Origin of the sequence: Thermogemmatispora carboxidivorans (assembly GCF_000702505.1) — a bacterium.
In the GTDB taxonomy this organism is placed as follows: domain Bacteria; phylum Chloroflexota; class Ktedonobacteria; order Ktedonobacterales; family Ktedonobacteraceae; genus Thermogemmatispora; species Thermogemmatispora carboxidivorans.
Window position 1 is genome coordinate 3,225,657 of sequence record NZ_JNIM01000001.1, and the last position, 115,343, is coordinate 3,340,999.

Annotated in this window: 90 protein-coding genes and 1 pseudogene (1 of these 91 only partly in view); 29 read left to right on the forward strand and 62 right to left on the reverse strand. The window is 62.2% G+C overall.

The window, feature by feature from the left end; translation table 11 throughout:
* Window positions 1-300 precede the first annotated feature (300 nt).
* The 3 genes from N688_RS12625 to N688_RS12635 all read right to left on the reverse strand — a co-directional run bounded on the left by N688_RS12625 (window position 301) and on the right by N688_RS12635 (window position 7,321).
* Window positions 301-1,707: an ABC transporter substrate-binding protein gene (locus N688_RS12625; protein ID WP_052889610.1), complete on the reverse strand. Its 1,407-nt coding sequence runs from the start codon at window positions 1,705-1,707 to the stop codon at window positions 301-303.
* A 690-nt stretch (window positions 1,708-2,397) separates the two neighbouring features.
* Window positions 2,398-3,744 carry an ROK family transcriptional regulator gene (locus N688_RS12630; RefSeq protein ID WP_156025406.1) on the reverse strand — a complete coding sequence of 449 codons (1,347 nt, stop codon included), beginning with the start codon at window positions 3,742-3,744 and terminating at the stop codon, window positions 2,398-2,400.
* A gap of 241 nt (window positions 3,745-3,985) precedes the next feature.
* Complete coding sequence (locus N688_RS12635) at window positions 3,986-7,321, reverse strand: GH92 family glycosyl hydrolase (RefSeq protein ID WP_081838803.1); 3,336 nt, start codon at window positions 7,319-7,321, stop codon at window positions 3,986-3,988.
* Between the two features lie 747 nt (window positions 7,322-8,068).
* On the opposite strand from N688_RS12635, the gene iolB reads away from it, so the two are divergent.
* Window positions 8,069-8,938: a 5-deoxy-glucuronate isomerase gene (gene iolB / locus N688_RS12640; RefSeq protein WP_081838804.1), complete on the forward strand. Its 870-nt coding sequence runs from the start codon at window positions 8,069-8,071 to the stop codon at window positions 8,936-8,938.
* Between the two features lie 189 nt (window positions 8,939-9,127).
* On the opposite strand, the gene N688_RS12645 is transcribed toward iolB, so the two are convergent.
* The 11 genes from N688_RS12645 to N688_RS12695 all read right to left on the reverse strand — a co-directional run bounded on the left by N688_RS12645 (window position 9,128) and on the right by N688_RS12695 (window position 21,773).
* Complete coding sequence (locus N688_RS12645; RefSeq protein ID WP_052889612.1) at window positions 9,128-10,012, reverse strand: class I SAM-dependent methyltransferase; 885 nt, start codon at window positions 10,010-10,012, stop codon at window positions 9,128-9,130.
* A gap of 241 nt (window positions 10,013-10,253) precedes the next feature.
* Window positions 10,254-11,267, reverse strand: a complete 1,014-nt coding sequence (locus N688_RS12650) for a branched-chain amino acid ABC transporter permease (protein ID WP_052889613.1) — start codon at window positions 11,265-11,267, stop codon at window positions 10,254-10,256.
* Window positions 11,268-11,362: 95 nt separating this feature from the next.
* Window positions 11,363-12,253 carry a branched-chain amino acid ABC transporter permease gene (locus N688_RS12655; RefSeq protein ID WP_052889614.1) on the reverse strand — a complete coding sequence of 297 codons (891 nt, stop codon included), beginning with the start codon at window positions 12,251-12,253 and terminating at the stop codon, window positions 11,363-11,365.
* Window positions 12,254-12,283: 30 nt separating this feature from the next.
* Window positions 12,284-13,075, reverse strand: a complete 792-nt coding sequence (locus tag N688_RS12660) for an ABC transporter ATP-binding protein (RefSeq protein WP_052889615.1) — start codon at window positions 13,073-13,075, stop codon at window positions 12,284-12,286.
* Window positions 13,072-13,875 (reverse strand): ABC transporter ATP-binding protein, encoded by an 804-nt coding sequence (locus N688_RS12665; protein WP_052889616.1) that lies wholly within the window; start codon window positions 13,873-13,875, stop codon window positions 13,072-13,074. The genes N688_RS12660 and N688_RS12665 overlap by 4 nt, the downstream gene beginning before the upstream one ends.
* Window positions 13,876-13,965: 90 nt before the next feature.
* On the reverse strand, window positions 13,966-15,201 hold the full coding sequence (locus N688_RS12670) for an amino acid ABC transporter substrate-binding protein (protein WP_052889617.1): 1,236 nt from the start codon (window positions 15,199-15,201) through the stop codon (window positions 13,966-13,968).
* 371 nt (window positions 15,202-15,572) lie between these two features.
* Window positions 15,573-16,985, reverse strand: coding sequence for a 2-oxo acid dehydrogenase subunit E2 (locus N688_RS12675; RefSeq protein ID WP_052889618.1), 1,413 nt, complete (start codon window positions 16,983-16,985; stop codon window positions 15,573-15,575).
* 172 nt (window positions 16,986-17,157) lie between these two features.
* Window positions 17,158-18,510 carry a M24 family metallopeptidase gene (locus N688_RS12680; RefSeq protein ID WP_052891488.1) on the reverse strand — a complete coding sequence of 451 codons (1,353 nt, stop codon included), beginning with the start codon at window positions 18,508-18,510 and terminating at the stop codon, window positions 17,158-17,160.
* A gap of 253 nt (window positions 18,511-18,763) precedes the next feature.
* Window positions 18,764-19,798 (reverse strand): alpha-ketoacid dehydrogenase subunit beta, encoded by a 1,035-nt coding sequence (locus tag N688_RS12685; RefSeq protein ID WP_272945040.1) that lies wholly within the window; start codon window positions 19,796-19,798, stop codon window positions 18,764-18,766.
* The gene (locus N688_RS12690) at window positions 19,785-20,810 is read right to left on the reverse strand and encodes a thiamine pyrophosphate-dependent dehydrogenase E1 component subunit alpha (RefSeq protein ID WP_202901914.1); all 1,026 of its coding nucleotides are present in this window, start codon (window positions 20,808-20,810) and stop codon (window positions 19,785-19,787) included. The genes N688_RS12685 and N688_RS12690 overlap by 14 nt, the downstream gene beginning before the upstream one ends.
* 264 nt (window positions 20,811-21,074) lie before the next feature.
* Window positions 21,075-21,773 carry a FadR/GntR family transcriptional regulator gene (locus N688_RS12695; protein ID WP_052889620.1) on the reverse strand — a complete coding sequence of 233 codons (699 nt, stop codon included), beginning with the start codon at window positions 21,771-21,773 and terminating at the stop codon, window positions 21,075-21,077.
* A gap of 257 nt (window positions 21,774-22,030) precedes the next feature.
* Here N688_RS12695 and N688_RS12700 point away from each other — a divergent pair, with 257 nt between their 5' ends.
* A complete protein-coding gene (locus N688_RS12700; RefSeq protein ID WP_052889621.1) occupies window positions 22,031-22,987 on the forward strand; it encodes an NAD(P)-dependent oxidoreductase in 957 nt (318 codons plus the stop codon).
* A gap of 220 nt (window positions 22,988-23,207) precedes the next feature.
* Complete coding sequence (locus tag N688_RS12705) at window positions 23,208-24,512, forward strand: cation:proton antiporter domain-containing protein (protein ID WP_162179555.1); 1,305 nt, start codon at window positions 23,208-23,210, stop codon at window positions 24,510-24,512.
* Between the two features lie 117 nt (window positions 24,513-24,629).
* Here N688_RS12705 and N688_RS12710 read toward each other — a convergent pair whose 3' ends face one another.
* Complete coding sequence (locus N688_RS12710; protein WP_052889623.1) at window positions 24,630-25,148, reverse strand: molybdopterin-dependent oxidoreductase; 519 nt, start codon at window positions 25,146-25,148, stop codon at window positions 24,630-24,632.
* Window positions 25,149-25,366: 218 nt separating this feature from the next.
* Between N688_RS12710 and N688_RS12715 the strand changes: the two genes are divergently transcribed.
* Together N688_RS12715 and N688_RS12720 are read left to right on the forward strand one after the other, a co-directional pair.
* Window positions 25,367-26,224: a hypothetical protein gene (locus N688_RS12715; protein WP_156025407.1), complete on the forward strand. Its 858-nt coding sequence runs from the start codon at window positions 25,367-25,369 to the stop codon at window positions 26,222-26,224.
* The gene (locus N688_RS12720) at window positions 26,193-26,384 is read left to right on the forward strand and encodes a hypothetical protein (RefSeq protein WP_052889625.1); all 192 of its coding nucleotides are present in this window, start codon (window positions 26,193-26,195) and stop codon (window positions 26,382-26,384) included. Before N688_RS12715 ends, N688_RS12720 begins: the two co-directional genes overlap by 32 nt.
* A 71-nt stretch (window positions 26,385-26,455) precedes the next feature.
* Here the strand turns inward: N688_RS12720 and N688_RS12725 are convergent, their stop codons facing one another.
* On the reverse strand, window positions 26,456-27,211 hold the full coding sequence (locus tag N688_RS12725; RefSeq protein ID WP_081838807.1) for a DsbA family oxidoreductase: 756 nt from the start codon (window positions 27,209-27,211) through the stop codon (window positions 26,456-26,458).
* A 110-nt stretch (window positions 27,212-27,321) separates the two neighbouring features.
* Window positions 27,322-27,840, reverse strand: a complete 519-nt coding sequence (locus N688_RS12730; RefSeq protein WP_202901915.1) for a DoxX family protein — start codon at window positions 27,838-27,840, stop codon at window positions 27,322-27,324.
* Window positions 27,841-28,014: 174 nt separating this feature from the next.
* On the opposite strand from N688_RS12730, the gene N688_RS12735 reads away from it, so the two are divergent.
* From N688_RS12735 to N688_RS12765, 5 genes are all read left to right on the forward strand, one after another.
* Complete coding sequence (locus N688_RS12735; protein ID WP_081838809.1) at window positions 28,015-28,509, forward strand: winged helix-turn-helix transcriptional regulator; 495 nt, start codon at window positions 28,015-28,017, stop codon at window positions 28,507-28,509.
* Window positions 28,510-28,862: 353 nt separating this feature from the next.
* Window positions 28,863-29,576, forward strand: a complete 714-nt coding sequence (locus N688_RS12740; protein ID WP_156025408.1) for a hypothetical protein — start codon at window positions 28,863-28,865, stop codon at window positions 29,574-29,576.
* Between the two features lie 401 nt (window positions 29,577-29,977).
* Window positions 29,978-30,319, forward strand: coding sequence for an SHOCT domain-containing protein (locus N688_RS12745; RefSeq protein ID WP_052889628.1), 342 nt, complete (start codon window positions 29,978-29,980; stop codon window positions 30,317-30,319).
* 970 nt (window positions 30,320-31,289) lie between these two features.
* Window positions 31,290-31,913, forward strand: a complete 624-nt coding sequence (locus tag N688_RS12760) for a cyclodeaminase/cyclohydrolase family protein (protein WP_052889631.1) — start codon at window positions 31,290-31,292, stop codon at window positions 31,911-31,913.
* Window positions 31,910-32,809 carry a bifunctional 5,10-methylenetetrahydrofolate dehydrogenase/5,10-methenyltetrahydrofolate cyclohydrolase gene (locus tag N688_RS12765; protein ID WP_052889632.1) on the forward strand — a complete coding sequence of 300 codons (900 nt, stop codon included), beginning with the start codon at window positions 31,910-31,912 and terminating at the stop codon, window positions 32,807-32,809. Before N688_RS12760 ends, N688_RS12765 begins: the two co-directional genes overlap by 4 nt.
* 87 nt (window positions 32,810-32,896) lie before the next feature.
* Here the strand turns inward: N688_RS12765 and N688_RS12770 are convergent, their stop codons facing one another.
* Complete coding sequence (locus tag N688_RS12770) at window positions 32,897-33,298, reverse strand: globin family protein (RefSeq protein ID WP_052889633.1); 402 nt, start codon at window positions 33,296-33,298, stop codon at window positions 32,897-32,899.
* 569 nt (window positions 33,299-33,867) lie between these two features.
* On the opposite strand from N688_RS12770, the gene N688_RS12775 reads away from it, so the two are divergent.
* The gene (locus N688_RS12775; RefSeq protein ID WP_052889634.1) at window positions 33,868-35,928 is read left to right on the forward strand and encodes a hypothetical protein; all 2,061 of its coding nucleotides are present in this window, start codon (window positions 33,868-33,870) and stop codon (window positions 35,926-35,928) included.
* Between the two features lie 855 nt (window positions 35,929-36,783).
* The gene (locus N688_RS12785; protein WP_202901916.1) at window positions 36,784-37,452 is read left to right on the forward strand and encodes a type 1 glutamine amidotransferase domain-containing protein; all 669 of its coding nucleotides are present in this window, start codon (window positions 36,784-36,786) and stop codon (window positions 37,450-37,452) included.
* Window positions 37,453-37,536: 84 nt separating this feature from the next.
* On the opposite strand, the gene N688_RS12790 is transcribed toward N688_RS12785, so the two are convergent.
* The 10 genes from N688_RS12790 to N688_RS12835 all read right to left on the reverse strand — a co-directional run bounded on the left by N688_RS12790 (window position 37,537) and on the right by N688_RS12835 (window position 48,530).
* The gene (locus tag N688_RS12790; protein WP_052889636.1) at window positions 37,537-38,037 is read right to left on the reverse strand and encodes a hypothetical protein; all 501 of its coding nucleotides are present in this window, start codon (window positions 38,035-38,037) and stop codon (window positions 37,537-37,539) included.
* Between the two features lie 70 nt (window positions 38,038-38,107).
* Window positions 38,108-39,643, reverse strand: coding sequence for a hypothetical protein (locus N688_RS12795; RefSeq protein ID WP_052889637.1), 1,536 nt, complete (start codon window positions 39,641-39,643; stop codon window positions 38,108-38,110).
* A gap of 201 nt (window positions 39,644-39,844) precedes the next feature.
* The gene (locus tag N688_RS12800) at window positions 39,845-40,690 is read right to left on the reverse strand and encodes a class I SAM-dependent methyltransferase (RefSeq protein ID WP_052889638.1); all 846 of its coding nucleotides are present in this window, start codon (window positions 40,688-40,690) and stop codon (window positions 39,845-39,847) included.
* Between the two features lie 155 nt (window positions 40,691-40,845).
* On the reverse strand, window positions 40,846-41,304 hold the full coding sequence (locus N688_RS12805) for an SRPBCC family protein (protein WP_052889639.1): 459 nt from the start codon (window positions 41,302-41,304) through the stop codon (window positions 40,846-40,848).
* Window positions 41,305-41,313: 9 nt separating this feature from the next.
* Entirely contained in the window at window positions 41,314-42,276 is a 963-nt protein-coding gene (locus tag N688_RS12810; RefSeq protein ID WP_052889640.1) for an XdhC family protein, read from the reverse strand.
* Between the two features lie 150 nt (window positions 42,277-42,426).
* A complete protein-coding gene (locus N688_RS12815) occupies window positions 42,427-44,802 on the reverse strand; it encodes an aerobic carbon-monoxide dehydrogenase large subunit (RefSeq protein ID WP_052889641.1) in 2,376 nt (791 codons plus the stop codon).
* 2 nt (window positions 44,803-44,804) lie between these two features.
* A complete protein-coding gene (locus N688_RS12820) occupies window positions 44,805-45,317 on the reverse strand; it encodes a (2Fe-2S)-binding protein (protein WP_052889642.1) in 513 nt (170 codons plus the stop codon).
* A gap of 2 nt (window positions 45,318-45,319) precedes the next feature.
* Entirely contained in the window at window positions 45,320-46,198 is an 879-nt protein-coding gene (locus N688_RS12825; RefSeq protein ID WP_052889643.1) for an FAD binding domain-containing protein, read from the reverse strand.
* Between the two features lie 336 nt (window positions 46,199-46,534).
* On the reverse strand, window positions 46,535-47,170 hold the full coding sequence (locus tag N688_RS12830; RefSeq protein WP_081838812.1) for a response regulator: 636 nt from the start codon (window positions 47,168-47,170) through the stop codon (window positions 46,535-46,537).
* Window positions 47,145-48,530 carry a GAF domain-containing sensor histidine kinase gene (locus tag N688_RS12835; protein WP_052889644.1) on the reverse strand — a complete coding sequence of 462 codons (1,386 nt, stop codon included), beginning with the start codon at window positions 48,528-48,530 and terminating at the stop codon, window positions 47,145-47,147. Before N688_RS12835 ends, N688_RS12830 begins: the two co-directional genes overlap by 26 nt.
* Before the next feature lie 536 nt (window positions 48,531-49,066).
* On the opposite strand from N688_RS12835, the pseudogene N688_RS23995 reads away from it, so the two are divergent.
* Window positions 49,067-49,147: pseudogene (locus tag N688_RS23995) on the forward strand (zinc-ribbon domain-containing protein); the annotation flags it as partial.
* A gap of 87 nt (window positions 49,148-49,234) precedes the next feature.
* Window positions 49,235-50,512 carry a hypothetical protein gene (locus N688_RS12845; protein ID WP_238321083.1) on the forward strand — a complete coding sequence of 426 codons (1,278 nt, stop codon included), beginning with the start codon at window positions 49,235-49,237 and terminating at the stop codon, window positions 50,510-50,512.
* A 315-nt stretch (window positions 50,513-50,827) separates the two neighbouring features.
* Here N688_RS12845 and N688_RS12850 read toward each other — a convergent pair whose 3' ends face one another.
* The 13 genes from N688_RS12850 to N688_RS12915 all read right to left on the reverse strand — a co-directional run bounded on the left by N688_RS12850 (window position 50,828) and on the right by N688_RS12915 (window position 66,862).
* Complete coding sequence (locus tag N688_RS12850; protein WP_052889647.1) at window positions 50,828-52,063, reverse strand: class I SAM-dependent rRNA methyltransferase; 1,236 nt, start codon at window positions 52,061-52,063, stop codon at window positions 50,828-50,830.
* Between the two features lie 70 nt (window positions 52,064-52,133).
* Window positions 52,134-52,970 (reverse strand): uroporphyrinogen-III C-methyltransferase, encoded by an 837-nt coding sequence (gene cobA / locus N688_RS12855; RefSeq protein WP_052889648.1) that lies wholly within the window; start codon window positions 52,968-52,970, stop codon window positions 52,134-52,136.
* Window positions 52,971-52,986: 16 nt separating this feature from the next.
* Window positions 52,987-53,697, reverse strand: coding sequence for a precorrin-2 dehydrogenase/sirohydrochlorin ferrochelatase family protein (locus N688_RS12860; RefSeq protein WP_052889649.1), 711 nt, complete (start codon window positions 53,695-53,697; stop codon window positions 52,987-52,989).
* Window positions 53,698-53,871: 174 nt separating this feature from the next.
* Window positions 53,872-55,656: an NADPH-dependent assimilatory sulfite reductase hemoprotein subunit gene (locus tag N688_RS12865; protein ID WP_081838814.1), complete on the reverse strand. Its 1,785-nt coding sequence runs from the start codon at window positions 55,654-55,656 to the stop codon at window positions 53,872-53,874.
* 493 nt (window positions 55,657-56,149) lie between these two features.
* Window positions 56,150-58,162 (reverse strand): glycoside hydrolase family 15 protein, encoded by a 2,013-nt coding sequence (locus N688_RS12870; RefSeq protein ID WP_052889650.1) that lies wholly within the window; start codon window positions 58,160-58,162, stop codon window positions 56,150-56,152.
* A 962-nt stretch (window positions 58,163-59,124) separates the two neighbouring features.
* The gene (gene hemB / locus N688_RS12880) at window positions 59,125-60,105 is read right to left on the reverse strand and encodes a porphobilinogen synthase (RefSeq protein WP_052889652.1); all 981 of its coding nucleotides are present in this window, start codon (window positions 60,103-60,105) and stop codon (window positions 59,125-59,127) included.
* Window positions 60,106-60,240: 135 nt separating this feature from the next.
* On the reverse strand, window positions 60,241-61,590 hold the full coding sequence (hemL, locus tag N688_RS12885; protein ID WP_052889653.1) for a glutamate-1-semialdehyde 2,1-aminomutase: 1,350 nt from the start codon (window positions 61,588-61,590) through the stop codon (window positions 60,241-60,243).
* A 110-nt stretch (window positions 61,591-61,700) separates the two neighbouring features.
* Window positions 61,701-62,465 carry a chlorite dismutase family protein gene (locus tag N688_RS12890; RefSeq protein ID WP_052889654.1) on the reverse strand — a complete coding sequence of 255 codons (765 nt, stop codon included), beginning with the start codon at window positions 62,463-62,465 and terminating at the stop codon, window positions 61,701-61,703.
* Between the two features lie 146 nt (window positions 62,466-62,611).
* Complete coding sequence (locus N688_RS12895; protein ID WP_052889655.1) at window positions 62,612-63,529, reverse strand: uroporphyrinogen-III synthase; 918 nt, start codon at window positions 63,527-63,529, stop codon at window positions 62,612-62,614.
* Between the two features lie 63 nt (window positions 63,530-63,592).
* A complete protein-coding gene (gene hemC, locus N688_RS12900) occupies window positions 63,593-64,549 on the reverse strand; it encodes a hydroxymethylbilane synthase (protein ID WP_052889656.1) in 957 nt (318 codons plus the stop codon).
* The gene (hemA, locus tag N688_RS12905) at window positions 64,440-65,825 is read right to left on the reverse strand and encodes a glutamyl-tRNA reductase (protein ID WP_052889657.1); all 1,386 of its coding nucleotides are present in this window, start codon (window positions 65,823-65,825) and stop codon (window positions 64,440-64,442) included. Before hemA ends, hemC begins: the two co-directional genes overlap by 110 nt.
* Before the next feature lie 112 nt (window positions 65,826-65,937).
* Window positions 65,938-66,198, reverse strand: a complete 261-nt coding sequence (locus N688_RS12910) for a hypothetical protein (RefSeq protein WP_052889658.1) — start codon at window positions 66,196-66,198, stop codon at window positions 65,938-65,940.
* 226 nt (window positions 66,199-66,424) lie between these two features.
* Entirely contained in the window at window positions 66,425-66,862 is a 438-nt protein-coding gene (locus N688_RS12915) for an SRPBCC family protein (protein WP_052889659.1), read from the reverse strand.
* Window positions 66,863-67,200: 338 nt separating this feature from the next.
* On the opposite strand from N688_RS12915, the gene N688_RS12920 reads away from it, so the two are divergent.
* On the forward strand, window positions 67,201-68,505 hold the full coding sequence (locus tag N688_RS12920) for a hypothetical protein (protein ID WP_052889660.1): 1,305 nt from the start codon (window positions 67,201-67,203) through the stop codon (window positions 68,503-68,505).
* Window positions 68,506-68,586: 81 nt separating this feature from the next.
* On the opposite strand, the gene N688_RS12925 is transcribed toward N688_RS12920, so the two are convergent.
* Together N688_RS12925 and N688_RS12930 are read right to left on the reverse strand one after the other, a co-directional pair.
* Window positions 68,587-69,288: an HD domain-containing protein gene (locus N688_RS12925; protein ID WP_052889661.1), complete on the reverse strand. Its 702-nt coding sequence runs from the start codon at window positions 69,286-69,288 to the stop codon at window positions 68,587-68,589.
* Between the two features lie 22 nt (window positions 69,289-69,310).
* Window positions 69,311-72,394 (reverse strand): sensor histidine kinase, encoded by a 3,084-nt coding sequence (locus N688_RS12930; RefSeq protein WP_162179556.1) that lies wholly within the window; start codon window positions 72,392-72,394, stop codon window positions 69,311-69,313.
* A 726-nt stretch (window positions 72,395-73,120) separates the two neighbouring features.
* Here N688_RS12930 and N688_RS12935 point away from each other — a divergent pair.
* The 3 genes from N688_RS12935 to N688_RS12950 all read left to right on the forward strand — a co-directional run bounded on the left by N688_RS12935 (window position 73,121) and on the right by N688_RS12950 (window position 75,920).
* Window positions 73,121-74,065, forward strand: coding sequence for a DUF1464 family protein (locus N688_RS12935; RefSeq protein WP_052889663.1), 945 nt, complete (start codon window positions 73,121-73,123; stop codon window positions 74,063-74,065).
* A gap of 157 nt (window positions 74,066-74,222) precedes the next feature.
* Window positions 74,223-74,501, forward strand: a complete 279-nt coding sequence (locus tag N688_RS12940) for a hypothetical protein (protein WP_052889664.1) — start codon at window positions 74,223-74,225, stop codon at window positions 74,499-74,501.
* 420 nt (window positions 74,502-74,921) lie between these two features.
* Complete coding sequence (locus tag N688_RS12950) at window positions 74,922-75,920, forward strand: carbohydrate kinase family protein (protein ID WP_238321084.1); 999 nt, start codon at window positions 74,922-74,924, stop codon at window positions 75,918-75,920.
* A 481-nt stretch (window positions 75,921-76,401) separates the two neighbouring features.
* Here the strand turns inward: N688_RS12950 and N688_RS12955 are convergent, their stop codons facing one another.
* A complete protein-coding gene (locus N688_RS12955) occupies window positions 76,402-76,863 on the reverse strand; it encodes a hypothetical protein (RefSeq protein WP_052889667.1) in 462 nt (153 codons plus the stop codon).
* A 756-nt stretch (window positions 76,864-77,619) separates the two neighbouring features.
* On the opposite strand from N688_RS12955, the gene N688_RS12960 reads away from it, so the two are divergent.
* The 5 genes from N688_RS12960 to N688_RS12980 all read left to right on the forward strand — a co-directional run bounded on the left by N688_RS12960 (window position 77,620) and on the right by N688_RS12980 (window position 84,638).
* Window positions 77,620-80,370: a hypothetical protein gene (locus tag N688_RS12960; protein ID WP_052889668.1), complete on the forward strand. Its 2,751-nt coding sequence runs from the start codon at window positions 77,620-77,622 to the stop codon at window positions 80,368-80,370.
* A gap of 289 nt (window positions 80,371-80,659) precedes the next feature.
* Window positions 80,660-81,745: a low-specificity L-threonine aldolase gene (gene ltaE, locus N688_RS12965; RefSeq protein ID WP_052889669.1), complete on the forward strand. Its 1,086-nt coding sequence runs from the start codon at window positions 80,660-80,662 to the stop codon at window positions 81,743-81,745.
* A 166-nt stretch (window positions 81,746-81,911) separates the two neighbouring features.
* Window positions 81,912-82,625 carry a hypothetical protein gene (locus N688_RS12970; protein WP_052889670.1) on the forward strand — a complete coding sequence of 238 codons (714 nt, stop codon included), beginning with the start codon at window positions 81,912-81,914 and terminating at the stop codon, window positions 82,623-82,625.
* 160 nt (window positions 82,626-82,785) lie between these two features.
* Window positions 82,786-83,634 (forward strand): SDR family oxidoreductase, encoded by an 849-nt coding sequence (locus N688_RS12975; protein WP_052889671.1) that lies wholly within the window; start codon window positions 82,786-82,788, stop codon window positions 83,632-83,634.
* Between the two features lie 92 nt (window positions 83,635-83,726).
* On the forward strand, window positions 83,727-84,638 hold the full coding sequence (locus N688_RS12980) for an oxygenase MpaB family protein (protein WP_052889672.1): 912 nt from the start codon (window positions 83,727-83,729) through the stop codon (window positions 84,636-84,638).
* Window positions 84,639-84,973: 335 nt separating this feature from the next.
* Here N688_RS12980 and N688_RS22855 read toward each other — a convergent pair whose 3' ends face one another.
* The 5 genes from N688_RS22855 to N688_RS13000 all read right to left on the reverse strand — a co-directional run bounded on the left by N688_RS22855 (window position 84,974) and on the right by N688_RS13000 (window position 91,200).
* Window positions 84,974-85,129 carry a hypothetical protein gene (locus N688_RS22855; protein WP_156025411.1) on the reverse strand — a complete coding sequence of 52 codons (156 nt, stop codon included), beginning with the start codon at window positions 85,127-85,129 and terminating at the stop codon, window positions 84,974-84,976.
* A 146-nt stretch (window positions 85,130-85,275) separates the two neighbouring features.
* Entirely contained in the window at window positions 85,276-85,617 is a 342-nt protein-coding gene (locus tag N688_RS12985) for a gamma-butyrobetaine hydroxylase family protein (protein WP_052889673.1), read from the reverse strand.
* Between the two features lie 145 nt (window positions 85,618-85,762).
* Window positions 85,763-88,753 carry a CHAT domain-containing protein gene (locus N688_RS12990; protein WP_052889674.1) on the reverse strand — a complete coding sequence of 997 codons (2,991 nt, stop codon included), beginning with the start codon at window positions 88,751-88,753 and terminating at the stop codon, window positions 85,763-85,765.
* A gap of 276 nt (window positions 88,754-89,029) precedes the next feature.
* Window positions 89,030-89,968 carry a carboxypeptidase-like regulatory domain-containing protein gene (locus N688_RS12995; protein ID WP_052889675.1) on the reverse strand — a complete coding sequence of 313 codons (939 nt, stop codon included), beginning with the start codon at window positions 89,966-89,968 and terminating at the stop codon, window positions 89,030-89,032.
* 446 nt (window positions 89,969-90,414) lie between these two features.
* On the reverse strand, window positions 90,415-91,200 hold the full coding sequence (locus N688_RS13000) for an RNA polymerase sigma factor (RefSeq protein ID WP_052889676.1): 786 nt from the start codon (window positions 91,198-91,200) through the stop codon (window positions 90,415-90,417).
* A 377-nt stretch (window positions 91,201-91,577) separates the two neighbouring features.
* On the opposite strand from N688_RS13000, the gene N688_RS13005 reads away from it, so the two are divergent.
* The 3 genes from N688_RS13005 (at window position 91,578) to N688_RS13015 (ending at window position 95,074) form a co-directional block, all read left to right on the forward strand.
* On the forward strand, window positions 91,578-92,402 hold the full coding sequence (locus N688_RS13005; protein WP_081838817.1) for a DUF4388 domain-containing protein: 825 nt from the start codon (window positions 91,578-91,580) through the stop codon (window positions 92,400-92,402).
* Between the two features lie 319 nt (window positions 92,403-92,721).
* Entirely contained in the window at window positions 92,722-94,239 is a 1,518-nt protein-coding gene (locus N688_RS13010; RefSeq protein ID WP_052889678.1) for a cache domain-containing protein, read from the forward strand.
* Between the two features lie 148 nt (window positions 94,240-94,387).
* The gene (locus N688_RS13015; RefSeq protein WP_052889679.1) at window positions 94,388-95,074 is read left to right on the forward strand and encodes a hypothetical protein; all 687 of its coding nucleotides are present in this window, start codon (window positions 94,388-94,390) and stop codon (window positions 95,072-95,074) included.
* Between the two features lie 18 nt (window positions 95,075-95,092).
* On the opposite strand, the gene N688_RS13020 is transcribed toward N688_RS13015, so the two are convergent.
* The 5 genes from N688_RS13020 to N688_RS13040 form a co-directional block, all read right to left on the reverse strand.
* The gene (locus N688_RS13020) at window positions 95,093-95,854 is read right to left on the reverse strand and encodes an ABC transporter permease (RefSeq protein WP_052889680.1); all 762 of its coding nucleotides are present in this window, start codon (window positions 95,852-95,854) and stop codon (window positions 95,093-95,095) included.
* Window positions 95,855-95,859: 5 nt separating this feature from the next.
* Window positions 95,860-96,879 carry an ABC transporter ATP-binding protein gene (locus tag N688_RS13025; protein WP_052889681.1) on the reverse strand — a complete coding sequence of 340 codons (1,020 nt, stop codon included), beginning with the start codon at window positions 96,877-96,879 and terminating at the stop codon, window positions 95,860-95,862.
* A gap of 68 nt (window positions 96,880-96,947) precedes the next feature.
* Entirely contained in the window at window positions 96,948-97,559 is a 612-nt protein-coding gene (locus tag N688_RS13030) for a TetR family transcriptional regulator (RefSeq protein ID WP_052889682.1), read from the reverse strand.
* A 136-nt stretch (window positions 97,560-97,695) separates the two neighbouring features.
* The gene (locus tag N688_RS13035) at window positions 97,696-100,167 is read right to left on the reverse strand and encodes an aldehyde dehydrogenase family protein (RefSeq protein ID WP_052889683.1); all 2,472 of its coding nucleotides are present in this window, start codon (window positions 100,165-100,167) and stop codon (window positions 97,696-97,698) included.
* A 246-nt stretch (window positions 100,168-100,413) separates the two neighbouring features.
* A complete protein-coding gene (locus N688_RS13040; RefSeq protein ID WP_052889684.1) occupies window positions 100,414-101,940 on the reverse strand; it encodes a serine/threonine protein kinase in 1,527 nt (508 codons plus the stop codon).
* 269 nt (window positions 101,941-102,209) lie between these two features.
* Between N688_RS13040 and N688_RS13045 the strand changes: the two genes are divergently transcribed.
* From N688_RS13045 to N688_RS13055, 3 genes are all read left to right on the forward strand, one after another.
* Entirely contained in the window at window positions 102,210-103,496 is a 1,287-nt protein-coding gene (locus N688_RS13045; protein ID WP_052889685.1) for a pentapeptide repeat-containing protein, read from the forward strand.
* A gap of 184 nt (window positions 103,497-103,680) precedes the next feature.
* The gene (locus tag N688_RS13050) at window positions 103,681-104,535 is read left to right on the forward strand and encodes a DUF4397 domain-containing protein (RefSeq protein WP_052889686.1); all 855 of its coding nucleotides are present in this window, start codon (window positions 103,681-103,683) and stop codon (window positions 104,533-104,535) included.
* A gap of 73 nt (window positions 104,536-104,608) precedes the next feature.
* A complete protein-coding gene (locus N688_RS13055) occupies window positions 104,609-105,250 on the forward strand; it encodes a class F sortase (RefSeq protein WP_162179557.1) in 642 nt (213 codons plus the stop codon).
* A gap of 87 nt (window positions 105,251-105,337) precedes the next feature.
* Here N688_RS13055 and deoC read toward each other — a convergent pair whose 3' ends face one another.
* From deoC to ptsP, 8 genes are all read right to left on the reverse strand, one after another.
* On the reverse strand, window positions 105,338-106,345 hold the full coding sequence (gene deoC / locus N688_RS13060; protein ID WP_202901917.1) for a deoxyribose-phosphate aldolase: 1,008 nt from the start codon (window positions 106,343-106,345) through the stop codon (window positions 105,338-105,340).
* Window positions 106,346-106,570: 225 nt separating this feature from the next.
* Window positions 106,571-108,292 carry a CocE/NonD family hydrolase gene (locus N688_RS13065; RefSeq protein ID WP_052889688.1) on the reverse strand — a complete coding sequence of 574 codons (1,722 nt, stop codon included), beginning with the start codon at window positions 108,290-108,292 and terminating at the stop codon, window positions 106,571-106,573.
* A 145-nt stretch (window positions 108,293-108,437) separates the two neighbouring features.
* Window positions 108,438-109,145 carry a DUF169 domain-containing protein gene (locus N688_RS13070; RefSeq protein WP_052889689.1) on the reverse strand — a complete coding sequence of 236 codons (708 nt, stop codon included), beginning with the start codon at window positions 109,143-109,145 and terminating at the stop codon, window positions 108,438-108,440.
* A gap of 88 nt (window positions 109,146-109,233) precedes the next feature.
* On the reverse strand, window positions 109,234-110,088 hold the full coding sequence (locus N688_RS13075) for an RNase H family protein (RefSeq protein WP_052889690.1): 855 nt from the start codon (window positions 110,086-110,088) through the stop codon (window positions 109,234-109,236).
* A gap of 359 nt (window positions 110,089-110,447) precedes the next feature.
* Window positions 110,448-112,313 carry a transketolase gene (locus tag N688_RS13080; protein ID WP_052889691.1) on the reverse strand — a complete coding sequence of 622 codons (1,866 nt, stop codon included), beginning with the start codon at window positions 112,311-112,313 and terminating at the stop codon, window positions 110,448-110,450.
* A 206-nt stretch (window positions 112,314-112,519) separates the two neighbouring features.
* On the reverse strand, window positions 112,520-113,560 hold the full coding sequence (locus N688_RS13085; RefSeq protein WP_052889692.1) for a zinc-dependent dehydrogenase: 1,041 nt from the start codon (window positions 113,558-113,560) through the stop codon (window positions 112,520-112,522).
* Window positions 113,561-113,583: 23 nt separating this feature from the next.
* Entirely contained in the window at window positions 113,584-113,964 is a 381-nt protein-coding gene (locus N688_RS13090) for a cupin domain-containing protein (RefSeq protein ID WP_052889693.1), read from the reverse strand.
* Window positions 113,965-114,229: 265 nt separating this feature from the next.
* A protein-coding gene (ptsP, locus tag N688_RS13095) for a phosphoenolpyruvate--protein phosphotransferase (RefSeq protein ID WP_052889694.1) crosses the window boundary here: on the reverse strand, window positions 114,230-115,343 show its 3' portion. It continues 746 nt past the right edge of the window; 1,114 of the gene's 1,860 nt are visible here — the last part of the coding sequence; its start codon lies off the right edge, out of view; it ends in the stop codon at window positions 114,230-114,232.

Consider the following 115,343-nt stretch of genomic DNA (forward strand, 5'->3'; position numbering starts at 1 on the left):
CCTTCGTCCCATGCAGTTAGCCCTCGTTCGCGCCCTTACCTTCCTCTCTCCCTCTCCAAGAAGGAGACGCCCAAACGGGTCCGAGCGAGTCAGAGCGAGCCAAGCAGCCAGACAAGGCGAACAAACAAGGCAGCCAACAACGGCAAGAGGGACCGGCCCCAGGCAGCGGCAGCGCTGGGAGCGATCCCTCTCCTTTTCTACTCCTTCTCCCTTCGAGCGGCCCGGCTTCCTTCAAGCATCTCTCACCTGCCATATCTCGCTTCCCGTTTTGGAAAGTAAGCGCCCACACTTTTGACTCTCTCAGGAAGAATAGAGACGTGTCGCAGCATCCTCTAACGAGCGGAGGATGCTATCGAGCTGCGAAGGATTCTGAATATAGGCCAGTAGTCCTTTCCAATATTCCTGCTCCATCGACGAGGGCAGCAGGTCATCCTGGCCTACGCTGAAGTACTTTGCGTTGAGCAGCAGCTCGGCGGTGCGGCGCGAAACCGGATCAGGATAGACGCTCAGGGGCACCTGTTTGTTCACGGAGACCGCGCCGCCCTGCTTTGGCCAGATACTCTGGCCTTCGGGCGAGGCCAGAAACTCCATATACTGGCGCGTCCCATCGTTGTCGCGGAAGGCCGACAGGATATTGACAATCCCTGTCACCGAGTTCGCATACTGAGGAGTAATCGTCGGGAACGGGAAAAAGTCGAAGTCGACGCCCGGCTGGATACCGGGGAACTGGGTCTTGAGGAAGCTCGCCGTGAAGTCGCCGAGGAAGTACATATAGGCCTTCGGTGGGTTCTCAAAAGGCAGATAGGCGGCGTCCTGGAAATTGGTGGCCAGAATCGACTGCGGCGCCCCGCTGATATAGTGCCTGCCGTTGACGATCTCACCGAAGAGCTGGAACGCCTGCTTGACGCTCGGATGAGTCCAGGGGATCTTGTGCTCGACCCACTGTTGCGATAGCTCGGGGCCATTAAGGCTCAGATAGATCTGGTCCACCCAGTCCGCCGCCGGCCAGCCAGTAGAGGAACCACCTTCCACCCCCAGCGACCAGGGATACTTACCGCTGCTAGCGATTTTATTCGAGAGGGCAATCATCTCATCCCAGGTCTGAGACGGCGTGTAGCCATTGGCCTTGAACTGCTTCGGGCTGTACCAGACCGTGCTCTTGGTGTTGACGCGCGGGATGACCGCATAGAGGTGTCCATTGTAGGAAGAGACATCCAGCCAGATGCGCGCGTACTGCTGCTCTATCTGGCTCATAGTGAAAAACCTGTCGAGTTGGAGCAGCTTACCCTGAGCCGCATACTGCTGAAACTCGGGCACGCTCGACATACCGGCCACATCGGGGGGATTGTTGCCACGCACGCGCGTGCTGAGCACGGCTCGCAGATCGCTGGTCGGCTCTACATTGACTTTGATGCCCGTCTTCTGGGTGAAGGCCGTGTTGATGGCATTGAAGGCCGCCAGCTCCGCACCACTGAGCTGGGTGAGCACATCGATTGAGCTAACCTTCGGCACGCTGCCACTGCTCGTGTTCAAAGTGCCCGTGTTCGTGCCACCGCAGGCCGCCAGGAGCGCAGTCGCCGCACTCAGGCTCAGCCCCGCCGTCGTCGCTCGTTGTAGAAATTGGCGCCGATTGATGGTGCTGGTGGTCAGGTATTCCTCAACCAGCAGGTCTAACTCCTTCCGTGCACGCCGATCATAGATGTTCATCGCTCACCGACCTCCTCGTGCTGCAGGAGTAGAGCGCGACCACAGAGAAGCTCCGTCGCTACGCTGTTGGCGTCTCCTCACTCGCCGCGCAGAGAGCGAAGCGCGCTCCCTGATGAGCAGCGAGCGGGCAAGAAGAGATCGACTGACTCGACCACCCCAGACCGCAGCCGTAAAGTCCCCTCTCCCGCCACACTACGACTGCGCGCGGATCGGCTCTTGCTGCGACTAGCTGGAGGCGAAGGAAGAGAAGGAAAGGGGAAGCGCAGCCTACAACAGGCAGGATTCTGCTCAAGGGCGCTATCTCATTCGGCCAGGCCATCCGACAGGGAGAGATAAAACGACCAGCAGCGAAGGACGCTTCTCCCTGGTCACAGAACGAGAAACAGGGAGCATGCTCTGCCTCCCCCACTCCCTACGCAATAGCGCTAAAACCTGAATATGCCCTGCATCTCCCCTTGTTCCCTTCTATTCACGAGAATGAGGATACCATACCCGGCTCCAGTTGTCCAGAGTATTTGCCCGTCAGGCCGTCATAGCCAGCCTTAGAAAGCTCGTACTTTTCTAAGACAGCGCATCTTCTTCAAGAGTGCAGCGTATCTGTCGATCGTTCTCCATTTGCTTGTCATTCAGATCAACCGCTGGCTCACCAGGCATCTGGCGCCCGATCTCAGGCGTGTGCGGCCACGACCATCAGGGTGCAGCCAGGAAAGCTGAAGCGGGAAGCGAGAAGGCGGCATCCAGCACGGTCAGCACGGAGCCGAGGGCGATGGCATTGCCCTCCAGGGCGCTTGGCAGGATCTGCGTCCCTTTCCAGGCAGCGGGCAGACTGACCGAGGCAGCAACGCGACGCAGCGGAGCCAGCAACAGCTCACCGGCACGCGCCACCCCACCATCCAGCACAATGACTGCAGGATTGAGCAGATTCACCAGGCCGGCCAGGGCCAGACCAAGTCGCTCGCCGGCGCGCTCAATGGCAGCCACACTGGCAGCGTCCCCCTGCCGGGCGGCCTCGATCACATCGGCAATATCGACCGCTCCAGCCGCCGCGCGCGCCGCCAGCACTGGCTCAGGGAAGGTCGCTTCTCGACTTGCTCCCTCCAGCTTGCGCCGCAACGACTCCCCACGGCAGGCATCAACGACAATCGCCCGCGCTCCCGCCAGCGTTTCCAGGCAGCCACGATTGCCACAGACGCAAGACGGACCGTTCTCGTCGATACTCAGGTGACCCAGCTCGCCAGCGCTGCCAGTATGGCCACGATAGATGCGCCCATCGATGATCAGGCCGCCGCCGATGCCAGTGCCGACCTTGATATAGGCCATCTGGCCCACGCCGCGCCCGGCACCACAGCGGCTCTCACCGAGCGCCCCCATGTTGGCATCATTATCGATATAGAGGGGACAGGGAAACTCAGCCTGCAGTCGCTGCCAGAGATCAAGGTTATCCCAGCCGGGCATATGGGGCGGCGAGCTGAGGCGGCGCAGATCCGGCGAGAGCGGCCCCGGAATACCCAGCCCGACGCCAAGCAGCGCCTGCCAGCCAACCCCCTGCTCTTCAAGGAAACGCCGCACCTCGGCCACCAGCAGCCTCAGACACTCCTCCGGCCCGCGCCCGGTATCAAAAGGTAGCGCGCGCTGCGCCACGATCTCCGGCGCCAGATTGGTCAGGATCATCTTTACATGGGTCCGGCCCACGTCGAGGCCAAGAATGCGCCCCGCGTCCGTATTAAAATGCACTAGAATGGCGCGCCGGCCTCCACGCGGCGTGGCATCGAGCAGATGCCCCTCGCGCACCAACCCTTCGCGCAGCAGGGCCTCGACAATGCTGCTCACGGTCGTGCGCGACAGCCCAAGACGCTGAGCCAACATGACGCGCGCCAGCGGCCCATGTTCGCGAATATAGTTGAGCACCAGCAGACGATTGAATTGACGAATGCGATGCAGATCAGCCCCTCGCAGCGCCGAGGCGCTGGCCAGCTCCTCCGCGCGCCCCTCCCGCGCACGCATATCAGCCAACAGCGAATGAATAGCTTTCTCCACAGCCTTACCGAGACCTTTCTGCCCCTTGTCCTCCCGCTCGTAGGCTTCCACCCCTGGCAGCCTGCAGCCCGGAGGGAATACCGTTCCATGCACCGGTGGTGAGGATTGTAGCACCGGCCATCTTAGTTTGTCAATCGTCGCAACTAAGCTAAGCCAGAAGAAGGCAGAAGAAGAGAGCGCTGGCTGCTCCCAAGACGGCCAGCGCTCTCCTCAGCAGTGAGCTGACAGAGACCGACCATAGTTAGCTCAGGGCATAAGCAAAGAGGTGCAAGTGGCCCTGGCTCACTGTAGCCGGCAGGGTAATGCTGGTCACGGTCTTACCGGCCTCCAGGGTGATCGGGGCGCTGGCGAAAAGGTAAGTCTCGACTTCCTGCGGCGTGCCCGAGCTGCTATTGCGATAGGGCATCCGGGCAGCGACCACATTGCCGTAGGCGAGCGAGCCGGCGCCGGCGTTGAGCGTCCAATCGCTGAAACCGAGCTGGGCCGTCTGGGTGCTTCCATCGGTGTAGGTAATGGTCACCGTGCCGACCGATGGACCATTCGTAGCGCTGCCCAGGAAAGTGAGCTGAGTGGCCCCGGCCCTGGGTGGGACCTGGATGGTCTGGCCAGCGTTCTGGACGTTGTCTTGAGTCTCAACGGGCACATTGGGCCAGGTGTAACTGACGCCATTGACGGTGACGGTGGCGCCGGGCTTGTAGCCCAGACTGGCCAGAAGCTGGGCCGAGTAGCTAAAATGCGAGCCATCGAAGTCGGCGATGGTCGGCGTAGTATCGTCTGAGATGCCAATGTTGTTCACGAGCGGCAGCAGGCTGCCTGCAGGGGAGACCAGCACCGGCAAGGTAACGGTGGGCAGCGTGGAGCCATCGGCGGTCTGCACGTTAAAGGTCACAGTCGCATACCCCTCTGGCTGATTCGCCGCGGCACTGATGGTCAGCGTCTGGCTGGCGGAGCCATAGGTCGGCACGCTGAAACTGCCGCTGGTCGGCGAGACGCTCAGGCCGTCAGAGGGGTGAGCGCTCCAGCTGACGCGCTGAGTATTCCCCAGCAGGTCACGAGCCATCAGACCGATCTGAGTGGTGGCGCCAGGGGCCAGGCTAGCCCGCGCCGGCGAGAAGCTGATGCGAGCCGCCATCTGGCCGGTGGTATAAGAAGGTGGGGCATCGGCAGAGTCGCTGCCCCAGGTGGTATTCGGTGCCGTGTCCAGCCCAAAGTCGAGAGTGCCGCCCTGGGCGACGAAGGAGGGCGGCAGCCAGGGCCGCGTCGTAGTCTGCCCGTTGACGCGCAGGCTCTGCACGTAGGGCGCATTCTCGGCGGCCTGGGGCGCGTTGATCTGAATAACCTGGCCGCTGGGGCGCGTTACTTTGATGCTCGGGAAGAGGGGACTGGCCAGGACCAGGTCGGCGGTGCCGGGCACCATAGGGAAGAAGCCCAGGGCCGCAAAGACGTACCATGAGGACATTTCTCCGAGATCATCGTTGCCGGCCAGGCCGCCCGGTCCAGGCGCATAGAGCGTGTTGACCGCCTGGCGTACCACCTGCTGGGTCTTGTAGGGCGCGCCGGCGTAGTCATACTCCCAGGGCGTTTCAAGCGTTGGCTCATTGCCAAGAAAAGCGTAGGGCTGGTCTGGGCCGGCATTGAGCTGAGAGAAGAAGGTATCCAGCCGTGGCAGCACTTTGGCATTGCCGCCGAGGGCATCGAAGAGGCCGCGCAGGTTGAAAGGCACCATCCAATTATACTGGGCCCCGTTGCCCTCGACCCAGCCCGCCTGATTGGCAGGATCGTAAGAAGCAGGAAAAGAGCCATCGGCGTTGCGAGGCTCCAGGTAGCCATCGGCAGGATTGAGCAGATTCTCCCAGTCCTGGGCGCGGGTCATGAACTTCCGCGCCGTCTCCTGATCGCCCAGGGCCTGAGCAAAGGCCCCAATGGCGAAATCAGCACTGTCGTACTCGAGCTGCGTGGCCGCCGGCCCGTAGAAGCCACAGCAACCGTAGCCGCCGTCCTGGGGCAAGTAGCCCAGCTCGTCCAGGTAGCGCAGGCCAGGCCGAATGCCGTTCGGCTGCGTCGCCTCATGAATCATCGCCGCCAGGGCGGCCTGCGTATCGAAATCACGCGCCCCGAAGGCGTAGGCTCCGGCGATGATCGGATCAGCCGGATCACCGACCATGACATAGGTTTCGCTGTTGGCCAGACTCCACTTGGGCAACTGGCCACTCTGCTGGTAGGCCAGGACCATTGACTGAACGATGTCGCTGGTCTCCTGGGGCGCCAGCAGGGCCAGGAGCTGGATCTCTGAGCGGTAGATGTCCCAGCCCGAGTAGTTGGCATAGAAAGCGTGGCCGCGCGGCAGCGTGTGCACCTGACCATCGAAGCCAATGTATTGCCCGTTGACATCCGAAAAGACGTTGGGCTGCAGGAGCACATGGTAGAGGGCAGTGTAGAAGGTAGTGAGCTGGGTCGTGGTGCCGCCGCTGACCTGAATCTCGCTCAGCCAGCGGTTCCAGGTCGCCTGCGCCTGCTGGAGCACCTGGTCAAAGTCGCCAGCGGGATCTTCGCTATCGACGTTGAGGCGCGCGTTGTCGACACTGACGAAGGAGAGACCGACCCGGACGGTGACGACGTTGTCGCGCGCCGTGTCGAAGGTGACAAAGGCGCCCGAGCCGGGGCCGGAGACGGTGACATCTGGGTGCTGGCGGGCTGCCTGCACAAGAGCAGGCGAAGGCCGGGCGCTACGCGCCAGCTGGGCTTGAGCTGCTTGCACCTTGCTGACCTGGGAAGCCACCTGACTGCCACCCCGCGCCCTGCGGCTGCCGGGGCTGACAGCGTTGTTATGCCAGGTGCCGATACTGGCAAAGGGCTGGCTAAAGCTCGCCCAGAAGTAGAGGCGATAGACATCGTTGGCCCCGCAGAAATGGCCGCTGCTAACCCAGCCCGCAACGCTGTGGCTCGCTGGGTCGATGGTCACCTCAGCGTCAAAGGCCCCATTGGCCGAGCCAGAGACGTTGACGAGCATGGTCGCAGTCTGCCCGCGCGGATAGGTGAAGCGACCAACACCACTGCGCTGGGTGACGCTCAACTCCACTTTGACGCCGCTATCAAGGGTGACGGCATAGGAGCCAGCACTGGCTTGCTCGTTGCTGTGGGAGAAGGTGGCAATGTAGCGCATGGGGTCCGCCGCCGGCGAGTCACTGACGGCCCCAAGGTAGGGCATGAACGGAATATCGCCATAGGCGCTACAGCCGGCGCCGCTGAGATGGGTCAGGCTGAAGCCACGTAGGCGGTTGTCGTTGTACCAGTAGCCACCGGGCACATAGCTGACAGTGTCGGGACTCCATTGCACCATGCCAAAGGGGAGGTCGGCCCCGGGGAAGGTGTCGCCGCCGCCGAAGGGTGCTCCCTGTTGGATACCAGTGCCGGTAAAAGGATCAACCAGATCGGCCAGGTGAGTATCTTGGACCGGCGTCGGCGCTCGCTGCCTCGCCAGCGTCAGCTCCGGTAAACCGGTCAACAGGATGACTAGCAGTACGGTCAAGATGATGAAGGGAAAGAGCCAGAATCTCGCGCTCGTGACGTACCTCATCGTGGCGTTCTCCTCATCTCGTTCGTCGAGCGGCAACCATCTCCCTCGTCGATAGGCCGTCTGACTGCGCCATGTTCCCCGAGCGCCGTCACAGTCACTACTGCGACATCACAGCACTGCGAGGACGTCGTGAACCGCACGCAGCCGCGACGATGGAGCCGCAACTGCTCCGGCAACGCTGCGGACGAACCAGATCAACGGTGGAACAGGCTGTCTTCGGGCCACGCTCCCCCAGCTGGCCCTGAGATCAGCGTAAGGATCGCTTGCGGGAAGGGCACCCCGCCAGCCAGGTCTGTCTCTGAGGCTGCTGCTTCTCTAGCTGGCGCTTCCCAAGATTAATTGGTACATTTGCCTATCTTACTTTCACAAGAGTAATGATACACGGCCCCTGTAAGATAGTCAAGTGTACCAACCAACTGCAGCGCTTGCGGCTCAGCACAGACAGCCGCAGCGTCAAGAAGGGCCAGCGCAAGGAGCGGTCGTCTGACTCGCCCGCGTCCGGCGGATCGGCGGGATCAGGGCTTGTGCGAGCAGGGGCGAGAGCGCTTCCTTTCTGTCTGCTCGTTGTGCCTCTATTCAAGAGCCGTGGCCTTCGATTATCATGGTAGGAGGTGGAAGAGCGGAGAGCGCGAGGCAGATAAGCGAGCAAGGGAGCAAGTCAGAGCAAAGAGAGGCTGGCCAGCTGACAAGACCAGAGCTTGTCGCCTGGCAGCGCTCTTCAGTGTAACAGTTATGAGGGAGTCTGGTATGGGTTTGCTCATTCGTCCAAGCCCAGGGCCGGCCCAGGCCGAGGGGTTGCAGGCGAGGCTTAGGGTTACCCCGTCCTCGGCTGGCTGGCGCTATGTATCGTTCACGGTTTATCACCTGCGCGCAGGCCAGCGTCTCAGCGGAGCGGCGGAGGGTCAGGAGAGCCTGGTGATGATTCTGACGGGTGTAGGCGAAGCCTGGCTGAACGGCCAGGCGCTGGGGGAAGTGGGTGAGCGCCTGAGCGTCTTTGACGACCGCTCTCCCTACGCCCTCTATCTCTCCGTCGATGGGCATTACGAGATCGTCTGTCGCTCCGCGGAAATGGAGATCGCTGTGGCCGCGGCGCCGGCAACCGAGCAGCATCTACCAGCACGCCTGATCGGGCCGAGCGATATCAGTCTAGAGCTTCGCGGCTCTGGCCAGACAGAGCGCCGCATCCGTCATATTCTGGATACCGACCAGGAGGCTGAGCGTCTGATCGCCGTCGAGGTGATCACTCCAGGCGGCAACTGGTCGTCGTTTCCGCCGCACAAGCACGATACCGAGAATCCGCCGCACGAGTCGTATCTTGAGGAGACCTACTATCACCATATCCAGCCGGCGGATGGTTTTGCCATTCAGCGTGTCTACACCTATGACGGGCTGGACGAGACCATGACAGTACACGATGGTGAGCTGGTGCTGGTGCCGCGCGGCTACCATACGGTGGCGGCGGTGCCGGGTTGCGACCTGTACTATCTGAACGTCATGGCCGGTCCGCGTCGGGCCTGGCAGTACCAGGTTGATGCCGCCTTCCGGCGCCTGCTGCCGCCCTCTGGCTCGATTATGGGCACCGTGCTACGCCCCGGCGCTTCGCACGCGGGCGGCTGAGGTCAGGTCCAGCTGGAGCGGGTCTGCACTGTTATGGGAAGCGCACACACTGGAACATGGTCGCGTCCACCGGCTGCGCGCCGCAGCAGCAGGCCCACAGCGCGCGCTATCTCGAGCTGCTGGCGCGCAGGCGTGAGATGGGGACGCCCGTGGGGCCGTGAGCGACCCGATCAGGGCCGGCTATTCAGGTCAGGCTGGCTTGCGTCCCCAGGCCACTACAGCCACTACCAGGCCGCGGAAATCCCCGGCCTGCATCTCGGCCAGGGCCTGCTGAGCCAGCCGCTCCAGCTCTTCTCTGGTAGCCAGGCCCATGTGAACCAGGAAGGGGCGCGAGACCTCGAGCAAAATCATGACGTCCTTGAAGAAGCCGTAGTGGGCTGGCGCTTCGCTGGACCAGTCCAGGGCGCTGGCACGCAGACGCACCTGCTCGAAGCCGCTCTGGCGCAGGAAGGGTGCCAGCTGCGGAGTGATGCCAATATGGCGCCCGTCCGGGGAAAAGCTCTGGCCAGCACGCTTGAGGGCCTGAAAGCTTAAGGCAAAGAAGCGTTCGGTCGCTTCGCTATTGGTCAGCGGCCCCTCGGTATCTGTGAGACAGAGCACCCCGCCTGGCTTGAGCAGGCGCCAGCACTCTTTAAGGAGTTCGGGCCAGGCCGCCGGCAGCATGAAGCTGCTTAGCAAGCGTCCATTGATGACATCAAAGGAGGCGTCGGGAAAAGACATCGGCTTCATGACATCCATGACCATGAAGCCAGCGTTGTCCAGGCGCCGCGCCTGGGCCTGGGCGCGCGCGTACTCGATCATGCTCGGGCTGATATCAACGCCAATGAAATCGGCCTGGGGATAGAGAAAGGCCGCTTCCAGCACCCAGCCCCCCGGCCCACAGGCCAGGTCAAGGACACGCCCCCCTTCCGAAAGAGCCAGCTCCTCGGGGAAGACGCCCCCCATTGCCTCGATCGCCAGACGATTCTGCTGCATGAGACGCGCCAGTTCGGCAGCCTGCTCGGTATCAATATGATAGGTCGAGCCTGCCCCGGCTTCTGTCTTGGCTGCATCATGCTCATCAGGGGAAGCCATGACTTTGCTCTCCTCTTCGCTGCACTGACTGCATTTCGCTTAGAAGGCAAGATCACCCGCAGCAAAGGTAGCAGCGTTGCCAATTCCGTGTCATGTCACACCAGATCTCATCAGAGCTATCTCGCTGGGCGGTCCCGCCTGTTTTGCCTCTTTGCTTGAGCATAGCAGAGCAAGGCAGCGCCTGACAAGTCCTGGCGCTCTTTGGCCCTTGCCTATGTCAGGGAATCGAGCCAAACAAAACCTAGACCGTCAAGCGGCGTCCGCGCACACGGCGCACCAGGCCCATGACGCCAGAGGGAGCCAGGAGCGCCACCAGAATCAGGATCACTCCAAAGACCACACGATCAAACTCTGGCGGGAGCGCGGTCCCCAAGAACGGCAGTTCGCCGGCCAGAATGCGCAGTACCTGGGCCGTCACCAGCATCAGCGGCACCCCAATGACTGGCCCCTGCCAGGTGCCCAGGCCCCCGACCAGACTCATCAGCACCACATCGATCGAAATATCCAGGCTGAAGGTTCCTTGTGGCTCAATATAGCTCGTATGAAAGGCATAGATTGCCCCCGCAATGCCAGCGATACAGGCGCCCAACAGCAGGGCCTGCGTCTTCAGCCAGGTCGTACGCACCCCCAGGATCTCCGCCGGGTCCTCATCCTCACGAATGGCCACCAGGGCATAGCCAAAGCGTGCATGCTCGATGAGGAAGGCCAGCAGCACCGTCAACACCATCAGGAACAGAAAAGCATAATAGAATATTTGTTCGTTTGTGAAGGCATCGAATGGCAAAGCGGGCATATAGATTCCGCTGGCGCCTCCTGTGATTCCGAGATTCGTGACCAGCACCTGCGTTAGAAAGCTGATGATCAGCGTCAGAATAGCGAAATAGACTCCGCGCAAGCGCAGGGCCGGCACCCCCACCAGCAGGGCTACCACTGTGGCGACGCTTCCCGCCAGCGGAATGGTCAGCAAAGGATGGACATTATACTGAGTGCAGAGTACGCCGGCGGTATAGGCGCCAACGCCAAAGAAGGTCACCATGCCGAAATTGAGGTAGCCGGCGTAGCCACCCAGAATATTCCAGCCCTCTGCCAGCATGATATACATAAAGACCGAAGACAGGGTTGTCACCCAGTCCAGAGGGATCAAGACGCCGAGCAACGCCAGCAAGCCGACCGCCGCCGCCGCACCCAGTCCGCGATAGAGCCAACTCCGCCAACGTGCTCCGGTCGCCACCCGCTCAAGCAGGGCACTACTCATAGCGATTATCCTCCCGCTCGCTTCGTGCTGCCGCGTCCAGCCGCAGCGCAGCCGGACAGCCACTTCACCGCGCTCTCACTCCGTCTCAGCACTCGTCAGAGCGCGCGGCTCTGGCTTCCGGCCAGGCCCTGACCGCGCACCAGCAGCGCGACCACCAGCAGCAGATAGACGATGAAGTAGACATACTGGAAAGGGAAGAGGATACTGCTCACGGTCTCGATCAGGCCAATGAGCAGGCCGGCCAGCAGCGTATTGCGAATGCTGCCCAGGCCGCCGATGACCACCACGAGGAAGGCCCAGGCCAGCCAACGATAGTGGTCCTGGGGATCAAAAGGGAAGATCATGGCTAATACCACCCCTCCAATGCCGGCGGTTGCCGTTGCCAGACCAAAGACCAGCAGCGAGAGACGATCGGTATCAATGCCCGAGATGCGAGCCGCGTCGCGATTTTGGGCCATCGCGCGGATGGCCTTGCCGTAGAGCGTTGAGCGCAGAAAGGTATCGAGGAGGACCACGAGAGCCAGGGCGATGACGGCGGCGATCAGGCGTGGTACGGCGATGGCGATGCCATCGAGGGTCAGCGAGGCATTGGTATAGCTCACCGTGAGCACTTGCGTATCGGTCGTCCAGCGCAGGATCGCCGCCCCTTCAATCACCACCAGAACCCCGAAGAGCACCAGCAAGCCGGTGGTCTGCGAGGTGCGGGCCACGCGGCTGATCAGCAAGCGCTCCAGGAGGACCCCGATCAGGAAAAAGACTGGCACGGCGACCACGGCACTGATGATAGGATCAAGGCCCAGGCGCTGCAGCAGCTCTAAGGCAAGATAGGAGCCAAGCATGATGAGGGTGCTATGAGCGACGTTGACCACCCCCATGATACCCAGCGTCAGGCTCAGGCCGAGCGAGATCAGGGTATAGACCAGGCCGAGTAGCAGGCCATTGATCAGCGCCTGCACCAGCAGCGACAGGCTGATCGTTGTCAGCATCGCGCCTCTCCTTTTTCTCTTCTGCCCAAACTAAAAGCGCAGCCAGCTCTTGATCAGTGCTTCCAGGCGGTCCTCGAAAGCGCCGCGCTCGCCCTCCAGGTTGTTGCGGCCATACTCCAGCGTGTAGACATAATCGGCCAGGGCCACGGCGGCGCGCACATTCTGATCGACCAGGAGAATGGTCCGCTGCTCTTCCTTGAGACGTGCAATTTCCTCATAGACCTGATCGACAATGACCGGCGCCAGACCCACCGAAGGCTCGTCGATCAGGATGACACGCGGGCTGGCCATCATCATGCGCCCAATCTCAACCAGGCGCTGCTGACCGCCGCTCAGGCTGCCGGCCTGTTTCTGGCGCCACTCTTTGAGCAAGGGATAGCGCGCATAGATCGCCTCCAGGGCCGCACTCAGGCGGCGGCGGTCGCGCATCAGGAGCCAGCCGCCGATTTCCAGGTTCTCCTGGACTGTCAACTCGGGAAAGACCGAGCGGCCCTGTGGGAGCAGAGCCATGCCTAGCGCCAGACGTCGATGAGGCGGCACAGCAGTGATCTCGCGTCCGTCAAGCAGGACCTGCCCGCTGCGCGGCCTGAGCAGGCCATAGAGGATGCGCAAGGCCGTCGATTTGCCCGAGCCATTCGGTCCCAGCAGCACGGTCACTTTCCCGGGACGAGCCAGGAGGCTAACGTTGTTCAGCACCAGGTCGTGACTATAGTAGCCGGCAGTGACCCCGCGCATACTCAAGCCGGCGCTCGTATCGGCCACCAGCCCATTGGGCGACGGCCTGCCAGAGCCTGCCGGCACGTCAGCGGCGTGCCTCATCATGACGGATGCCCTCCTGCCTGTTCGAAAGAAGAAGAAGAAGAACATGACGACGAAGGCGAGGTCTGGGCCTGGCCTTGTCCTCCGGCATGGCCCAGATAGGCGGCGATCACATCGGGGTGCTCGCTGACCTCCTGCGGGGTCCCGCGGGCGATGATCTGGCCGTAGCTCATGCAGATGATGGTCCGCGCCAGACTCATCAGGTCGGGAATCTCGTGGCTGACGATAATAAAGGAGACCCGGCGCTCTTGCTGCGCCTCACGGATGCGCTCCAGCAACAGGGCCTTGATCTCGGGATGGACGCCGCCAAACGGCTCGTCCATCAACACGAGCCGCGGCTCGGTCATTAAGGCCCGAGCAAACTCTAACAGCTTCTGCTGACCGCCAGATAGCTCGCTGGCCGGCAGGGCTTGATAGCGCTCCAGACCGACAAAGGTCAGTAGCTGGCGGGCCCGCTCTTGGGCTACGGAGCCAGGTAGATGGGCATGCACCAGCGGCACCAGCATATTCTGAGCGACGGTGAGCGTGTGGAAAACGCGCGCATTCTGAAAGGTACGGCTGATGCCCAACAAGGCCAGCTGATGGGGACGCAGGTTACGTGTAGGGCGGCCCAGATAGCGGATCTCTCCACTCTCGGGCCGATAGAGGCCATTCAAGGTATTGAGCAGGGTGGTCTTGCCGGAGCCGTTGGGTCCAATGAGGCCCATGATAGAGCCAGCTTCCAGCGTAAACGAGACGCGCTCTAGCGCCACAATGCTCCCGAAGCGTTTCGAGAGGGAGTCGACCTGCAAGACAGGTTCCATCGTTACTCTCCCATGTCGAAGACGTGCCAGAGGGAGGGTCACCCTCGCGGCGCCAGTGCCGGGAGGCTGGCCCTCCTACCGTGCGCGTCGCTACTGCAGTTGTGGCTTGGCGGTAGCCCGGCTGGGAGGCCAGACTACCTCGTTCTTGCCGTTGAGATACTGCACGAGCACGGCATTGTAGTGGGGCATACCGTATTGATCAAAGGTCAGCGGACCATTGACAGTGTTGAAGCGATGATTCAGGACATAGGCCCGCAGTTGCTGCTGATCGAGGGTGCGCGCACCCTCGACCGCCTGCTGCATGACCTGCAGAATGGTCATGGCCACGGCGGCGTACTGGCTGAAGACGGTCTCATGCCGTACCTGCTGCAGCATGGTGAAGAGATCCTTGAGGCCATCGTAGTTGTCACTGGGTACAGCCATCGCTGTCGAGAAAATACCCTCGCCAGCAGGCCCCAACTGGGCCCAGTAGGGCAGCGAGGTCACGAGCGAGCCACAGGCGCAGTAGATCTTGGGCTTGAAGCCGAGCGAGTAGGCGGTACGCGCGATGAGGGCCGCCGGGTTGGGCAGCGAGAGCGCAAAGAAGAGATCGACTTTGGCCGCCTTGGCTCGCTGAATGAGGCCACTGACGTCGGTGGCCGTGGGTGGATATTCTTCATTGAGAACGATCTGCATCCCGCGCTGCCTGGCAAAGTTGATGACGCCGCCCTGACCCTGGTAGCCGTCGCGCACGGCCAGCGTAAAGGGATTCTGCTCGGTAACAATACCGACGCGCGTGGGCCGCTCGCTGGCGGGCAGGGAGTCAATCATCTCGAAGACGCCGCGACTGTAGTCAGGCTCCTGGTAGGTGTAGGAGCCGATCATCGATTGCGTGCTCTTGAAGAGCTTGATGCTCACGAAGCCGCCGTTCCAGAGGATCATGTGGTTGGCGGCAGCAATCGGCAGCACGGCCCCGCCAATGGCTGTCGTATAGGGCGAGAGCAGGAGATTGACTTTGTCTTGATGGATGAGCCGCTGGTAGAGGCTCTGGGCCGTGGCCGGGTTGCTCTCGTCGTCGTAAATAATCATTTTGACGGGATGGCCAAGTAGGCCACCGTGGCTGTTTACTTGCTGGAGCCAGTAATCATAAGTGGCCTTGTAGTCTGCCGAGGGGCCAGCATAGGCCCCGGTCAGGCCAAGGGTGCCGCCGATGACAATCGGCTGACCTGCCGGTGGCAGCCCGTTCGCAGAGCTGGAGCTGCTGCCTGTGTTCTGGGCGGCGCTGCAACCGGTCAACATCAGGATCAGCAGCATGGTCGTCGTGATGAAGAGACGAAAAGACTTCATGTCGTCCTCCTTACGCAACGCCGCGCGACAGAACAGGCGGGCAAGCCTGTCTCCGGCGGGAAGTCACCGTCCTCCCGTGCAGGTGGGCGCTCCTGCTTCCTGCTCTCTGTCCGTGTGGACGCCCCGCAATCCACAGGGAACGACAGCCCGCCTGTGGACCTGCCGCAGAACGACGCTGTTCGTGTCGCTGCTCTGCAGTGCCCTGCTTCAGTGAAGGCCCATGAGGGCAAACAAAGGCACTTTTTAGACGTTCGTCCGTTCTTCCTCTCCCCTATCCCTTAGCCATTGGTGTGAATGTGCGTGTGCGCGCGTATGCAGGTATGGGTGTGTGATCGCCCTGGGCGAGCGACCCTGATAGACGGCCCCCAGCTTCAGGCGAGCAACCCCAGCGGCTCTTCTAGCAGCTCGGCCAGGGCGGCCAGAAACTGCGCTCCGCTGGCCCCATCGATGACACGATGGTCGCAGGAAAGGCTCAGCAACATGGTAGGCGCAACGACCGGCTGCCCAGAGACGGCAATGACACGCTCGCTGATGCGCCCGACAGCCAGAATGGCAGCCTGGGGCGCATTGATGATGCCGTTGAAGGCATCGACGCCGTACATGCCCAGGTTGCTGATGGTGAAGGTGCCCCCCTGCAGATCCTGGGGACGCAGACGCCGGCTGCGCGCCCGTTCAACCAGCTCTTTGCGTACTTCGACCAGGGCGCGCAAACTCAGACGATCGGCTTGATGGACGACAGGCACGACCAGTCCCTCGGCAGTGGCAACGGCCAGGCCGATGTTGATCGCCTCATGATGGACCAGGCGCCCATCTTGCCAGGAGGCATTGATCTGAGGGTGAGCGCGCAGAGCTGCGGCCACCACGCGCACGAGCAGGTCTGTATAGGTGACCTCGGACGAACAGCGTCGCCGCATGGCTTGATGCCAGGCGAGTAGTCGCTCCGCCCGGACCTCACGCAGCAGGAAGAAATGTGGCACCTGCTGCCAGCTCTGGGTGGTGCGCTCAGCCATGAGGCGCCAGATCTGGCTCAGCGTTGGAGTCCCAGCAGCTTCGCCAGCGATGGCCGCTGGCTGAGGAGCTGCGGATGGCGCAGCGGCCTCCGCCCGGGTGGAGGCCGCTGCCAGGACGTCGGCGGCCAGGATCGCCCCCTCGGGACCACTGCCGAGGCCAGCGCGGGCAAGGGCCGCCAGATCCTGCCCCAGCTCAGCCGCCAGACGTCTGGCCTTGGGTGAGGCCGCCAGCAGGCGCGTCTCCCCTACCAGGCCAGCAGCGGACCTGATGGCCACTGGTCTCTGGTCCGGCTCTGACGCCTGCTCCTGGCGACTGGCCAGGTAGGCCAGGACATCCGCTTTTTGAATGCGCCGCCCCTGGGGCTGGAGCTGACGCAGATCAATCTGATAGTCGGCGGCGATGCGCGCAGCCAGAGGAGAAATCAGCCTCCCCGGGCTGCGCATCTGCTCGTCCGTGGGCATAGGGGAAGGAGGTTCCACCGTCTTGTCTGGCCGCCCTGTGATGGCTGCCGCCGAGAGAGAGGCCGGCTGCTCTCCGGGGGCCAGGATCAGGGCAATCTGCTGCCCAACGGGAATGTCCTCCCCCTCGCTGGCAGTGACCGCACTGAGCAGGCCCGAGGCTGGCGCCTCCAGTTCGACAGTCGCTTTGTCTGTCTCGATCTCAGCCAGCGGTTCACCCTGGTTCACTGGCTCGCCCTCGCGCTTGAGCCAGCGCAGGATCTTCCCCGTCTCCTGGGCCATTCCTAACGCGGGCATGATGACCCTGGTCGCCATCAGTGCACTCCTCTGCTCTTCTTTTGTTCTGATAGTGGGTGGCTTAAGCCCGGACGCCGCGCTCTGGCCAGGGCCTGGCCTGTCTCGCCCCATCCCCGAGCGCCTGGCAGAGCCAGCCAGGATCGGTAAGAGAGGCGAGCAGGCCAGGCCGGAACGGACCAGCGGGCAAGAGCTAGAGTGTATGACCTGCTGAGGTCGCTGCTGGCGCTGGCATCCGTGGTCCGCCCTGGCCAGCAGCCGTGTTCAGATGCGACTGCACCTCGCGAATGGGAGAGAGTGGCCCGTTGACGGTGTAGTAGCGCGTCCCGGCCACGAGCAGCTCCTCGGCGGGGAAGCGCGTGATGACCTCGCAGCCCTCTTTGGTCACGACCAGTTGCTCCTCAATGCGGGCCGCCGTCCAGCCATCGCTGGCGGGCCAGAAGGTCTCGAGCGCGAAGACCATCCCCTCCTCGATGACCTCGGGGTGATCAAAGGAGACCAGACGGCTGAAAACTGGCTTCTCCCAGATCGTCAGGCCCACGCCGTGGCCGAACTGCAGGGCGAAAGCTGCCTCCTCATTGGGGAAACCGAATTCTTCGGCACGCGGCCAGAGCTTGACTACGTCGGCGGTCGTCACGCCCGGCCTAATGGCGTTGATGGCCACGTCGAGGATCTCGCGGCAACGCTTGTAGGCGTCGACCATCGCCGGCGAGGCGCTACCCACAGCAAAGGTGCGGTAGTAGCAGGTACGATAGCCATTGAAGCTGTGGAGGATATCAAAATAGGCGGGATCTCCCGGACGCAGCACGCGGTCGCTGAAGACATGGGGGTGAGGACTACAACGCTCGCCCGAAATGGCGTTGACGCCCTCGACGTGCTCTGAGCCGAGATCGTAGAGCACCTTGCTGACCAGGGCTACGCACTCATTCTCGCGCACCCCCGGGCGCATCCAGCGATACAGCTCTTCGTAGGCCGCATCGACCATCATGCAGGCGGTGCTCAAGAGCGTAATCTCGTCCTGGGTCTTGATCATACGCGCCGTCTGCATCAGGTTCTGCCCGTCGGCAATGGTGATGCCCTCTTTCTGCAGAGCAAAGAGGACCTGGGGCTCAATGACATCGACCCCCAATGGCTCATGGAGCAAACCACGCTGCTCCAGCTCGATGCGGATCTTGCGGGCGACATCCTCAGCACGGCCAGAGCCGGGAGCCATCGCCCCGCGCATCGTCGAAATGCCTGCCCGCGCGCGCTCACCCATCCAGGGCGCAGAGAGCTGATCATGGCGGGCCGCCGAGCCAAAGGTCCACAAGATCGGCTCGTCGTCCCGTGGCAGCAAGGTAAAGCGGAAGAGTTTGTCCATCGCCCAGGTGCCAATATGGGTCGACGTAATATAGCGAATGTTGCTCATATCGAAGCAGAGCAAGGCCCCTAGCTCAGACTCCTTGAGCACCTTCTGCACTCGCGCCAGCCGCTCGCGGCGCAGCCGCTCGTAGTCGACACGCACCTCCCAGTCAACAGCCATCGGTCCATAGGTCTTAATCGCCATAGTGGTCTCTCCTCCCTCAGAGTCGCAGCGCTGCAGCAGGGGCATGCTACCCGCCCCTCCTGGCGCCAGGCGCTTACCGATCACCATCGATCGCATTGACACGATGTGACGACAACAGTGATGATGAGACGATAGACAAGATCCCTGGTTGAGCGCTTCCCTGCCAGTGACGGCGTGCGGGCTTCGCTATGAGCGAGCAAGCGAGCGCTAGCCTCCTCTCATTCTCAGCGAAGGAGATGAGGGCCGCAGAGCCTCAAGCTCGCCCACAGAGGATCTTGGCCATCTCCACAACGGCGGCTGGCGTTGGCACGGTCAGATCCTCAAGCACGGGCGAGAACGGGACCGGCACATCGAGGGCCCCAAGCCGCTTGACCGGCGCATCGAGATAGTAAAAAGCCCCTTCGTTAATGACGGCAGCGATCTCGGCAGTTACGCCGTAGCTCTGATAGCCCTCGTCGACCACAATCACGCGGCTTGTCTTTCTGGCGGACTCGATCAGCGTCTGCTTGTCGAGCGGTGACGTCGTGCGCGGATCGATAACCTCGGCGCTGATCCCGAGCTGCTCCAGGTCTGCGGCAGCAGCCAGGGCCACCTGGACCATGCTGCTCGTGGCCACAATGGTCAGATCGCTGCCCCTGCGCTTGATATCGGCCACGCCAAAGGGAATGGTATACTCTCCTTCAGGCACCAGTCCCTTGAGCTGATACATCATCTTGTCTTCGAAGAAGAGGACCGGGTTATCGTCGCGAATGGCCGTCTTTAGGAGGCCCTTGGCGTCATAGGGGGTCGAGGGAAGCACCACCTTCAGCCCGGGGACGTGGCTAAACCAGGCGTGGAGACTCTGGCTATGCTGGGCCGCCGAGCGGCGCGTGGCCCCGAGGGTCGTGCGTACCACCAGGGGCACCTTGAGCTTGCCACCGGACATATAATGCACCTTGGCCGCCTGGTTGACGATCTGGTCCATTGCCAGCGTCAGGAAGTCGCCGAACATGATGTCGACGACGGGCCGCATGCCGGTCATGGCCAGACCCACGCCGATCCCTGTAAAGCCAGCCTCCGAGATGGGCGTGTCGATGACGCGCTCGGGTCCAAACTCCTCGACCAGGCCGCTGAGCACCTTGAAGGGGGTACCAGCTTCGGCGACATCTTCGCCCAAGAGGAGTACACGCGGGTCACGGCGCATCTCCTCGGCCAGCGCCTCGCGAATCGCTTGGCCCAGGGTAATTTCGCGCCCGCCTTCGGGAGCCTGCGGTGCACTGGCAGCACTGGAGACACTAGGCATAGACATGCTGGGTCACCTCTTGCGGATCGGGATAGGGAGCCTCCAGAGCAAAGCGCACTCCGGCCTCGATCAGGGCGCGCGCACGCCGCTCGATCTCGGTAAAGTGGCGCTCCTCGACCAGCCCTTGCTCACGCAGCCAGGAGCTGAGGAGCTTCAGCGGATCACGCTGCGCCTGCCACCACTCTTCCTCTTCGCGAGAACGGTAGTAGCCACGCTGGATGTCGCCAACATGATGACCGTAGAAACGGTAGGTATTGCAATGGAGATAAGCCGGACCTTCTCCGCGCCGCGCGCGCTCGACCAGGCGCACGGCAGCCGCGTAGACGGCGCGTACATCCTGCCCGTCAACTTCCTCGGTCTGGATGCCGAAAGCTCGGGGCCGGGCCAGCATATCACCAGCAGTCGTCTCGCGATTGGGCGTGTACTCGTTGTAGAGGTTGTTTTCACAGACGTAGATGACTGGTAGCTGCCAGAGCGCCGCCATGTTCATGGCCTCGTAGAGCAGCCCCTGCCCCAAGGCGCCATCGCCGAAGAAGCAGACTACAACCTGACCGCTGCCCCTCCGCTTGCAGGAGAGGGCAGCCCCAGTGGCAATGCCAGCGCTGCCGCCAACGATGGCATTGGCTCCCAGGTTGCCGCTTTCCTGATCGGCGATATGCATCGAGCCTCCCTTGCCTCGACAATAGCCGGGCTGCTTACCGAGCAGCTCGGCAAACATGCGGTCAACTGCGGCGCCTTTGGCAAGACAATGCCCATGACCACGGTGGGTGCTGGTGATGTAGTCGTCGCGGCGCAAGGCAGCACAGACCCCGACAGCTACCGCCTCTTCGCCGCTGTATAGATGGGCCAGGCCCGGCATTTTGGCGCTCATATACAGCTCGTTGACTTGCTCCTCGAAGAGGCGTATGGTGAGCATCTGCTCGTAGAGGCCCAGCCAAAATTGTCGTTCGCGCGTCCGCATGGCTTCGTCGGCAGTCAGCGGACGCTCCCCGGACGAGGTGATGTGCTCTGAGACCATCGTTGTGTTTCTCCCGCTCCTGACTGATGCGGTGCTCTCACTCAGTGCCCCGGCTGGTCTGCAGGCAGTCCGGCCAGCCATTGTAGCCTGATGAGAGGACAATAGGATGAGTATATCTCATCAACGCCAGCTTGCTGAGGAGCAATGGCTCACCGCCTGCCACTCCCTTCGGCAGCCTGCTAGAGCGCCTGAGGGCTGTCGGACCGCCAAGTGACTCGCTCACCGCCGGGCCTGCCTGAGAACAGGCAGGCGCGGATGCTGCTCCTAGCCGCGGTTGGCTGTCTCCAGGTCCTGACGGACCTGGTGCAGGTGCTCCTGCATGGCCAGACGGGCGGCTTCGGCATCGCGGCGGCTCAGCGCTTCCAGAATGCGCTTGTGATGGTATTGGGCTCGCTCCATTGCTCCGCTGATGCGCGAGATATGTTTACGCTGCTCGCTGAGCAGATCGACGATCGAGTCGACAAAGGTGAGGATCAGGCGATTACCCGAGGCCGTGGCGAGCGTACGATGGAAGTCGTTGTCGGCGGCAATGTAAGCCTCGACATCGTGGAGACTGGCGTCCATCTGCTCCACAACCGCGCGCAGGCGCGCAAGATGCTCTTCGCTGGCTCGCACCGCAGCCAGGGCCGCAATGCCCGGCTCAAGCAGCTCCCGTAGCTCGACCAGATTGGCGTAGCCATCCTCGCGCCCAACACGCACCATCAGCTCTAAGGTCTGCTGCATGGCGCGCGAGGTGGCATTGATGACAATAGTGCCACGTCCCGGTCGCATGTCGACCAGCCCTCGCTGAGCCAGCGTCTTCATGGCCTCCCGGACCGCCGTCCGGCTCGCCCCAAATTGTTCGCTTAATTCACGCTCGCTCGGCAGACGATCGCCGCTGCGCAGTTCGCCTCGCAGAATACGCTCTTCGATCTGTTCCGCAATCTGTTCGAACAGCTTGCTGGATTGAATAGGTGAGTACAATCCTTTCTCCGCTGCAGCCAGGATCTTTCTCCGGTCAGAGACCAGATGGTATGTTTATCATACCATTGATTATAGTATAATCAGACCGCCAGCCTTTGGCAAGACTCTGGCTCGCCTGTTTGCTGCGCGCTCAGCCTCTACAGGTGAAGCCTCTCGCCTCCAGTAGCGCTGGCGAGAGAGATTGGAGTAGAACAAACTAGAAACAGGGCACGGCGTGCTCGCTGAACTCTACTGCAGAGGAGGGTATGTAAACAGCGATGGCAACTCTGGGTTTCGTTGGTCTTGGAGCAATGGGTGGGCGCATTGCCTACCGTTTGCTGCAAGGCGGGCACACGCTCACCGGCTACAATCGTACCCGCGAGAAGGCGCGCTGGCTGCTGGAGGCCGGCATGCGCTGGGGAGAGAGTCCGGCAGCGGTGGCCCAGGCCGCCGACATTATTTTCAGCATGGTGGCTGATACAGCAGCTCTGCAGGCCATTACCGAGGGGCCACAGGGCCTGTTGGACGGCCTGGGTCCAGGCAAAATCTACATTGATATGAGCACGGTCAGCCCTGCGGTCAGTCGCGCCCTGGCGGCCCGCGTCGCTGAGCGTGGCGCCCACATGCTCGATGCCCCCGTCTCGGGGAGCACAGTGACGGTCGAGCAGGGCCGGCTCGCGATTATGGTCGGCGGCGAGAGAGCGGTTTTCGAGCAGGTGCGGTCTGTGCTGCTCGACATTGGCCCGAAGGTCAACTATGTCGGTTCCAACGGGCAGGCCGTGCTGATGAAAATCGCCATCAATCTCAGTCTGCCGGTACAATTCCTGGCCTTCAGCGAGGGGCTGCTGCTGGCCGAGAAGGGTGGCATCCCGCGCGAGACGGCTTTCCGCGTCTGGATGGAGAGTGTTGTGGCTTCGCCCGCTATGCAGTATCGCGGCCCATTTGTGCTTGAGCGCCCGGCGGAGGCACTCTTCTCTGTCAACATGATGCAGAAGGACCTGCTGCTCGCCCAGGAGTTGGGTCGCGCGGTCGATGTGCCGCTGCCATCGGTCGCTCTGACCAATGAGCTGCTCACAGCGGCACGAGCCTTGGGACTGGGCCAGGAGGATTTTGCGGTGCTCTTCGACGTGCTGGCCCAGATGGCCGGTGTCTCTGGCTCTTCCAGTCCCAGTGGAGACCTGCCACAGTCGTCGTCGGGCGAGCAGGACAACACCGAGGCGGGGAGATCAGAATAAAGCGAAGCTGGCCGGGCGAGGCCGCGCTTGGGTGGAGCCGCAGCGTAGAGTAAACTTAGCTCGTTCATACGCCCACCCGGGCGAGGCTAAGAAGAGGAGCGCCGAGGGCTGGGTTGAGGCTGAGGCCGGCTGTCTGTATACTCGCCGGCAGCCTTCCCTCGCAGGAGTCTGAGCTATCGGGCCACCCAGCCCAGAAGCAAGGAAGCAAGGAGGAATGCAGGTGACGCAGACACTGCTGCTGCAGCTGGCGGTCATTGTGGCCGCTGTCCAGCTCTGTGGCCTGGCTGGGCAGCGGCTGGGACTACCACGGGTTCTTGGGGAGCTTGTCGCCGGGCTATTGCTTGGGCCAAGCCTGCTCGGACGACTGGCTCCGGCCCTGGAGCATTGGCTCTTTCCAAGCAGTAGCTTGCCGGTCTTGCAGACGCTTGGAGATTTGGGTCTGCTGCTCTATTTGTTTGCCCTGGGAACTCAGCTTGACGTCGAACTGGCCTGGCGCCAGAGTGGAAGGGCGCTGGTGGTATCGCTGGTCAGCACGCTACTGCCCTTTGGTGGCGGGGTGGTCCTGGCGCTGCTGCTGTGGCCCGACCTGGCGGGATCACAAGCCACGCTGCCGACCTTTGGATTGCTGCTCGGCACAGCACTGGCCGTTACGGCATTCCCAGTGCTGGCCCGCCTGCTGAGCGAGCGCGGCCTCCAGCGTACTTCTCTGGGTATGGCTGCCTTGCTCTGCGCGGCCATCGACGATGTCCTGGCCTGGTGCCTGCTAGCACTGACCCTGACCTTGAGACACGCCGACGGCTCGCCTTGGACGGTAGCGCTGACCGTGGGGTTGACGGTACTCTTGACCCTGGTCGCCTTTTTTCTGCTCCGTCCGGCCCTGGCCTGGCTTGAAGAGCGTAGAGTGAGGCCCGCCTTGCTGACAGCGCTCAGCCTGGTGCTGCTCTTGCTCTGCGCCTCCTTTACAGGTGCCATCGGAATTCACCCCCTGTTTGGGGCCTTTGTGCTGGGCCTCTGCCTGCCGCGCAGGCCGGCTTTTCTGAGGATGCCGCCAGCGCTGCAGGAGATCAACAGCCTGCTCTTGCTGCCCCTCTATTTTGTCTACAGCGGCCTGCATACGCAGCTGGACCTGCTCAGTGAGGGCCGGCTCTGGCTGCTGGCCGCACTGTTGCTGGCAGTAGCCTGCGCTGGCAAGCTCGTGGGGGGAACGCTCAGCGCGCTCTGGGTGGGATTGACTCCATCGTGGCGCGCGGCACTGGCTCTGGGCGTGCTCCTGAATGCCCGTGGCCTGGTTGAGCTGATCATTCTCAACGTTGGCCTCGAGGCCGGCCTGCTCTCACCTCAGCTTTTCACTATGGGCGTGCTGATGGCGCTGGCAACCACGTTGATGGCCTGCTGGCTGCTGCCACTCACCGGACAGAGTCGACAGCTTCAGACAGCCCTGGTCAAGGAGCAGACCGCCCCCGCTGCCTGGGCCAGCCAGTCTCGAACCGCGTCGCCGCTCGAAGGGGATGGGCCTGGCTGCTGACTAGCTGGGGCCCGGCCAGCCGTGTCGCGGTCCGCGCGCGCTGGCTGCTCACGGATCACTTGCTCAGTGGCATCGCCTGGCTCTTCTTAAGCCAGGGAAGCGGCTGGCTTTCGCTCTCTAGCGAGTCTCCAAACGCTGACGGGCGATCTCCTCGCCGGAGGAGATGCCAGCTGTCTCGCCCACCAGCAAGGTATCGACCCACTTCACACTGGTGTAACACTTGCCGCCAGGGACAAGCAGCCGCCACGGGGCCCCATGCTCGCGCGCTAAGGGGGCACCATTCAGACGATCACAGAGCAGGGCCTGCCCGGCCTCTTCGAGAGTCAGCCAGACTGAGTAGCTACCGGCACAGACGGCCACGGCGCGCGCCGCGGGCAAGGGCTGGGCCAGATCGAGCAGGCTGCGCAGATGCCAGCCCTCCCAGGTCAGGGCTGGCACGGTCCAGCCCTCTTCACACGAGAAAGGGGCTTGCCAGGTCTGGCGAGGGAGGTGGGCCAGATCCGCTGCTTCTAGTTCCAGGGTATGAGCAACGCAGCCACAGATGCGCAATCGCCTCTTGATCCCCTCAGCCACGTCCCCCAGCGGATAAGACGGCAGGACGGGGAGTTGCCACGGTTCTTCTTTTTTTTGCTGCATCGTTGTGCTCCTGAACAGTGGAGAGCTGCACCCTTACGAGTTATAGCACGCGGCGCGATAGCAGGCAAGGCTATCCTCGCTTCCGATCGGAAGGAGGCTGGGAGAGCTAGCAACCAGGCGTTATTTTTCAATGAAGCAACATAATGATACTATTTGAAATCTCTTGACAATGTATGCGACCAGTTGTACACTCTTAGATAGAGAAGTATCAATTTCAAGTGCGTCGGGACGAGTCGATTTTTCAGTGCAAAATAATGGTGCACCATTACGGGCGGCACGGTCCCCAAGCCTGGTTACGCCGCTGGCAGCGTCGCTATTGGCGGCCTCCGCCGCCGACGCCAGCCAGGGAGGAGAGACAGGCCCTACCAGCAGTCAAGTCACAGCAACTGGCGAACGTGCGTGTCTGGCAACTTACAGAAAGGATCATCGTCATCATGGTCGGCAACGATCTTTATCCCGAGCCTGATAATGTGACGCTCTTCTCGGCCTTTGGGCAGCACCCACTTTCAACCAGCGAGAGCCATGAAATCCCCTCAGCGCTGAGAAGCCAGCTCAACATCAAGCTCTCCACTCTTACTGACGAGATTCAAGAGATGGCCGGGTCAGGTGATCTCATCACCATTCATCAAGAAAGGCTCAACAGGATACTGCGTCGATTTATTAAAAACCAACTCAACACGCTCAACCTGCCCATCCCTACTAGAAAAGCTGTCGACGAGATCGTTGAGTCTGGCCTGGCCTACTCATCTAAAGAGCTGGAGCAGGCACTCACAGAGAAGGCCCTCAACTACCGCATACTGGCCACTGAGGCCGATCAACAACTGGCCGCCAAGGCCCGAGCGGATCGCCAGCGCTATGGGCCTCTCTCAGCTTCTATGAGGCACGCCCTGGCCGTTCTGGCCGCGCTCGAAGTGCGAGGCCTGCGCGATACTTCTGAGATCAGCGAAGAGCAGCTCAAGCAATTGGATGCAGACGCAAGCTGGTACGAGGAGGTCTTTCACAAGGGGAAGGAGATCATCGAGTGGCCACCGGAGGAATCTTTTCGTGGCCAGCACAACAACGACATGGGGGACTGAGATCGCTGGCAGGATCAGCCGTCAGCTTGGGCGCCTTTCTGGTGCTCTGCCCGGTTTCGAGGGAAGCAGACAGCAGCGCCTCTTGATAGCGCTGCTGATCCTGGTGCTCCTGATTTTGCTCATCCTGATTGCGCTTGCCTGCTACCTGATTCTGCGCTAGGCGCCGCGCGCCGGGCAGGAGCTGGGCCACGCTGGCGACTGTGGAAGGACTGGCCCAGTCCCCCCAGTGCCTCAGCCAGCGTGCTCGCTACCCGGCAAGGCACAGCTTCCATCGGTGCAAACCTCGTCCTGGTTCTGATCCTGCTCGCTCCCTGAGCCGGCAGCGGCCATCACCTGTGGCGTTGCCTCGCGAGCGGTCTCGCGCCAGGCCCGTTCCAGTACCTGACGCAGTAGCGAGACTGGCTGCGCTCCCGAGACCGCATAGCGTCCCGCGAAGAGGAAGAAGGGCACACCTTGCACGCCCAGCGCATGAGCGCGCCGCTCATCATCACGCACCGCTTCAGCATAGGCGGCTCCCTGCAGCACCAGCGCTATTTCATCCTCTGGCAGGCCCACCTCGCCAGCCAGGCGCCGGAGCGTCTCCGGCTCACTTAAGGCCGCCCCCTCGCTGAAGTAGGCGCGAAAGAGGCGCCCGGCCAGCTCCTGAGTTCGCCCATGCGCGGCGGCCAGATGGAGTAAGCGGTGAGCATCAAAGGTATTGCCATAGCGCGCCTGCTCCAGACGGAAGGTCAGGCCCTCCTGGGCAGCCAGGGCACTGACGCGGGCATTCATGGCCTCGGCCTCAGCCAGGGAGACACCATACTTACGCGCCAGCATCGCACTGACGCTCTCACGTGCCTCATGCGGCGCCTGCGGATCAAGCTGAAAGCTACGCCAGACCAGCCTGACGCGCTCGCGCTGGGGAAAGTCCGCCAGTGCCTTCTCCAGACGGCTCTTGCCGATATAGCACCAGGGACAAACAAGGTCCGACCAGATCTCAATCTCCATGAGTCTCTCCTCGTCCAGATCAGAGAGGGCCGGCTGCCCTCTCAGCGCCGCTTGACTTGAGCACAGCTCAGCACGGGCGCCGAGAGCCAGCCGACTTCAGGCCGACAGGCTCAGGCATCCTGCGAGGCTGTCTGCGGCCTGCGACTAATGACAATACCAATTGCAACCACGATGAGTGCAGCCAGCGCCAGCCCGATAAAGAGAGCTGTCTCCCGCTGGCCAATGCCCAGCAGGGCATCGAGCGCATAGTCGCCCGGCCCTGTGAGACCGATCACGATGCTCACCAGCATCAGCAGTAGACTATATTCATAGCCACCGCGCTGCATCCAGAAGCCGTTACGCCAGTGGCTTTTGAAGGTCGCCATTGCCATTGCACCAAGCATGCCAGCCGCGCCAACGACGGTGAGGAAGCCCAGCGCCACCGCCAGACCGCCACCCACTTCTCCTAGAACAGCGAGCGTCACCCAGAGCCAGGCCGGCTGCAGGCCCTGACGCGCGAAGTTCTCGCGCGTGCGCGCCAGTCCCGATCCGCCAAACCAGCCAAAAAGCTTCTGCAGTCCATGCCCGGTCAGCGTTAAACCAGCCCCCAGACGCAGGATGAGCAGCCCAAGGCTCAGAGTTGTCGACACAAGAAGACCTCTCCTTTCCATCAAGGTGTGTCGCGGCTGCCCAGGAAGAGGTCTCACCTCCCTCCGCAGGCAGCGATTTTTCTTTCCTTTCTTTATGAAAGTAACAGTATCATAGAAAGTTACTATTGTCAAGGATGTTGCTTTCCTGTTCCCAGACATGATATACTAGGGGTCATGAAGAGAGCTGAGGGAGAACAGCCGGCGGCGAAGCCGGAAGCCTGTAACGCCACAACGCCAATGGGGCGCGCTATTCGCCTGGTCGGTGATGTCTGCATCTTGCTGATCGTCATCAATCTGCTGCCCGGGCCACGGCGCTTCAGCGAGCTGCTAGAGCTGCTGGATCATATCAGCTCGCGCACGTTGACTCAGCGCCTCCGCCTGTTAGAGGAGGTGGGCTTTGTCGAGCGGCGTGCCTTTCTGGAGATCCCACCACGTGTTGAGTATCATCTGACGGCCAGAGGTCAGGAGTTCGGCCAGATAATTGCCGCCATCGAGGAGTTCGCCCATAAGAATCTGACTGATCCTTTGCCGCCAGCTTCCTGCGGTACACTCTGCTCTCCCCAACCGTCTGACTCAGCTCTCTCCGGTCTCGTCGGTAGGCCCAACCCCGCTACTCTCCGCGGCGAGAGCGATAGACTCGCTGAGACGAAGGAAGAAGCCCAGAACTGAACCGACAGGCCCTTCCTGCTTCGCCTATCCGTCGCTCTTCTGTTCCTCCGGGAGCCAAGACTGCTTCGACCAGTGCTCAGCCGACGGTCACTCCCTCGCCGCTGACTCAGCTCGCCTGCTCCTTGCTCGTGAGCCTGCCCCTGGCCACAGGCGGCAATACCCTCTGTACGCTGGGGGTCAGCCAGAGCTGGCCTTTGACAGGACAGAGCGATTCCCATGTCTTGCTTTGCACCACGTTTCACGGGCTGTGGTCACTGGGTTATCTACTGCTGTGGGGCTATGCCTGCTGGCGGACCAAAGCCGGGGAGGGTCCAGATCAGCCTCGCATTCCGCTAAAGCAGGCCGGGCAGCTGTTGGTACTGGTCAGCTCAGGAAGCACGCTCTTCCTCTACACGCTCTTTCAAGCGGCAGCCCTCACTCCCTGGGCTTCTTCACGGTATCTGGTTGGTTTGCTGATGAGCCTGCCCAGCCTGTTGGCACCGCTCTGGCAAGGTGCCAGCCGTCCAGGTCGCCCGGCTCTGGCTCTGTCATCGATACACTCAGCAGCCTGGGGGCAGATCGTGAGGGGCCTAGCGACCCGTCTCACCCTGGCGCTGCCTCTGCTAGCCTGGTTGATAGGTATAGTCACTTTGCTCTGGCAGGCCCCAGGAGTAGCCACTATCAATAAACAGCAGCAGGCATTGATCGATCATCTGCTGGCCCAGGGCACGACCTACCTCTACAGCGATTACTGGGACTGTAATCGCATTGTCTTTCAGAGCAATGAACACCTCATCTGCGCGATGCTTGATAGTGGGTTGCAGCGAGGTCTCAATCGCTATCAGCCCTACTGGGTTCAGGGCTCTCGGGCCAGCCAGCCAGCCAGCCTATGTCTTCCCCGTCAACTCGCCCCAGGACCTCCGGCTGCAGGCTTTGCTGAAGAGCGGCTCCCCTACCTACCGCAGCTATCGGCGGGAACTCCTCCGCGGCTACGCTATCTATACGGCCAGCAGCTAGCAGCCGGTGCAACGCGCTTGCTGCTCTGCCCGCACCGAAGAAATAGATGGTCGGGCGACGGTGTTTCATAGGTTGGGAGTGGAAGAGAGAGCTGCCCAACGGGGAGCCAGCACGAGGAGTAAGTAAGCGCGGGCGGCTGGCCGCCGGGGGCAAGGCGCCGGCTGAAGAGCATTTAACCCGCGGACTTCTCGTGCGTATCTCTTGAGTGGAGGAGAGAAAAAAGCCGGCAGGCAGATGACTTACGTGAGCCAGAGAGAGGAGGGGATGGCAGCGGAACGCCGGGCGCCAGCGATAGCCCCGAGCGAGTCTGGAGCTGCCTGACTGCCTCCTGATCTGCCTGCCGGTCCTCTAGCTGGTCGGTGGGAGCACACAGGAGAGCGCCAGAGCGAACGGCTGGCGCGCGTGCTCTAGAGAGCGGGGGAGAACGAAAAGGAAGGCAAGAGAAGCTTACACAGCGAGGAAGGTGAACCGTATGCATCATCATCACCATCATGGTTGGGGCTGGGGTGGCCCCGTCTTCTTCCCCTTCGGCTTTGGCTTTGGCGGAGGGCTGTTCGGCGACTTGCTAGCGGGCGGCCTGGGCTATATGCTCGGTCGCTGGCAGGGACGTAACCAGTCGTATCAGGGCTACCCGCCATACTATCAGCAGGGCTATTATGGCTATCCGCCCTATCAGGCACCGGCCCAGAATCCTGGTACCTCAACGGATGCCCGTCTGGCTCAGCTGCAGCTGCTGGAGCGGCTGCGGGCCTCGGGCGCTCTGACAGAGGCCGAGTTTGAGGCCGAGAAGCAGCGCATTCTGAGCGGCTACTGATACGGCTGATGCCGCCTCGATAGAAAGCGGCCTGCTTTGTGACAAGGGCCAGCAAGGAAGGGAAGAAAGAAAGACAACGGTCAGCGAGCTCGCTGGCCCATTCCTCTTCTTCCCTGCGATGAGAGAAAGTAGCTGGGCTCCGTGCGAAGCGTCCGCCTGTCTGATCACGGACAGGCTGGCGGCTCGTACGGAGCGCTTTTATTTGGGTGCAGCAGCTTTGCTGCATCACTGGCAGGGTCCCAGGGCACCCCATCTGGCAACTCCTGCAGGATGCCTGCCCTGAGACCGCGCCGAATACCTGTCGGCTTGTTAGGTCTCCTATCTCTTGCCTGGCAGCCTCATCATTGTGGGAAGCTTTCCCGCCCTCTTGTTGGTTACCTGCTGGACCTGACGATACACGACGACCCGGCCATGACTGGCGGGAAGCTTGCCTATGAGCTGCACCGCCACACCGGAGGCCATCGGTTCGGGAGTCGCTCCAGCCGGCACCTGGTAAGCGACCAGCTCTACGCTGTGGAGCAGCTGAAGCAGCTCTGTCGAGATCTCTGGTCCGCGCCGAGCGGCGTTTTTGGTGGCCTGCGTACGATCCAGCTCGACGAGCAATGGCAGGCCGGGCCAGGAGAGCAAGCCGACGACGTAGCGCTTGGTCTGGCACGAGTCGGCAGAGGAGTTAACGCAGGCCCTGCAGCCCTTTGAGGAGGCCGTGGTCTTCGTAGAAACGGCGAGCGGCAAAGGGTACAAATCTCTGGGCTGGAGGCGCACCCTGAGCCACGTCGATGCCCAAACGGCGGCTCAAGGTCGGTCTCGCTCATCTTCAAGCTTCCAGGCCCGGCCTGCGGCCCGCCCGCACCAGCAGGCACGAGAACACGCGCAGCATCAATAGTTCTGTGCTATAATGTCCCACAAAACGCCTGTCCCTCTGGGATACTGCAGACAGCCAACAGCTACTGCTCTTTGCAAGGATATGTACATGTATCTAGATCAATCCTTACGAGAGTATCTCAATGACCTCTCTTCCTCACAACCAACACCCGGGGGCGGCTCCGCTGCGGCGCTGAGTGGAGCGATGGGTGCGGCCCTTGCCAGCATGGTCACTCGACTCACCATTGGCAAGAGTGGTTACGCCGACGTACAGGATGAGATCGAAGAGATTCTACAGAAGACAGAGGAATTGCGCGAGCGATTCCAGCAACTCATACAAGAGGATAGCGACGCCTACGAGCGACTGGCCATGAGTTTTCGGCTTCCCAAGGGAAACGCCGAAGAGAGCGAGGCTCGCAGCCGCGTCATTCAGGTACGCCTCCATGAGGCGGCCCTGGTACCCCTGGAGGTCGCCGAGCGGGCGGCGGAGCTGATGCGCTTCTGCGTGCGCCTGGCTCAGATCGGCAACAAGAATGTGCGCAGCGACATCGCTGCCGGGGCTGCTCTGGTGGTGAGCGCGGCCCAGGGCGCGGCCTGGATGGTGCGCGTCAATCTGCGCTCGCTCAGAAACCAGCAGTTGGTCGAGCAGCTGCAAGGGCGCCTGGAGACGGCCCTGCAGCAAGTGGAGACAGGCCATGCCGACGTGGTTCGCCTGGTAGGAGGAGCCTTGTGAGCGCAACGATTCTCGACGGGCGCGCCCTCAGCAGCGAGATTCGGGGAGAGCTGCGGGACGAGGTCGCTCGCTTCCGTGAGCAGCAAGGATACGCGCCCGGTCTGGTGATTGTGCGCGTGGGCGGCGACGCTGCCTCGGGAGTTTATACCAAGGCTATCCTGCGCATCGCCGGAGAGATCGGCGTGCAGGCCTATTTAGAGGAGTTACCAGCCCTGACGAGTGCTGACGAGCTGCGCGCCCTGCTGCTCCAGCTCAATGAGGACCAGCGTACCCACGGCATTATCGTGCAGATGCCTTTGCCCGCCCATCTCTCGCAGAAGATGGTCGCCGATACAGTGGCACCAGCGAAAGATATCGATGGCATCAGTCCAGGTAGCGCCGGCAATCTCTTCCTGGGCCTCCCTAGCTTCCTGCCATCGACCGCCGCCGCCGTCATAGAGATTCTCGATCGCTATCGGATACCGCTAGCAGGCAAGCGCGTGGTGATACTGGGACGCAGCAATGTGGTTGGGAAGCCACTGGCCTTGATGCTACTCCAGCGCAACGCTACGGTCAGCGTCTGCCATTCGCGCACGCGCGATCTGACCACGCTGACACGCCAGGCCGATGTGCTGATCGCCGCTGTCGGACGCCCCCGCCTGGTGACCGCCGAGATGGTGCGCCCGGGAGCGGTGGTCATCGATGTCGGGATCAATGCCCTGCCAGAAGGGGGGATCGTGGGCGATGTGGACTTTGAGGCGGTGCGCGAGGTGGCTGCCGCCATCACGCCAACGCCGGGCGGCGTTGGCCCGTTGACGAATGTGATGCTGCTCAAGCAGTGCGTCCGCGCTGCCTGGCTGGCCAACGCCAGCGGGCTGGCGGAAGAGGCGCCAGATCTCTCTGTACCTCAGTCTTAGGAGAAAGATCCAACGAGGTGGGGGGAGGGAGGGGCATTCGCACCCAGGAGGGCAAATAAGCGGTGCGATGCCCCCCCACGCAACGTGCTATGGTTCACCAGCAGCAATCATCTGGGAGCTGATGACCTCAAAAGCCTGCACCCAGGCATCTTGCATGGCCGGCGTGAAACGCGGCCCAAGAAAGTCGACAAAGGTGGCAATCAGGGCTTGCCCAACCAGGGGATAGTGCTCCGGTTGCACGCCATAGCGATAATGACGCTCACCCAGCTTGTGTAGCACCGGCCCAAGGTTCTCCCCACGCTCAACACCAGCAACCACGGCGGCGAGTGTAGCCATGAGGGCACCTTCCTGACGCCGCATGTCGGTATTGGCAAAGAGCGGGCGCGTTTGCGGATAGGTCGCGAAAAGACGTTCGTAGAACTGGCGCGCGAAAGCTTCTTTCTGGGGGGCAATTAACCCAAAGCTTTCTTTGAGCAAGGGCGCATTCATGGCGCGTCGCCTCTCTTCCTTTCTTGTCTCTCTCGCTATCCGTTCTTCCTTCACCTCTCGCACGGCAACAGGATCAGACAGCCCCAGATCGCTGGCGCCCTTGCTCGCCGATCTCATTCGCTGCCCTGCCCTGCATCAGCCGCCTGGCTGGACGCTATTGTTAATTATGCCCAGTTCTTTTCTCTGGTTATACAGTATCATTTTCTATTTCCCCCGTAAATGAGTAGAATAGCTAATTATGACTTCAAATATTTGTGCATTGTGCACAGTTTCCTGTGGCCTCGCCTGGATCAGAGCAGCTCGCTCCTCTCCATTAGCACCAACCGCGCATGGTAACTATATAGACTGATGTCTATATGAAGATGTCCCGCCTGGAAGGCGGGACATCTTGCTTTCGCGCTGTCACTCAGCTATACTACTACTGACAAAAGGAGGTTGGGGCGCGTCCCCCGCGCCGGGTGAAGCAGCGTCTTCCTCCCCTATCCCCTGTGCTTGTTGTCCTGCTCCTTTCTTCTCCTCAGTAGCAGGCCCAGGCCAGCGACTCCCCCACCAAGCAGGAGATTCCCCTCATGGTTCGTACTCTTCCCAATCCCCTGAGCGCCGCTCTCAACAGCCTTACGCGCCGCCCGGTCTTGACTCTCAACGTGGCCGATCATGTCCTCCACTACGCTCCTTACCAGACGCCGGGGACCCCTGAGAGCTGGCATGACGCCTGTCTCGCCAGCGATGGCAGCATCGTGCGCGTCCGTCTGGCGCGCTCCAGCTCCTTTCTTACGGGGACTTTCCAGGTTCAACGCATCAGCGATCCTGCTCAGGCCAGCCAGTGGGCTACCAGTGCCTGGGTGACGCTCCCGGGCGCCGCTGGCGTGATGAATCAGGATGGCAGTTGCGCTGTTGCCAACTGTGGGGGTCTGCTGCGGGCTTTTGCTCAGCGTGGCAGTGGCGGCAACCAGCTCTGGGTCTGGACTTCCACCAACAATGGCCTGAGCTGGAGCGGCCCGACAACTGTGCTTTCCCCGCCGAGCAACGCCTTGATCAAAGGTATTGCCTGCGCTGGCACCAACGATGTCTTTTTTCTTTACGATGTCGCTGGTGGCGAAGCTATCGGCTGCTCCTTTTTCAACGGCAGTGGCTGGTCCAATCTGCAGAGCTGGTCGCTGCCGCCGTTGGGAGCCGGTGGCGGACTGGCCAGCGCCTGCTCTGGCTCCCTCTACACGCTGATTTACTCGGATAATTACTCGCTGAGCACCTGCACCTTTAACGCCGCTAATGGGCAGTGGAGTTCTGGCGTAGCGATCGCGCCGGCTACAACTACCGCCATTATGCGCCTGGCTCCGCGTCTCTCCTTCGCGGATGGCCTCTACACGCTAAGCTGCGTTGAAGCCGACAGCGGGAATCTGACCGGTTCTGTTTATAGCTACCCACGGCTGCGCCAGTCGCTGGACCTGGTTCACTGGTCAAATGGGACTATTCTGCATATGCTGTCCTGTAGCTACGGGGCCGTCGTGTTGCCCGTCGCCAGTCCCGCCAGTGGAAACGCAGGTCCGCGCTCCTACGTCCTGACGATGCCAACGATCGCCAGCGCCCCCCTCTTCCAGAGCACTAACCCACAGCAGGCTCTCGACCTCTCTCCTGCTGTGCTGGCCTATCGGCGCCTGGAGCGCCCAGGCCGTCCCGCCCGCTTAGAGGTACTGCTGGACAACAGCGATGGCAGCTATAATAGCCTGGTCAGCAGGGCCGGTAGCTACCGTCCGCTCGGCCTGGGGGCCACGCTGACTCTGAGTGAGGGCTACTACGCCGGTACGCCGCCTTCTCCGACACAGATCAAGACTGGCAGCTATGTCCTGAGTCAGCTCCATTTTCTGCGCTCTCCCCAGGAGCATCGCCTCTTGCTCGTCGCCAACGATCGCACGCGCCAGCTTGATCTGCTCGCCCGCTACCAGAACAGCTACAATGGCCAGACGCTGGCCTTTCTGATTAGCGAGGTCTGCGCCCGCGCTGGTCTCTTTGCCATCGCTCTTCCCGCTACCGACCAGCTGAGCCAGACTATTCCCTCTTTTGTCATCCAGGCAGGCCAGCCTTACCGCGCGGCCCTCGACGAGCTGTGCAATACGTACGGTCTGGTCTACTTCCTTGATCAGGATGAGGTTCTGCGCTTCCGTGAGCTGAGCAGCAGCGAGGCCCCTGTCTGGTCCTACCAGCCAGAGATTGAGCTGCTCAGTATCGGCAGCAGCGACGAGCGCGCCAATCATATCATCGTCAGTGGCAAGCCACCGGCCAGTGGTTCGCCTCAAGCCTTGACGACCGCTGAGGCCTACGACGATCTCCATGTGCAGCAGGTGGGCTGCGAGCGCCTGCGCTATCACATTGACCACAAGCTGACCACGACCAGCCAATGCGCTCAGAAGGCGGCCTTCTTGCTGGCTCAGGAGCAACGCGCCGCCAGCCGCCACCGCATCACTGTGCCGCTGAATCCAGCGCTACAGCTTTTCGATGCCGTGACACTGACCGATAGCCTGGCGCCTACGGGTAGCGGCCAGAGCCTGACCTGTCGTATCAGCGGCCTGACGGTCCGCTATGTCGCTCAGGAGGGCCTGGCGGAGATGCAACTTGACCTGGAAGGTCTTTAGCGTTTCAATCCCAGAGCGGGCTTCTCTCCCATTCTGACGAACAGCGAGGAAGAGGAGTCAGGGAGTTGTGTCATGAGTTTCAATCCCAGAGCGGGCTTCTCTCCCATTCTGACTTTTGTGGTTGGAAGATAACTCGAAATTATTTTCGAGAATATGTTTCAATCCCAGAGCGGGCTTCTCTCCCATTCTGACTTTTGTGGTTGGAAGATAACTCGAAATTATTTTCGAGAATATGTTTCAATCCCAGAGCGGGCTTCTCTCCCATTCTGACTTGGCGTTCTTCGATTACACGCGGAATTGCTGGATGGTTTCAATCCCAGAGCGGGCTTCTCTCGCATTCTGACAGTACCCTCCCTAGGGTAGCATCGCAGGCGGTCTCAGTCAAGCCTTTTCGAGCATCCCAAAAAAAACGGTCATCAGTGACCGCTTTTATGCGGTCATGATGCCAACCACTATGGCCTTGGTGCAGCCCGGGGAGCCATTCGAGCATCGCTGCATGAAAACCCGGGCACTGAGATCCTCGAAGCGAACAGCATGAGCGGCAAAAGAGGTATTTACCCAAGAGGGTCCTGCTGCCCCGGAGAGAGCGCCGGCGTGGGAGACGGCAATAAAGCTGCGGTACCACTCCAGGCCAACCATCAATTTATTGATACATATCCCCAAAAAGACTATTTGCTTTATAGCCGGACCGCGATATAGAATGTCAGCGGAGCGGCCCGCCAAAGCACTGAAGAGGAGACGCAGCGTTTCCAGCAAATGGGCGCCGCTCAATCGTGGTAAGATGCATCTCTCTCTGTGCAGAGCACAGCTTGCCTTACTAGCCGAGACCAGAAGAAAGGAAGGAGTGAGTTCCCTGTGGCTCAACCGCGTCGTATTCTGATGGTAGTGACTGGTCACGATCGCATTGACGCCGAGCACCAGACGGGGATCTGGTTTGAGGAATTCGCAGTTCCCTATCAGGCTTTTAAAGAGCAAGGCTGGCAGATCACAGTCGCCAGCCCGCGCGGTGGCAGCGTGCCCGTTGACCCGCGTAGCGAACCCAAGGAAGAAGAGGCCCAGAAGTACGCCGAGGCCCGGGCCCAGCTAGAGAACACGCGGCCTCTTACCGGCCTGAACGCCGCCGATTACGACGCCATCTTCCTGCCTGGCGGGCATGGCGTGATGTTCGATCTGGCCGAAGATACGACTCTGCACCGCCTGCTTGGCGACTTCGAGCGCCAGGGCAAGGTCATCGCCGCTGTCTGCCACGGTCCAGCGGGCCTGGTTGGCGCGCGGCGGGATGATGGTCAGCCGCTGGTGGCGGGTAAGACCATCACGGCCTTCACCGACGAGGAGGAGCGCGCCACCGGGCTGGATAAGTTTATGCCCTTCCTGCTGGAGACGCGCCTGCGCGAGTTGGGAGCCAATTTCGTGACCCGCCCCAATTGGTCCGACCACGTCGAGCGCGATGGGCGGCTGATCACGGGCCAGAACCCGCAGTCGAGCGCCAGCATCGCGCGCGCTGTGATCGAGGCCCTGAGCTAGGCTGGAGGCTCCAGGGGGCGCCCAGCTCTTCCCTTGAGCGGGCTGGCGCGCCCTTTTCTCCGCCGTCGTTCCTCCCCGTCGCAGCTAGGCTTTACCTGCTCGTCGACGGCGCTGCTCGGCCATCCTGCGCCGATGCTCCAGACGGCGCCGACGGCGTTCCCGGCGTCGGGCCGCTTCCAGCTCAGGATCGCTCTCAATTACCTCCAACGCCTGACCGTTGCGCCCCCCCTGGTCGGTGCTGGCTGCCGAGGCAGCTCCGTCCGCACTCTGACGGGGCGCAGGCCGACCTCGCGTGGCCATGCGTACGACCATCACAGCCAGCACCAGGGAGATGATGAGTAAGGCAAAAGAGGCTCCGAACAAGTAGGGCGTTACCGAGGAGGGCAGCAGCGTTGTCCTGGCCAGAGCACTGATAAAGAAGACCAGCGCCAGCAGCAGGTACTCGCTGCCCGTAAGAATATTAACCTGCTGAAAGGGCCGCATCCCCGGCTGGGCCCGCAAGCGGCGACGCCCAACCACCAGGTTATACCCCCCCAGGGCCACAAAGAAGAGGCCAAAGACAACAAGAATGCGTGGATCATTCATAAGTATACATACTCATCAATGAGAGTCATCGCCGGCCAATTGCGCAAGCCCGGCGGAGCGAAGACCAGCGTTACGACCGGCCTGTCCGGCTGGCACGCGCACGCTCATACTGCCAGCGCAAAGCCAGGGCCAGAAGCAGAGACAGCAACGGCCCCGTCACGAGATTCAGGCTGAAGGTCAGCGGATCGAGTACGCGCAGCGTCCGCAGCGGCAGTGCGATATCGGCATGAGGGATCTGCAGTAGGCCAGCCAGGCCCTGAAACACCCAGAGATCAGGGGCCAGCACCAGCGCCAGACCCAGCAAGGCCGCCAAGAGCAGGTATGATGGCCAGCCTGGCCGCCCTGGCTCTCCTCCGGAGGCAGGGGCGATAGCAGGCGTCTCTTGACCGTAGGTGGTCAGGAGGAGCAAGGCCAGGGCGGCGCCATTCAAGACCACTGGTTCCAGGGCCAGGACATCGAACATGGTCCCATTCCCGAGGAAGAGCGGAATACGCCACAAGAGTGAGAAAATAATCAGGGCGGCGTCGGGCCGGCTCAGATCGATATGAATAGGCACCTGCCAGGGCAAGAGCGCCGATAACAGGCGCAGCGTCGGAAAGGGGCCGGGCGCAAACTGATAGAGCACAAACATGGCATCGTAGGCCGCCGCGAAGAGGTAGCCCACCACTGTCGGCAGCAGCGCCAGGAACAGAACGGCGATCGCATAGCTCAGCAACGAACGGCGTGCCGGCCTTGAATCCGCCATCGTCTCGCCAGCTTCCGTGGTCTCCTCTGCCTCTTCCTCCTGCTCTCCCTCTGCTTCGTCCCCCCTGCTTTCCTCGTTGATGATTTGAGCCGCAGCCTCAGTCTTCTCAGAGGCAGCGCTCGCCATCTCCTGGGCTGGCGCATCTCTTTTGCCCTGGTCAGTTCTGAGCGAAACCGCCAGTGCCGCCTCTTCGGAAGCCGCTTCTTCTTCCTCCTCTGAGGACTCTTCTTCCTCAGTCTGAGCAAAGACCTGGCTTCGCCGCTCCTTCGTAGGAGACTGCGAGCGGGCCGGTAGTGGCCGTAACGGGGCGAAGGCCAAATGGCCGAGTGCAGCCCCGACGACACTCAGCGCCAGCGCAAAGATGATCACCAGTCCCCAGGTACTCAAAAAGGCCAGGCGCAGCTCAGCCTGGGTCAGGAGCGTCGACAGCACAGAGGGATAGGTCAGGGCGGCGCCCAGATGGCAGAGAGCCAGAATGGCGCCGGACAGAGCTGCCTCCAGCAAGCCGGGACGCTGCAGTGTGCGCAGCTTACGGATGGCTGTCACGAGCAGCCCACAGCCGGGAGCAGCCAACGCCGCCACAGGCACCAGCGCCGTCGAAGGCTGCACATTTAAACGGGCAATAATTGCAAAGAGCAGGCCCACCACCGTGAGCACTTCCACCGCCAGCCAGTCAGGTCCAGTTTTCTCCTGACGCTGCGGCTGCGCATCGGCGCCAGGGGCTGCCCCGCTGGCCCCCGTAGCCTCCTGGCCCCCTTCAGGCTGTTGGCTACGATCGCTGGCGCTGGCAGGGACTTCGGCAACCGTCTCCTGGGCCTGCGGAGCAGCGGCGGTGCGCTCAGAACATTCGGATTCTTGCATGCAGACGCTCAGCTCCTCATGGACAATCTGCCAGGATAGTAGCACATTGAGAAGAGAGCGACAAGAGGCAAGCCAGCTAGCCCGGCTAGCGAGTAGCCTGGTTGCTAGCCGGGCTGAGTCGTCGCAATAGCAATGGAAGAACACCCCGGCCTGATAGGCCAGGAGGTAGACTGATCAACAAAGCGGGTAAGCGAGGAAACGCTAGCTGTCGGGGTTGCTGGTCCCCGGAAACCAGACAATGGCGCTGACTACCTCCTTGCCGGGCACCGCCAGTTCGCCCCCGTCAGGCACCAGCCAGCCCTCCAGGAAGGCATGTAGCTCGCGACGTGTTGCCTCATCATCGGGCAGGAGCAGCTGCTCTAGCAGCTCGTCCACGGCCTCATCGAGGGAGGGGTAGCGCAGCGAAAGAGGTGTTCTGACAATCTCCACATTGGCGTAGATGCCCATCTCAAAGAGGACATCCAGCAGGTGGATATAGGCCGGCGAGCGAGCCAGCTCCCTTCCATGAAAGTGGCGCCAGACCGGAGCTGTAAACTCATCAAGGTGGGTGGCCCGCATATAGATATAGCAGGTTCGTCGGGCGGCGGCGCGCAGCTTCTCGACAAAAGGAACGACCTCGCGAATCGGATAGAGCACATGGCTACAGAGGACGATGTCAGCCTGCAGCTCAGCCGGAGCCGCCTCCCAGGTCGACTGGATCGTCACAATGTTGTTCACTGCTCTCTCCGCCGCCTCCTGACGCAGGTAGCCCAACATGGCCGCGTTCGGCTCGACTGCGTAGACGGTCTGCACCAGAGGCGCGGCAGCCAGCGCGAAGCGGCCTGTTCCGGCTCCTACATCGAGCACGGTGAGCGTCGGCTCCAGCTCCTGACGAATGCGCAGAAAGAAAGGATCGCGCACTCCGCGCTCGCGCGTGCTGCGATGGTAAAAGCGCGCGCGCCGGTCCCAGAATTGGGCACTGGAGCGCCCCAGGCGGGCATAGATCGCCTCCATCTGCTGCGCACGCGCATCGTGAAGAGCGTACCAGCGTTCAAGCGCGCTTTCCATAGGCTTCACGGCTCCTTTGTGGCTCTATCCTCCGTCGGCCTGATCCTGCCCGCCTCCCTGCGCTGAGACAGTAGGTCAGCGGGCAGACAGACGGGCAGGCAGGAGGCTATAGAGAGGGCAGGACAGAGGCTAGCTTCTGCTCCGCTCGGCTCGCCCTAGGCTGTTCCGCCAGCAGCAGGCTCTAACTTGGTCTTCAAGCACGAGAAGAACTGGCCAGTCAGCTTCTCGGCAGTGCCCTGCAGGAGGCGCGCCCCCACGCTGGCGATCGTCCCACTCACAATGACCTTTGCCTCCCAATCCATGCGGGTTTGGGTGCTATCGACCGCCGTCAGGTGCATATCGCCCGAGAGTTCCACGGCGCTCCCCGGCGCCTTCCCTCGCGCCTTCACTACCATGTGATCCGGCTCATGCATTTCGGGCCGCGTGACATCCAGCGTAAACCTGGCCTTCACCGCCCCGATACCGACGCTGACCACGGCCTTCCAATGCTCCTCTCCGAGCACTTCGAGGCTCTGAAAGCCGGGGGCGCATTCAGCGACTTTGTCGACATCCAGCAGGAAGGCCCAGACCTTATCGATCGGGGCAGCGATGGTCTGCGAACCAGAGAAATCCATAGCGACCTGTCACCTTTCGTGTGTTGCGTGTGCCTTGGGCGCAAGATAGCGCTGCGGATCGCTTTCAAAGAGCCGCTTGCAGGCGGGGCAACAAAAATAGAAGTCTTGCCCTTGATAGGTGCTGCGCCGCCTGGCAGCGGCTACTTCTACTATCATACCACAGACCGGATCAATAGCGGTCGCAGGTGCCGGCGCCACAGCGGGGGGCGACGCGGCTGTGGCTGGCACCTGGGCGGATTGGCGCCGGCGCACCTGAACCAGCTCGGCCAGGATACTGGCCGCAATCTCTTCAGGCGTGACCGCCCCCACATCAAGACCAGCGGGGGCATGCAAGCGCGCAATGACCTCCTCCTCCAGGCCAGCCTCACGCAGGTACTGGCGACAGGCCTCGGCCCGCCGGCGGCTGCCAACCATACCGACATACCAGGCAGGGCTGTGCAAAGCCCGGGCCACAGCCTCTTCGTCGTATTCGCCATGCGTGGCTACCAGGATAGCGCTGCGCTCGTCGGGCTGCATGCCGGGCAGGCCGTCCTCGCCGATCTGGACAACGGCAAAGTCGAGAACAGGAGCCAGGCGCGCAAGGGCCGCCACAACTGGCGAGGCCCCAATCAGGAAGAGATGCGGCGGTGGTAGATGTGGTTCCATGTAGATATCTAGAATTCCTCCGCTGCTACAGGTCATGGGGAAGACGCGCACACCAGGGCCAGTGCGCGCGAGACCAGCCTCCGGCGCGCCCAGGCGCAGGAGATAGGGATCGCCCCCTTCGTGGAGGAGGCGCAGGGCCTCGCGCACGACCACCGGCTGGGCGCAGCTGCCACCGATCCAGCCGCTAACGCTGCCATCGGCCTGGATCAAAGCCCGCGCCCCTGGCTTGGCCGAGGTGGGCCGTTCGCACCAGACCACGGTCGCCAGGACAAAGGGCTTGCGCGCCTGCTCCAGACGCTGGGCCAGCTTGAGCATATTCTCAGGCATACCGTTTCCCTCCAACAGGCAGCCAGCACCGGCGACCGGTTGCGCCAGGCGGCAAGCAGCGCCTGTCTATCTGTCTGCCTGCCTGCGCCTGGCCCCGGCCTCCGGTCTGGCGCTGCCATCATCCACCTGGTTGGGTTGCTGAGGGCCACGCTAAGCCGTGGCAAGCCCTTTCTCTTTGAGAATGGCCCAGACCTTCCACGGGGTGATGGGAATGTCAATGTGGCGTACACCAACGTGCGCCAGAGCATCAACGACGGCATTGGCAATGGCCTGGGGAGCGCCCACTGTCGGCGACTCGCCCACGCCCTTGGCCCCAATGGGATGGTGCGGCGAAGGTGTCACCGTGCGGTCCGTCTCCCAACGCGGGGTCTCTATCGCCGTCGGGATCAGGTAGTCCTGGAAGTTGCTTCCGAGCACATTACCATCCTCATCGTAGGCCAGCTGCTCGTAGAGGGCCGGCGCCAAGCCCTGGGTCAGGCCACCGTGGATCTGCCCCTCGACGATCATTGGGTTGATGACGGTGCCGCAGTCATCGACGGCCAGGAAGCGGCGGATGTGCACTTCACCAGTGCCTCGATCGATGTCGACGACGCAGATGTAGCTGCCAAAGGGATAGGTCAGATTGGGCGGATCGTAGTAGTTGACGGCCTCCAGGCCCGGCTCCAGATAGGGCGGGCAGTTGGTGTAGGCGGCAAAGGCGATCTCCTGGATGGTCTTCCCTTTGCTCGGACTGCCGCGCACATAGAAGCGCCCCGGCTCCCATTCAAGGTCTTCTTCGCCCACCTCTAGCAAATAGGCAGCGATCTTACGCGCCTTGTCGCGGATCTTGCGCGCGGCCACGGCAGTGGCGGCGCCGCCGACAGGCGTGCTGCGGCTGGCGTAGGTGCCCAGACCATAAGGGGCGGTGTCGGTGTCACCATGCTCGACATCGACGTCGTCGGGCGAGATGCCCAGCTCGGCGGCGATGATCTGGGCAAAGGTCGTTTCATGACCCTGGCCCTGCGTCTGGACGCCGATGCGGGCCAGCACCTTGCCAGTCGGATGGACACGAATCTCGCAGCTATCAAACATCTGGATACCGGCGATGTCGAAGTGCTTGCCGGGGCCGGCCCCGACGATTTCCGTGAAGGAGGAGATGCCAATGCCCATCAGCTCGCCGCGCGCTCGCTTCTCGGCCTGCTCGCGGCGCAGCTCCTCGTAGCCGATCTTCTCCATCGCCAGGCGCAGGGCGCGCTCGTAGTTGCCGCTGTCGTAGGTCCAGCCCAGGGCCGAGCGGTAGGGGAAGGCTTCGGGCTTGATGAAGTTCTGCAGGCGGATCTGCGCGGGATCTTTGCCCACCTCACGCGCCAGCGTGTCCATCATACGCTCGATCAGATAAGAGGCCTCGGTGACGCGGAAGGAGCAGCGGTACGCGATGCCGCCGGGGGCTTTGTTGGTGTGCACGGCGTCGACAGCGACGTGGGCCTGTTTGAAGTCGTAGGAGCCGGTGCAGATGTGGAAGAGGCCGGCGGGAAACTTGGTCGGCTGGGCCGCCGCATCAAAGGCGCCGTGGTCGGCCAGCGTGTAGACCCGCAGCGCCTTCACCGTGCCCTCTTTGTCAGCGGCGATCTCCGCGTGAATGTGGTAGTCGCGGGCGAAGCCGGTGCTGGTCAGGTTTTCGGTGCGGTCCTCGATCCATTTGACCGGCCTGCCCGTCTTGAGGGCTGCGACGACAGCACAGACGTAGCCGGGATAGATGGGGACTTTGTTGCCGAAGCCGCCACCAACGTCGGGCGAGATGACGCGGATGCGGTGCTCAGGCAGGCCGGAGACAATGGCGAAGAGCGTGCGATGGGCATGCGGAGCCTGCGAGGTCATCCAGACGGTCAGCTTGCTGGTGGCGGCGTTGTAGTCGGCCACACAGCCGCAGGTCTCGATGGGCGCCGGATGGATACGCGGGACGTACATGTCCTGACGCACAACAACCCCGTTCTGCTCGGCCTCGGCAAAGGCGGCATCGGTGGCAGCGCGGTCTCCGGTCTCCCAGTGATAGATCTGGTTGGTCGGCTGGCGATCCTTCTTGTCGGGGCGCAGCAGCGGAGCGTCGGGCGCCAGGGCTTTCTGAGGATCGACGACGACGGGCAGTGGCTCGTAGTCGACTTCAACAGCGGCAGCGCCATCGGCGGCGGCGTAGCGGCTCTCGGCCACAACAAAGGCCACTTCCTGCATCTGGTAGAGAACGCGGTCGACGGCCAGCACGGCCTCGGTATCGCCGGAGAGCGTTGGCATCCAGGCCAGGCCAGCGGCCTCCAGGTCCTTGCCCGTAATGACGGCGACGACCCCCGGCACCTGCAGGGCTTTGCTGATGTCGATGCTCTTGATCAGGGCATGGGCATAGGGACTGCGCACGATGTCGGCATAGAGCATGCCCGGGAGCTGGATATCGTCGACGTAGTTGCCCTTGCCGCGAATGAAGCGCGCGTCTTCCTTACGCTTGTAGGGTTCTCCCAGGCCGTGGACGTGTGGGCCTGCATTGGTGGTGGTCATGGCTATTCACCTCCGCCGCCGCTGCCGGCGGGTACCTGCTCCGGCTCGCGCAGCTTCTGCGCGGCGTACTGGATGGCCTTGACAATATTGACGTAGCCCGTGCAGCGGCAGAGATTGCCCGAGATGCCTTCGCGGATCTCTTGCTCGCTGGGATCGGGATTGCGCTTGAGTAGAGCCAGGGCAGCCATCATCATGCCTGGCGTGCAGTAGCCGCACTGCAGGGCATGCTCGACGTGAAAGCCTTCCTGCAGCGGGTGAAGCTTGCCATTCTGCTCCAGACCCTCGACGGTCAGCAGCTCGCGCCCGTCGGCCTGCACGGCCAGCATGGTGCAGGATTTGACCGCCTTGCCATCGACAAGGATGGTGCAGGCGCCGCAGGAGGAGGTGTCACAACCAATGTGGGTACCGGTGAGGCGCAGGCCGTCTCGCAGCCAGTGAACTAGCAAGGTACGCGCCTCAACGTCGCCTTCGTAGAGCTTGCCGTTGATGGTGACGCGAATGTGATGAATGCTCATGGCTAGGCGCCTCCTGTTGCGCGGCTGCGCGCCTGGCGCAGCGCCCGCATGGTCAATGTCTCAACCATCGCACGCTTGTAGTCAGCGGGACCGCGCAGGTCGCTGACGGGCCGGGCCTCGGCAGCGGCTTGCTTTGCGGCCTGGACGATGACCGCGTCGTCAAGGGTGCTGCCAAGCAAGAGCTGCTCAGCGGCGCGGGCCTTGATGGGAGTCGGGCCGACGTTGGTCAGGCCAATACCGGCGTAGGTGACCTGCCCGGCCCCGTCCAGGGCCACGTAGGCGGCCACGCCGGCAATGGCGTAGTCACCGACCTTGCGCTCTAGCTTCAAATAGGCGCCACCGCTGCGCTCTGCTGGGGCCGGGATGCGAATCTCGGTCAGCAGCTCGTTGGGCTGCAGCGTCGTTTCAAAGCTGCTGTCGGTGAAGAACTGCTCGACCGGAATGAGGCGCTGACCGGCGGGACCAGTTGCCACAAGCTGAGCCCCCAGGGCGAGCATAGTCGCCGGGTGATCGTTGGCAGGATCGGCGTGGGCCAGATTGCCGCCGATGGTGGCCCAGTTGCGCACCACGGGATCGGCGATGACGCGAGCCGTATCCGCCAGAATGGGATAGCGCCGGCGAATGAGGTCCGAGGCCTCCAGGTCGACTTCGCGCGTCAAGGCTCCAATGTGCAGGGTGCCATCGGCTTCTTGCAGGTACTCCAGGTCACGCAGACGGTTAATGTCCACCAGAACGGCGGGGGAGGCGAGGCGGAAGCGCAGGAGGGGAATGAGGCTGTGCCCACCCGCGAGCACCTTGGCATCGGCGCCGTGCTGGTCCAGTAAGGCGATGGCCTCAGCAACGCTGCTGGCCACCTGATAGTCAAAAGGACCAGGAATCAAGGGGAAATCACCTCCGTTTCGTCACTGGCAGCCTACTGAGCAGACAGGACGAGGCATGACCCGAGGCCAGGCCGGATGCACCTGGCTCCAGTCGGCCTTTGTGGCCTGCTCGCTCCTGTCTGGCGCTGGCTTGGGTCTGAGCGCAGAGCGGTTCGGGTCACATTTCGCAGAGCGTGGCATGCGTGGTTCATTGTTTGCACTGCTTCCAGTATAGCCAGAGCAGGGGAGCGCCTGTTACCTCCGAATGTAGGGTCTTGCTCCCCTGCTTTTGGAGGGAAGTGCTTTCGGCAAAAAGCTGCAGCAGAGCGCCCGGCAGAGCTAAAGCTCACACTCTGCCTACAGCCAGCCCTGCTTGACGGCCACCATGACAGCTTCGGTGCGGTTTTTGACACCCAGACGGTGGAGGATTTCCTGAACGTAACTCTTGACGGTATTTTCGCTGAGGTAGAGCTTGGTGGCGATCTCACGGCTGGAAAGACCCTGCGCAATGAGGCGTAGAATCACCAGTTGCTGGGCACTCAGTGGCTCCGGCCCCGGCTCCTGGCGCACCGGTGCCCGACGTAGATGGGCCAGCACGGCCACCGCCGCCTTGGGGTCAATGGCCGCTTCACCACGCGCCACGGCGCGAATCGAGCGCTTGAGATCGAAGCGCTCGATGTCCTTGACAATGTAGCCACGGGCGCCCGCCTGCAGGCATTCGGCCACCAGCTGCTCATCGGTATAGGTGGTGACAATGATGACCCCGATTTCGGGGTAATGCTCGCAGACCTGACGGCAGAGCGCGACGCCGCTCACTCCCGGCAGGCGCACATCGAGCAGTATGATGTCGGGACGCAGGCGCTCGACCAGCCCCAGGGCTTGCTCGGCATTGGCCGCTTCGCCCACGATCTCGAAATCCGGCTCCGAGACGAGCATGGCCTTAAGGCCCTCGCGCACCATTTCGTGATCATCGACGATCAGCAAGCGAATCAAGGGGGATCACCGCCTTCACGATCAGGCCGCCTTCCTCACCGTTGACTAGCAGGAGCTGCCCGCCACAGTCGCTCACCCGCTGCTGCATGCCGCGCAGCCCCAGATGGGCCGGATTGTGACGGTAGTTCTCCAGGATCTCCGGCGCCAGGCCGACCCCGTTATCCTGAACGACCAGCATGGCCTGTAGGCGCGTGACCTGCACGGTGACCACGACAGTGGTCGCCTGGGCATGGCGCAGGACGTTGGAAAGAGCCTCGCGCGCCACGTTGAAGAGGGCGTTCTCGACCGCTGCCGGCGGCGCACTGGCCCACTCAGCGACTACCAGGTCCATGTCGAGGCCCGCCGCCGATTCGCGCAGGTCGTGAATGAGGGTATGCAGGCGACTGATCAGACCACCGTCCTGCGTCTGCGGCTCGCTGGAGGAGAGGGCAAAGATGGCGTCGCGCACCTGGGCCGTGCCCAACGAGGCTAGCTGCTTGATGGTGCGCAGGGGACGCTCCAATGGCGACCCCGGCGGCAACTGCTCTAAAGCCCAGTCGGCCTTGAGACCAATGGTGAATAGGGTCTGCTGGACCCGGTCGTGTAGCTCCTGAGCAATGCGGCTGCGCTCGTCGGCCAGCATCTGGCGCTTCTGGGCCTCGGTCAGCTCGTGGTGCAGGGTCTGGAGATCAGTGGCAACCCGCGTCAGCTCCTGGTTACGGCGCTCTAGCTCGGCGGTGCGCTCGCGAACCTCGCGTTCGAGCCGCGCAGCCTGCTCTTCCATAGCGTGACGCTCACGGGCAATGAGCTGGGCGTTGTGAATGGCAACGGCAGCCTGCGCGCTGAGGGCCTCGATCAGCTCGACATGGCGCGGCTTGAAGCGGTTGGCCTGAGTGTGGCCAATGAGGAAGGCCCCCAGGATCGACCCCTCGCGCGTCCGCAGCTGGACGCCGAGAAAGCTGCGTACGGGGATATGGCCACGGGGAATACCAAGGTAGCGCCGGTCAGCAAGGACGTCGTCTACCAGCACTGAGGTGCCTTTCCAGAAGACGGGATGCAGCACGCCAACACCCTCAACCGGACCGACATGGCGAAAGTGCTCTGCGACTCCATGCTCGCCAGAGATGGCCGCCAGGTGGAAGAGGCCCTTCTTGCTGCGCCGCTCCGGCGACTCTCGGGTAACTTCAGGAATGAGAAAAAAGGCAGCGTACTCGGCAGCGGTCACCTTGCGCGCGGCATCGGTGATCATCTGGAGCAGGCGCTGGAGGTCGAACTCTGAGGTGAGTGCAATAGCAATGCGGTTGAGCTGGGCCAGCTCTTCGGCACGCTCCTGCAGGCTGGCTATCAGGTTCGTCCGGCTGTCATCGCTGGTCTGTACCATAGCAGGCTTCTTCTCTGTGACGCGCAACTACCCGGGCCCGAGCAAAGACGTCTCTCCTGTCATCGTTGACTTCTAATTATTATAGCAGCTCTCTCTGGCACCTGCTTTTGTCCTCTCCCTCACCAACCCCGGAGAAGCAGGGCCACAGGCTCTCGTCTGCGCTTGCCAGTCAGCAACAGCCACGAGCACCAGCCTTTTTGAGAGCGCCAGGACCCGGGACGGCCAAAGCATGACCTCGCCGCTACGTCCGACTTCTGCCCGATGGCGCTCTGGCTATGCTGGAGCGGCGGCGCGAGCCAGGGATTCTCAAGGCAGTAGGCTATACGGCCAGAAATCTGCTCGGCCAGATAGCTATCGAGTATGCTGCCGCTGGCGGCCCTGGCTCCTCCATTAACGATGGAGATGGCCAGGCTTCCCAGTCTTCTGTCCTCACTCCGTATTGCTCACATTCACCCCAGAGAATTCTTCTCCTCCAACGTTCTCTTGCTAGCAGAGACCTTTGCTTACCCTTCCTTATATGACAGGAGGCTCCTACCATGCAGTCCAATTTTCGCTTCTGCCCAAACTGCGGCGCCCCATTGCAAGGACAGCAGGCTTTCTGCTCAATGTGCGGTGCTGTTCTCAGCGCGGAAACCGGCGACCCTACCCACTCGTCTGGACCAGGAGGGCCAGCCGGATCTTCCGAGTCGACAGAAAGGACCGTTGTGTCACCGTCACCCTCACCAGCTCCTCCTTCCCAACCACCTGGCTGGTCCCCTGCTCTGCCTCCCAATCAACAGCCGCCCAACTCTGGACCGCAGCAAGCAGCCTTTGGCCAACAGCAGCCGGGCCAGCCGGGCTATACACCTCCTCCATCATTCACCCCTGCCCCCGCCGGCCCCATCCCCCCCGCTCGTTCCTATGGTCAGCAAGGAGCCATGCCTCCGCCTCGGCCAGGCAATGTTCCCCCCCCTTACGCTCGCCCACAGCGGGACGCCAGCCGCGGCGTCATCACCGGCATCAGTTGCGGCGTGCTGTTGATCATCGCGCTGATCGTGGTTGTCTGTGGGACCTTGAGCGTGGGCGGTTACCTCCTCCTGCGCAATCTCGCCAGCACGGACACCACCAGCTCCTCTTCACACAGCAGTAGCGGCAGCGGGAGCACGACGCTCCATTCCAGCACCCCAACGAGCATTCCAACCCGCACCTTCCCTGTAAACGGCACCTTGACCTACTCCTCCATCACGATCACCGTCGTGAATGTTCAATTGGCCAGCAGCTTCCCCGACGACCTCAATACCAACGATAGTGAGGCGCTCTTGCGCGTCCTCCTCAAGGAGAACAACGAGACCAATGACTTTGCCTCTTATTCCTATAATGAGATTGCCCGCCTGATTCTCCCCGATCACACAAGCGTTGCACCAAGCTCCCTACAATACGGCGGGTCCCCACAACCCAGCTCGACACGCACCAACTGGCTTGATTTCCCCGTTCCCAGCAACCTGGATGTGAACCATACGCTTCTGCGTTTGGGAGCCCCTACCGAAGCGATCATGGACATCCCTCTCCAGAACAAGCCCGACCTCACAAAATACAATCCCTCTACCACCAGGCCAACCAACGCCCAGACCACCTACGCCGGCATGAAATGGACGGTCACGGCCACTACCGTGAGCTGGAGCGCTAAAGGCAAGCAAGCAGAGAAGGGAAAACGCTTCCTGACCGTAAGCTTCCGCATCGATAACCCGTCCGACCAGGACGCTGGCTTCAACGCCGATGATTTTCTACGCCTTCAGGTCGGCAGCGATCGCTTCCCGCCTACAGCCCATACCATCCCCGTAATCATGAAGGCAGGAACCACCAACCAGACCGGTGATGCCATCTTCACAATACCGGAAGGAACAGCGGCTTGTACAGTGGTTATGATGCATAGCGATGTTCTTCCCAATAGCCAGGAGGCGCAGATTCCGCTCCAGCTCAGCTCTAACAAAGTTTCAAGCTAGCTGAAGTGTCCGGACCAAACGCTGATACAAACGGGAAGGCCTCTTGACCCTCCCAGACCAGCATCATCCGTTTCAGACGCGGGATCGCCCGGCTCCGGCGATTCTGAAACGGATGCCCCTCTTAGCAACAGATCACATGAACGAGAGACAGACGGCTCTCCGTCCGCCCCAGGAAAGGGAAACGCACTAACAGCAGAGAGAGACGGCTTCATTGGCACGTATCTCTCTGAGGTGAACGGAACAGCGCCAACAGGCAGCACGAAAGCTGGTCCCGATACTCCGTTCGGGCCATCAGAGAGGGAGAGAGCCACACCCCTAGAGCAGACGACAGAAGATGGCTTTGAGATAGAGGGTCTCGGGCATAGCCAGCCTGACAGGATGATCGCAACTATGGGTCAACACTTCCAACACCTGGACCTCGCGGCCAAGGGCGCGCGCCGCCAGCGAGAGCGTCCCCGACAGATCATCCAGGCCGATCACCCCCGAGCAGGAGCAGCTCAGCAGGATACCAGCAGGACGCAGGACACTCATGCCCAGCATGTTCAAGCGGCGATAGGCGCGCAGAGCCTGTGACCTCGCCCCCTGGTTGCGCGCAAAGGCTGGCGGATCAAGGACAACGATGTCGAAGCGCTCACCCCGCGCCCTGGCCTCCTCCAAATAGGCAAAGACATCGGCAACGACAAAGGCATGCTGGCTGGCATCCAACCCGTTGAGCGCAAAGTGCCGCTGCGCCATCGCCAGCGCCGGCTGTGAGCTATCAACGCTGGTCACCCGCACTCGCCCATCGCTCAGGGCCGCGATCAGCGAAAAGCCACCGGTATAGGAGAAGCAATTGAGCACGCGCACCAGACCCTCGGGCGCCAGTTCCGCGACCACAGCCCGTACATACTTGGCCAGCGCGGCCCGCTTGTCGCGCTGATCAAGAAAGAAGCCAGTTTTTTGGCCACGCCAGGGATCAATCAGATAGCGCACACCGTTTTCGCGCCCTTCGACCTCTGGTGGCACCTCGCCAGCCAGCAAGCGCGGCTCCTCCAGGGCCAGCCCCTCACGACGCCGCGCCTGGCTATCGTTGCGCAGGAGCAGCCCACATGCCCCCGTCTCCTCAAGAAGCGGCTCCACCAACAGGGGCAGGAGGCGCTCCATGCCAAGCGTGTGCACCTGAGCCACCAGAACCTCAGCATAGCGATCGACAATCAGGCCAGGCAGACCATCACCTTCTGAATGGATCAGCCGATAGATGTTGGTGACGGCAGGATCGAAGACACGGCGCAGCTCTTGCGCGCGGCGGATACGTCGGCGCAGCAACGCAGCATCGATCGGCTCCTCACGGCGCGTCAGCAGGCGGATCGCAATATCGGTGTGAGGATGATAATAGCCGCGCCCGAGGAACTGCCCCGAGGCCGAGCGCACCTCAACCAGCCCACCCGGTTCGACCTCGCGCGGCACCTGCTGCAAGGCTCCCGAGAAGATCCAGAGATGCCCGTTGAGCAGCGGCTCCTCGCGCTGCGGCTTCAAACGTACCTGCGGATAGACAGTCGTAGTCGTAGACATCGACAATGGCCAGCCCCTTGCCTGCCGGCAGCCTCGCCTCATGACATCTCAGCCAGGCAGACCACCGGCGCTACTCGTCGGCCATTATAGCATACGGATCATCGGCAGCAAGGGGAGCAGTCCCTTCGTCCTGGAACCAGGCCAGCAGCTCACGCAGATGGACGACGGCCCCGACGACGACCACCGCTGGCGCCCGTATGCCGGCCTGAGCGGCGCGCTCCGCAATTTCGGCCAGCCTGCCCTGAACGGCGCGCTGCCGGGGCAGTGTTCCCCACTCGACCACCAGGGCCGGAGTCGTGGGGTCGAGTCCCCCGGCCTGCAGCTCAGCCGCAATCTGCGGCAGCGTCTTCACGCCCATCAAAATCACCAGTGTCCCCCCAACACGCGCCAGCGTGCGCCAATCGACAGCGCTCACCTCAGTGCCGCGCTCCTTGTGACCGGTCACAATGGTCACCAACGAGGCCAGGCCACGATGGGTGACTGGCACCCCCGCGTAGGCCGGCACAGCCAGAGCGGCACTGACTCCCGGCACCACCTCGAAGGGAATCCCAGCCTGCGCCAGCGCTTCCGCCTCCTCACCACCGCGCCCAAAGACAAAGGGATCGCCACCCTTCAGACGTACCACCAGGCGCCCACAGCGGGCATGCTCGATCAGCAGGCGATTGATCTCCGCCTGGGGCAACTGATGACAGCCCGGTTGCTTGCCAGCAAAGATCAGCTCCGCCTCGGCCCGCGCCTCCGCCAGCAGCTCAGGCGCCACCAGGCGATCGTAGATCACCACGTCGGCGGCGCGCAGGCAGCGTAACCCCTTCATGGTAATCAGCTCGGGCGCTCCGGGGCCAGCGCCCACCAGGTAGACCTTGCCGCGCTCAAGCGCCGCCCCCAGCTGCTCCAACTTCTCGCTCATCCATCCCCCTTCCTCTCTAGGAGGCCAGCGAGCGGCCATCAGCGGCGCCGGCGCTCTTCTCATCGAAAGAGTGAGCTACCTCCACGCCATAGCGGCGCAGGAGCTCCGCCGTGAGAGCACGGGCCTCGGCCTCGGCACCAGCTTCCAGATGAGCCAACACCGGCGAGCGGTAGAACTCCTGAAAGAAGGCATCGCGCTGCTCATAGGTGACTCCCTGGGTCCGCAACAGGGCCCGCGCCTCCGCGGCCAGGCGCAAGAAGGCCCCGTAAGCCGGCGAAAAGTGCTGCTCCAGTTCCTGGCGGATCAGCTTCGCCAGGCCCGGGCTCACTCCTTCCGTCGAGACCGCCACCGTCAAGGGATCGCGACGCAGAATCGAAGGTGTGATGAAATTGCAGCGCTCGGGCAGATCCACAATGTTGAGCAACTGCCCACGCTGCTGGGCCTCGCTCCAGACGGCCTCTACCAGCTCCGGCTCGCGTGTCGTGGCAATCACGACAAAAGCCCCTTCCAGATCCCCAGTCTGATAAGGGCGTCGCTGCAGCTCAAGCTGCGGGCCCAGCTCCTGCACGACCTGCCCTAGCTCCACGCACCACTCCGGAGCAATCAGACAGACCCGCGCCCCACAGGCGGCGAAGGCCCGAACCTTCTCCGCCGCAATGCGATCGCCCCCGATCACCACCACGCGCCGCCCGCGCACATCGAGCATAATCGGGTAATAGTTCGGCATCTCGGTTGCCGTTCCTCTCTGCGCTCTCTCAGCTCTCTAACACGCTCTCTCATAAGCACAAAACAGCACAATCACCTACGCCACGTTGCCCCATCTTTCCAGCACCCGCTCCGCCCAGCAGAGTTCATAGACAGCGCGCCTGCTTCTCCCGCAGAGGAGCAGGCGCGCACTGTCTCAATGCAAGCCACTCGGCTCGCGTTCACTGAGGGTCAAGGCCCGCTGACGCAGATACTCCACCCCGACGCGCTGGCAGTAATCGCCGAAGGTCTCGCCGGGAGCACGCTCATCGCGCCAGAGCACCAACAGCGGGCGAAGAGTAGCCGGGATTTCCCGCAAAGGTACCGAGGCGGCGTAGAGGGTCGTCAGACGCGTATTCTCCCAATCGCCGCCGACGTAGATATTGTAGAGGTCCTTCGAGCGGCCCACAAAGCCGATATCACCCATATAGGGACGGGCACAGCCATTGGGGCAGCCGCTCATACGCAGACTGAGGCGCTCAGCAGCGAGGCCCAGCTCCTCCAGCTGGTGCCCGATCTCGTCCACCACGCCGGGCAGAGCGCGCTCAGCCTCAGCCACCGCCAGCCCACAGGTCGGCAAGGCCGGGCAGGCCATCGCATAGCGCTTCACCCCCAGCTTCGTGGGGTCCGTCTCGATGCCATACTCGCGGAGCAAGGTCTCCAGCGGCTCACGCTGCTCCGCCGTCAGATCGGTCAGCAGGATATTCTGCTGTCCGGTTAAACGGATACCAGGGCGGAAGGTCTCGATCGCCCGCCGTAGGCCGGTGCGCAACTGGCAGGACTCGCTATCGCGCACTCGCCCATTCTCTACATAAATCCCCAGGAACCAGCGCCCATCTCCCTGCTCATGCCAGCCCAGATGATCATCGACTCCCTCCCAGTGGAGAGGATGAGGATCAGCCACCGCATGGCCCAGACGCCGCTCTAACTCAGCGCGGAACCACTCGATGCCCCGCTCCTCGACCACATATTTCATGCGCGCATGCTTGCGGTTCTGGCGATCGCCATAGTCGCGCTGGATCATCACAATGGTCTCCACCACCGATAGGGTCTTAGGCGCCGGCACAAAGCAGAGCGGCGTCCCCAGGCGAGGGAAGGTCTCAGCCTTGCCGTGGGTCATCCCCATGCCACCGCCCACCAGGACCGTAAAGCCGGCCAGCTCACCGCCATCATCCAGCTCTGCCACCAGTCCAATATCCTGGGTGTAGACATCGATACAGTTATCGCCCGGAAAAGCCACACCGATCTTGAACTTGCGCGGCAAATAGGTCGGCCCGTAGATCGGCTCCACCGTCTCCTCATCGTCCGGCGCCCCCACCGTCTGGACATGCTGCCCATCGATCCAGATCTCATGATAGGCCCGGCTGCGCGGCGCCAGATGACGAGCGATCTGCCGCGCCACCTCCTGTACTTGCGCCTGGGCCCGATTGCGCGCCGGCGCCGGACAGGCCATCACGTTGCGGTTCACGTCGCCACAGGCCGCCAGCGTCGAGAGCAGCGCCTCATTGATGGCGCGGATCGTCGCGCGCAGATCGTGTTTCAGAACTCCATGCAGCTGAATACCCTGGCGCGTCGTGAAGCGTAAGGTTCCATTGGCATAGCGGCCCGCCAGATCATCTTCGACCAGATATTGCTCGGCGGTCAATGCGCCCCCCGGAATACGCGAGCGGACCATGAATTGATAAGCCTTTTCCTCACCCGCGGCCTTACGCGCCTGACGCAGGTCACGGTTCTCCTGCTGATAGATTCCATGAAATTTGATGAGCTGGACCTGCGCCTCGCTGAAGTGCGTGCCGTCCTGAGCCAGCTCCTCGGCAATCGCCCCACGCAGATACTGGCTCTCAGCCTTGACGCGCTCTACCTTGCTGCCGCCGCCGACTCCCAGACTCAGGAGATTGTTACCAGCGGAAGAAGGGGTCTGATGCTCTTGCTCGGTCGCCATACCTCAGTCCTCAAAGTTGACATAATGGATCAACTATAGCAACTATTAATTAACATACGATACAGAGCACTGTTTGTCAATAGGCGCACCAGAGCAACGGCGCAGGGGGCCGAGGGAGAGCACGGCCCGAAGGGAGCTGGCGACGGCGGCAGCGAAGCCAGAGAGGGCCAGGTCAGGCGAGACCATGCGCGCGCTTCAGAGCGCAGCGCAGTCCACGGCGCCGGTACAAACAACAAGCGGGCCAGTGGGGAGGTCCCCAGTGACCCGCGTACAGAGACAGCTCATCTTGGGTACGGCATCCTGCCGCAGCGGCAAGAAGGCGACCTTGTCCTTCCTGCCAGCTGGTCGGCTGAGCACTGACGCTGACGCTTGCAGAGTAAGCAAGCGGGCGAGTGAGTAAGCGAGGGAGGAGCGACGGAGACAAAGGGCGGGAGACTCCGCTAGCTCCTCTCTCTTCAACTGCTACCGGTCGAGCGTCCGCCTGTAGGCGTGCTCACTCGTCGGTCTTCTTCTGCAACTGGATGGCGGCGATCACCGGCTGCGTGCAGCGATCGCGTTCAGCCAGACGCTGTTCTGCCTTATAAAGATTATAAGCGCTATTGATAAGAGCGATATGAGTAAAAGCCTGGGGATAATTGCCCAGAGCCACGCGATTGCGCGAATCGATCTCCTCCGAGAAGAGGCCGAGATTCCCGCCATAGGTCAGCAAGCGTTCGAAGAGCGAGCGCGCCTCATCGAGGCGGCCCTGCATGGCCAGATTATCGATCAGCCAGCAGGTACAGATCGTAAACGTACCCTCCTGGCCGGGCAAGCCATCCTCCGACAGGTAGCGGTAGACGAAGCCATGCTCATCCGTGAGCTGCTCCATAATGCGATCGACCGTTGAGCGCATCCGAGGGTCGTCGGCAGGGATGAAGCCGATCAGCGGCAGGAGCAGATTGGAGGCATCAAGGGCCGTGCTCGCATATGATTGGGTGAACGCACCGATCTCGGTATTATAGCCGTGGGCCAGCACATCCGCCCGAATCTGATCGCGCACGCGGTACCAGCGCAAGAGATCAGCCTCCAGATGGAGCTGCTCAGCGGCGCGGATGCCGCGGTCCAGGGCGACCCAACACATGACCTTCGAATACACATAGTGGCGAGGCTCGCCGCGCATTTCCCAGATGCCGCGGTCCGGCTCATGCCAGTGGGCACAGACGTAGTCGACCAGCGAGCGCAGCATTTCCCACAGGGGGCCTTCCAGCTTCTCGCCGTAGCGTTCGAAGCCACCGCGACGGCGGTAGAGATGGATGCAATCCAGGATCTCGCCGAAGACATCCATCTGCTTCTGATCGGCAGCGGCGTTGCCGATGCGCACCGGGCGCGAGCCACAGTAGCCCTCCAGATGTGGCAGCTCCTGCTCCGGCAACTCGCGCTCGCCACGGATGCCGTACATCACCTGCAGATCCTCGCCGTTAGAATACGACAGGCGGCGCAGCCAGTAGGTAAAGGCGCGGGCCTCATCGGTAAAGCCGAGAACGAGCAGGGCATAGAGCGTAAAGGCAGCGTCGCGCAGCCAGGTAAAGCGATAGTCCCAGTTGCGCACGCCTCCGATCTCCTCTGGCAGCGACGTTGTGGGTGCGGCCACCAGGGCGCCAGTTGGCGCATAGGTCATCATCTTCAGCACTAGGGCGCTGCGCCGAACCCATTCGGCATATGGGCCATCGTAGTTGATTCCCGAGATCCAGCGTCGCCAGCAATGCAACGTATGGGCCAGCTCCGCGGTAAAATCGCGCTGGAGCAGCTCCTGCTCCACCAGCTTCCGTGCCGCGCGCAGGCTGCGCCCCATACCGATCGCAAAGATCAGCCGCTCGCCCTCGCGCAGCGTGGCTTGCGCCACCAGAGCGGGATGGAGGGTCTCCGGCTCCTCCCCCTCGTCCGGCACGATCTCCAGGGAGAAGCCCGGCAGCCGATAGGCCCCAATGATCGCCAGCCCAATATGCTGCTGGCCATCCGAGATCACCGCCCCCGTAGCATCGGGCAGCAGCTCGATCTGGCTCGTCGTCGCTCCATAGCTGGGCGTCGCCTTCAGGGTTACCGTAATCGGCAGCTCTCCATGCGTGCATTCCACAATGCGCACCAGGCTATGGCACGAGCCGTCCTCATACGACCAGGTATTGTTATTCAAGCCGCGGTAGGGCCAGGCCTCCAGCGACTCCACCGGCATGAAGTCGGTGAGCACGATCTCTCCGCCAATGCTTGTAAAGCGCGTCTGCAGCACATTGCTATCGCGAAGATAGCGCTGAACTCCAGGAATCGTGTTATCGGTCGGGGCAATCTGGAAAAAGCCGCCACGCCTCGCATCGAGCAGCCGACAGAAAATGGCCGGGCTGTCAAAATCGGGCAGGCAGGCCCAGTCTACCGAACCATCCGGCGCTATCAGCACAGCTGAATGACAGTCTCCGATGACTCCATACGCTCCGATGGGCTGATAAGAGCGATTTTTGGTGTTCAACCCAACCATAGCACGAATCTTCCCTTTAGTGAGCTAAACTCTTGCTTTTAACAGCTCCTTCCGAAAAGAACCGGGCTTGCCGAGCCTTCTGCGGGGCTCCCAGGTTCCTTCCTCTGTGGGGCTCTTCCCCACTGAAGCCGGCTCCTTCTCCGGCCCCTTTTGTGAAGAGGACGGAGCAGAACCCTCTCTGGTAACAAGATATCAGCATAACCCTAAAAATGGGGGAAGAGCCGGTTTCCCCTCCCCTGCTTTGGCAGAGGAGAGATCGCCTGGAGAAAAAAAGATTCCCTTTCCCCTTTACTTCTAAAGACCGCTGGCCCCGCTCCTTTCTGACAGCCCCGCCTCTTGCCAGCTCCTTCTGGCTATCCTTCTCTCGCCACCTGCCCCCTCACTCTTCTAGACTCCCTTGCCCATCCCCCTGTCCTGGCGGCGGCCCTCCCCTCCGCCCCGCGGACAGCAGCGCTAGCCTCGCGTGGCCACCGCCGTGGTAGCGCCGGGGCTACTCCTACATGTGGTGAGAACGGAAGAAAAGCGCTGAGGTAACGACGACCAACAATTGTGGGCTGCCTTCCTTCTGCGCTGCTCTCATTCCCACCTGCCACTGCCTCCTCCACCGCCTACTCTTTAGAAAGAAAAAACCGGCCATTTTATTTCTTCACCACGCCTTCGCCGGCGGCTGCTCTCCTCAACAGCTCCCCCTCAAGCCAGCCGCCCCCGCTCTCGCCATCGTGCCAAAATAAAGAAAGGAGGGATGGATGGGGTATCTCATCCATCCCGCCATTGCTGACCGGTACAGGCATCATTCTAATCGCATTCGGGCCTGCTGTCAAATAGCCTGGGCCTCCTTTCCCCCGGTCCGGCTATTCGCTCGCACGCCCTCTGCCTTCAAGGGCAATCAAAAACTGCTTAGCTTAGCCCAGTAGTTGGGCAGTACCCAGGACTTTTTGGGGGAGGGTTCTCGCCTGGCGCGCTCAGCCCTCCCGCAGCCAGCGCGCTACATCGGGTGCAAAATAGGTGATGATGATGTCGGCGCCAGCCCGGCGAATGCCGGTTAAGACTTCCATCACGATGCGCCGCTCTTCCAGCCAGCCCTGCTGAGCCGCCGCCTTGATCATGGCATATTCTCCGCTGACATTGTAGGCCGCCAGCGGTAGATCGCAGTGCTCGCGCACGCGCCGGATGACGTCAAGATAGGCCAGAGCCGGCTTGACCATGACGATGTCGGCCCCCTCGGCAATGTCCAGCTCGACCTCGCGCAAGGCCTCGCGCACGTTGGCCGGGTCCATCTGATAAGAGCGACGATCCCCAAATTGGGGAGCCGACTCGGCGGCTTCGCGGAAGGGGCCGTAGAAGCCAGAAGCATATTTGGCTGAGTAGGCCATGATCGGCGTCTGGGCAAAACCTCGCTCATCGAGCAGATGTCGAATGGCGCCAACACGCCCATCCATCATGTCCGAAGGAGCAACGATATCGGCGCCGGCTTCGACATGCGAGAGGGCCATACGCGCCAACAGCTCCAGCGAGGGATCGTTTTGCACTTCGCCACCGGCAATCAGGCCGCAGTGACCGTGGCTGGTATACTCGCAGAGACAAACGTCGGTCACGACCAGCAGATCCGGCACCGCAGTCTTGATGCGCTGGATAGCCCGCTGGATGATGCCCTCGGGATGGTACGCCTGCGAGCCTTGCTCATCCTTGGTGGCGGGAATGCCAAAGAGCAGAACAGCGGGAATGCCCAGAGTCGCCACTCGCTCAGCCTCGCCCGCCACCTGCTCCAGCGGCCACTGTACCACGCCCGGCATGGAAGCGATCGGACGCGGCTCGCTGATGCCCTCGGCGATAAAGAGTGGATAGATCAATTGCTCAACTGCAAGATGGGTCTCACGCACCAGCCCGCGTAGGCGCTCCGTCCGGCGCGTGCGCCGCAGGCGTGTGATGGGGAACTGACTCATGCCATCGCGCTCCTTTCCTCCTTCCTGCCTCTCTTCCTTGCTTTCTCCCTTCCCTCTCTCTTTCTCTTTCTTTCTTTCTTTCTTTCTTTCCTCACCCCTTCCTTTGGCCTCTAGAGCTCCAGCCCCCACCCTTGGTTAGGGCCGCGAGCTGGAGCTGGCATCGTTTCTTGCCACGACCCGCAGCGCCTGTGCAATGGCATGCAAGGTCTCTTCAAGCATGGCATCGCTGTGAGCCAGCGAGAGGAAACAGGTCTCAAACTGCGAAGGTGGGAAGTAGATGCCACGCTCTAAAAGGGCCCAGAAGAAGCGCGCGTAGCGCTCGCTGTCGGCATTTCTGGCCGCAGCATAGTCGCGCACCGGCTCCGCGCTGAAGAAGAGGCAGAAGAGCGAGGCCAAACGTACGACCTGTATTGGCAGCCCAGAGGCCTCCACCGCCGCGCGCAGACCCTCCTCCAGCAGCGCCCCCTTGCGCTCTAGCTCCTCGTAGCAGCCGGGCTTTTGCAACTCTTTGAGGGTCGCGATGCCAGCAGCCATAGCCAGGGGGTTACCGGAAAGGGTCCCTGCCTGATAAACCGGCCCCAGCGGGGCGACCAGCTCCATGATAGCACGCTTTCCACCGTAGGCTCCCACCGGCAGACCGCCGCCGATGATCTTGCCAAAGCAGGTCAGGTCAGGCAGAATGGCCGTGCGCGCCTGCATGCCCCCCAAGGCTACGCGGAAGCCCGTAATCACCTCGTCAAAGATCAAGACGGCCCCGTACTGGGTGGTCAGACGACGCAGCGTCTCTAGAAAGCCGGCTTGAGGCAGCACCAGGCCCATATTGGCCGCCACCGGCTCTACGATCACCGCCGCAATCTCCTCGGGATAGCGCTGAAAGGCTTCCTCAACGGCAGCGCTGTCGTTGTAGGGCAGGCTGATCGTGTGAGCCGTCGCCTCTGCCGGCACCCCAGCGCTGCCGGGCAGGCCCAGCGTGGCCACGCCCGAGCCAGCCTGCACCAGCAAGAGGTCGGCATGGCCATGATAGCAACCATCAAACTTAATGACCTTGGAACGCCCCGTATAGGCGCGGGCCAGGCGCAGCGCGCTCATGGTGGCCTCCGTGCCCGAGTTAACGAAGCGCACCAGTTCAACTGAAGGGACGCTTTCCACTACCAGACGGGCCAGCTCGTTCTCGGCCTCGGTCGGCGCCCCAAAGCTAAAGCCGCGCCGCGCCGCCCGGGTCACCGCCTCGACTACCGCAGGATGGGCATGACCCAAAATCAGCGGCCCCCAGGAGCCAACGTAATCCAGATAGTGGTTGCCATCAACATCATAGAGATGGGCCCCCTCACCACGCTCGATAAAGACTGGCTCCCCTCCCACAGCGCGGAAGGCCCGCACCGGACTGTTGACCCCCCCAGGCATGAGGCTCTGAGCCTCACGGTAGAGGGCCCGCGACCATTCTCGTCCCGCCTTTTTGCCTGACTGTTGCCGCTCCGTTTGCATCGCCAGCTCCTTCTATAGATCCATACTCGCCCGTACTCATCTCGCCCCTCTATTGCTCCATCCAGGCTGCTGCCTGCCCAGGCCCCCAGTCAGTCAGCCAGCTCTTGGGATCACGCTCCAATGTCGTCCAGGATCTCCGGCAAGGAACGCGCAATACAGGTGAACATGGGCGTATCGCGCAAGGTGTACTGGCTGGCCTCGCTCTCGCGCATCTCCTGCACGAGGTCAAGAAAATCCGCCACGCTATCGGACTCAAAGGCGACGACAAATTCTTGATCGTCCAATCCAAACGAGTAGGTGGTGTGGATCTTGATGTTGGGATAGGCCACCCCCATGCGAATATGCTCGTCCATCATGCGCTTGCGCTCCTGCAGCGGCAGAGCATACCAGGGGCGAGTCTTGACAAAAGGATAGACGAAGAGATAGGGCTTGTCTTCCAGCGTAATGACCAGCCGCGGGTCATGCGCCGCCCCGCGCGGACCTTTGCCCACATAGACGGAGCGCTTGGTCATCGAGAGGAATGAGCGCACTTCGGGCAAATACGGGCCGATAGCGCTGCGGCGAATCTTGCTGCTCAATCCCTGTAGATGCTCGATATCGTAGGTCGCCTGCCAGAGCATAAAATCGCAATCGGAGCGCAAGCCATAGAGGGCATAGCTGCGCATCAGCGAGCACTGGGCATATTCATTGTAGATGGCCAGCAGCTCCTCGCGGCCCGCGCGCCGCTGCTCGGCAGGCAGGCGCAGCCACTGGGGATCAAGCTTGTAAAAGACGAAGCGCACAAGCTGACGAGGCTGCTTCGCTTTGGCCCGGGCTGGTTCTTGCTCGGGCTGAGTGGTGACTGTCTGCTCAACCGTCTCCATCTGACCTGACATGGCCTTTCTCTCTTCTTCGCTTCTCTCTATCTACTCTAACACACCTTGTCCGGTGTTGCTATCCGTTTCTTGTTGATTCGCTCTCTGGCGTCCTTCCAGGACCAGACAGAGAGACGCCGCCCATTCTCGTCTCGCCAGACAGCGTTTTACACTGCCTGTTCTTGAGGAGCCTGAGTCTGGTGACGATAATAGGCCACAATGGCCGCGACCAGCCCCTCGATGGTAAAGGGCTGGGCTTCGACGGCTACCTGCAGGCCCAGGGCGCGCGCCGTGGTGGCAGTCACGGGACCAATGCAGGCGATCACCACCCCCTGACGGGCGAAGAGCATGCCTGGAGTGGTTCCTGCCGCCTGTTCTCCCATCGCCTGCTCCAGCCAGCGCACAAAAAAGCGGACCGTCGACGAGCTGGTAAAGGTAGCCAGCGAGAGGCGTCCCTCTTCTATCGCTGTCAGAACCTGCCGCCCGCGTGGATCATCGCCAGCCGCCGGCAGGGTGCGATAGGCTGGCACCTCCTCGACCAGCATGCCGGCCTGACGCAGCGCCTCGGCCAGCACCCGCCGGGCCTCGGCAGCCCGCGCCAACAGGACCCGCTGACCCGCCGGGCCTCTCCCTTGACGCTGGCATTCCGCTAACAGGGCTGCGGCTACCTGCTCAGCCACATACTCCTCGGGCACCAGCACCCCACTCACACCTTGTTCGGCCAGGGCTGCCGCGGTGGCTGGCCCAATAGCAGCCACCCGCGTCGCTCCCCTAGCCAGCAGGGTCGGCTCCAGTCCCAGGGTACGCAGGCGCTCAACGCAGAAACGCACCCCGTTGACGCTGGTAAAGACCAGCCAGTCATAAGGGGCGCGTCCTTCCTGAGAACCAGCTGCCAGACGCTCCAAGGCCCGATCAAGCGGCGCCCAATCTTCTGGCGGCACCAGGCGAATCACCGGAAAGCTCAGCGTCTCCGCCCCAAGAGCCTGCAGGCGACTGCTGAGGGCCTCGGCCTGCTCCTGAGCGCGCGTCACCAGAATCGTCCGCCCACGCAGCGGCTGCCCCTGATCCTCAACAGCAACCATCATCGCACCTCCTCCTTACGTGACGTGACGTGTCGTGTCGCAGCACTGCGCTGACCATCTCCTGGCTCAGACAGTGCTGGCAGCGCGGATCTCGGCAATAATCTCCTCGGCTCCCTGGGCCAGGGCCTGCTCGGCCAGCATCATTCCCAGGTGAGCCGCCAGGCGCAGAGCCTGCTCAGTATGCCAGGCAATGCTTCCCTGGACACGGACCGCCCGGCGCCCGTCCAGGCTGATCACCAGGGCCCGCAGATGCAGGCGATCATCAGCCAGCCAGGCATGGGCTGCAACCGGCAGGTAGCAACCAGCACCCAGATGGCGCATGAAGGTCCGCTCAGCGCTGGCAGCTGCCTGGACCTCCACATCGTTGAGCGGGGTCACTAATGGCACCAGTTCCGAATCTGCCCGCAGCTCTAAGGCCAGAGCTCCCTGACCGGGGGCTGGGAGCAGCATCTCCACTGGCAAACACTCCAGGCGATCCGCCAACCCCTCAAAGAGGCCAAGACGACTCAGCCCCGCCGCAGCCAGCACAATCAGATCGTACTCGCCAGCCTCGAGCTTGCGCAGGCGCGTATCGACATTGCCACGCAAGGGGAGAATCTGCGCCTGCGGATAGAGCGCGCGCAATTGGGCCGCGCGACGCAGGCTGCAGGTCCCAATGCGTACCCCAGGCTCAGCAGGCGAGCCGAGAAAGTCGTGGCGGCGCACCAGCACATCCCGCACGTCCTCGCGCGGCCCCGGCACCAGAACCAGCAGGCCATCCGGCAGCGCCGTGGGCAGATCCTTCAGACTATGGACCGCCAGATCGACCACCCCGGCCCGTAGGGCGCGCTCGATCTCTGTCACGAAAACGCCATCACCGCCAATCTGCACCAGTGGCGCCTCTGTCGCGCGGTCCCCTTGGGTATGAATCGGCTCAATGATGATCTCCAGCTCGCGATACAGCTGCCGCAGCCTGGCGATCACCGTCTGCGTCTGAGCCAGGGCCAGCTTGCTGGCGCGTGTCCCGATCACTAGTCTGTTCATCCGTCGCCACTTCCAGATCAAAAAGATAGCGCAGCGCCTCGGCGTAGACATGACCACGCCCGGCAGCAGCAGCTTCCTTGAGGCGCGTCACCGGCTTATGGAGGACCTTATTCATCAGGCGGGTGGTCAGCTCCTGGATGGCCGCCAGCTCTCGCTCCGAGAGCGAGGGGGCAAGCTGGCGCAAGGCGCGCGCCAGCTCCTGCTGACGGAGAGCCTCCACGTGCTCGCGCAGCTCGACGATGGTGTCGGTCACGCTCAACGAGCTGAGCCAGCGCGCAAAGGCGTCGACCTCCTCGGCGATAATGCGTTCAACCTGAGTCACTTCCTGCAGACGCAGGCGAATGCCCTCATCAACCACCAGGCGCAGATCGTCAATATTGTAGAGATGAACGCCGGGCAGCCCTCCCACCGCCGGATCAACATCGCGCGGCAAGGCAATATCAATGATGAGCAACGGGCGCCCCTGCCGCCGCGGCAGAACCGCCCGCATCATTTCCTCAGTGACCACCGTATGGGGGGCCGTTGTTGAAGTAATGACCACATCCGCCTCTACCAGCGCCTCCGGCAGCTCGCTAAAGGGATGGGAACAGGCCCGCTCCCCAAGCTGCTCCACCAGCTGCTGGGCATGCTCGGCGGTGCGATTCACGATGATCAGACGACGTGCCCCGTTGTCGCACAAATTACGCGCCGCCAGCTCGCTCATCTGGCCCGAGCCAACAAGCAAGACCGAAGCTTCGTTGAGATGGGGGAAGAGCTGACGCGCTAATTGGACCGCCGCATGGCTGATCGAGACCGCCCGTCGACTGATGCCTGTTTCACGACGTGCCCGCTTGCCCGTGACCAGCGCCGCGCGGAAGAGGGCCGAGAGGATCGGCCCGGCAAAGCTTCCTCCCTGGGCCAACTCCAGAGCATCGGCTACCTGCCCCTGGATCTGCGGCTCTCCCGGGATCAGCGAATATAAGCCGCAGGCCACGCCGAACAGGTGACGCGCCGCCTCCAGGTCGGTATAGGTGTAGCAGTGCTGCTCCAACGGTACTCGCTCTACACTACGCTGCTCGCAGAGCACCCCGAGCAAGGCCTCACGCCCCCCCTGCTCCCCCTCCGCACAGACCGCGTAGAGTTCGAAGCGGTTGCAGGTCGATAGCAACACGGCCTCCTGCACAACCTGGCGCACCGCTCTCAAGAGCGCCGCCACCTGACGCGGTGCACAGGCTAGCTGCTCACGCAACTGAATCGGCGCCGAAGTGTGATCAACGCCTACCAGGACAATCTGCATGCTCTCCTCAACAGCTCACAGAAGAAATCTCTAAAATCTCAAATCATTGGCGGTCTATGGAGATTTTAGCGATTCTCTCTGAAGAGTCAAGGCCGAATCCCCGGATATCTCATCAGGTAATCACCGTATTTTGTCTCAGGTGGACTGCACTAAAAAAAGAGGGCGACCGCTGTGGCTCGCTCTGCTCGCCGCAGAGATCGCCAGCTCGCCAGTCGCCACATTGCTCTCGCCGGGCGACGCCGTTCTGCTGCTGTATATAGTACCACACACAGACGACCCGGCTGCCAGTGCGCAGGAAGCCCAGGAAGGGCCAGATGCTCGTCAAGCAGAAAGCAGACTGCCTGACCTGGCCAGCCCTCAGCACAGAAGCCACACGCGCTCGCTCCCTCAGAACACTGGCTACCCGCAAGATAATCATAGGATAAAGAAACCAGGCGGGCAACTGAGACCTCCGGCACCCTGGCGCGGCACCTAAAAACTGAAGGTCTCTTACCTGCCTGCCTGGCAAAGAACAGAAGTAAGGAGAGAAACGACGTAGGCGTCAGGGCCTTCTCTGGCTGGAAGGCAGCCAGGAACGGCAGCAAGGAGGCGCAGACCTCCTAGGCAGCCAGAACCTTTTCCAGGTTCTTGAAGAACGTGCTCAGCGAGTTCTTGGCCACACCCTGCCCCACAGGATTGTTCGCAACAGCAATCGGGCCACTCATCTCGGCATTGGCATCATAGGAGAGCAGGGCCCCATCTGGCTCATCGGCCAGCGTGATCTGAGCCGTGGCATCAATCGAACCACCACGCCCCTGGCGCTGCAGCTGCAGCACAAGGAGATTGGGCGCCTGACGCTGGACAATATTCAGCAGAGCGGTATAGGTGCCCTTCAGCCCCGGAATCGGAAGCGAAAGCGTCACTTTCAGATGATTCTCGTCAGCGTACTCGACAGCCTCACAACCAGGAATACACTGCTTCAGCACCGCCGGATTCAAAATAGCTTCAAAGACGCGCTGGCTAGGTGCATGAAACTTATACGTACCGTTGAACTTCATCCAGATCCATCCTTTTGCAGCAGTAAAATAACTGGTATGTGCCGCGTTCCTCAGTCAGCCAGCCTGCTTGAGAAGCAGCTCCTGACCACTGGGCAACGTCGGGCTTTATTCTAGCCACTCGCTACAGCACTTTCAAGCCCGCAAGATTGAGGATACCTTATATTCCTATGCACGAAGCCGCCCTCTGCCCTCTGGCCTAAATGTGCTATCTTCCCCTCCCCTCTGTCTCTCTCTGTGTTATACTGCCTGAAAACGTCCTACAGAGTATCAGCGTATGTAGAGAGGCCAGATCTCTCCAGCGCCGCAACGTGTACGTGTTCGTCTGGAAGGGAAGCATCATGGTTCGGAGAGAAGAAGACATCAATTTCGAACAAGAGCAGCAACAAGAGCAGCTCCACTGGCGCAGGCGAGCCGAGCGAGGTCGCAAGCGGTTGTCGGCTTCCGTTGAGGATGTGCTGGCCGAGCGCCCGAGCAACGAGTCCCTGGAGGAAGAGGAATCCGAAGAAGCCGAGCTGGTCCGCGCCCACGAGGCAGATGCCCGGTCCGCCGGGTTGATTCCACCGCGCCTGAGCCTGCAGTCACGCGAGCTGGCGGTGCCGTCAGCCGAGGGAGATGGTACGACAGAGCCGGAGCCGCCCCAGCCTGGGTCAACTCTGGCCCCGCTTGCCCCTGAGAGCCAGGGCAGCGCTCTCCACGAGAAAGACGAGGCAGAGAAGCAGGCAGCGAATCGTGTGCTGGCAGCTTTTGCGCGGCGTTTCACTGCCTCTTTGGCCGCTTTAGGTAAGGTGCGGCAGCCAGGCCAGCGTCCGCCCGCGCCGGTCACAGCGGTGCTGCCGGCTCTGCCAGCGGGCAGCGAGACCGGAACGTCTTCCACGACCGCGAACGCTTCCGCTAGCACACCGTCAGTCTCCGGGCCCACGCCCGCGCCCTCACCGGAGCAGCCACCGATGGCCTCTCCTCACACCGTGACTGTCTCGGCGGTCGGGAGCAACCACGAGAGTGGGGCCAGACCGGTGGCTGGCGCCAGGCCGTCAGCAGCCTCGCCTCAGCCTCGTGAGGCGGCCCGCCCCTCTTCTCAACGTCTGGCCGGGCGGACAACACGTGTCCGCCTGGAGGCGGCCCCCAAGCTCGCCGGTCCTCCCGCTGCCCCGGCAGGTCCGAGCCTGACCGCGCCTCCCCAGACCACCCGTCCGCTTCCAGCTCTGGGAAGTGGCTATCCCCAGGCCAGGGTTTCGGCGCGACCGGGTCCCGCCACCCCTCCACCTGCGCCGCAGGGGTCCCCCCCGTCTGCCGCTGCTTCGGCAGCACGCCCACGCCCGGATCGACAAGAGCAGCCGGCTCCCGCTACAGCAGGTGCGCCCGCGCTCCCCTTCCGCTGGCAAATGGGCAAAAGCTGCTTTACACGCGGACAGGGCGAGGCCGCCGTGCATTGCCCTACGGTTGGCGAGACTAGCGTCGTGCTGGTGACCTTAACAGGCGACCCCGGACCAGTGGTAGTGCAATACGTGTCGCTGCAACCAGGACGAGGGTTCACGGTTCACCTGAGTGCCCCCACCCAGCGGGAGACGCCTTTTCACTATGCCGTGCTCGAAAGTGCACCGCTCAGTAGCGACGTCGAGCGCTCGCAGCCAGGCAACGGTTAGCGCCTGGACACGGCTCCTTGCTCCACACCAGCGAAGCCACTTCCGTTCTGACCGGCCCGGCCCGGCCCGGCCCGTTCTTGGTCAGCACTCGCCGCGCGCCTCCGCCTCCAGGCGGCGGAAGAATTCGCACATGAAGGCGTAACGCTGCCGGGCCAATTGGCGGCCTGTGGCCGTGCAGAGCTTTTCAGGCAAATCCTCGAAAAGGAGCTGAAACTCGATCGAAGGGGAATAATCCGGGCGATCGCGTAGTTCTCGCACACGCAGCGGGGTAAGAGGCAAGACCAGATCCTCCGGTAGGGGGGCATAGACCCGTTGTCCGCGCCGACCAGTGATCATATAGAGGCGCCCAATCCCAATGGCACCCAACGCATCCAGCTTATCGGCATCGTAGAGCACCTGGCCCTCCAGCGAGCGCGGTCGCCGGCCAGCAACCAGGCGATGATCGGCGATAGCCTCCTGCACTGCCGGGATCGCCTCCTGGGGAAAGGGCGTACCGCGTAGCAGCTCGGCGGCCATCTGGGCCCCAATCAGCGCGTGGTCGCCGCCCTGCCGACGCTCCCGTTCCTGGCCGATATCGTGCAGAGCCACTGCCGCCCAAATGACGGACAGCTCGCCCCCCTCACGTCGCTGAATCGTCTCGGCCAGGGTCATTACCCGCAGAATATGATCTATATCGTGCGCCGCATCGCTGCCCCCCTCACGGAGCATGGTCGCACGCGCCAGCTCCAGCAACCAGCCTCGCAGCTCAGCAGGCTCCGCCTGCCCTTCTTTCGCCTCTGGCACCTGCTCACTCCTGCTCTAGGCTTCAGCTTTGCAGGGCTGGGAGTGTCAGGATAAAGCGACTCCCCTCGCCAGGTACACCACTACTCTCTACGCGGATCGAGCCACCGTGCATGCGCAGGATCTCGGCGACAAAGTAGAGACCCAGGCCCAGGCCTCGCGCCTGGCCGGTACCAGTGTTGGGGGCACGATAGAAGCGTTCAAAGAGATGTTCCTTGGCCTCTGGCGGGATGCCAATGCCGCGATCCTCTACCTCTACCTGGATCAGATTGCCGTCCGTTTGCGGACAGCGGCAGAGGGAGAGGAGCACCGGCCCACCCTGCGGGCTGTATTTTATCGCATTTTGAATGAGGTTGACAAGCACCTGAAGCAGACGCTCGCGATCGCCACTGACCAGATAGGGGCGTCCACCTTCGTCAACCCGACAGGCCAGATCATGGAGGGCCGTGGCCGTGCGATGCTGGGCTACCACCTGCTGCGCCAGCTCTTCCAGGTCTACTCGCTCACGAGCAATGACAAGCTGTCCACGATTGATCTGGGTGGCCTCCAGGAAGGTATTGACGATGTTGGTCAGCAGGCGCGTCTGCTCTTCGATCATCCCCAATTGTTCAAGTAAGCGCTCGCGTTGGCGTGGGCCGCTGCCACGGTTGAGGGTGCGCCTGGCATATTGGGCGTTGGTCAGGATGATGGTGAGCGGCGAGCGAAACTCATGGGCGGTAAGGGCCAGGAACTCATCTTTGAGGGCGTTGGCCTCGCGCATGGCGGCCTCGCTGGCACGGGCAGCAATGGCCTCATGCTGCCAGCGAGCCTGTTCGATGGCCAGGCCAGCCAGCTGGGCTACTCCCTCGATGACCGCCATCTCCCAGATCGTAAACTCGTACTGCGGCTCGCTCTCTTCATCGCCGCCCTCGCTCTCTCCGAGAGGGAGGGTTGAGGGCCGCGCCAGGAGCATGACCCCGAGCAGACGCCCGCTGTGGGTGATGGGCGCCACTAAGGTCAGCCAGCGGCTGGCCCCCGGAGGCAAGACGGGCAGCTGGCCGCCTGGCAGTTGGCTACTGTGACCGTGGCCCCGGCTGAGGCGGCGCAGGTGCAAAAATTGGCTCGGTGTGAGTAGGAAGGCGTGGCCTGCACTTAACTGGAGAAAATAATCTTCGTGATCCAGCAGGGCTGTGAGTAGCCAGTCAAGCTGCTGCACTTCGGCCTGGCCACTCGCCCGGCGCTCGCTCGCTTCTGGAGGGTTGCCAAGGAGGCCAGCATCGGGCTGCTCTCGCTCGAGATGGAGACGCTCACCAGGCCGGCCCTGCTCTGGATCATAGAGCGCCACCAGTCCACGCTGGCAATCGAGGGCCTGGAGGGCCATGCTGAGCACGCTGCGCAGAATAGCCGTCACCTCGGTCAGTCCAGAGAGCGCTTCCGCCATGCGCAGCATGGTCTCCAGGGACTGATGGATATGCTGCTCGATACGCATCTGGGAGGTGATGTCGCGGAAGGCGCTGACGACGCCCAGCTGCTGGCCGGTTGGGGCCAGGAGAGGCGCTACGTTGATTTCAAGAATGCGTTCGCGCCCATCAGCGCGGCGCGTGATGAAGCGCTCTCCCCGTACCTGCTCGCCGCGCAAAGCCCGGGCCAGCGGAAAATCTTCGCTGCGCAGTGGCTGCCCCTGCAGAGTGTAGACCGGATGGCGGCGCAGCAACTCCTTCAGGGTGACTGTTCCTTCCAGGCGCCCCCCAACAAACTCACGCGCGGTGGCATTGGCCATCAGAAGCCGCCCCTCCATGTCGAGCACCGAGATGCCCTCGGTCATGGCATGGAAGACCGCATTGAGCGTATTGGCTCGCTCGGTCGCCAGGGAGGCGGCACGGCGCGCCTGCTCCAGTAACTGGGTCTTCTGGACCGCCAGAGCACACTGGGCAGCGATGTCCTGGGCAAAGGTATAGTGGTCCTTGGAGGGCCGGAAATGGGGATCACTAAAGCTGACGAAAGCCAGGCCCACACAGCATGGGCCAGACTGGCCCTGCTCGTCCGTGGACAAAGATGAGCGCACCCCCACCATCAGCGGCGTAATCAGGGTATGCTCTAGATTCTGCGTCTGGAACCAATGCAGCTCAGTGATCCCCAGACGATCAAGTGAGACAAAGAGTGGCGCGCCATTCGTGGCCGCCTGACGACAGAAGGGTAGCTCGTCCAGCGAGGCAGCCAGTCGCCCTCGCAGCGGCGACACAGCCAGAAGCGGCTTCTCAGCGACGTTCTCTCCACGCCTTCCCACCGCTTCCTCTTTGCGAGACCGCCCCTGCGTTTCCTGCTGCGCCTCGTCTGCCTCTTCGGGAGTGCAGGGAAAGTAGAGCCGCCCCTCTTCCAGTAGGAGGATCTTGCCGCTATCAGCCCTTAAAACCTGCCGCAGCTGCTGGGTGGCAATTTCCAGAATCGTCGGCAGGTCTTCGTCGGAGTTGACGGCCATTGCTACCTGATAGATAGCCTGAGATCGCTCAATCAGCTGTTCAGCCCGCTGACGCTCTCTCTCCACCCGCTGATAGAGACGCGCGTTATCGATAGCCACCGCCGCCTGTTGGCCAATGGCACGCACCAGCTGCTGTTGCTCCGCTGAGAAGCTGCCGTGTTCCCCCGGGTTGTCTAGCGACATCACACCGACTGGACGATCTTCACGGACGAGAGCCACCAGCAGGATCGAACGCACAAGGAATAGCTCGGCCAAGGCCCGCAGCGAGCGCTCATCACGCAGATCGTAGATGTAGAGCATCTCACGCCCGCCGAGCAGACGGCTCATAAGCGCATTCGTTGTGGGAATGGTACTGCGATACCAGAGCTGATCTGCAATACGCTGGCGTTTGGCGTCGACAAGCTCGCGCGCCAGGTGGTAGACAACGGGGCGCAGGAGCTGGCGCTCCTCATCATGAAGCCAGACGGCGCAGCGCCCAACCCGGCAAACCTCAGTCGTCCGCTGCACCAGTACCTGGAGCACACGGTCTAGATCCAAAGAGGAGGCCAGCAGGCCAGCCAGCTCGCGGAGAATCTCGCTCTCACGTAAGGCGCTTAGCAAGCGCTGGTGTTCACTGTTCTGGCTAGAGGCAGGCTGTTCCTGCGATGGCATGCACATGACCTCGCATCATTTCCAGACTGACTGACAGAATCTGGCCGTCTGTTCTCACCCTGAGAGCGACCACTCTGCTTCCTCGCAGATAGAGGCTGCAGACAGGGAAGGCGAGCAAGCAGAGGAAGAAAGAGCTGCTTGGCGGCGACCAGCCTCTGTGGAGCCGCGCGCCGAACGACGCGTGGGCGCGAGCGCTGGCTGGGCCTGTCTGTGCTCAGGCGGCATACATCCACCTTAGACCCTGGCCTCAGTCTCCTACTGCTGACTGGTGTGTGCGCAGGGGCCTGGAGATGAGACGGCTGCGGTGGCCCGGGGCCGCCCGTTAGCTAAGCCAAGGCCCTGACGCCGGCGGTCTGCCGGCTTCACGTTCATGGTGCTCGTCTGCTGGTATCTTATGCTTCTATTGTCCCATCACTAAGAATATCTGTCAAGGGGCTGAAGAGCGCGCTCGAAAACTCTCGCTGCTCTCGGGAGCCGCTTCCTGCCTTGCTCTGGTGCTGTCTCTTCTGAGGGATTGCGGCACGCTGGGTCCCGCCCTCTGCCGTCAGCTTCAGAGAAGGACGGCCCACAAAGGATGCACGAGAACGTAGCGACATGTTATAATTTCAGGCAAAGACCAAAACTGCGCCGTGGGCGGTGGAGAAGAGAGGCGAGCGCGGACGAAGAGAGGAGTACGCCTGTCCGTGCGCTGCTCTCTGGCGGAATGGGGGCATGGGAGTAGAGACGATGAGCCTGAGCATTGGTATTGACTACGGTCGTAGAAGCTGGAAGCTCTGTTTGTTAGATGAGGCCCAGCCGCCGGAATATCACTGCTTCGCGTCGCCCGCTGAGCTGCTGGCTGGCCTGACTCGCCTCTGCGCCCTCTTCCCGGAACCGGTCATTACACTGGCAGCTGGCAATGGCCTGCCTCTTGAACGACTCGATCGCCTGGTGTCTGAGCAGGTTGATGCTTTGACGACCGGCTATGATGAGCCAGTCTTCTCCCCAAGCGCTCCGACAGTCAGCGCAGCAGGCGATGCTCTGCCACAGACGCAGGAAGGCGCTCCGCTGGCCTTGACAGGCTTCGTGGAGACGCTGCGTAGCCTGAATCTCCATAGCTATGTGTTGCCCAGCCTGGCGCACCTGCCCACGGTTCCGGCGTATCGTCTGCTCTTGGAGCGCCTCCCTGGCAGCCCAGCCGCGGTCTGTCGCGCGGTGACGCTGCTGTATCGCCTGCGCCAGCGCGAGGCAAGCTGGCCAGAGATGCGCTTTCTGGCTCTGGAGGCGCGTAGCACTTCTTGGCAGATAGTGGTGGTCGAGGATGGCTATTTGACCAATGGGGTCCACGGGACATCGCGCGATCTGGCGCTGCCTTTGCCTCCGGCTACAGCACCCACGGAAGGTACCTTCGAGCAGGCCTATTGGGAAGGGCTGCTGCGCGATCTGGCCGGCCTGCTGGCGATCCACCACCTGGATGAGGTGGTGATCAGTGGCCGGCGCAGCGAGACCCTGGCTACCCGCCTCAGTGAGGTCTATCAGCTCTATTATTTCCCCTACGCTCCTCACGAACCCCACGGCTTCGAGGCCGCTCTAGGGGCCGCGTTGATTGCCGCCGGCCTCCAACATCCCCGCAGCCTGGCAGCAGAAGTTGTGCAGCATCTCCAACTTTGGAGATCCGTCCCCGTTTTTTAGTAGTTCAGTAAAAAATCGAGGCTATTATTTGATCCTCCCGAGCGGCATTCGTCATATTAGAGGCAGCCTGGAAGAACAACGGCCAGCTGTCCGCCCAGGTGCGGGACCTTGGGGTGGTCAATCTGCACAACTTCTGCCGAAAGGGTGGCACGCTGCTATGACTGACCAGTCAACGCCGCAGAAGATTCTCTGGATAGTGGAATACACACTTGGTGATAGCCAGTATCATCATTTGGAGCCCGTCTATGCTTCTTCGCGCGCCGAGGCTGAAAAGCTGTGCCGAGAGCTATTGGCACGCCACGGCCAAAAGGCGAACCTGATCGATCTCCGTCCCTACCCTCATGGCTTCATGGTCAAGCATGGACGCATGCCGGGCAACCTGACAACGGACCAGGAGGGAGAAGAGGAGCCACCCCCTCACCCTCCTCCTCCCTGATATGGCTTCTCTCACGGCGTCACCTGAGCGACGCGATCAGCCAGCCGGCTTTGCTCAGCCGGTCCAGCCTGTGGTTGGGCCTGGTCAACTCTGGCACAGGAAGGGTATGGCGCATTCTTTGCGCTCGCTCTCAAGGGCAATCCTCGCCGGGCAGGCCCAGGCTCTGGCGCCTCTCTTCGCTTGCTGTCGAGCTGCCCGGTTCTCCTCCTCCTTCTCCGCTGTAGCTCGTCTCCTCTCCTCTTGACAGCGCCCCACCCCTGCCCTAGCATACGATCAGAAGGCTGAGCTGCTTTTCCGCTGGCGGCCCTTATACTGCGGTTCGCTCGTCTGTGCGGCGCCCACCCCACGGACCGGACCAGCCGCCTGGCCTGAGCTGGCGGTACAGGCCGGGAACGGACGGGTAACGAGCACATGACGGGTGTGTCATGGGTGTATCTGGCTGTGGAACGTACTGACTTCGATGTGTTAGTAATCGGTAACCCTTGCGTGGACCTCATCTTCAGTGGCCTTCCTCACTGGCCGGTCCCCGGAAAAGAGGTCTATGCGACGCACTTCGCGATCGGCGCAGGAGCGGTCTTTAACACGGCAGCAGCGCTGAGCCGCCTTGGTTTGCGGGTGGCCCTGCTCGGCGAGCTGGGGAACGATTGCTTGAGCCGCTACCTGCTCGAAGAGATCAGACGGGCCGGCATCCACAGTGAGCTGATACGGCAGCGCACGCAGCCGATTGCCGCGCTGAGCGTGGCGCTGGTTCACAACGATGAGCGTGGTTTTGTTTCCTATGTTGAGCGCGCTGCCAGCCCAGCAGCTGCCTCTCATCCAGAGAGGCAAGAGCTGGAGGCAGAGTTGCTGCCCCCGTTCTCGCTTGCCGAGCTGCGCGCTCTGCTTCAGCACTACCGCTGGCAAGCTGTCTTTCTCTATCTGCATCCGGCCCTGGGTCCTGCTCTGGAACTGTTTGCAGAACAAGGGATCAAGGTCTTTCTTGACACTGGCTGGCATCCCAGGCTGCTGGGCGACCCGCGCCTACCGGAGGTGCTCCGCCGGTGCTCCGCCTTTCTCCCTAACCGCCTGGAAGCGGAGGCTTTGACTGGGGCGCATGATCCTGAGACAGCAGCCCGCCAGTTGGCCCATGTGGCCCCATTGGTGGTGGTCAAGCTGGGAGCGGAGGGCGCGCTCGCCTGCCAGGGCGAGCAACTTTGGCACTGCCCGGCCTGGCCAGTGAGTGAGGTGCTTGATCCGACCGGGGCAGGCGATGCTTTTGATGCCGGTTTTATTTATGCGCTGCTCCAGGGCTACGCGCTCCCCACAGCTCTGCGGTGTGGCACTATCTGCGGGAGCCTGGCGACGACCGCTTTGACAGGGAGTGCCGCTGTTCCCGGCGCCGCTGAGCTGGAACGCCTGCTGCGAGAGAGCGCCCCATGAGGCAAACCTTGGCCGTCCTCACTGGACTGGAGAGGAAAGCGTCACAGCGATGGTAGAAGAGAGCAGGAGGTTTCGGAGGCATTAGCTAACAAGGCAGGCGTGGGTCGTCATGGTGCTTCAGGGAGAGGCACAGTCCTGGTCTGGTCCGCTCCGACCGGACACGACAGCAGCGAGAGCTCCCTGATCTGGCAGGGGAATGGGGCAGTGATAGAGCGGCGTGGCCCGTGCTGAAGCTGTCCTGCTGGTTCTTGCGCCAGCGCAGAGAGGAACCATATCATGAGCAGACAGGTCCTCTGCCGGGCCCGCCACCGACGTTCGAAGCATTCTTTTCTTGAGTGTACTGGCCACACTAGCTACGCTCATCGCTCTGTTCGCATTCGGCCTGCACTGCAGGAGAATGACAATGGTGGGTGGGAAGCAGGGTCGTCAGGCTGGCGAACAAGAGACAAGAGGCCAGCTCGATGGCCCAGGCATATCTTGCTCAGCGCTCTGCTGCCGGCGCCGGCGCCGAAGGAGGGGCTGAGAGAGAGGCCGGGGCGGTAGCACGGCCGCGCATAGCGAGACGAGCATAATAGCTGTGGTTGGCCAGGGTCCATAGAGCCTGGAAAAAGGCCGGATCACGTTGCTCCAGCTGCCAGAGGATCGTTTGCTGAAGCTCAGAGCTGGCTTTGCAGAAGTTGCCGTCGGCGGCGAGATTGAGGTCGCGCAACACAGCGCGTAAACGGGGCAGACTCAGGGAGAGCGATGGGTAACGGAACGCCTCGGCGCGGAGGTAGCACAGGAACTCGTCAATCAGATGGAGACTGGAGGGCGGGGGAAAATCACCGTCTGCTGGGATGAGGAGATCGAGAATGGTGGTTAGGGTAGCGCGCTCTTCGGCGCTCAGCTCTACGACGGGTCCCTGCCGCCGGGGGAGCATAGCAGAGAGAATCAGCTCACTCATGACAGCTCCTTAGACTAAACTCAACAACCCCTGGAGGAACAACCTCTATATCCACTATAACCACGCCAGAAACGGCACCCCTGGTTCCCTCGCGTGTCGTGCTCGATCGATGGCCTGAGCCGAGCCGAGCGAGCGGCATGCCTGGCGGCATCCTTCCACGCTTGCTCTGACGTGGTCCCCGCCGGGAACGCTCTGACGCGATCCCCTGGCAGGCACAAGAAGGGGAGAGTCCTTTCTCTGCCAGAGAGAATGGTACCATAAACCGCTCCCTTGTTTCAACCAGCAAGTCGATGGCCATTTTCTCCTATCCCATGAAGAAGGTAGGGCCTTGGGGTTACCATTTTGACAGGATAAGCCCGAGCGCGATATTCTCTGGAGACAGAGCCAGACAGACAAGAGCAGAAGAGTAGCCAGACCAGGCATACATAAGACAAGCGGCCAGTCCCGCTTAAGGGGCAGGCAAGGCCACTGAGGCTTTTAGCCTCGTTCTGCTTGCCTGCCTGGCAGTCGAGTGAGACAGCAGGGTCCAGGCGCAGCGTCTGCAGCGGTTGGACCTCTCATGTGGCCTCTCCGTCTACCTGCGGCATGAGGGAAACGAGATGTCTGCTCAGATATGGGCAAGCCAGAGAGAAGCGAGCGAAGAAAAGGGTGCCAGCTCCGCCCGTTTGTCTTATGTATGCAACGCCGTCTATTCCCGAGCACACACAAAGGAAGAGCTGTGTGCATGTCAACAGACCTTAGCTGGAAGGAAGACCTATGCGCTGTCCTCAATGCCACTTTGAAGGGGAACCACTGAATGGGGGGTGTCCACGCTGTGGCTATGGCCGCCTGCCCGCCAGAGGGAGTCGCCCGCTATCTTTCGGACAGGAAAGCCGCGAGCTGGTCACCACGGTGTCGAGGCCGCTTAGCCTGATTGCCACGCGCCCGGTGCTGCGCGGCGATGTTCTGCGCGAGGGGCGTTATCGCATCATTGAGGAGCTGCCTCTCCCGCGTAGCCAATATGATCAGGGGAAGGCGTGGCTGGCCAGAGATGCGCAGTCGGTGAGCCGGCTGGTACTGATTCGTGAGGTGGTCCCCACTGCCGAGAAGGCAGCCCAGCTGGAGCAAGAGCTACGCCTGACCGCGCAGCGGCTGGCTGAACTGGGCCAGCACCGGGGCTTTCCTCACTTGATTGACATGTTCAGCGAGCGCGGCTGCTACTACATTGTGCTGCAGTATCCCGAGGGGCAGAGCCTGGCTCAGCTTGTCGAGCAGCAGGGGGAGCCTTTACCTGAACGTCTGGTCGCTGAGTACGGGCGACAGCTGTGCGAGATGGTGCAGGTTCTGGCCTCGCAGGAGCCGCCGCTGGCCCACGGCGCCATCAGCCCGGAGACAGTGATCATCAGCCCGGATGGTCATCAGGTCTCGCTGATTCTGATGCCGCTCTTTCCTCCCCGACTCCCCCCGGAGATGCAGGGCAAGGCCATTGCTGGCTTTTTCGCCCCCGAGCAGTTTCACGGCGTCACCGATACACGCACCGACTTGTATGCGATTGCCGCTACTCTCTACTATGCCCTGACGACCTACGATCCGCGCCAGCATATGGCCTTTTTCTATCCGCCCATCCGTCGGCTGAACCCCCAGGTTTCAGCTCGCATGGAGGCTATTCTGACACGTGGTCTGCGCGTGGCCGCCGCTCAGCGCTATCTGCGCCCGGCTCAGATGCTCCAGGAGCTGGCGGCAATTGCCGCTGCTTCGTCGCGGCGGGGCAGTGAAGAGGCCCGCCCCACGCCTTCAACAGGAACGCTGCCGCCTGGCCGCGCCCAGGCTCGACCTCGCTCCGGTACGCGCCGCTCTACTTTGGCTTTTGCTGCAGTCATGCTCCTGGTCTTTGCTTTATTGGTGGGGGGCATTATCGTGGCCGCCCAGCGCGCTCCACTCTCAACGGGGACCCCCGATCCCGCGGCCACCGCTACTGCGCTGGCTCAGCAGACCGCTACGGCCCAGCAGGCTCGTCAGGCCGCCGCCGCCTGGCAGCAGGAGCTGAACCATGAACAGCAGAGCTGGCAAACACGTGGCATCGCTGTCAGCGACGGACGCTTTGTGCTGGACTCCTACGCCGGGCGCAAGGATGTCGCTCAGAAGCAGGCCGCCGCTCGCGCTCTACAGACGGGCGATCTGGATACCGCTGCCAGTGCCCTCAGCTCCGCCATCGCGCTCGATCCCACCGACGCCGAGGCGCTCATCTACAGTCAGAACCTGCTGATCGAGCAGAATGGCCAGCCGTTCGTGACGATCGTGGTGGGCCTGAGCTTCAACGCTAATGATCCTCAGTCCCTGGCAGCCACGCGCTCGATGCTCCAGGCCGCCTATGTGGCTCAGTATGAGATCAATGAGTTCGCCTGGCTCCCTCATAATTACCAGTTGCGTATCTTGATCGCTGGCTCACCTCCCGATCAGGCCAGTGTGACCGAAGTGGCCCACGATATCGTCAACCGCGTGATACGGGCAGATAATCTGGACCATATCATCGGTGTGGTTGGTTGGCCTTCCGGCAGCCAGACCCAGGCCGTGCGCGATCTGATCGCTTCGGCCCATGTGCCACTGGTATCGCAACTGGCGCCCGATGTGAATCTGGTGGGCAATCCCTATTTCTTCCGCATCAGTCCGCCCTACAATGTCCAGGGCGATGCCCTCGCTGAGTTCGCTCTGCAGCAGTTGCACGCCAATGCGATCCTGGTGATGCGCTCGCCAACGAATGCCGCCAGTGTGGCGCTGGCCAATGCCTTTGTAGCTCGCGTTCAGATGCTGGCTGGCCATGTGGTCGAAAGCGCGAGCGATAACTTCGTGACGCAGACGACGCCGGTGGAGAGCTACAGTACGGCCATCGCCGATGCGCTGGCTCACCAGGCCGACGTGATCTTTCTGGCCGGTACCGATGTCGATGCAGTGCGCCTGGCCCATGAGATTGGCCTACTGTCACGCGCTCAGCCAGCCAATACAGCCCTGGCCAATTTGAAGGTGCTGGTCGGTCCCTCGGCTGCTACTCGCCTGCTCCTGGGTGAGGGAGATAGCGAGGACGCTTTCCTGGCGCGCTCTTTCCCCGAAGATATGCAGCGCATTTACGTTCTGGCCTATGCTGATCCAAGCGAGTGGAATAATGTGCCATCCCTGGAACAGCCAACGCTCTTTACCGACTGGGCCGGCATTTTCCAGAACCAGAAGGAGAGCGCCAATAACGCACCACCCCCTGATCAGAAAGCGATCATGACCTATGACGCTGTGCGCGTGATCGCTCGCGCGGCCTCCTATGTCAAGGGCCCGCTCAATGGCGCTAATGTGCGCTCCATGCTCGATGCCCTGGGAAATGGTCCTCTGCCGGCCTTCCAGGGCGCCAGCGGACGCATTAGCTTCGATTCGCTCGGGAACCCAGGTGATAAGGCCCTGGTGATGTTGCAGGTCCGCCAGGACTCGACCACCGGCTCCTCTACCTTTGCGATGATCCGTCTCTTTGGGGCACTACATTGATCTATCACTATCTATAGCCCGCCAGCTCAGAGAGCTGGCACTTTCTCTGCATTATCTTTACTGCAGGCTCCATGCCGATCGGCACAGTCCGGTTCCGGTCCCGGTCCGCATGGAGCCTGATGCCAGCGAGCGCTGGCAGATCCCTCGCGGCTGCTCCCTCTCCCCTCGCCCTCCTGCGGGACGGCCTGTGTGATATAGTGTGATATACTGAAACAGCGTCTTCCAGCATAGCCTCGACTGGGGCCAGTGAGAGCAGGAGAGCAGAGCAGAAAGGAGAGGACAAGGTACGATGCTGATCGACCTGCGCAGCGATACGGTGACACAGCCGACTCCGGCGATGCGGGAGGCTATGTATCGCGCTGAGGTGGGCGATGATGTCTACGGCGAAGATCCAACGGTGAATCGCTTGCAGGAGCTGGCAGCGGAGCGCCTGGGGAAGGAGGCGGCGCTCTTCGTGACCAGCGGGACGATGGGAAATACGACAGCACTGCTGACACATGTGCCACGCGGTGGGGCAGCGATCGTGGGCAATCAGGCCCATATGTACCGCTATGAGGGTGGAGGTGCGGCCCGTCTGGGCGGTATCCACTTCTGGGTGGTATCAAACCAGCCGGATGGAGGCTTCGATCAGGAACAGCTGGCGGCGGCCATTACTGACGATAGCGATGAGCATACGCCACCGACTCTTCTGCTGTGCCTGGAGAATACGCACAATCGCTGCGGCGGTTGCGCGCTCTCGCTGGAGCAGATGACAACCCTCTGTCGCCTGGCTCATGCTCGGGGAGTGAAAGTGCATGTCGATGGGGCGCGGATCTTTAATGCAGCGGTGGCTCTGGGCCTGCCTGTCAGTCAGCTTGTTGCCGAAGCTGACTCGGTCACGTTTTGTCTCTCGAAGGGGCTGAGCGCTCCCGTTGGTTCGCTGCTGGTCGGCAGTCGCGACTTTATTAGCCGGGCGCGCTGGGTACGTAAGGTACTTGGCGGGGGACTGCGTCAGGCCGGAGTGCTGGCGGCGGCTGGCATTGTGGCCCTGGAGCAGATGGTGGAGCGCCTGGCGGAGGACCATGCGCATGCCCGTCTGCTGGCCGAGGGTCTGGCCGAGTTACCCCAGATAAGGCTGGCTGCTCAGTGCGTGCAGACCAATATGGTGATCTTCCGCCTGCATGATGGTGAGCGCGCTCTCCCCGAGGAGCGCTGCGCCGAGTTTCGAGCCCGCCTCAAGAACGAGGGCGTGCTGCTGAGTAGTATGGATGACGGCCTGCTGCGCGCCGTGACCCACTATGGCATCGAGCGCCCCCACATCGAGCTGGCGCTGGCGGCAATCAAGCGCACTCTAGAGGAGATGCTGCCACGAACACGCCCGGGAGGCGCCTCTTAAGGGGCCGCGTTCTCCTCTTAGCTGGCGCAGGGAGGGAGATTGCAGCATTGGAGCAGAGCCTTGTTCTTGCGTCTATCAGATCACAGGGAAGAGTACTCTTTCCTTTGAGGCCCCAACCATAGCATGGGGACAAGGGAGAGCTAGCGAAGAGAGGAGGAGGGTTATAATGGGCAATTCTCCAGACTGGCGACAGCAGATGAAAGCCGCTCGCCGGCAGGCTCGCCTGCAAGCCCGGCTCTATCGACAACAGATGCGTCAGCAGGCTCGCGCCTATCGCTGGCAGCAGCGCTTCTATGCCGGACCATTGGCCGGCCTGGGCACAGTGGTGATGCTCATCACTTGCGCCGGAGCCGCCTATGCGCTTTTCAGTGGCCGCTGGGGCCTGCTGTTCCCCCTTTTCTTCGCCGGCCTGGCCATAAGCAGCCTTTTTCAGTCGCTGGCCCGAGGACGCTTGATCGCTGGCCTGAACAGCTTTGTTTGGCTGTTGGCCATCGCTTTGCTGATAGTGAGTGACTCCTGGAGCTGGCTGCTGCTGGCCTTGCTCCTCTCCATCCTGATCAGTAGCCTGGGGCCTAGTCTAACGGGCCTGTTTGGGACACCAGGTCCACTGCCGGCCTCCCCGCCCTTTGGCAACCCTTCGTCAGCGCCATCCGCTCCAGCCCCAGAGGCACCCACGAGCGGAGTTGACGAGCCTCCGTACACGCCCTACCATCAGGGCTACACGGCCCAGACTGCCACGGGTCAATCGCCAGCGCCAGACACTTCCACGCCCTCGCCCGCGGAAAAGGCTTCCTCCGTGAGACGCTACACCCAGCCGCTGGTCTCCTATCCCGAGGAGAGCCCCCAAACTCCCCAGGTCCTGCCACCACAGTCACGCTAAGTCGCAAACTGCAGGCAGGCTCCTCCTGAGCTTAACCGCCCTTGCAGCTCCTTCGTGGACGCGGTAGAATCCGCACAGGAGCCTTGTTCTGCCACAGAGAGCAGCAGCGCAAGGCTCGCGACAAGAGGAGAGTAGAGCGAAGCGAGAGGAGCTGCGAGCAATGACACTGACTGCGATAGCGAACGCCGTGGCCGTCGTTACAGGGGCGGCCAGTGGCATCGGCCTGGCAACGGCCCGCGCCCTCCACGAGCGAGGCGCACACGTCGTGCTTGCCGACATCAATGCAAGCAGCTTGCAGGAGGCCACCCAGCGCCTCCGACAGGAGGGCAGCGGCCAGGAGCGCGGAAAGGTCCTGGCCGTCGTTACCGACGTCACTGTCGAAGCCCAGGTTGAAGCGCTGATGCGCCAGGCCGAGACGCTGGATGGTGGCCATCTCGACCTGGTGGTGACTAGCGCCGGGATCGGACGCGGCGGGCCAATCGATAGCTTTGCCGCCCGCGATATGGAGGCCCTGCTGGCTATCAACTTCATGGGGACCTTCCACTGCGTCAAGGCTGCTTTACCTGCGATGCGCCGCCAGGGCCGGGGTCACTTCATCTTCCTTTCATCGGTCGCCGGCAAGCTGCCAGTACCCGCCCTCAGTGGCTACTGCGCAAGCAAATGGGCCGTGCGCGGCTTTGCCGCCGCACTGCGGGCAGAACTCTATGGCAGCGGTATTGGCATCACGACAGTCTACCCCTCCTGGGTGGATACGCCAATGGTGCAGCAGGCCGAGGCCGATTCGCAGCTCCTCAATATTCAGGCCCTGCTCACACCCGAGCAGGTTGCCAGGGAAATGCTCCAGGCGGCCCTGCAGGACCAGCACGATCTGACACTGGCGCCGGATCGCGACACGGCTCTTATTCTGCAAGTCATGCAGCAAGATCCTGAGAAGGCCGAGGAGCTGATGGGACGGGCCTTCCAGCAGCGCCTGACCCAGCTCCAAGGCTCCCATCAGGAGCCAGCCTAGAGATAGCTCAACAGCATCGTCCGGGAGCAAGAAGGACAAGAGAAGAGAGCTTGAGGCAGGGCCGAGACGAGAATCCAACGAGGAGAACGCGCATGAGAGAGGCCAGACAAGTCGAGTCAGGACGAGCAGAGGCTGGCCTTTATGGTTACTACGGCCCCGAGAGCGTCACCTGGAAAATTGCCCGCGAGGCCGCTATTATGCTGGGCGGCGCGCGCGCCGTTCTGCTGCAGATCGCTCACCCGCTGGTGGCCGAGGGGGTCTATACCCATAGCAGCTATCTTACCGACCCGGCAGCGCGCACCCTGCATACGTTCATGCTCGGCCAGATCCTTGTCTTCGGAGATCGACCCGAGGCCCACGAGGCTGCCCGCACTATTAACCGGCTGCACGCCGGCGTCTTCGGCCACCTCCCCCAGGACGCCGGCGCCTATCGCCGCGGCACCCCCTACCGTGCCCGCGATCAGGAGCTGCTCCTCTGGGTCCACGCTACCCTGGTAGATACGGCGCTGCTGCTCTATACCAGTCTGATCGGGCCACTGACCACCGACGAGCAGGAGCGCTACTATCAGGAAAGTAAAGCGCAGGCGCGCTTGCTCGGACTACAGCCCGGCTCTATGCCAGCGACGTTAGCCGAGCTGCAGCGCTACGTCGAGGAGATGGTCCAGAGCGATCAGCTGGCAGCCACACCCCAGGCACGCCGGTTGGCCTCTACTCTGCTGTTCCCTCCGCTGCCCAGCGTCTTTCGCCCGGTGCTGCACCTCCATTTCCTGATCACCTGCGGTCTGTTGCCGGCCCCGGTGCGCGCCCTCTATGGCTATCCCTGGGGACCCAGACATCAGCAAGCCTTTGATCTGGTCATGCAGGGATTGCACAGCACGCTCCCGCACCTGCCGCTTCGGCTGCGCACCCTGCCAGTGACACGGCATATCATCGAGCGCCGCCTCTCATCAGCCCGTCTGCAAGCCTACGCCCGCACAGTACGCGAGGCACGCGCATCGGCCTGAGATCAAGACTGGACAGGCAGACGCTGTGGCCCACCTACGGGATGCCGGACAGGGCGGGGACAACAACGAGAGGTTGCGCAGAGGAGCAGCTCCCTGGGGTGAGGAGCAACAGCGGAGGCTCAACTCAACACGAGGAACACAGGTCAGGCGGCAAACAGTACTGCGAGCAGCAAGCGGCGATCTGCCCGAGCCGGGAATGTCCAGCTTCCTGACCGGCCAGATCCCGCTGGCTGCCAGCCGGGCGCAGAGATCATAGCAGGAGCCAGAAGCGCAGGCGACCACCAGCCACCGGGCCAACCAAGAGGTAACCTGCGCGGCCAAACCTCTATGCGATGCTAGTGCGAGACAGCTCCACTTGCAAAGAACGCCAGCAGCAGCAGCCAGCTTATCACAAAGGCGACCAGCAGGCGAAGCGTCCACCCAGAGAGCAGGCGCCCCGGATGGCGGCGCGCTGAGGCGCTCTCGTGCACAGGTGAGCTTCCTCCGCTCATGAAGAACCTCCTTTCACAAAGACAGCGCTCACTCTTCTGCAGCGAGATATGCATGTCTGCCATTGTCTAGATGTACTACATTTACTACTATGGCGCAGAGCACCCGTCTTTGTTAAGGGGGACAGGACTTCTGGATTGTTCTTGTCCTACCTGCTGCTGGCACGACACTGCGGGCATTCACAAAGCAGACGCAGCTTTTCAAAGGTAAAGATGCCCGTCCGATGGCCATCTTCCCAGACAGGAGCCAGGCCATAGCGCCCCACTGGCTCCAGGTTGACCAGGGTCGTCTCTTCTCTACTCAGCTGTTGACGGCGCTGTAACATGCCCGGGGACTCGCCTTCTCCAGCGCAGAAGGCACAGGGGCAAGCGCGGCGCAGCTTTTCCCAGGAGTGGACGCTCTCATGTCCATCGCTCCAGCTCAAGATCAGGCGCCGCTGCTGGTCATCCAGCAGAAAAGAAGTGGGGAAAACATCGTGATCTTCTTGCATCGATCCGCTCCTTGCCGAAAAGACGTTCGCCAGGAGGGCTAGCCACGACGGAGCGGCGGCCCATTCCGCTCACTGCCACACGCTCCTCGTGCGCGCTCCATCCAGCCCAATTATATCCTACAGCCATCCTCCGGCTCCGGCCAGGTCAGCGGAGCAGAGGGCCCGGGTCACCGATCAGCTGATAAGCTGCCCAAAAATAGGGATGCGCATAACAAGAAGGTGTCGACGAGCGGGCTCGGGCCAGAAAGGCGCGCTGAGCCTCAGCCAGGGCCATATCTTTGGAGCGACCGGCCAGCAGTCCCTGATAAAAGCGAGTCATCAGCCCGGCACTACTGGCATCATCCACCTTCCACAGCGTCGGTAGCAGCGAAGCTGCCCCCGCATAGAGAAAGCCACGTCCCAGGCCCATGACCTCGTCCACACCCCCCAAAGCCACCCGCCCCGTCTCACAGGCGCTCAAAGTCACCAGCGAGCACGAGGCCAGATCGAGATTAAAGACCTCGATGCTGCTGAGCTGGCGGTCGGCCAGCTGGATAAACGAGAAGTTGGGAGCGTCAAGGCGGAAGAGACCATGAGCCGCGATATGCAGCAGCGGAGCCAGGGGACCATCTTCTAGCAGGCGCTCACTGGTGGCCTCTTCATCAAGATAGCAGGGAGCGCCTAACAAACGGGCAACGGCCTGAGCCTCGCTCACCGCCCACGGCAGGCGTCCGCGATCGGAGAGGCCCAGCACCAGAGCCTGGCGCAGCGCCTGACGGCTTATCCTCCGACGCCAACCGCGGCGCTGGCAGACCTCCAGCAGTCCCAGCGATGGCAGATAGGAGACCGCCACCCGCTCCACCAGGAATTGCACACCGTCGAAGAGGCAGTGAAACGGCAGGCAGTGCAGCAGACCGTAGGGAACCACCAGCAGGCGCTCACAAGAGTAGAGGGCCGGAAGCACCGGATCTAGCAGGAGATGATAGAGCTTTTGCAATAGGCCCAGACAGTTCTCTTGTAGCTCCTCCAACTTGCTGGTCGCCTGCTCAAGAGGGCCTGCCGCCGCCTGCCCTGCCAGATCGAGGTTCAGGCGCCAGAGAGCATAGAGGCGCTCCAGCTCAGACAAGGCCCCACGCAGACGGCGCCAACGCAAGTGGCCCTCCGCTAGCGAAAAGACATAGAGATCTTCCCCAGCCAGATAGTACTCGAGCACCACCGTACGCGGCTCCAGGGCGCCTTGCAGCCCAGCCAGGCGTGCCAGCCAACCTTCCTCGGCCTTTTCTGCCGCCCGCGAGGGCCGCGCACTGTCCACAGCTGGCAGTCCCAGCTGCTCCAGCAAACGCTCGATCAGTCGCTCGCGTCGGCGCATCTCCTGACGAGCGCGCGCTGGGTCCAGCGCACGCAGGCGCATAATAGCTGTATCGCTCAGCTCAATCGCCTGCTCGGTTCCATAGATCAGCGAACTGAACCAGGCCTGCTCCTCACGCAGGCGCGCCAGCTCTTCCAGCAGCGCCTCTACCTCTGGTTGCCCCGCCCGCTCGACGTGGACCCGAATCTCGACTGTATTGCGCACATAGTCGCCGAGCACCCGCGACTTGGCCCGCTCGACATAGCCCAAAGCCTCGGCCCCCTCTCCACGGAGCAAGGCCAGGCGGACCGCTCTCTCATAGAGCGCTCGCTTATCTTCCAGAAAGCTGGCCCGCGCATCAAAGACCAGGCGCCCCTGAATCTCCTCGATCTCCTGGACCGCCCGCGCATAGGCCCGAGCAGCCTCATCCAGGGCCCCGCGGCGCTCCGCCAGCTGGCCGCGTAAATCTTCACAGCGATAGACCAGCTCCAGCAAGCCCTGCTCACCAGCCATTCTCAGGGCCTGAGTGCAGAGAGAATCGGCCAATGTTCCGTCGCCGCGGCTCATGGCAATCTGGGCCTGCAGGAAGAGGGCACGCGCCAACTGGGGCAAGGCCATCTGCCTGGAGAAGGCCGTTGCCGCCAGACGCACCGCCGCCAGGCTCTCCTCCAGCCGCCCGCTGGCAAACAAGAGTTCTGCCTGCAAGAGCGCCAGCGAGGCCGCCGGTACCTCCAGGCCGCTGGCCTCCAAGAGCCTGCGCGCCTGCGCGCAGAGCGTCTCCGCGCGCCGCAGTTCCTGCATTGCCAGCGCCGCCTGTGCCTGCCACATCAAAGCCAGAGCCAGGTGATGGCTCCCACGCCCACCAGGAACCGTGCGGAAAAAAGCTGCCGCCTGCTCCGCCAGCTCAGCGGCCTCCTGAGCACGATTCAAGCGGAGCAGGCAATAACAGGTTTCGCAGGCTACCTCAGCGGCAGCCAGCTCCAGCCCGTGCCGCAGAAACGCCGTCCGACTGCGCTCAAAGAGGACAAGCGCGCGGCTAAAATGGCCCTGAGCCGCATAAATCTGGGCCATATTCAGCTCCTGACGTGCGACAGCCAGTTCCTGACCGCGATAGGTAGCGAAGACGGTCCGCGCCTGTTCATGCAGCGCCAGGGCCTGGCGGAGATGCCCCAGAGCAGCCAGGGTCACCGCCTTATTGGCCCAGGCGCGAGCCAGAGGGAGCTCGACCCCCTCGCCGTGGCGGCGATAGGCCTCGATGGCCCGTTCAAAAAGACCAAGGGCCTGGTCATAGTGACCAAGCTCATAGTGAACGATGGCCGCAGTGGCCTCCATCTGACCAACGCGCAACCAATTGCCCTGCCGAAGAAAGATGGCGCGTGCCGCCGCCGCGTCCTGCAGCGCCTCCTGGAAACGGCCCAGCTGGAGACAGACCGCAATCCGCCCGCTGCGCGTGCGCGCCCAGCCGAGCTGATCGTCGCAGGCCAGAAATTCGGCCCCAGCCGCATCGAAGTCCCTCAGCGCCTCTTCATCGCGCTCCAGGCGCCGCAGGGCCTCGGCCCGGGTTAGCAAACCAAGCCCACAATAGTCGCGCCTCCCCGTGCATTCACCAATCAGCAACAGATGAGCAGCCAGGCGCAATGAAAGCTGCGGCTCATCATGCCAGCGTCGGTCGGCCTCCCGCTTCAGCCACATGACCAGGCGAGCCAGGGCCGACGGGTCCAGCGAAGGAAGCTCCTCCCCCAGCAAGCGCCGGCCCTCTTTCTCATCCGCCTTCAAGAGCAGCTCAGCGAGCAGTGCCCAGTGTGCCATTACAGAACGTCCCATTCTTGGACCAGGCCGATCTCAATCATCAAGGCTCACAACGAGTGGAACAACAGAAGGAAGCAATACAAGAAACCCAAGGTAGACGAAAGAGGAAACAGGCGAGTAGCGAGCCAACGCCCCCCTCTTCCTCTCCTTCAGCCAGATTCCAAACGTTTGGAGGGCCAGAAAATCACGCAGCAAGGGCCAGGAGAAGAGAAAGGAGAGAGATCGCTGAGCAAAAGGCCGCCCGCTTCTGCTGGCGGCACAGAGAGCGCGACCAGGCTACTCTGGAGGCGAGAGCTGCAGCGACTCAATCACCACAGTTCCTTCTGGGAACTGCAGTTCGAGGGTATAGGTTTCCGGGGCCAGAGAGGAAAAGAGGAAATTGCCCAACTCATCGATTCTACCAGAGCGCACCGCCCCCGAGGCGGCAGTCAGGCGCACCGGCGTCCCCTGGAGAGCCTCCAGAGCCGTGCCTTTGCGCGTCACAAAGCCGATCAGCTCCAGGCCATCCTGGCGCGAGGAGCCGTGTTCTACATGGAGAGAAATGCTAAAATCCTCAGCGCTATAGCGCCGCGGCCAGAGGGCCTCAGCCTGTTCGGCCTGGACCAGGTCGCGCTGATAGGCCAGGCGCGGCTGAGGAGCCAACAAGGTAGCCACAATGCGGCGCGCGCTGGCAGCCATCTGCTCGCCTAGCGATGGGCGGCCCGGGCGAGCCGAGGCCAGGGGATGGGTCTGAGGAGCAGGGCCATCATCCAGGGGCCAGGAAGAAGGCCAGGGCAGCGTCTCCTCCACCTCAGTCTCAGCAGGCATCTCTTCTTCCTGCTCCAGAGCCAGCGAGGCAGCCAGCTCCAATTCGGCGAGGTCTAGCTCAGAGAGCGGTGAGGCCTCCGCCAGCCGCGTCTCCGAGGTCAGAAAGTGGGAGAGGACCGCCAGCTCCGCCGCACAATGCTGGCAAGTGGCCAGATGGAAACGCACCGCCACAGCGACCTCCTTGTTAAGCAGGCCGAGATAATACTCACCGAGCACCTGAGCCGGGGGACAATCCCAACGATAAAGCGACTGGAGCAAAGCTAATTCAAGGCGGCGATAGCTCTCCACCCGGGTTGCACAGGCGGGGCAAGTAGCCAGGTGCTCCAGCACAGCAGGTCGCACCTCCTCGCCGGCCAGATAAGCAAGCATCTCTTCGTCGCTGATAGCGCCCCGTTGACGACATTCCATGAGCGTTTCCTCTGACTGAACTGGATAAGACTGGCTGGCAGCGGCATCATCCAGCCCTCCTGACCGAGAGCTTCACACCTCCACCCGGCCCTCAGCTGACAGGAGCAGCGAGACCGAAGCAGCCATCCGCTTTCTTACTTTCTTGCTTCTTCCCTGAATCTGGTTTGAGCAACCAGCCCAGAACCGACCGGCGTTAGGAGTCGGGAGGCAAACCGTCTGCCTGCCTGCTTTCCTGTCTTCACCACCAATAAACGGCTACCCTTGCGATTTTAACGCCTTTGACAGCCGCCTGCAAGAGCAAGGCAGGGAAGTTCCTCACTCGCTGAGCCTCTCCGTGGCTTTCCGTGCCTCACTGCGCACCTGGCCGACCTTTACAGGCGCTAGCGTCTGCCGCTGAGCTGAGCGGCGAGAGCGGAGCAAGAGGGCCTGAGTAAGCAGCGCCAGCCCTAGCTGCCCTTCATGAGAGCCTGCAAGCGGCGATTGCGACGGAGGCGATCGAGCATATTGCGCTTCAGGCGATAGACATCGTTCACCGAAGGGAAGAGATGCTGAAAGCGCAGGCAGATCTCCGAGGGCTTCAAGCCCTGAACATAGGCTAGATAGATCAGCATACGCTCCTCCTCGCTATGCAACTCTTCCAGGATCACCTGCCAGAGATCCTGAGCCGAGAGCTGAGCCACCACCTCCTCGGCGGGATCGGCGACTGCCGGCTCGTGTTCCAGGGCCTCCAGCGTCTGCTCAAGCTGCTGGAGCTGTTGCACACGCCCCTCATCGATCACCACGCTGTGCACACACATCTTAAGGTACTTCAAGAGAGCGGCCAGGGAATCGAACTGCTGGACGCGGCTCGGAGTCAGTGCCTGGGCAAACTTCGCAAAGACCAGATTCACCACCGACTGGCCCCCATCATGCGCCAGCAAAGGGGGAGCTGCCGGATGCTGATGTACCCAACTCAAGACCAGGGGGGCATACTGCTGATAGAGGCAAGCCCAGGCCTCTTCATCGCGCAGCATCAAGGCCCGACGGAACAGCTCCAGACAGTAGCGCTCGTCAGCGCGATTCTGCCTCAGAAAGCGACTCGTCTCCTCGGCACAGGCTCGCGCCAGAGCGGGAAGCGACCATTGCGCCAAAGGTAACAGACGCTCATCCGTCTCTGGCCGGGCCGCGGCGCCGCTCGTGACGTCCGGCTGCGGGCCGGTCTCTCCATGAGAAGAAGAGCCGGGAGACTCCATAAGCAGACGCTCCTCCCTGAGTGCAGGCCGTAGTGAGCGCTCACCAACCTCAGCCAGCTACCGGGCCTAACTGGCTGCGTGCAAACGCTCTTGCAGTATAGCATCAGCTGCGGCGGCTGGCAAGCCCGAGATGCCTCCTCCTGCCCGCCTGTCTGGCGCACTCGTGCGCCTCTCCACCCCCAGCGACCCGCTGCGCCTGGAGCAGATCGGCCTCTTGCCCTCTCCTGTTTCTCTTGTCTCCTATACCACTTCAGCACCTTCAAGCCTGACCTGGCTCTCCCCGAAATACCAACCATGCAGATTTTATCACAGCAGGCACCTGGAACAGAAACAGCCCCTGACGTGCTAAGAAAGATATCCCAGAAGATGCGTTGGGGATGGTACATTTACCTTGCCTATGCTATCATAGATTGACGGTTGCTGCCGACATTCGTCTCAACGGGGAGCGGAGAGCGGCCATCATCGGGCAGAGCGAGGCACCCATGCCACAGCAACGACAGACAGTCACTAATCGGCTCGCCGACGTGATCGAGGTCGTTCAGCTAGGACGCAAAACGGGCCTGCTGACGGTCGAGCGTGGGGAAGGGACAACGTTGGAAGAGGGTGCCATCACTTTTGTGAATGGACAGCCTGTGCAGGCACGGCTCGGGCCACATAGCGGCGCAGAAGCCCTCAGACGCTTGAAGCTCTGGGGTCCTTGCCGCTTTGCTTTCGTACCCTTCAGCCCTCCTTCATCCCCACTCCCGCCTTTGCTCGATGGACACGCCACTCCCGGCTCACTGCCGGCTCTCCCGCAGCGCCAGGGGACCGATCCGCGCTTGCGCCGGATGCCCGCTTCTTCACCCTCTGGCCCGCTCGGCTCGCCGCCCTTTCCTAAAACGGGCACAGGCCCAGCACCAGGCCAACGGGCAACCCCACCGCTGCCCCCGCGCCAGACCGAGCCTAGCCCGGACAGGTGGGTGCCCCTGCCCGGCAGCGGGGTGTTCTCCCGCGCCCCAAGCCGCGTGCCGCTCTACGGCGATGCCTTGCAGCGCCTGGAACAGCTCGGCTTCTCACGCGCCCATCGCCGGCTTTACCTGCTGATCGATGGTTCCCGCACACCAGCCGAGCTGGCCCGCCTGATGGGCCGTAGCGAGGATGAGGTCCTGCGCCTGCTCGCCGATCTGGAGCACGCCGGCTTTGTGGCCCCTTCTTCGTTGTAATTCGTTCATTCAAGGATGAACACCTATTCATAATAAATAATAGGGATCTTATTCGACAATAGAGAGGATGTGGCGCCCAACAAGCGCCACCCCTGGCCTCCCTCGGCCCAGCCTGGCAGCTCGCTTTTGCTTCGCCAGCAGCAGCGCCAGGGACCTTGTGTAATATCTCGCCTCCGCCTGGACCGCCGGAGGTCGAGGCCGCGACAGGCCAGGCCAGGTCTCTTCATCCAGTAGGACGGTGCCAGCATCAGTTTGTCAGTGCCAGTAGACCGGGGCGCCGCTGGCCGCCCCCTGGATACCAAAGGACGGGTTTTCTCCCATGCGTGATCAAGCGATATCGTCATATCGCCGGCGGGGCCTCTCCCTGACCGCGCGCGTCTCTTTGCTCCTGGTTTTTGTCGCCATCGTTCCGCTGCTCATCACCATCGTCGTCAGCCAGTTCATCTCTCTTCCTGCGCTGACTACCCAGGCCCGCACCTCTCTGGATACCGATTCCAGCGAGCGCGTGCAGCTGATCAGTAACTATCTGAACGAACGCCTGCTTGATGCCGAGACCCTCGTCCAGGTCCCCTCGGTGATCCAGTTCTTGCTCGCTCCTCCCGCCCAGCGCGAAGACCCGAACTTCAGCGTTCACTCACTCTACGCTCTCCAGGCGGGAATCAATCGCGATAATCGCTATGTGCTCTGGTGCCTTTTTGATGCTCAAGGTCATCTGGTGCAGTATTGGCCGACGAACGTCCATCCCCAGAACCGCGGCCAGTCCCTCGTACCTCTCCCCTACCTGCGGCGCGTCAACGCCAACCAGCTCTTTATCTCCGGCGTCTACTACGACAGCGCCCACAATAAAGCTTCGGTCGATATTTACGCTCCCATCACCTATCAGAAGCATGTGATCGGCTTCCTGCGCGCTTCGTTGAATATCGACTTCATCTGGGACACGGTCAACAGCGAGACCGGCGCCAATGGGCCGGGCAGCTATGCTTTCCTGCTCGACGAGCGCGGGGTGCGCATCGCTGATCCCAATCCCGCGCGCCGCTTCAAGGCCGTGGCCCCTCTCGCGGCCCAAGAGATGCAGGATGTTAAGACCGAGGGCCTCTATGGCCTGCAGGGCAATCAGGCTAGCCTGCCACTGCTGGCCGACAACACGCTCGCTGATTCGCTGCGTAGCAGCCAGACGTCTTCGTCCTTCCAGGCCACCCCTGCCAGTGAGAATGAGCCGTACGAGATCTTGCGCCACAAGATGACAGTCGTTCCCTGGACTTACTACGTGCTCAGCCCGGTTAGCACGGTGACGGCAGTGGTGAATAACCAGATGGTGAGCACCATTGTGATCGCGGCTGCCATGCTCTTGCTGGCCTCTTTTGTCGGCCTCTGGCTCGGTCAGCGCATCACGCAGCCAATCCTGCGCTCGGTTGACCACCTGCGCCGCAGCAGCGAGTCGCTACAGACCCTGGCGGCCAAGCAGCAGAGTTCATCTAGTGAACAGCAGTGGGTGATCGATTCCGCCCAGGTGGGCCTGCAGTCGGTGCAGTATTATACTGACGCGAGCAACGTGGCCGCGCGCCAGTTGACCTCAATGGTGACGGAGCTGCTCCAGCGCTGGCCTCAGCTTGACGCGCGCACGGCCCAGCGGGCCTTGCAGGAAATGGCTACGACGGCGCGCTATATCGAACAGGCCATCCAGTATCAGGAGACGAGCAATCAGAAGCTGGCTACAGCGATTAAGGTCACCACTCAGGTGAGTGAGCAACTGGCGGCAGGTGCTACCTCGGCCACAAGCGCCGCCGAGCAGTTGGAGCAAGTGGTACGCCAGCTACGCCGCGTGGTGGGCCGTTAGTTGCTGGGAGCGCCGTGTCTCTGCGCGCACAGCGCTCGCCTGGCGTTGTAAGAGCAAGCAGGACGATGCCGCGTCCCATGCCTCGGACATCGTCCTGCTCTTGTTTTGTCCGCTATTCTGTGTTTGCTTTCATCGAGGGGAGAACGCTATGTCTGCTATGCTGTCTGCTGAAAGTGAAGCAGCGAGGAGAGAAGAGCGCTGGCTGCCGCTGGGACCGATTGTGCGCCTGCAGGTTCAGACGGCCCCGCTCAAGGTGCCAGGAGACGCAGAGGAATTGCGCTATGATCCGGCTCCGTTGCAGCCTGTATCTCAGCTCTGGTTGTCTGCCGATGGAGTGTTCGCGCTGCTGCCGGACGGTTCTCGCCTGCTGGATGTCCACCACCGCCAGCATCCACGCTCGCGCAACCGCGGCGGCAAGAACGGGGTTTCGCTGGGTTTTACAGCCCATTATCGGACAATGCGTGCGCGTTTCGGCGAGCATCTGAGCGACGGCTGCGCGGGGGAGAATATTCTCATTGCAACTGAGCAGCCGGTCCGTCTGGAGCTGCTGCTGAATGGGCTGGTGATTATCGGGGCTGAGATGAGACAACCGGTCCGCTTGACACGGCTGCGCGTGGCGACGCCCTGCCTGGAGTTTACGCGCTTCGCTCTGGGTCCAGAAGCGCTGTTCGCCTCTCCACCCGAGCTGAAAGCAGCATTGCAGTTTCTGGACCGGGGTCAGCGCGGCTTCTATGCAACCTGCCTTTCAGAGGAGGCGGTGGCTATCTCCTGCGGCGACCAGGTCTTTGCTTTGCCAGCGCCGGGAACGGGACGGGCAGAGGCCGCCGCAGGGTGAATAGAAGAGCTCCGTCGCTTAGGCAACCGCCCGCTTGAGAGAGCGCAGACCCCAGAAGAGGGCCAGTAGCGCGCAGACGCCGGCAGAGAGGTAGCCCTGCCAGACGGCTGCCTCTCCCAGCCTACCCAGGAAGAGGGCCCGCGCCCCATCCACAACATAGGCAAAGGGATTGAAGTGGGCAACCGCCCGCAATGGAGGGGGGGCCAGCGTCAGGGGCAGTAAGACGCCCGAGAGCAGCAGAAGCGGGACACTGACCATGTTGAGCAGGGACGAGAGAGCTTCAGCACTGCGCAAGAGAAAGGCCAGGGCATAGGAGCAGGCCGCCAGGCCCAGACCTAGCAGAATAACCAGCAGGAGCGCCAGGAAGAGGCTACCAGGGGAGACCCGCAGCCCGAGCGGTAGGGCAATGAGACAAATCAGAAGCACCTGGATGAGCAGGGTCATGATGTCAAGCAGCAGGCGGCTGAGCAAGAGAGCGGCCCGCGGGATAGGCGTCACAAGCAGACGCTCAACGAAGCCGCCCTGCAGTTCGACAACAAGCCCAAAGCCAACGTAGCCTGCCCCAAAAAGGGCCATCATGACCAGGAGCCCAGGAACGTAGATGGTTATAGCTTCTCCCGCCGGTATGGCCGGGACGCCGCTGAGGCTCTGGAGCAACGGCGCAAAGAGGAGCAGATAACACAGCGGCTGAAAGAGGCCAAAGATGACCCAGATAGGCTGACGCCAGGTCTGCCGGGCCTGGCGCAGCCAGAGATACCATACACTAGAGAAGAGAGACATGCTGCTTACCTTCCTTTCCAGGCGAAGGCAGACCTGGCACCAGGGCCGGCTGTCTCAGCCTGGGCCTTTTTCAGAGAGCGACCGGCATAGCGGAAGAAGACGTCATCCAACGAGGGCCGTTCCAGAACCAGACTGCTGACGGTCAGACCAGCCTCTTCTAACAGATGTAGCACAGCAGGAAGGGCGCTTTCCCCATGCTCGACAGAGAGGCGGAGCTGCTCGCTGTCTTCTTCGTGAACGGCCCGGACAAAAGAGCAGGTGCCCAGAAGTTCGCCCGCTTGCTGCCTGACGTTGGCCGACCCAGATGGCGCCAGAGTGAGGATGAGGGTCTCACCTGCGCTCTCTTGCTTGAGCCGGGCAGGACTGCCATCGGCGATGATGCTCCCCTTATCGATGATCGCCAGGCGCGTGCAGAGCTGATCAGCCTCTTCAAGGTAGTGGGTGGTCAGAACGATGGTAGTACCTTGCGCCCGCAGATCGCGCAGACACTCCCAGAGCTGTCGCCGACTGACTGGATCAAGACCAAGGCTCGGCTCATCGAGCAGGAGCAGCGGAGGACGATGGACCAGGCCCAGCGCCAGGTCGAGACGCCGACGCTGGCCCCCCGAGAGGGAGCTGACTGGTCTGCTGGCCAGGCTACTCAGCTCCAGCTGCTCTAAGACTTCGCTCACCCGCCGCCGCGCTGCCTGGCCTCGCAGGCCATACAGATGGGCTTGTAATAGAAGGTCCTGAAAAACTGTTGCCTGGATATCCGTACCTCCTTGCTGACCGACATAGCCGAGAGTACGGCGAATATGCTCCGGCTGACGCCGCAGCTCGACGCCAGCAATCCTGATCTCGCCTCGATCCGGCGGGAGCATGGTGGCCAGTATACGAAGCAAGGTGGTTTTTCCCGCCCCGTTCGGCCCAAGGAGGCCAAAACATTCCCCCTCAGAGATACTCAGTGAGAGACCCCGCAGGGCTTCAACGTTGCGACCCTGCCAGCGATAGCTTTTCCAGAGGTCGCTGACACTGATGAGAGACATCGCTGTGTCTTCTCCTTTCACTTTTATATACATACCGAATGTATGTATGCGAGCTAAAAAAAACTGGCTCAGGAACGACGCAGGCCGCGAATGAAGATCTCGACGGCCTCGGTAGCGTAGGCACGCAGAGAAAAGGCGCTGGGATTGAGAAGCCAGAGGCTGCTCAGGCCAACAATCAGGCTATAGGCGGCGGTGGCCGCCTGCTCGGGAACGACCTCGGCGCGAATCTCGCCGGCCTCACGGGCGCGGCGCAGCAGGGCGGCAAAGTGGGCAATGCTGGCCTCAACAGCCTGCACCTTTTCCTCGATGCCGCTCTGTAGCTCGGGTAGCATACCTGTGCGCAGGGTGGTCAGCTCCAGCATCGCGCGAAAGTCGGCATCCTCTTCAGGGTAGCTGAGCCAGGCCAGCAGGATTGCTCGTAGCGTCTCCAGCGGGGCGCCGTCGCGCCGATAGAGCGGCAGCAGCTTGCGCGCGGCCCGCTCGTACTGCTCGCGCACCAGGGTATTGAACAGATCGGCCTTGCTGCCAAAATGCCACTGGATGGCGCCGCGCGTGGTCCCAGCCCGGCGCGCCACTTCATCCAGAGTGGTGGCCGCATAGCCGTGTTCCAGAAAACAGCTCAGGGCTGCCCGGAGCAGCTGCTCACGTGTCTGGGCCGCCGCTTCCCGCGTTCTCCTCATCGCTCGCTCCCTCTCACCTCTCTAAATACATACATACCACATGTATGTATTCTTGTCAAGGGGAAAACCAGAGCTGGTCAGCAAGCAGCCAGGTGAGACACCGCTGCCGCCGCTCACGCTGAGCGGCGGCAGCACTTTACTCGCCATAGGGTACCCAGATATTTTTGACCTGGGTCGCCTCGCGCAGAAACTCCTCGCCCTCGCCCTGGACGGGGTCGAGCCAATCGCGCGGATGGCCATAGTTGACCCAGGTACGCTTCATATTGCTGGCGGCGGCCAGTTCGACGCGCTTGCTACCCTCGGCGCTGCCGAAGTACCAGACCGCCTCGACATCCTCGTGTTCGGCCAGGACCTGAGAGAGCGGCTCGCGCTCGCCGGTGACGATATTGACGGCTCCGGCAGGCAGATCGGAAGTCTCGAAGACCTGGTAGCAGTCGGTGGCGCTCAGCGGAGCCTGTGGCGAAGGGATCACCACCAGTGTATTGCCCATCGCCAGCGCGGGGGCCACCAGCGAGAGGAAGCCCAGCAGCGGGAACTCATCGGGGCAGGCAATGCCGATCACGCCCACTGGCTCACGCACGGCCAGGACCATCCCACGCAACGGTGGGCGGTGTATGCTGCCCTCGAACTTGTCACACCAGGCGGCGTAGCTGAAGAGGCGCGCGATGGCGGCCTGCACTTCTGCCGCGGCATCTGCATAGGGGCGGCCCGTCTGCTGAACCAGGCGCAGGGCAAACTCTTGCTCGCGGGCGGCCAGGTTCTCGGCAACGTAGAAGAGGACCTGGGCCCGCTGGTGGGGAGAGGCTCCGCTCCAGGCACGGGCGGCGTGGGCCGCCTCGACGGCATTGCGGATGTCCTTGCGGTTGCCAGCACCGACCTGGCCGATGATCATGCCCTGGGGATCGCGCACCGGCAGGCTGTAGCCGCTGTCCGGGCGGACCTGCTTGCCGCCGATGAAGAGCTTGGGGGTGCGATCGATCGACGGGATGCGCCCCGCCAGATCGGCAAAGACCTCGCTGCCGGCCAGGGCCACGCCATTGCTAGCATGCTCAGCATGACCGTTGCCGCTATGGGCCTTGCTCTCGCCGCTTGCCGGCGCTTCCGCCAGTCCACGTCTCCGGCTCGCCCGCCCACTGGCCCCCTCCCAGCGTGGACGGACATACTCGTAGAGACCCTCTTTGCCACCCTCGCGTCCAAAGCCGCTCTCGCGATAGCCGCCGAAGCCGGAGGCCGCGTCGAAGAGATTGGTGGCATTGATCCAGACGGTGCCGGCCTGCAAGCGCGCGGCCACATCCAGGGCCAGATTGATATTCTCGCTCCAGATGCTGGCCGCCAATCCGTAACGAGTGTTGTTAGCCAGCGTCACCGCCTCCTCTGGCGTACGGAAGGTCATGGTGACGAGCACGGGACCAAAGATCTCGACCTGGGCAATGGTCATGGCCGGAGCCACATTGGTAAAGAGGGTTGGCGGAAAGAAATAGCCTTCGCGCGGGCAAGCCGTTGACGGCTGCCAGAGCTGGGCCCCTTCTTCGACACCGCGCTCCACCAGGCGGCGAATCTCGCCCAGCTGAGACTCCGAGACAATAGCCCCGATATCGATGGCCTTATCCAGCGGATCGCCGACGCGCAGCTTCTCCATCCGCGCACGCACCTTGGCGACCAGGCGCTCGGCGATACTCTCCTGGACCAGCAGGCGCGAGCCAGCACAGCAGACCTGGCCCTGGTTGAACCAGATGGCATCGACAACTCCTTCGACCACGCTATCCAGGTCAGCATCGTCAAAGACCACAAAGGGCGATTTGCCGCCCAGCTCTAGCGAGAGGCGCTTGCCAGAGCCGGCGGTGGCCCGGCGAATGGCACGGCCCACCTCGGTGGAACCAGTGAAGGCGATCTTGTTGACGTCGGGGTGGCGCACCAGAGCCTCGCCAACCTGCCCAGCCTCGCCGGTAACAATGTTGACAACCCCTGGCGGCAGGCCAACCTCTTCGACGATCTCGGCGAATTTCATGGCCGTCAGGGGAGTGTAGCGCGCCGGCTTGAGGACAACTGTATTGCCCATCGCCAGGGCTGGGGCTACTTTCCAGGCCAGCATGAGCAGGGGGAAGTTCCAGGGAATGATCTGTCCCACAACCCCCAGCGGCTCGTAGCCAGCTAGCTCGCTCTCCATGAGCTGGGCCCAACCAGCATGATAATAAAAATGGCGCGCAACCAGCGGAATATCGATGTCGCGCGTCTCGCGAATGGGCTTCCCGTTATCGAGGGTCTCCAGGACAGCAAGCAGACGTGCATGCTTCTGAATATGGCGGGCAATGGCGTAGAGGTAGCGCGCCCGCACATGCCCGGGGGTCTTGCTCCAGCCCGGAAAGGCCCGTCGCGCCGCGGCTACCGCGGCATCGACATCGGCGCCGTTGCCCGCGGCGACTCGCGCCAGCACCTTGCCCGTGGCCGGATTGATGGTCTCTAGATACTGGCCGCTGGCCGGCTTGACGCGGCGATTGTTGATGAACAGGTCAAAGGGCTGGTGCTGGGCCAGCCACTGCAGAGCAGGCTCTGCCGTCTCGGGCGCCGGCCCGTACTCCATTGATTCGAACAGGTCTAAGACACTCATAGCAGTGATGCGCCCCTCCCTCAACGTCTCGCAAGAGAGCCGATGACAGGCCATCGGCACGGGCTATTGTATCCCGCCCCACACCCCGGCGGCAAGTCCCCGGTTCACCACAAGCAAGGACCTGCACCACCACAGCAGGCACCCGGGCAGTCAATGGCGAGCAAGACAACGACACTGTCGACCAGGTCTAGCCTGTCGGAGTGAAGGAGTGGGAAGTCGCCACGCTACGGTTCTCAGGCGAGTTACTCACCGGCTGGGTGGGAGGCCGGGCGAGAGGGACCACAGGCCGCTCTCGCCCGTAAAATGGTTGTTCTCATCATGCACCTCGAAGCTCCCAGCCATCTGGCTACCGACCTTGATCATGCCCTCGAAGACCAGGCTAGCCTTACCGCCATAAATAGAGACCGTAAAATGGATAGAGCCTCGCTGATCCAGCGTTCCTGAGCAAGGCCCACTCTGCCCCAGACCACTGAAAAAGCCCGAGAAGCGCCCTTGATGCTGCTGCAGGTGCGAGAGCACCAGGAGAGTGCGCGTATTGGTCAGCAGATCCTGGGCTGTGCCTACATAATTGGCGTAGAGCGCTGGATAGGGATAGGCCTCACCTGCCAGTGGCACCTGCGATGCAGCGTTGGCTGGCGCGCTCCCTGGAGCTGCTGGCGTTTGAGGCCCTAAAGAGCGCACGATGAGCGAGCGTAGCGGGCTGTGCAGCCCTATCGTCACAGCACCCGCTACCAATGTCAACACCAGAGCCAGGATGAGCACGCTCAGCACCAGGCGGCGCCGCTGACGATACGCCCGCCGGTGCCTCTCCTGGAACTGCCGTTCTGGGAATAACTCAGTTGAGGCGGCCATTGCCTCCAGCGAGGGCACTGCCTCCTCGGGGGGGGTTGTCGTCTCTGGATCGAGGCGGGCGTGGCTGACAACAGCCCGCCAGAACTCGCGCACGCTGGCAAAGCGCTCCTGGCTGTTCAGCGCCAGGGCGCACTGGAGGTCTTCGCTGACAGCACGCGGCAGCTCGGGCACCAGCTCGTGAGCGGGGCGCAAAGGATCACGCTCCGCTCCGTTTTGGAGCAGAAGCACACGCTCAAAGGCATCGCAGGGAAACTGGCCTGTCAACAGTGTATAAAGCGTCGCCCCCAGTCCATAAACATCGGTGCGCACATCAGTGCGCCCTCGCCCCCCATACTGCTCCGGCGCCGCGTAACCAGGGGTTCCCTGGCGAATCGTGGTCGTCATGCCATCGGGAATATAGAGCTTGGCCAGGCCGAAATCGACCAGCACGGCCCCACGTCCAGCGGCAGGCACAATGATATTCGATGGCTTGATATCACGATGGATGACAGGCGGCTGCTGGCTATGCAAATAGTCAAGAGCATCGATGATCGGCTCCAGCGTCGTCAGCAGATGCGCTAAGGGGATGCGACGCCCAGGGGTAAGGCGTCGCAGTTCCTCCAGGTTGGCACCGCGGATATAATCCATCAATAAATAGCTACGCTGGCTGCGCTCGTCTTCGAAAAAGCGATAGACCCGTGGCAGGGCCGGATGCTGCAGGCGCATCAGCAAGCTGGCCTCCAGGGCCAGACTGCGCCGCTCGCGCTCGGTAGTTGTGACAACCTCCTTAAGGGCAAAGAGCTTGCCGGAGCTACGTAGCTCCATCACCAGGTAGACCGAACCAAATCCCCCAGTGCCCAGGCAAGCTTCGACACGGTAGCGGGCTTGCGCAGGATCTTTAATGATAGACCCCGTTCTCAGCCTGGTCTGTGTCCTCTGCATCGCTGACTCCAGCTCATCGATACGCTTGGGTACACTATCTGTTCCATTATACGAACTGCCCGATAGATAAACAAGGGTTATGCAATTATCCTACTCACAAATGTTCACTTGCTATCCTGGCAAAATGTGAGCTTTATGACCACGATCACAAGATTGCAACCGCAGAGACAACAGCTTTGCATCCACTGCTCTGCTATGCTCTCAACAGGAGAGAAAACCTGTACGTTTGCAGGTAGGCCGTTCACTACCACTGCACGGAGACCAGGCAAATGAGCGATCCAGAGCATTTAGCTATACTCAGGCAGGGTATACACGCCTGGAATCTTTGGCGTCAGCAGGCACAGCCCCTGGTATTTTGGAGGCCATCCCCTCTCTATGGCCAGGGACCAGACCTTAGCAACGCCGATCTGCGCGGTGCAGACCTGTCCGGTATCAATCTCGACCATACGAATTTGCGCGGCGCCAATCTGAGCGAGGCCAATCTGGCGGGCGCCAGCTTGCTTCTGGCCGATCTGTGCGGTGCTCATCTTCAGAGGGCCAATCTCTGCCGGGCGTGCCTCACTGCCGATCTGCGCGGCACGGATCTACGCGAGGCCCTCCTGGCAGGCGCGGATTTGCGCGGCTCCTGGCTTGATGTGAGCACTCGATTGGAGGGTGTTCTTTTGCAGGACACCGAGCACGGCAGCACGCGCGTTGCTGGCCTCGACTGGTCGCAGGTCAAGCTGGCAGCCATTGATTGGGGGCAGGTCACTATCCTGGGCGATGAAGAGCTGCTCTTTGCTCCATCCCTGCCCAGAGACGAGCCGAGCGCTACCAATAAGCGTCTGGAGGAAGACGAGCATCTGTGGCAGTATGAGAGCGCTATTCGCGCCTACGAGTCCCTCAGCCAGGCTTTGCAGGAGCAGGGATTGCCAGCCCTGGCTAGACGCTTCCGGGAACGGGCACGCTGGCTGCGTCAGCGCCCGAAATATCGAGAGCTTCGGCAGCTTCATCGAAAAGAGCACAGCCTGAGCACAGCCCTGGAGACGGTCATTGCGCTATTGAGGTGGGGAAGCCTTCCAGGCGGGCTGGCCCTGACTAGCTGGGGCCTGGCGCTGGTTCTCTGGCAGAACTGGCCTGGTCTGGTCGCTCTGCTGCTGGGCATACTCGTCTTTGTCGGCAGCTTGTTTTCGCTGCAAAGAGAGGCAAAGCCCGCAGTTCCCAGGGGCCTGGTCCTGGCGCAGGTCCTCGCAACTACGGGGCTGGTCGTTAGCATCGTGCTCTTCATACTAAGTCCGCTCCTGCTCATTACCCGGAAGGTGGGAACTACCACGAATCTCTTGCTCTCTCTCCTCAGTGCAAGCCTCTATCTGGTGAGCATCTTCACTCTACGCTATGAGCCAGGCTCTCCCTTCAATCGCCCCTCTCTGATCAGTCTCCTGCCGCTCTGTACCCTCCTGTTTCCTGGCCTGCTCTGTATCGTCGGACCACCGTTCTCGCGCTCTCCGATGATCCTTGAAGCGCTGATCTTACTCTTCCTTGCTTCTTCAAAATTCTTCGTAGGGAGATTACATTGATCTATGCATATAGTATTTTCAAAGCAGATTGCCGATGTCAGGGGCAACAGCTAGAATGTCCGCTGCAAAAATTTCACTGTACCCGTAACCATCATTGTCCGTTCTATCATCAGACAGCACTTCTGTTTCGGAGCAAACCTAACCGACCAAAGGTAGGGACAAGTCGATCTCAGGAGGAGAGTTTATGAGAAACAGCTCCCATCGTCACCCCAGTATGGGCAGTCTTCTTGGGCTGCTTGCTGTGCTCTGCTGTGGTGCGCTCGCTTGGGCGCCGGGTCTCGGCTTCGCCCAGAAAGCAGCGGCCTCCCCCTCGGCCTTTGTGCGCATCATGCACGCCTCGCCTGATATCGGTGTGGCCGACGTCTTTCTCGATGGGCGGCGGGCCTTGAGCAACTTCCAGTTCGGCACGGTCACCGACTATTTGGCCATTCCACCAGGGCCGCACAAGGTGCAGGTGGCTCTGATTGGCAAGGGGCCTGATGCAGCGGTGATTACGCAGACCCTGTCAGTTGAGCCAGGCTTCGCTTATACGGTGGCAGCCATTGGCGTACAGGCGACCGGTCTATCGCTGGTGGTTTTCAAGGAGGATAATAGTCTGGCCGCCGGCAAGGCCAAGCTGCGCTTCTATCACCTCTCGCCCGAGAGTGGGCCGGCCACGCTGACGGCCAATGGCACCCCGCTGATTAAGAACCTGCAGTATCTGCGGGCCAGCGACTATACCCTGTTGGCCCCAGGGCGCTACACTTTCGATGTAGATCTGGAGCAGCAGCACATCTCTCAGCAGACCACCCTGGAGGTGTCTGTCAACCAGATTACCAGTATCTTCAGCATCGGGCTACCGCTGGGGACGCCAAAGCTGGAGCTGGTAGCGCGTCAGGTTGCGGGAACACCCAGCCTGCCTGACACCGGTAGCGACCCCGGAGCCTCTGCCAGTCCACCCGCTCAGGCCGGTGTACCTGTGGCCTTGCCGCTGGTTCTGACGCTGCTCCTGCTTTTGATCGGTGGATCGACAACTCTCTTGCTGCGCAGCCGACGCTAAAGGCAGACGGAGGCGAGAGACGCGGTCACAGATCCCAGATCGCGCTCGGCGTCGGCAACCGAGGAGTATGCTCTTGGGCTGGATTATGCCGGGGTTGAAGCCGCTGCTGTGGGCCTGCTCGCTGTTGGCCATCTTGCTCTTGCTGAACAGCTGTGGCTCGCCCGGGGCGGCTCCCGTCGAAAGGCAAGTCCGCGATGGCCAGCCGCTGCTGGTCGGAGAGGCTGGCCTGCCCGATCACTCGCCGCGCTCGCTGGCCGGACCGCCGGGGCTGCCGACACATCTGCGCATTCCGATCATCGGCGTGGATGCTACCATCGAGACGGTCGGAGTAACGGCCAGCGGCGAGCTAGAGGTACCAGCGCGCCGACCCTGGGACGATGTGGGCTGGTATCGGCTCGGCCCGCGCCCCGGCGAGCGTGGCAGCGCGGTTATCGATGGCCATCTCGATCGTCCTGGGGGAGCACCAGCTGTCTTTTGGCGCCTCCGTGAGTTGCAGCCGGGCGCCCTCGTTCAGGTGCTCGATAGCCAGGGACACTGGTGGTCTTTCCGGGTGCGCGCGCTGGCCTACTATCCTCCGAGGCAGGCCCCATTGCAGCAGATTTTTGCCGATACCAGTGGCCACTACCTCAATCTGATCACCTGCGCTGGAGACTGGATCGCCAGCGAGCATCAGACACAGCTCCGCCTCGTCGTCTATACGACATTGATCGCCTGAATGCCGGACAGGCAGGCGTCTCGCCCGCGTCAGGCCGGCGAGCCAGCTAGTGGGGTTCGGTAACGGTGCTGAGCTGAGCCTGGATCACTAGACCAGGGGATTATAGTGAGCAGCAGCGTAGTGGCCTGTGACGAAGTAGGAGAGCTGGCGCTCGATGTCGGAGAGCAGCCCACTGGCACCAATGCGGAAGAGGCGACTGCTGAGCCACTCATTGCCTAGCTCTTCTTTCATGAGGATCAGCCAGTCGAGGGCCGTCTTGGCGCTGCGAATGCCGCCAGCAGGCTTAAGACCAACCCGATAGCCTGTGCGCTCGTAGTAGTCGCGAATGGCGCGCGTCATGACCAGGCCCACTGGCAGAGTTGCATTGACCGCCTCCTTGCCGGTAGAGGTCTTAATGAAATCGGCCCCGGCCATCATGCAGACCAGACTGGCCATGCCAACGTTGCGCAGCGTGGCCAGCTCGTGCGTGGCCAGGATGGTCTTCATATGGGCTTCGCCGCAGGCCATGCGAAAGGCTCGCACTTCGTCGTAGAGAGCCTGCCAGTTGCCAGTCAGGACGTGGGCACGCGAGATGACCACGTCGATCTCACGAGCGCCGGCACGCACCGAAGCCGCGATTTCTGCCAGCTTCTGCTCCAGGGCGATCTGGCCGGCGGGGAAGCCTGTGGAAACGGCGGCCACAGGAATATGGGTACCGCGCAGGGCCGCCACAGCCACCGGGACCAGGTTGTGATAGACGCAGACTGCCGCTACCTGGATGCGCTCCTCGGGGATTCCAAGCGCCTCCAGCAGCTCGCTGCGCACAGGATGGCGCGCTTTGGCACATAGTCGGCACACCGTGCCGGGCGTATCGTCCCCAGCCAGGGTGGTCAGGTCCAGACAGGTGATGGCTCGCAGCAACCAGGCAGCCTGCCATTCGCGCTTGACGGTGCGGCGCGTCGGCAAGGTGGCCGCCCGGCGCTCGACGGCGCTGCGATTGATGCGCACTTCGCGCAGCCAGCCCAGATCAAGCGGCACACCAGGATTGCGTGTATCCCGTGGCTGGCCTTGCTCTTCTTGAGTGGGCGCTGGCTGCTGCTCTGGACGTGCGCTCACGCTTTGCTCTTGCGCCTCTGGCTCTCTTTTAATGGTAGTCACTACTCTTCCCCCCATAACATTGGCGGGCGCCGCTTGTCGGCCAGCGCTGCTCCAGGCATAGCCTCACAGGAGTCGCCAGCGCCGACGGTTGCCCCCCTTAGTCGAAGGCCCGCTTCGCTTTAGCTCCCTTCGCTTCCTTGCCTTCTATCATCTTGCACGAGCCAGCCTTTGTCAAGGTGCTGCTCATTTGCTCGTCTGCCGCAACCCCTCGGACCCGAACAAAGGCGCGGGAGAAGCAGCCGAGGGGATGATCGGCAGGACCAGGGCCGAAGGATGAACATGATCGTGATAGATGCGCTGTTCGGCCAGCGCCATCTCGCTGGTCAGGCCCAGTGCTGCCCCGGTATTCAGATTGCGGTCGTACTTGGGGAAGGCGCTAGAGCAGAGCTGGAGGCCAATGCGATGGCCGGCCTTAAAGAGTTGAGCCGTGTTCCAGCAATCGATCTCATAGCGATAGATACGGCCAGGCTCGATCAGCGTGGGACGCTCCATGCCTTCGCGGAAGCGAACGCGGACCATGCCGTCGCAGAGGCGCTGACGAAAGCCGTTCGGCCAGACATCGAGAAGCATGGCCACAAAGTCGGTATCGGGTGCTGACGAGGAAGCATATAGCTCAAGGCGCACGGGTCCCGTGACTTCAAGATCCTCCTGGAGCGGCTCGCTGACGTAGACCAGCACGTCATCACGGCGCTGGATGGCGGCGTAATCGTCGGGGCCGCCGATCTGGGTCGAGGTTGGCTCAGTGATGAAAGGCACAGGCCGCGCAGGATCGTAGCGGTAGCTATCATACGGCTCATCAGCCTCGGGAGGCTCAGTAGAGAGGTGTCCGTCGCCAAAACGGCTGTTAGCAGCCCCACCACTGTGCAGGTAGAAGCGCGTCCAGCGCGTACGCGCCAGGGGCCACTCCTGCTCATCGCGCCAGTAGTTGGCTCCCATGATGAAAAGGCGCACCGGTGCCGGTGGCGGCTCCTGACGTCGCCCCTTGAGGAAGCGATCGAACCAGCGTCGTTCTTCGGCATCGAGGTCGATCAGGGCCTGGGGACCAAAGTCGATCTCTCCTAGCTTGCGGCTCGTATTCACCTGGTGCCCCCAGGGACCCATGAGCAGGCGCTGATTGGCCCGGGCAGCAGGCGTGGCGGCGCGCGTGGTCATCCCGATGTAATTGAGAGGGGTGCCAATCTGCTCGTCATCGTACCAACCGGAGATATGCAGCACCGGCACGGCCAGCTCTTCAAAGCGGCGCTGGTAGCAGAGAGGCAACCAGTAGTCATCAAGCGCGGCATGGGCGATCTGCTCGCGCCAGTTGGCATTGAAGCGTCCGGCGCGCTCATCCATTGTCAGCAGGGGGAGATGCCAGTAGACCAGCTCCCAGTCGACCAGCTCCATTGGCTGATTGACGCGCCCGCTGACATAGTGCTCCCAGCAGAGATGCATAGGACTGGGGAGGCCGGTCGGTATTTCGACAAAGGGGTCGGAGGGCGCGACCAGCACCACCATCGCCTTGAGGTGAGGCGGCTGCTCCAGAGCGGCGAGCCACTGAATGCGGCCCGCATAGGAGGCGCCCAGGGTGCCCACATTACCATCGCACCAGTCTTGAGCGGCACACCATTCGATGGCATCGTAGCCGTCAGATCCCTCATGGCGATAGGGGATGAACTCGCCGTCAGAGTCGCCGCGTCCCCGCACGTCCATCGCCACAAAGGCATAGCCATAGCGCACAAAGGCCAAAGCCCGCTGAGCTACTGGCCCCTGGGCTTTCAGGTAGGGCGTGCGCAGGAGGATCGCCGGCCAGGGACCCCGGCCCTGGATCGGCAGATAGACATCGGCGGAGAGCGTGACCCCGTCGCGCAGCGGAACGCGACGGTTGAAGAGCACGCGGGCCTGATTCGACACCGAGAGGGGCATCGCTGCGTGTCCTTTCTCGCCTGCAGTGCTGTGGTCCAATATCAGCAGCTATAGCCGCTGGCGCTCCGCAGCGGCAGGCAAGCTTGCGAAGCGCCAGCGAGAGAAGAAGAGCAGGCGTGCTTTCTTCTTCCTCTGTCCCCGTCGCTCAGGCGGGGAAGCTCGCCTTCTGCTGAGCGTGGAAGGGTGCCAGGGCCTCATTGGCCGTGACGCTTCCCTCCAGGCGCGCAACCAGCTGGGCGAAGTGGCTCCCTGGCAGGGCCAGCACCATCTGCGACGGCTCCATGCCCACATAGGTGCGCGCCCCCACACAGCCGAAGCTGAGCGAAGGCTGGCCCGTGCGCAGCGTGCGGGGAATGATCCCACAGGTTGGGCGCCCAAAGGCGAGCTGGCCCCCTTCCAGCCAATTGACCGCGCCTTGGGCCTCGGCGACCAGCATGGTCTGCTGGGCATTCAAGAGCGCCAGCACGATATCTGGCTCAACAGGGAAGCGATCGAGACGCCCATAGATAATAGCTGTGTGCTCCTTCTCCACAACCGGCAGACCGCGCAGCTCCTCGGGAGAGAAGTAGCCGACGTTGGCCATTGTCTGCACGAGCACGCGCGCCCGCTCGTCGAGGGCGGCGGGTGAGAGGAAGCCCATTGTGATCATCCCGATAGGGCACTGTTGATGATCATCAGCGGTTGCATAGAAGACGCCCTGCTCGGCCAGACGCCAGAAGGTGCAGGCTGAGGGAACACCCGTAGTTGTATGCTCAATCCCCGACGGCACCTCCTCGACAAAGGCCAACCCCACCGGGGGCCTGACCAGCCCTAACAAGGCCGTAAAGCGCTCTACTAAATTCCGATCGATCACACAAAACCATCCTTCCCAGAAACAAAGGCCAGAAGCAGAAACGCCTCAGCCGCTCAGCGGTCAGTGAGCGGTCCCCATCAGCTTCCCCTCAAAGCATGCGGCGGGCGCGAGCAGAGAGACCTTTGAGCCAATTCCTTTGGCCCGCCGTCGGAGCAAAGTCCGGATAGCGCAGGCGCTGGGCCATGTTATACAAAAACTGGCGCTCGTTCTCTTTGAGCGCGATGCGTCCGCTCTCCAGCAACGACAGCAACTCCCGAACCTGGTCGCGCATGAGGACCAGCTCAGAAGCCGAGGGGCTCACCTCGTCCGCCATTTCGCGCCCACTCCTGCGCTGATCACCCCCGAACCTGACGCCAGAACGTGCTTCCGGCTGCTGCGAGCGCAGCCACTGCTCGTAAGCAGCACGATCATCCTGCCAGGCGCCCAGCCCGGCCAGCTCATCGGCCCGCTCATTGAGAGCCTGCCCGGCATGACCGCGCACCCAGCCAAAGGACAAAGGGGCCGTACGGTGATTGACCAGCCAACGGAACAACTGCCAGAGGTCGGGGTTCATGCGCGCCTTGTAGTCTCCCGTCGCCACCTTGATCGTGTACTGGCTGTCGCTCCAGATCTTGAGCGGGCGATCCGGCGGGGCCAGGCTCAGCGCTGCCAGCAAGGCTGTAATTTCGGCCCGGTTATTCGTCGTTGTGGCCGAGGGAGGAATGTGTCCGTGGGCCTCGATGCGCTCGGCAGGGAGCTCGGTCAGCGGCAGATCGAGCCGCTCGACCGGCACCAGAATAGCGCTCCAACCAGCGGGACCTCCCGGATTCTTGATACAGGCTCCATCGGTATAGGCGACGACCACCGGCTTTCTTCTGAGGGCCGAGCGCACTTCCTCAGCTGAAAAACCGGCCAGGGCCTCTTTGACTGAACGCCACTCCAGCGATTCTGTCTCCTGACTCACTCACTGCACCATTCAACCTGTTAATCATGGCCGCGCCCTCTCATCTCACCTCACCCACGGGCGTCAGCACCGAGAGAGGAATGGGGCAACGGCTGCCATCCGGCGATGGCAAACAGTACGGTCCCATGATACGGTCCCAAGGGGCCTGCCGTCAAGCAAGCTGTCTCTGTAGAGAACAAGGGAACAGCTTGTCTGAGGAGCATCACGACCGGGTCTTTAGCAGATCCAGCAGCAGTGCCTTGAGGCAGGGAGCGAGCCAGGGCCTGGCTCAAAGCAGCGAGCGCCATTCCGGCATGCCCGTCCAGCTGCCGCCAGTACTCGCGCGAGCAGCAGAACGGGCATGCCCCTGGCAGAGAGAGCTAGTGATGAATCAGAGCCTTGACCGCTTGAGCAATATGGTGGGCATCGATGCCGGCTTCTTCTAGCTGCTCCATAGGCTTGGCCGAGCCGGGCATCTCCTGGACAGCCAGCTTGACTACACGCGGCAGAGGCCCGGCGCGCTGCGTAAAGGCCTCCAGCACTGCCTCGCCCAGACCACCCTCCGGCCAATGATCTTCAACCGTCACAATGCACTGCTTCGTCTCATCGGCAGCCTGGAAAAGCGTCTCCTCATCGATCGGCTTGACCGAATAGGCATCGATTACCCGCACCAGAATGCCCTCCGACTTCAGGTACTCATAGGCTTTGAGGGCCTCGTGGACCGTGATGCCAGCCGCCACGATCGTGGCCTGGTCGTTCTCCGAGCTGCGCAGTACCTTACTTCCGCCGATGGGGAACTCCTCATCGGGGCTATAGATCACCGGCGTCTTCTCGCGCGTTGTGCGCAGATAGACGATCCCTCCGTGCTCCGCCATTTGGGCCACCAGCCTGGCTGTCTGGTTAGCATCGCAAGGATAGAGCACCGTGCTGCCGAAGATGGCTCGCATCATAGCCAGGTCCTCCAGGCCCATCTGAGACGGTCCATCCTCGCCAATCGAGACCCCGGCATGCGAGCCACACAGACGGATATTGGCGCGCGAAATGGCGCCCATACGGATAAAGTCGTAGGCGCGCGTCAGGAAGGCCGCGAAGGTCGAGGCGAAGGGAATGCGCTGGCGGACGCTCATGGCGATGGCTGTCGCGATCATCTGCTGCTCTGCGATGTACTGCTCAAAGTAGCGCTCGGGGTAGGCCTTGGCGAACTCCTCAGCGTAGGTTGAGTTGCTGACTTCGCCATCGAGGGCCACCACCTCGGGATAGGCCGCGCCCAAAGCCTTGAGTACATCGCCATAGGCCCTGCGCGTCGGCACTTCCTGGCCACTGGCATAGCGCGGCAGTTCCAGAGGCTTGCGCTCGCTTGCGGCAGCCGGTTGCAGATTCTCGGGCTTCTGGACCGTAAAGATCTGGCTGCGCACATGAGGCAGCTCGGCCAGGGCCTTCTCTTCCTGCTCCTTGCTGAGGGCCTTGCCATGCCAGCCCTCGGCATTCTCCAGGAACGAGACCCCTTTGCCCTTGACCGTGCGAGCGATGATCAGGGTTGGAGTCCCTTCCGCCTTCATGGCCTGGGCATAGGCGCGATCGATCTCCTCGTAGTTATGCCCATCGATGACCAGCGCCCGCCAGCCGAAAGCCTCGGCTCGCTCAGCATAGGCTGCGGTATTCCAGCCCAGCATCGTTTCGCCGCGCTGGCCCAGGCGATTGCAGTCGAGAATGCCGATCAGATTATCCAGTTTATAGTGAGCAGCATGCTCGATGGCCTCCCAGACCGAGCCTTCGGCCATCTCGCTATCTCCCAGCAGCACCCAGACGCGATACGGCAGCTTATCCAGATACTTGCCGGCCAGCGCAATCCCGACACCGATCGGCAGACCCTGGCCAAGGGAGCCGGTCGCCACCTCCACCCAGGGCAGGACCGGCGTCGGATGCCCCTCTAATCGGCTACCACGCTTGCGCAGGGTCAGCAACTCCTCGTCAGCAACGGCGCCGGCAGCCTTGTACATGGCATAGAGCAGCGGCGCCGCATGACCTTTGGAGAAGATCAGGTGGTCGTTGTTCGGATGGTGCGGATTGTCAAAGTCGTAGCGCAGATAGCTGACCAGCAGAACTGCCATCAAATCGGCGGCAGAGAGCGAGGAGGTCGGATGTCCCGAGCCTGCCGCGGTCGTACAGCGAATACTATCTACACGCAACTGCTGAGCAAGGTTGGTCCATTGCTCAACCTGAGTTTGAGCCTGAGTTGTTGTCATCAGCCAATCCTCTTGCCTTCCTAATGTGTGTGTGTCGTTCTCTTGCTACTCGACGAAGACGGTTCTATTGTAGGACAACTGCCCCCCTCGGGCAAGCTGATGCTCGTTCGCTCACGCTGCCAAAGTGCTTCCTTGCACCACCTTGCTCCATGCTCTCTGAGCGAGTGAGTGAGTGAGTGAGTGAGTGAGATGGGGAGTCGGCTTGATCAGCCGCCGCCAGGCCCAGCAGCCAGGATCACGACCTTGAGCGCCTCGCCTGGTTGGGCCACCAGACGGAAAGCCTGCGCCGCCTCCTGCAAGGGGAAACGATGAGTGATCACGCTCTCGGCACGGACGCGGCCAGTGGCCAGCAAGTCAAGGGCCTGGCGTGTCTCATAGGGGCCGGCGGAGTAACTGGTACGCAGGGTAATTTCGCGGAAGAACAGCTCGTTTGGCGTGACAGGGAGCTGCTCCTCCGGCGGCGGCGGCGCAAAGAGCAGCACCGTGCCGCCCGGTCCCACGAGCTCCAACCCCTGACGCATGGCCTGGACCTTCGACGGCGTCACAATGACCACATCGGGCTTGCGCCCCTCGTTGGCGGCGAGCACACGTGGCAGCAGCGGCTCCCCCTCTGGATCAAAGGCCAGATCGGCCCCTGCCTCTAGTGCCCGCTGGCGTCGGTAGGCAATCGGGTCCACAACCATTACACGTACCGCCCCGCGCAGGCGCGCCAGCTGGGCAAGCATGATGCCATTGCTGCCCGCCCCTAGAATGAGGACACGATCGCCAGCCCGCATCATGGCCCGCTCGATACCGCGAATACAGCAAGCCAGCGGCTCGATCAAGGTGGCTGCCTCGAAGGAGAGCGAGGCGGGCAACGGCAGAACGTCGCGCTCAACGTTGGGAGCGGGTACCCGCATGTATTCGGCCAGGCCCCCAGGATCAAGGCGAGTGGCGCGAAAGGTCGGGCATTGCGAGAAGGCTCCCCGCTGGCAATAGTGGCAGACCATGCAGGGCACATGATGGTGAACAAAGACACGGTCACCTACCTTGAACTGCTCCACACCCTCCCCAACGGCTTCGACGACGCCCACCGGCTCGTGACCAGGATAGAGCGGGGCTCGCGGGCGCATATACCACTCCATGACATCGCTGGCGCAGATGCCACAGGCCACCAGCCGCACCAACAGCTCACCAGGGCCGATGGCTGGCTGCGGCAGCTCCACGACCCTGACATCCTGGTTGCTGTGATATTCAACGGCACGCATACTGCTCGTTCGCCCCCGCCCGCTCATCTTTTGGCCGGGACGACGCACAGGAAGCCGAAGGCTTCGTCGCCCAGGGCAAAGAATTGATGAATCTCGTTGCCCGGAATATAGATGGCATCGCCTGCGCGCACCTCGTGCTCTTCGTCACCCAGGCGCAGGCGGGCACGCCCATGCAGCACATAGACGCCGTGATCATGGGCGTGCTGGTCCAGCGAGGTGTGCCCGCCCGGCTGCACAGCAAAATAGCGCAGATGGAAGTTCTGCGCCCCTTCGTCGTTGCCGATCAGGATCTGGCGCGTTGCATCCTTGGCCCGGCTATTCTCCGGCCCATAGGCCCGCACCGGTACGCCTTCCCAGCGTAGCTCTCCCTGCTTCTGAGACTGGAGACGATGGATCACACCCATGCAAATCTACTCCTCTTGCACAGCTTAACAGCTCTTCATCTGACCAGCAGCTCGCGGTCCTCCTAGCACAGCTTCACGGCTCGTCCCCAATGGGAGCCAGCCCTCAGCCAGAGAGACCAGCAGGCAGACAGACAGAGGCAGAGAACAGATGAACTGTTTCGACCGGCTCGGGTCTGGCCTCACCACCCTCACCGCCGGGCATGAGGCTCTGCCTCCCAGCCTGTTCGCTCGCCTGCCGCTGTCGCTGCCGCCTGCCCTGCCCGGCTTACGCTATAGATTCTAGCATATGCTGCAGCTCGGCGGCGGTCTCAGCCTGTAGCAGGCGCTGGGCCTGCTCTTGCCAATAGGTCAGGGGCTGACGCGCGAGCCGCTCCTTGACGGCCAGTAGAGCTGGTGGGTTCATACTCAGCTCGCGGACACCGAGGCCGACCAACAAGGAACCGATCAGAGGATCACCCGCCAGCTCGCCACAGACGGCTACCAGGCGCCCATGTTGCTGGCCGGCTCGCGCCACCTGGGCAATGGCTCGCCAGACCGCTGGCTCCAGGCGTCCAAAGAGCGAGGCCACGCGCCCATTGGTGCGATCGACTGCCATGACGTATTGATAGAGGTCATTAGTGCCGATGCTAAAGAAATCGACTGCGCGCGCCAGGACATCGGCCATCAAGGCGGCAGCGGGCGTCTCGACCATGATGCCGACCGCCGGCCTCGGCGCGAGCCGCAGCCCCTGCCCTTCCAGCTCGGCGAGCACTTCGTCGGTGATGGCACGCAGGCGCCGCACCTCTTCCAGGGTGGCAATCATGGGAAACATTATCTGCAGCGCAATGCTCGTAGCCTGAGCGGCGCGCAGCAAAGCCCGCAGCTGCTGGCGGAGCAGCTCTTCATGGCAGAGATGGATACGCGCCCCGCGCAGACCAAGGGCCGGATTGGCTTCCTGCAGCGATCCAATGAGAGCCTCCAGGGCTGGAAAGGGCTTGTCAGCCCCCGCGTCGAGCGTGCGGGCAATGATGGTCTTGCCCGCTGGTTGCCCGGCGGCGAAGGCGTGGAAGAGACGTCGATAGGCCGTCTCCTGCTCCTCTTCGTCGGGGAATTGCTCCCGACCACCAAAGAGAAATTCAGTGCGCAGCAAGCCGATCCCTTCGGCCCCCAAAGCGGCAGCCTGCTTTGCCCCCTCCTCATCGCCGACGTTGGCAAAGATGGCAACTGGGACGCCATCAGCGGTCGCGCCTGGACGTCCGCGCCAGCGTTCACGTTGCTGCTGCCGCTCTGCTCGTTCCTGCTGTTGCTGCTGGACCCTTTGCTGTAGTTCACGCTCCTGCTCGGGTGCCAGGTGAAGATAGAGCAGGCCGCGCCCGCCGTCCAGGGCAATACGCTGGCCG

Coding starts and splice junctions, on each gene's coding strand:
- N688_RS12625 (WP_052889610.1), bottom strand. CDS start 1,707: ATGAACATCTATGATCGGCGTGCACGGAAGGAGTTAGACCTGCTGGTT.
- N688_RS12635 (WP_081838803.1), bottom strand. CDS start 7,321: ATGAGGTACGTCACGAGCGCGAGATTCTGGCTCTTTCCCTTCATCATC.
- iolB (WP_081838804.1), top strand. CDS start 8,069: ATGGGTTTGCTCATTCGTCCAAGCCCAGGGCCGGCCCAGGCCGAGGGG.
- N688_RS12645 (WP_052889612.1), bottom strand. CDS start 10,012: ATGGCTTCCCCTGATGAGCATGATGCAGCCAAGACAGAAGCCGGGGCA.
- N688_RS12650 (WP_052889613.1), bottom strand. CDS start 11,267: ATGAGTAGTGCCCTGCTTGAGCGGGTGGCGACCGGAGCACGTTGGCGG.
- N688_RS12655 (WP_052889614.1), bottom strand. CDS start 12,253: ATGCTGACAACGATCAGCCTGTCGCTGCTGGTGCAGGCGCTGATCAAT.
- N688_RS12660 (WP_052889615.1), bottom strand. CDS start 13,075: ATGATGAGGCACGCCGCTGACGTGCCGGCAGGCTCTGGCAGGCCGTCG.
- N688_RS12665 (WP_052889616.1), bottom strand. CDS start 13,875: ATGGAACCTGTCTTGCAGGTCGACTCCCTCTCGAAACGCTTCGGGAGC.
- N688_RS12670 (WP_052889617.1), bottom strand. CDS start 15,201: ATGAAGTCTTTTCGTCTCTTCATCACGACGACCATGCTGCTGATCCTG.
- N688_RS12675 (WP_052889618.1), bottom strand. CDS start 16,985: ATGGCGACCAGGGTCATCATGCCCGCGTTAGGAATGGCCCAGGAGACG.
- N688_RS12680 (WP_052891488.1), bottom strand. CDS start 18,510: ATGGCGATTAAGACCTATGGACCGATGGCTGTTGACTGGGAGGTGCGT.
- N688_RS12685 (WP_272945040.1), bottom strand. CDS start 19,798: ATGTCTATGCCTAGTGTCTCCAGTGCTGCCAGTGCACCGCAGGCTCCC.
- N688_RS12690 (WP_202901914.1), bottom strand. CDS start 20,810: ATGGTCTCAGAGCACATCACCTCGTCCGGGGAGCGTCCGCTGACTGCC.
- N688_RS12700 (WP_052889621.1), top strand. CDS start 22,031: ATGGCAACTCTGGGTTTCGTTGGTCTTGGAGCAATGGGTGGGCGCATT.
- N688_RS12710 (WP_052889623.1), bottom strand. CDS start 25,148: ATGCAGCAAAAAAAAGAAGAACCGTGGCAACTCCCCGTCCTGCCGTCT.
- N688_RS12725 (WP_081838807.1), bottom strand. CDS start 27,211: ATGGAGATTGAGATCTGGTCGGACCTTGTTTGTCCCTGGTGCTATATC.
- N688_RS12735 (WP_081838809.1), top strand. CDS start 28,015: ATGAAGAGAGCTGAGGGAGAACAGCCGGCGGCGAAGCCGGAAGCCTGT.
- N688_RS12745 (WP_052889628.1), top strand. CDS start 29,978: ATGCATCATCATCACCATCATGGTTGGGGCTGGGGTGGCCCCGTCTTC.
- N688_RS12760 (WP_052889631.1), top strand. CDS start 31,290: ATGTATCTAGATCAATCCTTACGAGAGTATCTCAATGACCTCTCTTCC.
- N688_RS12770 (WP_052889633.1), bottom strand. CDS start 33,298: ATGAATGCGCCCTTGCTCAAAGAAAGCTTTGGGTTAATTGCCCCCCAG.
- N688_RS12775 (WP_052889634.1), top strand. CDS start 33,868: ATGGTTCGTACTCTTCCCAATCCCCTGAGCGCCGCTCTCAACAGCCTT.
- N688_RS12790 (WP_052889636.1), bottom strand. CDS start 38,037: ATGAATGATCCACGCATTCTTGTTGTCTTTGGCCTCTTCTTTGTGGCC.
- N688_RS12795 (WP_052889637.1), bottom strand. CDS start 39,643: ATGCAAGAATCCGAATGTTCTGAGCGCACCGCCGCTGCTCCGCAGGCC.
- N688_RS12800 (WP_052889638.1), bottom strand. CDS start 40,690: ATGGAAAGCGCGCTTGAACGCTGGTACGCTCTTCACGATGCGCGTGCG.
- N688_RS12805 (WP_052889639.1), bottom strand. CDS start 41,304: ATGGATTTCTCTGGTTCGCAGACCATCGCTGCCCCGATCGATAAGGTC.
- N688_RS12810 (WP_052889640.1), bottom strand. CDS start 42,276: ATGCCTGAGAATATGCTCAAGCTGGCCCAGCGTCTGGAGCAGGCGCGC.
- N688_RS12815 (WP_052889641.1), bottom strand. CDS start 44,802: ATGACCACCACCAATGCAGGCCCACACGTCCACGGCCTGGGAGAACCC.
- N688_RS12820 (WP_052889642.1), bottom strand. CDS start 45,317: ATGAGCATTCATCACATTCGCGTCACCATCAACGGCAAGCTCTACGAA.
- N688_RS12835 (WP_052889644.1), bottom strand. CDS start 48,530: ATGGTACAGACCAGCGATGACAGCCGGACGAACCTGATAGCCAGCCTG.
- N688_RS12850 (WP_052889647.1), bottom strand. CDS start 52,063: ATGTCTACGACTACGACTGTCTATCCGCAGGTACGTTTGAAGCCGCAG.
- cobA (WP_052889648.1), bottom strand. CDS start 52,970: ATGAGCGAGAAGTTGGAGCAGCTGGGGGCGGCGCTTGAGCGCGGCAAG.
- N688_RS12860 (WP_052889649.1), bottom strand. CDS start 53,697: ATGCCGAACTATTACCCGATTATGCTCGATGTGCGCGGGCGGCGCGTG.
- N688_RS12865 (WP_081838814.1), bottom strand. CDS start 55,656: ATGGCGACCGAGCAAGAGCATCAGACCCCTTCTTCCGCTGGTAACAAT.
- N688_RS12870 (WP_052889650.1), bottom strand. CDS start 58,162: ATGGTTGGGTTGAACACCAAAAATCGCTCTTATCAGCCCATCGGAGCG.
- hemB (WP_052889652.1), bottom strand. CDS start 60,105: ATGAGTCAGTTCCCCATCACACGCCTGCGGCGCACGCGCCGGACGGAG.
- hemL (WP_052889653.1), bottom strand. CDS start 61,590: ATGCAAACGGAGCGGCAACAGTCAGGCAAAAAGGCGGGACGAGAATGG.
- N688_RS12890 (WP_052889654.1), bottom strand. CDS start 62,465: ATGTCAGGTCAGATGGAGACGGTTGAGCAGACAGTCACCACTCAGCCC.
- N688_RS12895 (WP_052889655.1), bottom strand. CDS start 63,529: ATGATGGTTGCTGTTGAGGATCAGGGGCAGCCGCTGCGTGGGCGGACG.
- hemC (WP_052889656.1), bottom strand. CDS start 64,549: ATGAACAGACTAGTGATCGGGACACGCGCCAGCAAGCTGGCCCTGGCT.
- hemA (WP_052889657.1), bottom strand. CDS start 65,825: ATGCAGATTGTCCTGGTAGGCGTTGATCACACTTCGGCGCCGATTCAG.
- N688_RS12915 (WP_052889659.1), bottom strand. CDS start 66,862: ATGAAGTTCAACGGTACGTATAAGTTTCATGCACCTAGCCAGCGCGTC.
- N688_RS12920 (WP_052889660.1), top strand. CDS start 67,201: ATGGTTCGGAGAGAAGAAGACATCAATTTCGAACAAGAGCAGCAACAA.
- N688_RS12930 (WP_162179556.1), bottom strand. CDS start 72,394: ATGCCATCGCAGGAACAGCCTGCCTCTAGCCAGAACAGTGAACACCAG.
- N688_RS12935 (WP_052889663.1), top strand. CDS start 73,121: ATGAGCCTGAGCATTGGTATTGACTACGGTCGTAGAAGCTGGAAGCTC.
- N688_RS12940 (WP_052889664.1), top strand. CDS start 74,223: ATGACTGACCAGTCAACGCCGCAGAAGATTCTCTGGATAGTGGAATAC.
- N688_RS12955 (WP_052889667.1), bottom strand. CDS start 76,863: ATGAGTGAGCTGATTCTCTCTGCTATGCTCCCCCGGCGGCAGGGACCC.
- N688_RS12960 (WP_052889668.1), top strand. CDS start 77,620: ATGCGCTGTCCTCAATGCCACTTTGAAGGGGAACCACTGAATGGGGGG.
- ltaE (WP_052889669.1), top strand. CDS start 80,660: ATGCTGATCGACCTGCGCAGCGATACGGTGACACAGCCGACTCCGGCG.
- N688_RS12970 (WP_052889670.1), top strand. CDS start 81,912: ATGGGCAATTCTCCAGACTGGCGACAGCAGATGAAAGCCGCTCGCCGG.
- N688_RS12975 (WP_052889671.1), top strand. CDS start 82,786: ATGACACTGACTGCGATAGCGAACGCCGTGGCCGTCGTTACAGGGGCG.
- N688_RS12980 (WP_052889672.1), top strand. CDS start 83,727: ATGAGAGAGGCCAGACAAGTCGAGTCAGGACGAGCAGAGGCTGGCCTT.
- N688_RS22855 (WP_156025411.1), bottom strand. CDS start 85,129: ATGAGCGGAGGAAGCTCACCTGTGCACGAGAGCGCCTCAGCGCGCCGC.
- N688_RS12985 (WP_052889673.1), bottom strand. CDS start 85,617: ATGCAAGAAGATCACGATGTTTTCCCCACTTCTTTTCTGCTGGATGAC.
- N688_RS12990 (WP_052889674.1), bottom strand. CDS start 88,753: ATGGCACACTGGGCACTGCTCGCTGAGCTGCTCTTGAAGGCGGATGAG.
- N688_RS12995 (WP_052889675.1), bottom strand. CDS start 89,968: ATGGAATGTCGTCAACGGGGCGCTATCAGCGACGAAGAGATGCTTGCT.
- N688_RS13000 (WP_052889676.1), bottom strand. CDS start 91,200: ATGGAGTCTCCCGGCTCTTCTTCTCATGGAGAGACCGGCCCGCAGCCG.
- N688_RS13005 (WP_081838817.1), top strand. CDS start 91,578: ATGGTACATTTACCTTGCCTATGCTATCATAGATTGACGGTTGCTGCC.
- N688_RS13010 (WP_052889678.1), top strand. CDS start 92,722: ATGCGTGATCAAGCGATATCGTCATATCGCCGGCGGGGCCTCTCCCTG.
- N688_RS13015 (WP_052889679.1), top strand. CDS start 94,388: ATGTCTGCTATGCTGTCTGCTGAAAGTGAAGCAGCGAGGAGAGAAGAG.
- N688_RS13020 (WP_052889680.1), bottom strand. CDS start 95,854: ATGTCTCTCTTCTCTAGTGTATGGTATCTCTGGCTGCGCCAGGCCCGG.
- N688_RS13025 (WP_052889681.1), bottom strand. CDS start 96,879: ATGTCTCTCATCAGTGTCAGCGACCTCTGGAAAAGCTATCGCTGGCAG.
- N688_RS13030 (WP_052889682.1), bottom strand. CDS start 97,559: ATGAGGAGAACGCGGGAAGCGGCGGCCCAGACACGTGAGCAGCTGCTC.
- N688_RS13035 (WP_052889683.1), bottom strand. CDS start 100,167: ATGAGTGTCTTAGACCTGTTCGAATCAATGGAGTACGGGCCGGCGCCC.
- N688_RS13040 (WP_052889684.1), bottom strand. CDS start 101,940: ATGCAGAGGACACAGACCAGGCTGAGAACGGGGTCTATCATTAAAGAT.
- N688_RS13045 (WP_052889685.1), top strand. CDS start 102,210: ATGAGCGATCCAGAGCATTTAGCTATACTCAGGCAGGGTATACACGCC.
- N688_RS13050 (WP_052889686.1), top strand. CDS start 103,681: ATGAGAAACAGCTCCCATCGTCACCCCAGTATGGGCAGTCTTCTTGGG.
- N688_RS13065 (WP_052889688.1), bottom strand. CDS start 108,292: ATGCCCCTCTCGGTGTCGAATCAGGCCCGCGTGCTCTTCAACCGTCGC.
- N688_RS13080 (WP_052889691.1), bottom strand. CDS start 112,313: ATGACAACAACTCAGGCTCAAACTCAGGTTGAGCAATGGACCAACCTT.
- N688_RS13085 (WP_052889692.1), bottom strand. CDS start 113,560: ATGCGTGCCGTTGAATATCACAGCAACCAGGATGTCAGGGTCGTGGAG.
- N688_RS13090 (WP_052889693.1), bottom strand. CDS start 113,964: ATGGGTGTGATCCATCGTCTCCAGTCTCAGAAGCAGGGAGAGCTACGC.